Source organism: Klebsiella sp. C239 (assembly GCF_048822715.1).
GTDB classification, from domain to species: Bacteria; Pseudomonadota; Gammaproteobacteria; order Enterobacterales; family Enterobacteriaceae; genus Klebsiella; species Klebsiella quasipneumoniae.
In genome coordinates this window covers 397,346-509,306 of the sequence record NZ_JBMEZK010000003.1, presented here as the reverse complement: position 1 = coordinate 509,306, position 111,961 = coordinate 397,346, and the positions used below count along the sequence as shown (strand labels likewise).

Annotated in this window: 110 protein-coding genes, 1 tRNA gene and 2 pseudogenes (2 of these 113 cut by a window edge); 69 read left to right on the top strand and 44 right to left on the bottom strand. The window is 57.4% G+C overall.

Annotation, left to right across the window (positions count from 1 at the left end; translation table 11 throughout):
• The 3 genes from adk to ACOI6Z_RS11285 form a co-directional block, all read left to right on the top strand.
• Positions 1-272 carry the 3' portion of an adenylate kinase gene (gene adk, locus ACOI6Z_RS11295; protein WP_002892184.1) on the top strand. 373 nt of this gene lie to the left of the window's left edge, so the window shows 272 of its 645 coding nt (coding positions 374-645); its start codon lies off the left edge, out of view; it ends in the stop codon at positions 270-272.
• 128 nt (positions 273-400) lie between these two features.
• Positions 401-1,363 carry a ferrochelatase gene (hemH, locus tag ACOI6Z_RS11290; RefSeq protein WP_023288653.1) on the top strand — a complete coding sequence of 321 codons (963 nt, stop codon included), beginning with the start codon at positions 401-403 and terminating at the stop codon, positions 1,361-1,363.
• Between the two features lie 63 nt (positions 1,364-1,426).
• The gene (locus ACOI6Z_RS11285) at positions 1,427-2,731 is read left to right on the top strand and encodes an inosine/guanosine kinase (RefSeq protein ID WP_032454205.1); all 1,305 of its coding nucleotides are present in this window, start codon (positions 1,427-1,429) and stop codon (positions 2,729-2,731) included.
• 34 nt (positions 2,732-2,765) lie between these two features.
• On the opposite strand, the gene ybaL is transcribed toward ACOI6Z_RS11285, so the two are convergent.
• Together ybaL and ACOI6Z_RS11275 are read right to left on the bottom strand one after the other, a co-directional pair.
• Positions 2,766-4,442 (bottom strand): YbaL family putative K(+) efflux transporter, encoded by a 1,677-nt coding sequence (ybaL, locus tag ACOI6Z_RS11280; protein ID WP_023288655.1) that lies wholly within the window; start codon positions 4,440-4,442, stop codon positions 2,766-2,768.
• A 225-nt stretch (positions 4,443-4,667) separates the two neighbouring features.
• On the bottom strand, positions 4,668-5,888 hold the full coding sequence (locus ACOI6Z_RS11275) for an MFS transporter (RefSeq protein ID WP_023288656.1): 1,221 nt from the start codon (positions 5,886-5,888) through the stop codon (positions 4,668-4,670).
• Between the two features lie 369 nt (positions 5,889-6,257).
• On the opposite strand from ACOI6Z_RS11275, the gene ushA reads away from it, so the two are divergent.
• Positions 6,258-7,910 (top strand): bifunctional UDP-sugar hydrolase/5'-nucleotidase UshA, encoded by a 1,653-nt coding sequence (gene ushA / locus ACOI6Z_RS11270; RefSeq protein ID WP_032734896.1) that lies wholly within the window; start codon positions 6,258-6,260, stop codon positions 7,908-7,910.
• Between the two features lie 87 nt (positions 7,911-7,997).
• Here the strand turns inward: ushA and ybaK are convergent, their stop codons facing one another.
• The 3 genes from ybaK to copA all read right to left on the bottom strand — a co-directional run bounded on the left by ybaK (position 7,998) and on the right by copA (position 12,105).
• Positions 7,998-8,477, bottom strand: a complete 480-nt coding sequence (gene ybaK, locus ACOI6Z_RS11265; RefSeq protein ID WP_004204728.1) for a Cys-tRNA(Pro)/Cys-tRNA(Cys) deacylase YbaK — start codon at positions 8,475-8,477, stop codon at positions 7,998-8,000.
• A gap of 201 nt (positions 8,478-8,678) precedes the next feature.
• Complete coding sequence (locus ACOI6Z_RS11260; RefSeq protein WP_023288658.1) at positions 8,679-9,473, bottom strand: TraB/GumN family protein; 795 nt, start codon at positions 9,471-9,473, stop codon at positions 8,679-8,681.
• A 130-nt stretch (positions 9,474-9,603) separates the two neighbouring features.
• Positions 9,604-12,105, bottom strand: coding sequence for a copper-exporting P-type ATPase CopA (gene copA / locus ACOI6Z_RS11255; protein ID WP_065812456.1), 2,502 nt, complete (start codon positions 12,103-12,105; stop codon positions 9,604-9,606).
• 106 nt (positions 12,106-12,211) lie between these two features.
• Here copA and cueR point away from each other — a divergent pair, with 106 nt between their 5' ends.
• Positions 12,212-12,622 carry a Cu(I)-responsive transcriptional regulator gene (gene cueR, locus ACOI6Z_RS11250; RefSeq protein ID WP_004204725.1) on the top strand — a complete coding sequence of 137 codons (411 nt, stop codon included), beginning with the start codon at positions 12,212-12,214 and terminating at the stop codon, positions 12,620-12,622.
• On the opposite strand, the gene ACOI6Z_RS11245 is transcribed toward cueR, so the two are convergent.
• Genes ACOI6Z_RS11245 through ACOI6Z_RS11230 form a run of 4 tightly spaced genes read right to left on the bottom strand, consistent with a single transcriptional unit; the run spans position 12,619 to position 16,867 of the window.
• Complete coding sequence (locus ACOI6Z_RS11245; protein ID WP_048334205.1) at positions 12,619-13,335, bottom strand: DUF3142 domain-containing protein; 717 nt, start codon at positions 13,333-13,335, stop codon at positions 12,619-12,621. The two genes, cueR and ACOI6Z_RS11245, sit on opposite strands and share 4 nt — an antisense overlap.
• Entirely contained in the window at positions 13,305-15,473 is a 2,169-nt protein-coding gene (locus ACOI6Z_RS11240; RefSeq protein WP_065812399.1) for a hypothetical protein, read from the bottom strand. Before ACOI6Z_RS11240 ends, ACOI6Z_RS11245 begins: the two co-directional genes overlap by 31 nt.
• A gap of 21 nt (positions 15,474-15,494) precedes the next feature.
• Positions 15,495-15,953, bottom strand: a complete 459-nt coding sequence (locus ACOI6Z_RS11235) for an NfeD family protein (RefSeq protein ID WP_065812400.1) — start codon at positions 15,951-15,953, stop codon at positions 15,495-15,497.
• Positions 15,950-16,867, bottom strand: a complete 918-nt coding sequence (locus ACOI6Z_RS11230) for an SPFH domain-containing protein (RefSeq protein ID WP_004204723.1) — start codon at positions 16,865-16,867, stop codon at positions 15,950-15,952. Before ACOI6Z_RS11230 ends, ACOI6Z_RS11235 begins: the two co-directional genes overlap by 4 nt.
• Before the next feature lie 140 nt (positions 16,868-17,007).
• On the opposite strand from ACOI6Z_RS11230, the gene fetA reads away from it, so the two are divergent.
• Together fetA and fetB are read left to right on the top strand one after the other, a co-directional pair.
• Positions 17,008-17,685: an iron efflux ABC transporter ATP-binding subunit FetA gene (gene fetA, locus ACOI6Z_RS11225; RefSeq protein WP_023288661.1), complete on the top strand. Its 678-nt coding sequence runs from the start codon at positions 17,008-17,010 to the stop codon at positions 17,683-17,685.
• Complete coding sequence (fetB, locus tag ACOI6Z_RS11220) at positions 17,672-18,454, top strand: iron efflux ABC transporter permease subunit FetB (RefSeq protein WP_065812401.1); 783 nt, start codon at positions 17,672-17,674, stop codon at positions 18,452-18,454. Before fetA ends, fetB begins: the two co-directional genes overlap by 14 nt.
• 107 nt (positions 18,455-18,561) lie before the next feature.
• On the opposite strand, the gene ACOI6Z_RS11215 is transcribed toward fetB, so the two are convergent.
• Genes ACOI6Z_RS11215 through tesA form a run of 3 tightly spaced genes read right to left on the bottom strand, consistent with a single transcriptional unit; the run spans position 18,562 to position 20,897 of the window.
• On the bottom strand, positions 18,562-19,416 hold the full coding sequence (locus ACOI6Z_RS11215; protein WP_065812402.1) for a co-chaperone YbbN: 855 nt from the start codon (positions 19,414-19,416) through the stop codon (positions 18,562-18,564).
• Positions 19,417-19,474: 58 nt separating this feature from the next.
• Positions 19,475-20,284 carry an SDR family oxidoreductase gene (locus ACOI6Z_RS11210; protein ID WP_072096484.1) on the bottom strand — a complete coding sequence of 270 codons (810 nt, stop codon included), beginning with the start codon at positions 20,282-20,284 and terminating at the stop codon, positions 19,475-19,477.
• Positions 20,274-20,897 (bottom strand): multifunctional acyl-CoA thioesterase I/protease I/lysophospholipase L1, encoded by a 624-nt coding sequence (gene tesA / locus ACOI6Z_RS11205; protein ID WP_049014639.1) that lies wholly within the window; start codon positions 20,895-20,897, stop codon positions 20,274-20,276. The genes ACOI6Z_RS11210 and tesA overlap by 11 nt, the downstream gene beginning before the upstream one ends.
• Here tesA and ybbA point away from each other — a divergent pair.
• Together ybbA and ybbP are read left to right on the top strand one after the other, a co-directional pair.
• Positions 20,868-21,554 (top strand): putative ABC transporter ATP-binding protein YbbA, encoded by a 687-nt coding sequence (gene ybbA, locus ACOI6Z_RS11200; RefSeq protein WP_065812403.1) that lies wholly within the window; start codon positions 20,868-20,870, stop codon positions 21,552-21,554. The genes tesA and ybbA overlap by 30 nt on opposite strands.
• Positions 21,551-23,965, top strand: coding sequence for a putative ABC transporter permease subunit YbbP (ybbP, locus tag ACOI6Z_RS11195; RefSeq protein ID WP_023288666.1), 2,415 nt, complete (start codon positions 21,551-21,553; stop codon positions 23,963-23,965). The genes ybbA and ybbP overlap by 4 nt, the downstream gene beginning before the upstream one ends.
• Here the strand turns inward: ybbP and ACOI6Z_RS11190 are convergent.
• A complete protein-coding gene (locus tag ACOI6Z_RS11190; RefSeq protein ID WP_048296901.1) occupies positions 23,942-24,055 on the bottom strand; it encodes a hypothetical protein in 114 nt (37 codons plus the stop codon). The genes ybbP and ACOI6Z_RS11190 overlap by 24 nt on opposite strands.
• A gap of 91 nt (positions 24,056-24,146) precedes the next feature.
• Here ACOI6Z_RS11190 and ACOI6Z_RS11185 point away from each other — a divergent pair, with 91 nt between their 5' ends.
• Positions 24,147-25,292: a porin gene (locus ACOI6Z_RS11185; RefSeq protein ID WP_023288667.1), complete on the top strand. Its 1,146-nt coding sequence runs from the start codon at positions 24,147-24,149 to the stop codon at positions 25,290-25,292.
• Between the two features lie 117 nt (positions 25,293-25,409).
• Here the strand turns inward: ACOI6Z_RS11185 and mnmH are convergent, their stop codons facing one another.
• The 6 genes from mnmH to ppiB all read right to left on the bottom strand — a co-directional run bounded on the left by mnmH (position 25,410) and on the right by ppiB (position 29,935).
• On the bottom strand, positions 25,410-26,486 hold the full coding sequence (gene mnmH / locus ACOI6Z_RS11180) for a tRNA 2-selenouridine(34) synthase MnmH (protein ID WP_065812404.1): 1,077 nt from the start codon (positions 26,484-26,486) through the stop codon (positions 25,410-25,412).
• A 112-nt stretch (positions 26,487-26,598) separates the two neighbouring features.
• Positions 26,599-27,666, bottom strand: coding sequence for a 5-(carboxyamino)imidazole ribonucleotide synthase (gene purK / locus ACOI6Z_RS11175; RefSeq protein WP_065812405.1), 1,068 nt, complete (start codon positions 27,664-27,666; stop codon positions 26,599-26,601).
• Entirely contained in the window at positions 27,663-28,172 is a 510-nt protein-coding gene (purE, locus tag ACOI6Z_RS11170) for a 5-(carboxyamino)imidazole ribonucleotide mutase (protein ID WP_004151322.1), read from the bottom strand. The genes purK and purE overlap by 4 nt, the downstream gene beginning before the upstream one ends.
• Before the next feature lie 96 nt (positions 28,173-28,268).
• The gene (locus ACOI6Z_RS11165; protein ID WP_065812406.1) at positions 28,269-28,607 is read right to left on the bottom strand and encodes a hypothetical protein; all 339 of its coding nucleotides are present in this window, start codon (positions 28,605-28,607) and stop codon (positions 28,269-28,271) included.
• 107 nt (positions 28,608-28,714) lie between these two features.
• Positions 28,715-29,437, bottom strand: coding sequence for a UDP-2,3-diacylglucosamine diphosphatase (gene lpxH, locus ACOI6Z_RS11160; protein ID WP_065812407.1), 723 nt, complete (start codon positions 29,435-29,437; stop codon positions 28,715-28,717).
• A gap of 3 nt (positions 29,438-29,440) precedes the next feature.
• On the bottom strand, positions 29,441-29,935 hold the full coding sequence (gene ppiB / locus ACOI6Z_RS11155; RefSeq protein WP_004151319.1) for a peptidylprolyl isomerase B: 495 nt from the start codon (positions 29,933-29,935) through the stop codon (positions 29,441-29,443).
• Between the two features lie 175 nt (positions 29,936-30,110).
• On the opposite strand from ppiB, the gene cysS reads away from it, so the two are divergent.
• The gene (cysS, locus tag ACOI6Z_RS11150) at positions 30,111-31,496 is read left to right on the top strand and encodes a cysteine--tRNA ligase (RefSeq protein ID WP_004204706.1); all 1,386 of its coding nucleotides are present in this window, start codon (positions 30,111-30,113) and stop codon (positions 31,494-31,496) included.
• A 45-nt stretch (positions 31,497-31,541) separates the two neighbouring features.
• Here the strand turns inward: cysS and ybcJ are convergent, their stop codons facing one another.
• Together ybcJ and folD are read right to left on the bottom strand one after the other, a co-directional pair.
• Positions 31,542-31,754 (bottom strand): ribosome-associated protein YbcJ, encoded by a 213-nt coding sequence (ybcJ, locus tag ACOI6Z_RS11145; RefSeq protein ID WP_023326826.1) that lies wholly within the window; start codon positions 31,752-31,754, stop codon positions 31,542-31,544.
• 1 nt (position 31,755) lies between these two features.
• The gene (gene folD / locus ACOI6Z_RS11140) at positions 31,756-32,622 is read right to left on the bottom strand and encodes a bifunctional methylenetetrahydrofolate dehydrogenase/methenyltetrahydrofolate cyclohydrolase FolD (RefSeq protein WP_004143017.1); all 867 of its coding nucleotides are present in this window, start codon (positions 32,620-32,622) and stop codon (positions 31,756-31,758) included.
• Positions 32,623-32,962: 340 nt separating this feature from the next.
• On the opposite strand from folD, the gene ACOI6Z_RS11135 reads away from it, so the two are divergent.
• The 18 genes and pseudogenes from ACOI6Z_RS11135 to ACOI6Z_RS11050 all read left to right on the top strand — a co-directional run bounded on the left by ACOI6Z_RS11135 (position 32,963) and on the right by ACOI6Z_RS11050 (position 44,835).
• A tRNA-Arg gene (locus tag ACOI6Z_RS11135) sits at positions 32,963-33,039 on the top strand.
• 166 nt (positions 33,040-33,205) lie between these two features.
• Positions 33,206-34,420 (top strand): tyrosine-type recombinase/integrase, encoded by a 1,215-nt coding sequence (locus ACOI6Z_RS11130; RefSeq protein WP_040223834.1) that lies wholly within the window; start codon positions 33,206-33,208, stop codon positions 34,418-34,420.
• Positions 34,421-34,563: 143 nt separating this feature from the next.
• Positions 34,564-35,571 (top strand): hypothetical protein, encoded by a 1,008-nt coding sequence (locus tag ACOI6Z_RS11125; protein WP_052454837.1) that lies wholly within the window; start codon positions 34,564-34,566, stop codon positions 35,569-35,571.
• Between the two features lie 271 nt (positions 35,572-35,842).
• Positions 35,843-36,040: a helix-turn-helix transcriptional regulator gene (locus tag ACOI6Z_RS11120; protein ID WP_071717228.1), complete on the top strand. Its 198-nt coding sequence runs from the start codon at positions 35,843-35,845 to the stop codon at positions 36,038-36,040.
• Positions 36,040-36,474 carry a hypothetical protein gene (locus ACOI6Z_RS11115; RefSeq protein WP_060579243.1) on the top strand — a complete coding sequence of 145 codons (435 nt, stop codon included), beginning with the start codon at positions 36,040-36,042 and terminating at the stop codon, positions 36,472-36,474. The genes ACOI6Z_RS11120 and ACOI6Z_RS11115 overlap by 1 nt, the downstream gene beginning before the upstream one ends.
• A gap of 13 nt (positions 36,475-36,487) precedes the next feature.
• Positions 36,488-37,090 (top strand): Bro-N domain-containing protein, encoded by a 603-nt coding sequence (locus ACOI6Z_RS11110; protein ID WP_060579242.1) that lies wholly within the window; start codon positions 36,488-36,490, stop codon positions 37,088-37,090.
• Positions 37,090-37,269: a DUF4222 domain-containing protein gene (locus tag ACOI6Z_RS11105; protein WP_060579241.1), complete on the top strand. Its 180-nt coding sequence runs from the start codon at positions 37,090-37,092 to the stop codon at positions 37,267-37,269. Before ACOI6Z_RS11110 ends, ACOI6Z_RS11105 begins: the two co-directional genes overlap by 1 nt.
• Positions 37,266-37,808: pseudogene (locus ACOI6Z_RS11100) on the top strand (ash family protein); the annotation flags it as partial. The gene ACOI6Z_RS11105 and the pseudogene ACOI6Z_RS11100, both read left to right, overlap by 4 nt.
• Positions 37,809-37,861: 53 nt before the next feature.
• The gene (locus ACOI6Z_RS11095; RefSeq protein ID WP_029602707.1) at positions 37,862-38,053 is read left to right on the top strand and encodes a host cell division inhibitor Icd-like protein; all 192 of its coding nucleotides are present in this window, start codon (positions 37,862-37,864) and stop codon (positions 38,051-38,053) included.
• 168 nt (positions 38,054-38,221) lie between these two features.
• Entirely contained in the window at positions 38,222-38,539 is a 318-nt protein-coding gene (locus tag ACOI6Z_RS11090) for a ubiquinol-cytochrome C reductase (RefSeq protein WP_080820522.1), read from the top strand.
• Positions 38,536-38,799: a nicotinic acetylcholine receptor subunit beta gene (locus ACOI6Z_RS11085; protein WP_080820520.1), complete on the top strand. Its 264-nt coding sequence runs from the start codon at positions 38,536-38,538 to the stop codon at positions 38,797-38,799. Before ACOI6Z_RS11090 ends, ACOI6Z_RS11085 begins: the two co-directional genes overlap by 4 nt.
• Positions 38,796-39,056, top strand: coding sequence for a hypothetical protein (locus ACOI6Z_RS11080; protein WP_029497050.1), 261 nt, complete (start codon positions 38,796-38,798; stop codon positions 39,054-39,056). The genes ACOI6Z_RS11085 and ACOI6Z_RS11080 overlap by 4 nt, the downstream gene beginning before the upstream one ends.
• On the top strand, positions 39,053-39,265 hold the full coding sequence (locus ACOI6Z_RS11075) for a hypothetical protein (protein WP_004866294.1): 213 nt from the start codon (positions 39,053-39,055) through the stop codon (positions 39,263-39,265). The genes ACOI6Z_RS11080 and ACOI6Z_RS11075 overlap by 4 nt, the downstream gene beginning before the upstream one ends.
• On the top strand, positions 39,262-39,888 hold the full coding sequence (locus ACOI6Z_RS11070) for a hypothetical protein (RefSeq protein ID WP_040216511.1): 627 nt from the start codon (positions 39,262-39,264) through the stop codon (positions 39,886-39,888). The genes ACOI6Z_RS11075 and ACOI6Z_RS11070 overlap by 4 nt, the downstream gene beginning before the upstream one ends.
• A gap of 14 nt (positions 39,889-39,902) precedes the next feature.
• Positions 39,903-42,680, top strand: coding sequence for a DUF927 domain-containing protein (locus tag ACOI6Z_RS11065; RefSeq protein ID WP_420687303.1), 2,778 nt, complete (start codon positions 39,903-39,905; stop codon positions 42,678-42,680).
• A 327-nt stretch (positions 42,681-43,007) separates the two neighbouring features.
• Complete coding sequence (locus tag ACOI6Z_RS11060) at positions 43,008-43,358, top strand: single-stranded DNA-binding protein (RefSeq protein ID WP_420687359.1); 351 nt, start codon at positions 43,008-43,010, stop codon at positions 43,356-43,358.
• Between the two features lie 247 nt (positions 43,359-43,605).
• Positions 43,606-43,881 carry a hypothetical protein gene (locus tag ACOI6Z_RS11055; RefSeq protein ID WP_080820563.1) on the top strand — a complete coding sequence of 92 codons (276 nt, stop codon included), beginning with the start codon at positions 43,606-43,608 and terminating at the stop codon, positions 43,879-43,881.
• A gap of 48 nt (positions 43,882-43,929) precedes the next feature.
• A complete protein-coding gene (locus tag ACOI6Z_RS11050) occupies positions 43,930-44,835 on the top strand; it encodes a hypothetical protein (protein ID WP_080820516.1) in 906 nt (301 codons plus the stop codon).
• Between the two features lie 55 nt (positions 44,836-44,890).
• Here ACOI6Z_RS11050 and ACOI6Z_RS11045 read toward each other — a convergent pair whose 3' ends face one another.
• Positions 44,891-45,364, bottom strand: a complete 474-nt coding sequence (locus ACOI6Z_RS11045; protein WP_227515035.1) for a hypothetical protein — start codon at positions 45,362-45,364, stop codon at positions 44,891-44,893.
• Between the two features lie 145 nt (positions 45,365-45,509).
• On the opposite strand from ACOI6Z_RS11045, the gene ACOI6Z_RS11040 reads away from it, so the two are divergent.
• The 7 genes from ACOI6Z_RS11040 (at position 45,510) to ACOI6Z_RS11010 (ending at position 52,105) form a co-directional block, all read left to right on the top strand.
• Positions 45,510-45,890, top strand: a complete 381-nt coding sequence (locus ACOI6Z_RS11040) for a hypothetical protein (protein ID WP_080820514.1) — start codon at positions 45,510-45,512, stop codon at positions 45,888-45,890.
• Positions 45,891-46,328: 438 nt separating this feature from the next.
• Positions 46,329-46,652: a superinfection immunity protein gene (locus ACOI6Z_RS11035; protein WP_171996957.1), complete on the top strand. Its 324-nt coding sequence runs from the start codon at positions 46,329-46,331 to the stop codon at positions 46,650-46,652.
• A gap of 306 nt (positions 46,653-46,958) precedes the next feature.
• On the top strand, positions 46,959-47,285 hold the full coding sequence (locus tag ACOI6Z_RS11030) for a hypothetical protein (RefSeq protein ID WP_004848460.1): 327 nt from the start codon (positions 46,959-46,961) through the stop codon (positions 47,283-47,285).
• A 7-nt stretch (positions 47,286-47,292) separates the two neighbouring features.
• A complete protein-coding gene (locus ACOI6Z_RS11025; RefSeq protein ID WP_420687301.1) occupies positions 47,293-50,004 on the top strand; it encodes a tape measure protein in 2,712 nt (903 codons plus the stop codon).
• 251 nt (positions 50,005-50,255) lie between these two features.
• Positions 50,256-50,453: an HGGxSTG domain-containing protein gene (locus ACOI6Z_RS11020; protein ID WP_043906996.1), complete on the top strand. Its 198-nt coding sequence runs from the start codon at positions 50,256-50,258 to the stop codon at positions 50,451-50,453.
• Between the two features lie 152 nt (positions 50,454-50,605).
• Positions 50,606-50,977, top strand: a complete 372-nt coding sequence (locus tag ACOI6Z_RS11015) for a hypothetical protein (RefSeq protein WP_022615614.1) — start codon at positions 50,606-50,608, stop codon at positions 50,975-50,977.
• Between the two features lie 906 nt (positions 50,978-51,883).
• The gene (locus ACOI6Z_RS11010; RefSeq protein ID WP_040223860.1) at positions 51,884-52,105 is read left to right on the top strand and encodes a hypothetical protein; all 222 of its coding nucleotides are present in this window, start codon (positions 51,884-51,886) and stop codon (positions 52,103-52,105) included.
• Positions 52,106-52,107: 2 nt separating this feature from the next.
• Here ACOI6Z_RS11010 and ACOI6Z_RS11005 read toward each other — a convergent pair whose 3' ends face one another.
• Entirely contained in the window at positions 52,108-52,533 is a 426-nt protein-coding gene (locus tag ACOI6Z_RS11005; RefSeq protein WP_040223861.1) for a hypothetical protein, read from the bottom strand.
• A 451-nt stretch (positions 52,534-52,984) separates the two neighbouring features.
• Positions 52,985-53,179, bottom strand: coding sequence for a helix-turn-helix transcriptional regulator (locus tag ACOI6Z_RS11000; protein WP_077256745.1), 195 nt, complete (start codon positions 53,177-53,179; stop codon positions 52,985-52,987).
• A gap of 756 nt (positions 53,180-53,935) precedes the next feature.
• Between ACOI6Z_RS11000 and ACOI6Z_RS10995 the strand changes: the two genes are divergently transcribed.
• Together ACOI6Z_RS10995 and uraH are read left to right on the top strand one after the other, a co-directional pair.
• On the top strand, positions 53,936-54,229 hold the full coding sequence (locus ACOI6Z_RS10995) for a hypothetical protein (RefSeq protein WP_065812408.1): 294 nt from the start codon (positions 53,936-53,938) through the stop codon (positions 54,227-54,229).
• Positions 54,230-54,622: 393 nt separating this feature from the next.
• Positions 54,623-55,024, top strand: coding sequence for a hydroxyisourate hydrolase (gene uraH, locus ACOI6Z_RS10990; protein WP_008805473.1), 402 nt, complete (start codon positions 54,623-54,625; stop codon positions 55,022-55,024).
• Between the two features lie 76 nt (positions 55,025-55,100).
• Here the strand turns inward: uraH and ACOI6Z_RS10985 are convergent, their stop codons facing one another.
• Positions 55,101-55,271, bottom strand: a complete 171-nt coding sequence (locus ACOI6Z_RS10985) for a hypothetical protein (RefSeq protein WP_023288674.1) — start codon at positions 55,269-55,271, stop codon at positions 55,101-55,103.
• 324 nt (positions 55,272-55,595) lie between these two features.
• Between ACOI6Z_RS10985 and ACOI6Z_RS10980 the strand changes: the two genes are divergently transcribed.
• Both ACOI6Z_RS10980 and ACOI6Z_RS10975 read left to right on the top strand, forming a co-directional pair.
• A complete protein-coding gene (locus tag ACOI6Z_RS10980) occupies positions 55,596-55,736 on the top strand; it encodes a hypothetical protein (RefSeq protein ID WP_065812409.1) in 141 nt (46 codons plus the stop codon).
• A 45-nt stretch (positions 55,737-55,781) separates the two neighbouring features.
• Positions 55,782-57,086: a citrate synthase gene (locus ACOI6Z_RS10975; protein ID WP_065812410.1), complete on the top strand. Its 1,305-nt coding sequence runs from the start codon at positions 55,782-55,784 to the stop codon at positions 57,084-57,086.
• A 52-nt stretch (positions 57,087-57,138) separates the two neighbouring features.
• Here ACOI6Z_RS10975 and ACOI6Z_RS10970 read toward each other — a convergent pair whose 3' ends face one another.
• Together ACOI6Z_RS10970 and ACOI6Z_RS10965 are read right to left on the bottom strand one after the other, a co-directional pair.
• Complete coding sequence (locus tag ACOI6Z_RS10970; protein ID WP_044521373.1) at positions 57,139-57,444, bottom strand: hypothetical protein; 306 nt, start codon at positions 57,442-57,444, stop codon at positions 57,139-57,141.
• The gene (locus ACOI6Z_RS10965) at positions 57,422-58,084 is read right to left on the bottom strand and encodes a LuxR C-terminal-related transcriptional regulator (RefSeq protein ID WP_048296915.1); all 663 of its coding nucleotides are present in this window, start codon (positions 58,082-58,084) and stop codon (positions 57,422-57,424) included. The genes ACOI6Z_RS10970 and ACOI6Z_RS10965 overlap by 23 nt, the downstream gene beginning before the upstream one ends.
• 472 nt (positions 58,085-58,556) lie before the next feature.
• On the opposite strand from ACOI6Z_RS10965, the gene ACOI6Z_RS10960 reads away from it, so the two are divergent.
• Genes ACOI6Z_RS10960 through ACOI6Z_RS10945 form a run of 4 tightly spaced genes read left to right on the top strand, consistent with a single transcriptional unit; the run spans position 58,557 to position 63,344 of the window.
• Positions 58,557-59,117 (top strand): fimbrial protein, encoded by a 561-nt coding sequence (locus ACOI6Z_RS10960; RefSeq protein ID WP_048296917.1) that lies wholly within the window; start codon positions 58,557-58,559, stop codon positions 59,115-59,117.
• 58 nt (positions 59,118-59,175) lie between these two features.
• Positions 59,176-59,871: a molecular chaperone gene (locus tag ACOI6Z_RS10955; RefSeq protein WP_064155181.1), complete on the top strand. Its 696-nt coding sequence runs from the start codon at positions 59,176-59,178 to the stop codon at positions 59,869-59,871.
• A 10-nt stretch (positions 59,872-59,881) separates the two neighbouring features.
• Positions 59,882-62,317, top strand: coding sequence for a fimbria/pilus outer membrane usher protein (locus ACOI6Z_RS10950; protein ID WP_064155180.1), 2,436 nt, complete (start codon positions 59,882-59,884; stop codon positions 62,315-62,317).
• 1 nt (position 62,318) lies between these two features.
• The gene (locus tag ACOI6Z_RS10945; protein WP_048296920.1) at positions 62,319-63,344 is read left to right on the top strand and encodes a fimbrial protein; all 1,026 of its coding nucleotides are present in this window, start codon (positions 62,319-62,321) and stop codon (positions 63,342-63,344) included.
• A 22-nt stretch (positions 63,345-63,366) separates the two neighbouring features.
• Here the strand turns inward: ACOI6Z_RS10945 and ACOI6Z_RS10940 are convergent, their stop codons facing one another.
• Positions 63,367-64,233 carry a GNAT family N-acetyltransferase gene (locus ACOI6Z_RS10940; RefSeq protein WP_023288676.1) on the bottom strand — a complete coding sequence of 289 codons (867 nt, stop codon included), beginning with the start codon at positions 64,231-64,233 and terminating at the stop codon, positions 63,367-63,369.
• A gap of 508 nt (positions 64,234-64,741) precedes the next feature.
• On the opposite strand from ACOI6Z_RS10940, the gene ACOI6Z_RS10935 reads away from it, so the two are divergent.
• The 7 genes from ACOI6Z_RS10935 to lysS all read left to right on the top strand — a co-directional run bounded on the left by ACOI6Z_RS10935 (position 64,742) and on the right by lysS (position 75,220).
• Positions 64,742-65,662: a Kdo(2)-lipid IV(A) acyltransferase gene (locus tag ACOI6Z_RS10935; RefSeq protein WP_023288677.1), complete on the top strand. Its 921-nt coding sequence runs from the start codon at positions 64,742-64,744 to the stop codon at positions 65,660-65,662.
• 100 nt (positions 65,663-65,762) lie between these two features.
• Positions 65,763-66,035, top strand: coding sequence for a DUF1471 domain-containing protein (locus tag ACOI6Z_RS10930; RefSeq protein WP_002892402.1), 273 nt, complete (start codon positions 65,763-65,765; stop codon positions 66,033-66,035).
• Between the two features lie 290 nt (positions 66,036-66,325).
• Entirely contained in the window at positions 66,326-67,894 is a 1,569-nt protein-coding gene (cadC, locus tag ACOI6Z_RS10925; RefSeq protein WP_044521381.1) for a lysine decarboxylation/transport transcriptional activator CadC, read from the top strand.
• A 365-nt stretch (positions 67,895-68,259) separates the two neighbouring features.
• Positions 68,260-69,594 carry a cadaverine/lysine antiporter gene (gene cadB / locus ACOI6Z_RS10920; RefSeq protein ID WP_023288679.1) on the top strand — a complete coding sequence of 445 codons (1,335 nt, stop codon included), beginning with the start codon at positions 68,260-68,262 and terminating at the stop codon, positions 69,592-69,594.
• An 82-nt stretch (positions 69,595-69,676) separates the two neighbouring features.
• A complete protein-coding gene (gene cadA, locus ACOI6Z_RS10915; protein ID WP_023288680.1) occupies positions 69,677-71,824 on the top strand; it encodes a lysine decarboxylase CadA in 2,148 nt (715 codons plus the stop codon).
• Between the two features lie 59 nt (positions 71,825-71,883).
• Positions 71,884-73,359, top strand: a complete 1,476-nt coding sequence (dtpD, locus tag ACOI6Z_RS10910; protein ID WP_044521382.1) for a dipeptide permease DtpD — start codon at positions 71,884-71,886, stop codon at positions 73,357-73,359.
• Between the two features lie 343 nt (positions 73,360-73,702).
• Entirely contained in the window at positions 73,703-75,220 is a 1,518-nt protein-coding gene (gene lysS / locus ACOI6Z_RS10905) for a lysine--tRNA ligase (RefSeq protein WP_004202393.1), read from the top strand.
• Positions 75,221-75,296: 76 nt separating this feature from the next.
• Here the strand turns inward: lysS and ACOI6Z_RS10900 are convergent, their stop codons facing one another.
• A complete protein-coding gene (locus ACOI6Z_RS10900) occupies positions 75,297-75,722 on the bottom strand; it encodes a hypothetical protein (RefSeq protein ID WP_032429107.1) in 426 nt (141 codons plus the stop codon).
• A 446-nt stretch (positions 75,723-76,168) separates the two neighbouring features.
• Positions 76,169-76,297: a hypothetical protein gene (locus ACOI6Z_RS10895; RefSeq protein WP_254915157.1), complete on the bottom strand. Its 129-nt coding sequence runs from the start codon at positions 76,295-76,297 to the stop codon at positions 76,169-76,171.
• On the opposite strand from ACOI6Z_RS10895, the gene iolE reads away from it, so the two are divergent.
• From iolE to ACOI6Z_RS10880, 3 genes are read left to right on the top strand one after another with little or no spacing between them, the layout of a single operon-like run.
• Positions 76,296-77,216, top strand: a complete 921-nt coding sequence (iolE, locus tag ACOI6Z_RS10890; protein ID WP_048296931.1) for a myo-inosose-2 dehydratase — start codon at positions 76,296-76,298, stop codon at positions 77,214-77,216. The two genes, ACOI6Z_RS10895 and iolE, sit on opposite strands and share 2 nt — an antisense overlap.
• Complete coding sequence (locus ACOI6Z_RS10885) at positions 77,213-78,385, top strand: Gfo/Idh/MocA family protein (RefSeq protein ID WP_023288684.1); 1,173 nt, start codon at positions 77,213-77,215, stop codon at positions 78,383-78,385. Before iolE ends, ACOI6Z_RS10885 begins: the two co-directional genes overlap by 4 nt.
• Before the next feature lie 9 nt (positions 78,386-78,394).
• Positions 78,395-79,426, top strand: coding sequence for a Gfo/Idh/MocA family protein (locus tag ACOI6Z_RS10880; protein ID WP_032454325.1), 1,032 nt, complete (start codon positions 78,395-78,397; stop codon positions 79,424-79,426).
• 358 nt (positions 79,427-79,784) lie between these two features.
• On the opposite strand, the gene ACOI6Z_RS10875 is transcribed toward ACOI6Z_RS10880, so the two are convergent.
• Complete coding sequence (locus ACOI6Z_RS10875; RefSeq protein WP_101992077.1) at positions 79,785-80,792, bottom strand: Gfo/Idh/MocA family oxidoreductase; 1,008 nt, start codon at positions 80,790-80,792, stop codon at positions 79,785-79,787.
• A 102-nt stretch (positions 80,793-80,894) separates the two neighbouring features.
• Here ACOI6Z_RS10875 and ACOI6Z_RS10870 point away from each other — a divergent pair, with 102 nt between their 5' ends.
• From ACOI6Z_RS10870 to ACOI6Z_RS10850, 5 genes and pseudogenes are all read left to right on the top strand, one after another.
• Positions 80,895-81,914, top strand: a complete 1,020-nt coding sequence (locus ACOI6Z_RS10870) for a LacI family DNA-binding transcriptional regulator (RefSeq protein ID WP_023288687.1) — start codon at positions 80,895-80,897, stop codon at positions 81,912-81,914.
• A 429-nt stretch (positions 81,915-82,343) separates the two neighbouring features.
• Positions 82,344-83,267 (top strand): sugar ABC transporter substrate-binding protein, encoded by a 924-nt coding sequence (locus tag ACOI6Z_RS10865; RefSeq protein WP_002892597.1) that lies wholly within the window; start codon positions 82,344-82,346, stop codon positions 83,265-83,267.
• Between the two features lie 32 nt (positions 83,268-83,299).
• Entirely contained in the window at positions 83,300-84,784 is a 1,485-nt protein-coding gene (locus tag ACOI6Z_RS10860; protein ID WP_004202401.1) for a sugar ABC transporter ATP-binding protein, read from the top strand.
• A gap of 19 nt (positions 84,785-84,803) precedes the next feature.
• Positions 84,804-85,826: an ABC transporter permease gene (locus ACOI6Z_RS10855; protein WP_004152946.1), complete on the top strand. Its 1,023-nt coding sequence runs from the start codon at positions 84,804-84,806 to the stop codon at positions 85,824-85,826.
• 185 nt (positions 85,827-86,011) lie between these two features.
• Positions 86,012-86,621 (top strand): annotated as a pseudogene (locus tag ACOI6Z_RS10850) (hypothetical protein).
• Positions 86,622-86,668: 47 nt separating this feature from the next.
• Here ACOI6Z_RS10850 and ACOI6Z_RS10845 read toward each other — a convergent pair.
• The 5 genes from ACOI6Z_RS10845 to ACOI6Z_RS10825 form a co-directional block, all read right to left on the bottom strand.
• Entirely contained in the window at positions 86,669-87,679 is a 1,011-nt protein-coding gene (locus ACOI6Z_RS10845) for a LacI family DNA-binding transcriptional regulator (protein WP_017898803.1), read from the bottom strand.
• 23 nt (positions 87,680-87,702) lie between these two features.
• Positions 87,703-89,103 carry a sucrose-6-phosphate hydrolase gene (locus ACOI6Z_RS10840; RefSeq protein WP_064155176.1) on the bottom strand — a complete coding sequence of 467 codons (1,401 nt, stop codon included), beginning with the start codon at positions 89,101-89,103 and terminating at the stop codon, positions 87,703-87,705.
• Positions 89,103-90,473 (bottom strand): sucrose-specific PTS transporter subunit IIBC, encoded by a 1,371-nt coding sequence (locus ACOI6Z_RS10835; protein ID WP_023288691.1) that lies wholly within the window; start codon positions 90,471-90,473, stop codon positions 89,103-89,105. Before ACOI6Z_RS10835 ends, ACOI6Z_RS10840 begins: the two co-directional genes overlap by 1 nt.
• A 104-nt stretch (positions 90,474-90,577) precedes the next feature.
• Entirely contained in the window at positions 90,578-92,095 is a 1,518-nt protein-coding gene (locus ACOI6Z_RS10830; RefSeq protein ID WP_023288692.1) for a carbohydrate porin, read from the bottom strand.
• A gap of 164 nt (positions 92,096-92,259) precedes the next feature.
• Entirely contained in the window at positions 92,260-93,183 is a 924-nt protein-coding gene (locus tag ACOI6Z_RS10825; protein ID WP_332085260.1) for an aminoimidazole riboside kinase, read from the bottom strand.
• 237 nt (positions 93,184-93,420) lie between these two features.
• On the opposite strand from ACOI6Z_RS10825, the gene ACOI6Z_RS10820 reads away from it, so the two are divergent.
• From ACOI6Z_RS10820 to ACOI6Z_RS10810, 3 genes are all read left to right on the top strand, one after another.
• Positions 93,421-94,062 (top strand): Crp/Fnr family transcriptional regulator, encoded by a 642-nt coding sequence (locus tag ACOI6Z_RS10820; protein WP_072420810.1) that lies wholly within the window; start codon positions 93,421-93,423, stop codon positions 94,060-94,062.
• Between the two features lie 137 nt (positions 94,063-94,199).
• Positions 94,200-94,544: a DUF3302 domain-containing protein gene (locus ACOI6Z_RS10815; RefSeq protein WP_044521392.1), complete on the top strand. Its 345-nt coding sequence runs from the start codon at positions 94,200-94,202 to the stop codon at positions 94,542-94,544.
• Entirely contained in the window at positions 94,544-95,686 is a 1,143-nt protein-coding gene (locus ACOI6Z_RS10810; protein ID WP_023288696.1) for an HlyD family secretion protein, read from the top strand. The genes ACOI6Z_RS10815 and ACOI6Z_RS10810 overlap by 1 nt, the downstream gene beginning before the upstream one ends.
• A 41-nt stretch (positions 95,687-95,727) precedes the next feature.
• Here the strand turns inward: ACOI6Z_RS10810 and ACOI6Z_RS10805 are convergent, their stop codons facing one another.
• The 3 genes from ACOI6Z_RS10805 to ACOI6Z_RS10795 are packed head-to-tail and all read right to left on the bottom strand — an operon-like array spanning position 95,728 to position 98,729.
• Positions 95,728-96,525, bottom strand: a complete 798-nt coding sequence (locus ACOI6Z_RS10805; RefSeq protein WP_064157804.1) for an ABC transporter ATP-binding protein — start codon at positions 96,523-96,525, stop codon at positions 95,728-95,730.
• On the bottom strand, positions 96,522-97,550 hold the full coding sequence (locus ACOI6Z_RS10800) for a FecCD family ABC transporter permease (RefSeq protein WP_074186123.1): 1,029 nt from the start codon (positions 97,548-97,550) through the stop codon (positions 96,522-96,524). The genes ACOI6Z_RS10805 and ACOI6Z_RS10800 overlap by 4 nt, the downstream gene beginning before the upstream one ends.
• Positions 97,551-97,610: 60 nt before the next feature.
• Complete coding sequence (locus ACOI6Z_RS10795) at positions 97,611-98,729, bottom strand: ABC transporter substrate-binding protein (protein ID WP_032454771.1); 1,119 nt, start codon at positions 98,727-98,729, stop codon at positions 97,611-97,613.
• A gap of 269 nt (positions 98,730-98,998) precedes the next feature.
• On the opposite strand from ACOI6Z_RS10795, the gene ACOI6Z_RS10790 reads away from it, so the two are divergent.
• Positions 98,999-99,388 carry a hypothetical protein gene (locus ACOI6Z_RS10790; protein ID WP_023288700.1) on the top strand — a complete coding sequence of 130 codons (390 nt, stop codon included), beginning with the start codon at positions 98,999-99,001 and terminating at the stop codon, positions 99,386-99,388.
• A 168-nt stretch (positions 99,389-99,556) separates the two neighbouring features.
• Positions 99,557-100,012 (top strand): RcnB family protein, encoded by a 456-nt coding sequence (locus tag ACOI6Z_RS10785; RefSeq protein WP_044521399.1) that lies wholly within the window; start codon positions 99,557-99,559, stop codon positions 100,010-100,012.
• A 60-nt stretch (positions 100,013-100,072) separates the two neighbouring features.
• Here ACOI6Z_RS10785 and ACOI6Z_RS10780 read toward each other — a convergent pair whose 3' ends face one another.
• A complete protein-coding gene (locus ACOI6Z_RS10780; RefSeq protein WP_050533035.1) occupies positions 100,073-100,660 on the bottom strand; it encodes a YSC84-related protein in 588 nt (195 codons plus the stop codon).
• Between the two features lie 233 nt (positions 100,661-100,893).
• Between ACOI6Z_RS10780 and ACOI6Z_RS10775 the strand changes: the two genes are divergently transcribed.
• The 3 genes from ACOI6Z_RS10775 to ACOI6Z_RS10765 all read left to right on the top strand — a co-directional run bounded on the left by ACOI6Z_RS10775 (position 100,894) and on the right by ACOI6Z_RS10765 (position 103,950).
• Positions 100,894-102,072: a M20 aminoacylase family protein gene (locus tag ACOI6Z_RS10775; protein WP_420687294.1), complete on the top strand. Its 1,179-nt coding sequence runs from the start codon at positions 100,894-100,896 to the stop codon at positions 102,070-102,072.
• Between the two features lie 19 nt (positions 102,073-102,091).
• Complete coding sequence (locus ACOI6Z_RS10770) at positions 102,092-102,868, top strand: lysine/arginine/ornithine ABC transporter substrate-binding protein (protein ID WP_032454773.1); 777 nt, start codon at positions 102,092-102,094, stop codon at positions 102,866-102,868.
• A 128-nt stretch (positions 102,869-102,996) separates the two neighbouring features.
• Complete coding sequence (locus tag ACOI6Z_RS10765) at positions 102,997-103,950, top strand: aldo/keto reductase (protein WP_048296945.1); 954 nt, start codon at positions 102,997-102,999, stop codon at positions 103,948-103,950.
• Between the two features lie 1,551 nt (positions 103,951-105,501).
• On the opposite strand, the gene ACOI6Z_RS10760 is transcribed toward ACOI6Z_RS10765, so the two are convergent.
• The 4 genes from ACOI6Z_RS10760 to ACOI6Z_RS10745 form a co-directional block, all read right to left on the bottom strand.
• On the bottom strand, positions 105,502-106,293 hold the full coding sequence (locus tag ACOI6Z_RS10760; protein ID WP_064157802.1) for a MoaF C-terminal domain-containing protein: 792 nt from the start codon (positions 106,291-106,293) through the stop codon (positions 105,502-105,504).
• A 25-nt stretch (positions 106,294-106,318) separates the two neighbouring features.
• The gene (locus tag ACOI6Z_RS10755; RefSeq protein ID WP_064157801.1) at positions 106,319-107,095 is read right to left on the bottom strand and encodes an SDR family NAD(P)-dependent oxidoreductase; all 777 of its coding nucleotides are present in this window, start codon (positions 107,093-107,095) and stop codon (positions 106,319-106,321) included.
• An 87-nt stretch (positions 107,096-107,182) separates the two neighbouring features.
• Positions 107,183-108,916: an arylsulfatase gene (locus ACOI6Z_RS10750; protein ID WP_023288708.1), complete on the bottom strand. Its 1,734-nt coding sequence runs from the start codon at positions 108,914-108,916 to the stop codon at positions 107,183-107,185.
• A gap of 43 nt (positions 108,917-108,959) precedes the next feature.
• Entirely contained in the window at positions 108,960-110,147 is a 1,188-nt protein-coding gene (locus ACOI6Z_RS10745; protein ID WP_064157800.1) for an anaerobic sulfatase maturase, read from the bottom strand.
• Between the two features lie 424 nt (positions 110,148-110,571).
• Here ACOI6Z_RS10745 and ACOI6Z_RS10740 point away from each other — a divergent pair, with 424 nt between their 5' ends.
• On the top strand, positions 110,572-111,255 hold the full coding sequence (locus ACOI6Z_RS10740) for a helix-turn-helix transcriptional regulator (protein ID WP_032454931.1): 684 nt from the start codon (positions 110,572-110,574) through the stop codon (positions 111,253-111,255).
• Positions 111,256-111,372: 117 nt separating this feature from the next.
• Positions 111,373-111,961, top strand: the start of a protein-coding gene (locus ACOI6Z_RS10735) for an MFS transporter (protein WP_322355708.1). 605 nt of this gene lie beyond the right edge of the window; the window shows 589 of its 1,194 coding nt (coding positions 1-589); it begins with the start codon at positions 111,373-111,375; the stop codon falls past the right edge of the window.

Genomic DNA, 111,961 nt, shown 5'->3' with positions numbered 1-111,961 from the left:
TTCACGCGGCATCCGGTCGCGTATACCACATCAAATTTAATCCGCCGAAGGTGGAAGGCAAAGACGACGTGACCGGCGAAGAGCTGACCACCCGTAAAGACGACCAGGAAGAGACCGTGCGTAAGCGTCTGGTGGAATATCATCAGATGACGGCGCCGCTGATCGGCTACTACACCAAAGAAGCGCAGGCGGGCAACACCAAATACGCCAAAGTCGACGGCACCAAAGCGGTGGCTGACGTGCGCGCCGAACTGGAAAAAATCCTCGGCTGATAAAGCCTTTTCTCATCCTGCTGCGGCAGGATGAGAACTTCTCTCATTCCTACCTTTTGCTATGATTGGTTCCGTTTAGCGCCATTTCAGCTACAATTGGCTGCGATTCAAATGGTTAAGAGGCGGTAATGCATCAGACGAAAACAGGTATCTTGCTGGCCAATTTAGGCACTCCCGATGCGCCCACCCCCGGTGCGGTGAAGCGCTATCTGCGACAATTCCTCAGCGACAAACGGGTGGTGGATACGTCTCGTCTGCTATGGTGGCCGCTGCTGCGCGGCGTCATACTGCCGATTCGCTCTCCCCGCGTGGCTAAACTCTATCAGTCCGTCTGGATGGAAGAGGGGTCGCCGCTGATGGTATACAGCCGTCGTCAGCAGCAGGCGCTGGCCGCCAGACTGCCGGATACCCCGGTGGCGCTGGGCATGAGCTATGGATCGCCGTCGCTGGCCAGCGCGGTGGATGATTTACTGGCGCAGGGGGTGGGGCACATCGTAGTGCTGCCGCTGTATCCGCAATATTCCTGCTCGACGGTGGCTGCCGTCTGGGATGAGCTGGCGCGGATCCTCGCGAAGAAACGCGCCATTCCCGGTATCTCGTTTATTCGCGATTACGCCGGGCACCCGGACTATATCCATGCCCTGGCGGCCAGCGTGCGCGCCTCGTTTGCCGTTCATGGGGAACCGGATCTGCTGCTGCTCTCCTATCATGGGATCCCGCAGCGCTATGCCAATCAAGGGGATGATTATCCTCAGCGCTGTCGCGATACCACGCGGGAACTGGTCTCCGCGCTGGGGCTCCCGCCGGAGCGGGTGATGATGACCTTCCAGTCGCGCTTTGGTCGGGAACCCTGGCTGACGCCGTACACCGATGAGACGCTGAAGATGCTCGGCGAGAAAGGGACGAAGCATATTCAGGTGCTGTGCCCGGGGTTTGCCGCCGACTGTCTCGAAACGCTGGAAGAGATCGCCGTCCAGAACCGGGAAATATTCCTCGAAGCGGGCGGAAAGCAATATGAATACATTCCGGCGCTTAACGCGGACGCCGCGCATATTGAGATGATGGTCAACCTGACGGCGCCTTATCGCTGATCGCGCGCAGGGCGGGGAATATGCTACTATTTCCCGCTTGTTCCCTGTTATTTAAGCGCCACTATGAAATTTCCCGGTAAACGCAAATCCAAACACTATTTTCCCGTTAACGCCCGCGACCCGCTGCTGCAGCAAATTCAGCCGGAGAATGAATCCAGCGTCTCCTGGGTGGTGGGTATCGACCAGACGCTGGTGGATATCGAAGCGAAAGTGGATGAGGCGTTTATCGTGCGCTACGGCCTGAGCGCGGGCCACTCGCTGGTGATTGAAGATGACGTCGCCGAGGCGCTGTACCAGGAGCTGGTGCGCAATAATCTTATTACCCATCAGTTTGCCGGCGGCACGATCGGCAATACCATGCACAACTACTCGGTGCTGGCGGACGATCGCTCGGTGCTGCTTGGCGTCATGTGCAGCAATATCGAAATCGGCGGCTATGCCTATCGCTACCTGTGCAATACCTCCAGCCGTACCGATCTGAACTATCTGCAGGGCGTCGACGGCGCCATTGGCCGTTGCTTCACCCTGATCAGCGACAGCGGCGAGCGCACCTTCGCCATCAGCCCGGGACATATGAACAAGCTGCGCCCGGAAAGCATTCCGGAAGCGGTGATCGCCGGCGCCTCGGCGCTGGTGCTGACCTCCTACCTGGTACGCTGCAAGCCGGGCGAGCCGATGCCGGACGCGACGATGAAAGCCATCGAGTATGCCAAAAAGCATGATGTGCCGGTGGTGTTAACTCTTGGAACCAAATACGTGATTGCCGATAACCCGGCGTGGTGGCAGCAGTTCCTGCAGGAGCATGTCTCGATTCTGGCGATGAATGAAGAGGAAGGGGAAGCGCTGACCGGCTTTGCCGATCCGCTGTCGGCGGCGGATAAAGCGCTGGACTGGGTCGACCTGGTGCTGTGCACCGCCGGACCGGCGGGGCTGTATATGGCGGGCTTCACTGAAGAAGAGGCGAAGCGTAAGACCCAGCATCCGCTGCTGCCGGGGGCGATCCCGGAATTTAACCAGTTCGAATTCAGTCGCGCGATGCGTCACCAGGACTGCGTCAATCCGCTGCGGATTTATTCGCATATTGCGCCGTATATGGGCGGCCCGGAGAAGATCATGAACACCAACGGCGCAGGGGACGGCGCGCTGGCGGCGCTGCTGCATGACATCACCGCCAATAACTACCATCGCAATAACGTCCCCAACTCCAGCAAACACAAATGCAAATGGCTGACCTACTCCTCGCTGGCGCAGGTGTGTAAATATGCCAACCGCGTGAGCTATCAGGTGCTGAACCAGCACTCGCCGCGCTTAACCCGCGGCCTGCCGGAACGTGAGGACAGCCTGGAAGAGGCGTACTGGGATCGGTAAGCGAGTCCCTCTCCCGACGGGAGAGGGCAGAACATCAGCCGGTGACCACTTCACCGGCGGGTGGCGTTTCCAGAAGCTGCAGCATGGCGCGGGCAATTTCCCGCTCGCCCATCACCACCTGATTGGCCCCACGGTCGATAATGTAATCCACTTCGTCATCATAATGGGCGCGGGCGATAATCTCGATATGCGGACATTTTTCCCGTGCGGAAGCGACAATCTCGCCGGCCTCATAGCCGTTGGGAATGGTCAGCAGCAGCCAGCGGGCGCAGTCGAGATGCGCCAGCTCCATGATCTCTTCATTGGCGGCATTGCCCAGCACCGCGCTGATCCCGCGCTCGCGTAGCTCATCCACGCGGGTGCGCGAGGTTTCAACCACCACCAGCGGGATCCCCTGGGCCATCAGCTTCTCGCCCAGCAGGCTGCCGACGCGGCCAAAACCGACCAGCAGCGCGTGGTTGCAGATATCGACCGGCACCTGCTTCTCGTCTTCCAGCACCTCTTCCAGGGTCTGCTCGTCGAGGGTTTCGGTTTTATCGAGATATTTCTCCAGCAGAGTGAACAGTACCGGGTTGAGCATAATCGAGATGATCGCTCCGGCCAGCACCAGGTTTTGCCCGGCCTGCGGCAGCAGGTTAAGCGCCATCCCCAGGCCGGCGAGAATAAAGGCAAATTCACCAATCTGCGCCAGGCTGGCGGCAATTGTCAATGCGGTACGCGGCGAGTGGCCAAACATACGCACGAGGAAAAAGGCGGCTGCGGATTTACCAAAGATAATGATCGCCAGCGTCGCCAGCACCGCCAGCGGCTGCTGGACCAGCACCATCGGGTCAAACAGCATGCCGACGGAGACAAAGAACAGCACCGCGAAGGCGTCGCGCAGCGGCAGGGTGTCATGAGCGGCACGGTGGCTCAGCTCGGATTCGTTAAGCACCATGCCGGCAAAGAAGGCGCCGAGGGCGAAGGAGACATCAAACAGCTCCACGGCGCCGAAGGCGATGCCCAGCGCCAGGGCCAGCACCGACAGGGTGAACAGCTCGCGCGAGCCGGTGGCCGCGCTGCGCGACATGATCCACGGCACCAGCCGACGGCCGACCAGCATCATAATGGCGATAAAGGCCACCACTTTGCCAATGGTGATCCCGAGGTCGAGGGCCAGGGAAGCGAAGCCGAGGTTGCCTTTCTCCGCCATACCGGCAACCGCCGGCAGCAGGACCAGCGTCAGGACCATCACCAGGTCTTCCACAATCAGCCAGCCGATGGCGATCTGCCCGCGCTGACTGTCAATCAGCTGTCGTTCCTCCAGGGCGCGCAGCAGCACCACGGTACTGGCGGTGGAGAGGCACAGACCAAAGACGATGCCGGTCATCAGCGACCAGCCAAGGGCGGCGGAGAGCGCCATACCCAACAGCGTCGCCACGGCTATCTGGGCGATGGCCCCGGGAATGGCGATCGACTTTACCGCCATCAGATCCTTGAGGGAGAAATGCAGGCCGACGCCGAACATCAGCAGGATCACGCCGAGCTCCGCCAGTTCCGGAGCCAGTTTGGTGTCAGCAACAAAGCCAGGGGTGAAAGGTCCGGACAGCACGCCCGCTAAGAGATATCCCACCAGAGGAGAAATACGTAGCTTATTGGCAATCATGCCGAGAATAAAGGCGAGCACGAGGCCGCCGACAATGGTGGTGATTAGCGGTGTTGCGTGGTGCATTCCGTCTCCTTTCCAGTGGTGAATCGGTCCATTTTGCTACCCTGTCCGCGTAATAGTTTATGACAAAAACGTTCACTTTGTTTATGAATAATTCTTGAATTGTGCAAAAAAATGCAATTGGCCGCTGAAAAGGCACAGAAGGAAAAATCGAGAGAGGAATGCGCGCATCAGGCCGATGGCGCAAGGGGTAACGGCGGCCAGCGTTACACTTTGGCCGCCGGATAATCAGGCTTTTTGCCGGTTATCAGGAAGAAATATCGTCAGGAATCCCAGCAGCGGCAGGAAGGCGCAGATTTTATATACCAGGTCGATGCTGGTATGGTCCGCCAGCAGGCCCAGCACCGCGGCGCCAAGGCCGCCCATACCAAAGGCAAAGCCGAAAAACAGGCCTGAAACCATGCCGATACGTCCCGGCAGCAGCTCCTGGGCATAGACCAGAATAGCGGAGAAGGCCGAGGCGAGGATAAAACCAATGATCACCGTTAAAATCCCGGTCCATTCAAGGCTGGCATAGGGTAAAACAAGGGTGAAAGGCGCCACGCCGAGGATAGAGCCCCAAATAACATATTTTCGTCCAATCTTATCGCCAACGGGCCCGCCAATCACCGTCCCGGCGGCCACCGCGAACAGGAAGGCAAACAGATGCAGCTGGGCATTTTGCACCGATAAGCCGAACTTATGCATCAGATAAAAGGTGTAATAGCTGCTGATGCTCGCCATATAGAAGTATTTCGAGAAAATCAGCATCAGCAGAATACCTACCGCCAGAATCACCTTATTGCGCGGCAGCGGATTGACGATCGCCGGCTTCGGTTTGCCCTTATTCATCCGGTGCTGCGCGGCGTACCAGCGGCTGATTTGCGACAGCACGACGATAGCCAGCAGGGCGGCCAGCACGAACCAGGCGACGTTGCCTTTACCATACGGGGCGATGATCACCGCCGCCAGCAGCGGGCCAAGCGAACTGCCGAAGTTGCCGCCGACCTGGAACAGCGACTGGGCCAGGCCGTGACGGCCGCCGGAGGCCATTCGCGCCACGCGGGATGATTCCGGATGGAAAACCGAGGAGCCGGTACCCACCAGCGCGGCGGCCAGCAGCACCATACCGAAGCTACCGGCCAGCGCCAGCAGGATCAAACCGCAGAGGGTAAAGCACATGCCCACCGGCAGCGACCACGGCATCGATCGTTTATCGGTGATGTAGCCAATCACCGGCTGGAACAGCGATGAGGTGAGCTGGAAGGTGAGGGTGATCATCCCAATCTGCACGAAGGTAAGGGAGAACTCGGCCTGCAGCAGCGGGTAGATAGCGAGTATGAGCGACTGGATCATATCGTTAAGCAAATGGGACAGGCTGATCGCGCCTAAGATGCCAAACGAGGTGCGTGCTTTTTGCGGCGGCGCGTCGGTACTGGGTAAGGTCTGAGCGGATTGGTTGGTTGTCATAGGTTCACTTCAGCGAGTTCGATTTGTTGTAGAGAATGCAGGTTGTTACCCTAAATAATTCGAGTTGCAGGCAGGCGGCGACGCAGCGAATCCCCAGGAGCTTACTCTCGTAAGTGACTGGGGTGAGCGAGGACAAATTCGTCAGGAACGAATTTGAACGCAGTTCACTGCGCCCGTAAGGGCGAGGCCCAGGGATGGGCCGAGTTATTGCCAACGCACATGCAACTTGAAGTATGACGGGTAGAATTATTATCCGACTAACATACCTGCAGATAAGGTTTGAAGGAAGTCGCAATTCTGAAAACATATTTGTCAACGCGGCTAACTCGCTATACTTTCGGCACTTGGGATTAAGTCAGGGAGTGAAGCATGCATTATTTCAAACACAGCGTGGCGCTGGCGTTATTCGCCGCTTTATCGCTGGGCAGCCTGTCCGCGCAGGCCTATGAGCAGGATAAAACCTATAAAATTACCATCCTGCACACCAACGATCACCACGGCCATTTCTGGCGCAATGACTACGGCGAATATGGCCTGGCGGCGCAGAAAACGCTGGTGGACGGTATTCGTAAAGAGGTGGCGGCCGAAGGCGGTAGCGTTCTGCTGCTGTCCGGCGGGGATATCAATACCGGGGTGCCGGAGTCTGATTTACAGGATGCAGAGCCCGATTTTCGCGGCATGAACTTGATCGGCTACGACGCGATGGCGGTGGGGAACCATGAGTTTGATAATCCGCTGAGCGTGCTGCGCCAGCAGGAAAAGTGGGCGAAGTTCCCGTTCCTGTCGGCCAATATTTATCAGAAAAGCACCGGCGAACGGCTGTTCAAACCCTGGGCGCTGTTTAAACGCGGCGGGTTAAAAATCGCGGTAATTGGCTTAACCACTGACGATACGGCCAAGATTGGCAATCCGGAATATTTCACCGATATCGAATTCCGCAAACCGGCGGAAGAGGCGAAGCTGGTGATCCAGGAGCTGCAGCAGAATGAAAAGCCGGACGTGATCCTGGCCACCACCCATATGGGCCACTATGACAACGGCAACCACGGCTCTAACGCGCCGGGGGATGTCGAGATGGCACGCAGTTTACCCGCGGGCTCGCTGGCGATGATCGTCGGCGGTCACTCGCAGGATCCGGTGTGCATGGCGTCGGAAAATAAAAAACAGGTCGACTATGTGCCAGGGACGCCGTGCGCCCCGGATCGTCAGAACGGTATCTGGATCGTCCAGGCGCATGAGTGGGGCAAATACGTCGGCCGCGCCGATTTTGAGTTCCGCAACGGCGAGATGAAACTGGTGCACTATCAGCTGATCCCGGTCAACCTGAAGAAAAAAGTGACATACGATAACGGCCAAAGCGAGCGGGTGCTGTATACGCCGCAGATCGCGGAGAACCCGCAGATGATGTCGCTGCTGACGCCGTTCCAGAACAAAGGTAAGGCGCAACTACAGGTCAAAATCGGCAGCGTGAATGGTCATCTGGAGGGCGATCGCAGTAAAGTGCGCTTCGTACAGACCAATATGGGCCACCTGCTGCTGGCGGCGCAGATGGCGCGCAGTAACGCGGATTTCGCGGTGATGAGCGGCGGCGGGATCCGCGACTCCATCGAGGCGGGCGATATCACCTACAAGGATGTGATGAAGGTCCAGCCGTTCGGCAATGTGCTGACCTATGTCGATATGAGCGGCAAAGAGGTGGTGGATTACCTGACCGCCGTCGCGCAGATGAAGCCGGATTCCGGCGCCTATCCGCAGTTTGCGAACGTCAGCTTTGTGGCCAAAGACGGCAAGTTAAACGATCTGAAAATCAAAGGCGAACCGGTGGATCCGGCGAAGACCTACCGGATGGCGACGCTGAGCTTTAACGCCACCGGCGGCGATGGCTATCCGAACATCGCCGATAAACCCGGGTATGTGAATACCGGCTTTATCGATGCCGAAGTGCTGAAAGAGTATATCGAGAAGAACTCGCCGCTGGATGCCGCCGCCTATGAGCCGAAAGGCGAGGTGAGCTGGCAGTAACCCTGAGGGGAAGCCCGGATAAAGCGCTGCGTCGCTATCCGGGCGCTTTCCCGGTGGCGCTGCGCTTACCGGGCACGGGGCGCGTCATCAATCGCGGCGGGCGATATCGGCGAACTTCGCATCCAGCAGCTGCGCCAGATCGCTGGCCGCCAGCTCAATATCCAGCCCGCGTTTGCCGCCGGAAATGTAAATGGTGGCAAATTCCTGCGCCGGGGCGTCAATCACCGTCGGCAGGCGCTTCTTCTGCCCCAGCGGACTGATACCGCCCACCAGATAGCCGGTGATACGCTGCGCCACCATCGGGTCGGCCATGTCGACTTTCTTGGCGCCCAGCGCTTTCGCCACTTTCTTCAAATCCAGCTGACCGGCGACCGGGGTGACGGCGACCGCCAGATGCTTCATATCGCCATTTACGGCGACCAGCAGGGTCTTGTATACCTGGTCGGCATTGAGGCCGAGCTTGCGCACCACTTCATCACCGAAGTTGGTCTCATTGGGATCGTGATCGTAACTGTGGATCTGAAAGGGGATTTTGTTTTTTTCGAGTAATTTAACGGCGGGAGTCATAGCTATCCTTCTTACCAACCGGTTTTGCGTGACGTCAGAATACGCCCGCAGGTTGTCTAAAAAATAGTACCATCTTGCGCAATAGTGTTGGCAGTGATGGTCACTTTGAGCGACAATCAGACGATCCGGGATGCAAATCCCGGGATAATAATAATGATGAAATTCCTCTTTGACGGGCCAATAGCAATATTGGCCATTTTTTTATGTCAGCATATCCGGCAGATTCCCTTCGCCATACAGATGCAGCGCGCCGACGGCGACCACGTAGCGGCCCGGCGGCAGGGCCAGCAGCGTCTCGCGCCAGGCGAGATTGCGCTGGTGCATCAGCACATCATATAAAGACTGGCTGAAGGTCGTCGGCAGCGATACCGCGCCGCGCGACGGCGGTTGCTCCAGCCACCAGCCGATCATGACCTGCAGTAAACGGGCGTTGGTGCGCCAGTGGGTCAGCGTATCCTCCAGCAGCGCCATTCCGCCATCGGGCAGGTCGCGCAGCAGCGCGATCTGGCTGTCGGCGCCTTCCAGCTCCATCACCGCTATGTTGCTCTCGCGGGCGGCCATCAGCAACTGATAATCGATACCGTAATCCGGGCGCAGCCCCAGCTTCTGCGCCTGGGTGGCCTGCAGAACCATCGCCACCTGCCACAGCGGCTGGCTGTCGAATAGCGCGACCGACAGGCCGAGTTCACCGGCTCGCGTCTGTAGCTCGCTCAGCTGCGCGTCGCTCAGGCGCTCCGCCAGCGGCGGATAAGCGGGGAGATGGCTAAACGGGGTTTCATTGCCGCTGATATCGGCCTCAACGATTAACGCATCGGCCTGGCGTATTTTTTTCAGCAGCTTCGCTGGCGGCGGCGCCATATCGCGGGTGCCCATATGGATGCTGCCGACGAGGTGCAGATAGCGTTCGCCGGGCAGGACGATATCCATCGCAGGCCAGGAATAAGACGAGCCGACGGCGGCTCGCCACAGCATTTTTATCCGGTTTAACAGGCCCATACGCGCTCCGAAGTGTGAGGCATTCATGCTAGCGCATATGGTGATACACGTCACCCTTCCGGCGGGCTTTTCTTGTCCCGGTAAAAAAGCGGGCGCCGACCCTGCCAGCGCCCGCTTTCCTGGACAGCGCTTACGCTTTTGGTTTAAAGCGCAGCAGGCGGTTAGCGTTACTCACCACGGTAATCGACGACAGCGCCATCGCCGCGCCGGCGACCACCGGATTGAGCAACGTGCCGGTCAGCGGCCAGAGGATCCCGGCGGCAATCGGGATGCCCAGCGAGTTGTAGACAAAGGCCCCCAGCAGGTTCTGCTTCATATTGCGTAAGGTCGCCTTCGAAATCGCCAGCGCATCGGCCACGCCGTGAAGACTATGGCGCATCAGGGTGATCGCCGCCGTTTCAATGGCGACATCGCTGCCGCCGCCCATGGCGATCCCGACATCCGCCTGCGCCAGCGCCGGGGCGTCGTTAATCCCATCGCCCACCATCGCCACTTTGTGCCCCTGGCTCTGCAGACGCTTAATGGCGTCGGCTTTACCGTCCGGCAGCACGCCGGCAATCACCTCATCAATGCCGGCTTCTTTGGCGATAGCATTCGCGGTAGTGGGGTTATCCCCGGTGAGCATCACCAGGCGGTAGCCCTGACGATGCAGGCGCGCCAGAGCGTCGACGCTGTCTTCGCGTAGCGGGTCACGGATGGCGAACAGCGCGGCCGCCTGACCATCTACCGCCAGCAGCACCGGCGTAGCCCCGCGCGAGGCCTGCGCCATCATCTCGCTTTCTATATCGCCGGTGGCGATATGTTGCTCGTTGAGCAGCGCCTGGTTACCGAGCAGCAGGCGATGGCCTTCCGCTTCGCCGCTGACGCCCAGGCCGCGCAGGGTGCGGAAGCCGCTCACTTCCGGCAACGGGCTGTCTCCGGCTTTATCAAGGATCGCTCGCGCCAGCGGATGGCTTGAACCCTGCTCAAGCGCGGCGGCAAGACGCAGCGCGGTCATCTCATCAACGTCTGCGAAAGTTTTCACCGCCACCACCTGCGGCTTGCCTTCGGTCAGGGTGCCGGTTTTATCGAACACCAGGGTGTCGAGTTCACTGGCGCGCTGCAGAGCATCGGCGTCGCGCACCAGTACGCCGTACTCCGCCGCCCGGCCAACGCCGGATATAATCGACATCGGCGTCGCCAGGCCTAATGCGCACGGACAGGCGATAATCAGTACCGTGGTGGCGATCACCAGGGTATAGACGATCTGCGGCGCCGGGCCGAAGAAGTACCAGATCGCAGCGCTAATCAGCGCAATGGCGACCACCGCCGGGACAAACACCGCGGAGATTTTATCCGCCAGCTGGCCGATCTCCGGCTTGCTGCTCTGCGCCTGGCGCACCATGCGGATAATACGCGCCAGCGTGGTCTGGCTGCCGACGGCGCTGGCGGTGAACAGCACGCTGCCGTCCTGCACTACGGTGCCGGCGTGAATGGCGTCGCCATCGCCTTTTTGCTGCGGTACCGGTTCGCCGGTGAGCATCGCTTCATCAAACCAGGCTTCCCCCTGGCTTATCACGCCGTCGACCGGGACGCGGTCGCCGGTCGTCAGGCGCAGCGTCATGCCGGCCTGAACTTCAGCGAGCGGCAGATCTTTCTCGCCCTCGGGCGTGACGACCCGCGCCGAAGGCGGCGTCAGGTCGAGCAGTTTCTCCAGCGCTTTTGAGGAGCGCTGGCGGGCGCGGGCCTCCAGCATATGGCCGAGGTTAATCAGGCCGATAATCATTGCGCTGGCTTCGTAATAGAGATGGCGGGCTTCCATCGGGAACCACTGTGGCCACAGGTTGACGCTCATCGAGTACAGCCAGGCGACGCCGGTACCGAGCGCCACCAGCGTATCCATGGTGGCAGTGCCGTTTTTCAGGCTTTTCCACGCGCTGCGGTAGAAGTGGCCGCCGGCGAAGACCATCACCGCCAGGGTGACGAGGCCGATGACCAGCCACAGCGAACGGTTGTCGTCGCTGACCATCATGTTATCGCCGATCATGCCCCAGACCATCACCGGCACGCCGACCAGCAGGGCGACAATCGCCTGCCAGCGAAAACGTTTCATGGTGGCGATGGCGGTTTCCTGCTGCCGTTCGCGGCGTTCCAGATCGTCCTCGATCGCCTCCGCGCCGTAGCCCGCTTTCTCCACCGCCTGCACTAATTCTGTGGCGGACGCACTGCCCATCACCAGCGCCGTGCGTTCCGCCAGGTTAACCCGCGCCTGTGAGACGCCCGGCACCGCGGCAAGCGCGTTCTGTACCCGGGAGACGCAGCTGGCGCAGCTCATGCCGTTGATCAGCAGCTGTTGACTGTCATCTTCGTCATGGGCTGCCGGAAGCTCAGGAGTGGCCGCTGTCAGTGCTTCCGACGGGATTGATGATTCTGCCAGCGGTTTAGCCTTTGGGTGGCTGAGCTCCGCGCCGTATCCGGCTTGTTTAACGGTTTCAATCAGCGCTTGTGCGCTGGCGCTGCCCGTCACATGGGCTTCAGTGAGGGTGACTTCCGCTTGCTCAACGTCAGGACGCTGCTCCAGACTCTCTTTCACGCGTTTAACGCAGTGGCCGCAGGAGAGGCCATCCAGCGTCAGGTCGATAGTGTTAGACATAAATAACTCCTGAATAATTTTCCGGTCAACGATTGACCAGAACCACTCTTTCATCGAGTATTAAGAAGGTTAAACCTTCCAGCAAGGGGAAGGTCAAGGAGAAAAAATGAATATCAGCGATGTGGCGAAAAAAACCGGCTTAACCAGCAAAGCGATTCGTTTTTACGAAGAGAAGGGGCTGGTGACGCCGCCGTTGCGGAGCGAAAACGGCTACCGCACCTACGGTCAGCAGCATCTCGATGAGCTGACGCTGCTGCGCCAGGCGCGGCAGGTGGGGTTTAATCTGGAAGAGTGCCGCGAGCTGGTGGCGCTATTCAACGACCCGTCACGGCACAGCGCCGATGTGAAAAAACGCACGCTGGAGAAAGTGGCGGATATCGAGAACCATATCCGCGAGCTGCAAAATATGCGCGCGCACCTGCTGGCGCTGGCTGAATCCTGCCCCGGCGACGACAGCGCGGAGTGCCCGATTATCGATAATCTTTCCGGCTGCTGTCATCGCAAGGCGCAGGCTTAATGCCGGGCTGGGTTGAGCATAAAGACCACCGTACCGCGATAGTAAGGGGAGCGTTGCAACTGGGTTTCCGCCAGTTTGTCGCGCCTACCGTTTTGGACCAGTCCGAGCTTGAACGGGATACGCAATCGGCTGAGCGCGGGCAGATAATCCTGATAATTCGCCACCGTGCGCCGTCCCTGGTAGCTTTGTACCACCAGTTCATCAACCGCCAGCGCATTGAGCGTGGCAATATCGCCGGTTTTGGCCCAGTCCAGCAGGCCAGTTACCCCCAGCGCGAATTCGGGCGGCAGCTGTTGGCGCAGTTGGCGTAAAAAGCGGGCGTAATCGGCGAGCTGATAAGTGCCGGCGTCAAAATCAATTTGCAAGCCAACCACCTGATTGCCCGCCGTCTGCCAACGTTGCATCAGGCGCACAATGCGCGGCACAATCGTCGGCGGCACATCAAGTGTGGTAAAGCGAACGGTAAGCCAGATTGAGGGAAATGTCAGGCGGCTCACCGGTAGGCCGAGGCGTTGAAATACCACCTCGCCCGCTTGCTTGAACACCTCGCCCTGATGCAGGTAGACCGTTTGCGCATTTCGCAGTTCGTCACTGGCCTTCACCCCGGACCACAGCCAGAAAGCGGAATGCTGGCACGCATCAACGCGCTCTGCCGCCTGCGCGTACCCGACCAGTAGCGCGATTACCAATAGTATTTGAGTTTTTGCGCCCACTGGCTTCCCGGATATTGCGTTTTCAACTGTGTGAACCAGCCTTTGCGCTGCAGCTTATCGACATCTTCGCCGCCGCACTCGTTGCTACCGGAGGGGGCGTAACAGAGGATCGCCCGGTACAGCGCATAGCTTTTGTCTTCCGGCTCCGCTTTCGGCGAGGTGATAATCTGCTGGTAATAGCTCTGGCGATCGTATTGCCCCAGAGGCTGCTGGCGATCGATGGCGTCCTCCAGTACATCGTTGCCGGCGGCATCTTTCCACAGATCGACATGCGTTTGGGTGGTGCGGAAGAACTCGCCGAGGCAGTTAAGCGCATGGGCATCATCGGCGTTTTTACTCAGTACAGCGACCGTATCATCAAGGCTCCGACAGGCATAACCTGCTTCAGTCGCCTTGCCGTTCCAGTCGAAGCTACTCAGGTTGACGTCGTTAAAGGCCTCGCTGATAACCGGTTGGGTAATGGCGCTGGCGAGCGTTTTGTCTTTCAGCCAGTCGCCAAAGCGATTCTCGGTGAGATCCCGCACCAGCAGCGTGTGCAGAGCGATGGTACGCTCTTCATTATTGGGGCCACTGACGGCCTGCTGGCGTAGCAATTCAGGCGAGGCCTGGGTTTTCAGCACGCGGGAGCGAAAGCGCAGGTTGGTCACCGGGCTATCGGCGGCAAAGATTGCCGCAGCGTTACCGCTGTAGACCAGCGTTGCAGCAAGCTTCGCCTGGATAAACTGCTGCTGTTCGCGGTCCTGGCTGAGTTGGAGCAGTTGCCGCCAAAAATCGACCGCTGCCGGCCACTGCTTTTGCTCCATTAGCGCTTCGCCGTAGAGGACCTGTTCGCTGAAAGCGAGAATATCGTGCGCCGGCAGCGTTTTCGCCGGCGTGACCGCCTGCAGGATGGCGGCATCGTTGCCCGTCACGTTCCATAGCTGCAGCTGTAGATTGCGCCACAGCGGCAGCTTTCCGCTCTTCTCAAACGCCGCTTTGCTGGCGTCCAGCTGCGCCTGGGTTAAGGCCGGTTTACTATCGGCATTCAGGCGCAGGGCGCGTAGAAGCTCGACATAACTAACCTGCGGCGCATCGGGGAATGCCGTCTGAACGGGTTGATCGTAGAACGGCATGCCGAAGACATTATCATATTCACTCACCAGACGACGCAGTTCTCCGGCATCGCTCGCCTGCTGGAAGGCCTGTTCATAGAGACCAGCCAACTGCGGCCACGCCTGCAGATACCAGTTAATGCGGCGCAACATGTTGCGCGCGGAATCGGCATACACCCCTGTTGGCCAGCGCTGCAAGTAAGTTTGCGCCTCTTTTTGCGCCAGGGCGGCATCTTCACGATTGATGCGTGCGATATCAAAATCGCCGTACTGCCCAACGCTGTTCTGGCTACTCTTGTTGAGCGCCGTGCGCATCAGCATATATTGCGCGGTCTCGGCCAGCCAGGGTTGCTTACTTTCCAGCAACAAGGTGAAATCCTGGGTCGCGGCGGTGAAATTACCGCCATAGAAGTGGGCGATGCCGGAAAGGTAATAAGCGAATAAGTCGGCGTCCGTATCTGCCGGGAAGCTATTGAGAATATCAAGGACTGCGGTGATATTGGCGCCATAAAACAGTTTCAACCGCGCCAGCGCCAGGTCATGACGCTGCTGTGGCGTCACAGAGGGGGCGGCCAGCAGGGCGGTGTTGAACTGGCTGACGGCGGCAAGGGTGTTGCTGACAAAGCGGTTTTCCAGTTCATCGTCGGAGGTTCCCAGCCGTTCAGCCGAATCGGCTGGCATCACCTGTGCGGGATCGATATTCAGCGCCGCCATTTGTCGGGTAAAGGTTTCGTCTTCGCTTTGCGCAGGCGGTGTGGCAGGCGGCGGCGCGCTATCCCACTCAGGATGATAAGCGAAGTAAACCTCGCGTGAGCGGCTGACATCGGCGGGAATGTTCTGAACGGGCAGGGCGAAAGATTTCTCTTCGCTCAGCAGGCGCAGCAGGTTGTCGCGCGAGTCGTTTCCCGGCGTCAATACAGGGTCGCCTTTTAGCAGACACAGCGTGTCGCTCCAGGAGCAATCTTCGATATCAGAAGAAGCAAACGCCTGAGGGGCCGCCACCAGCAGAGCGCACAGTGTAAGATTAAAGGTTGTCTTCCTGACCATAACGGATGTCCTGTGAAATGATTATCGTGAAACGACTCTAATATGGAGCGTAATCCCTTCCACGGCGACCACTTCGACCTGACTGCCCGCGGCGAGGTCCTCGTCAGCCATCACCGGCCAGGAGCTGTCGCCCACGCGCACGTGGCCGCGGCCGTTTACCAGGGGGGTATCCAGCGTCAGACGGCGGCCAATCAGCTGTAGCCCGCGCTGGTTGAGTTGAGCATCGGCAGGACGCTGCAGTTTGACGCGCTTGCGCAGCCACTTCGACCACAGCCACGCCGCCAGCAGAGTGAGGACGGCAAACAGCGTGCCTTGCCATTCCCAGCTCAGCGGCAGGAGCCAGGTCAGGGCGCCGGTCACCACGCCGGCGACGCCGCTCCATAGCAGGTATCCGCTGCCGCCCAGCATCTCGGCCGCCAGCAGCAGCCCGCCGAGGCTAAGCCAGAACAGATGGGGGTGGGCGAGGATCATGTCGATCATGATTTTTTCCGATCGCCAGCGCCTTCTTTGATCAGCTCGCTGATCCCGGCGATCGATCCCATCAGGCTGCTGGCGTCCAGCGGCATCAGCACCACTTTACTGTTGTTGGCGGCGCCAATCTGCTGCAGCGCATCGGTGTATTTCTGCGCCACGAAGTAGTTGATCGCCTGAATATCGCCTGAGGCGATCGCCGAGGAGACCATCTGGGTGGCGCGGGCTTCCGCTTCAGCGGAACGCTCGCGGGCCTCCGCCTGCAGGAACGCGGACTGCCGCTCGCCCTCCGCCTTGAGGATCTGCGACTGCTTTTCCCCTTCCGCTTTCAGTATTTCCGCCTGACGCACCCCTTCGGCCTCGAGAATATAAGCGCGCTTGGTTCGTTCGGCTTTCATCTGAGCGTTCATCGAGGCGATAAGTTCCGCTGGTGGGCGAACGTCGCGAATTTCGACGCGGGTGATTTTCACCCCCCACGGGTTGGTGGCGTCGTCAACGATATGCAGCAGGCGGGTGTTAATGCTGTCGCGCTGGGAGAGCATTTCGTCCAGCTCCATCGAGCCGAGCACGGTACGGATGTTGGTCATCGTCAGGTTGACGATCGCCTGCTCAAGATTGCTGACCTCGTAGGCGGCCTTCGGCGCGTCAACCACCTGAATAAAGCAAACGGCGTCGATAGTGACGTTAGCGTTATCCCGGGAGATCACCTCCTGTGACGGGATGTCGAGCACCTGCTCCATCATGTTCACTTTGCGGCCGATGCGGTCCATAAACGGCACGACTAAGCTTAATCCCGGCTGCAGCGTCTGGGTAAAACGCCCGAAGCGCTCCACCGTCCACTGGTAGCCCTGCGGGACGATTTTCACCGCCGCGGCCACAATGACCAGCGCGACGAAAATAAGGATAGGAATAAAAATCAGCATCAAAAACCTCCTGTCTTGTTGCCTGGTGGGGCGCTACAAGGAAATAGCGCATGTTTAAATTGAGTATATCTTTCTCCTCATCCTGGAGAAAGGAAAGTGGGGTAAACTAGCGGTGTTTCAGAAAATAATCAGGAAGACTCATGAAGGAAAATAACGCGCTTTTGCGTCTCGAGGATGTGGGATTTAAGACCGACGACGCAGTTATTTTACATAATATCAACCTTCAGCTCAGACCCGGGGAATTCAAGTTGATTACCGGGCCTTCCGGCTGCGGGAAAAGCACCTTGCTGAAAATTATCGCCTCGCTGCTCAGCCCGACCTCCGGACGTCTGTTTTTCGACGATGCTGATGTCGCGACGCTGTCGCCGGAAAGGTATCGCCAGCAGGTCTCTTATTGTGCGCAGACGCCGGCGCTGTTCGGGGATTCGGTTTACGATAACCTGATTTTTCCGTGGCAGATCCGTAATAAACAACCGGATCCGCAGGCGCTGGTGGCCGATCTGCAGCGCTTTGGTCTTGGCGAAAATATGCTGGAAAAATCGATTAACGAACTGTCGGGCGGTGAAAAGCAGCGCGTATCGCTGATCCGCAATTTACAATTTCTGCCGCGCGTGCTGCTGCTGGACGAAATTACCAGCGCGCTGGATGACAGTAATAAACAGAATGTGAATGACATTATTCATGGCTACGCGACGGAAAAACAGGTCGCTGTTCTATGGGTCACTCACGATCGCAATGAAATTTCGCATGCCGATGAAGTAATTACGCTGCAACCTGCCGGCGGAAACATGCAGGAGGCACAGCATGAACGGGCATAACATTACGAACGAATCGCTGGCGCTGTCGATGGTGCTGGTGCTGATCGCTATTCTGGTGAGCTATCGGGAAAAGCTGGCGCTGGAAAAAGATATTCTCTGGAGCATCTGCCGGGCGATCGTGCAGCTGATTATCGTCGGCTATGTGCTGAAATATATCTTTAACGTCAACCATGCGGTTCTGACGCTGTTGATGGTGCTGTTTATCTGCTTTAACGCGGCGTGGAATGCCAAAAAGCGCAGTAAATATATCGATAAGGCGTTTGTCTCGTCATTTATCGCCATCACCACCGGCGCCGGGCTGACGCTGGCGGTGCTGGTGTTCTCCGGCTCGATAGCCTTCGTGCCGATGCAGGTGATCCCGATTGCCGGGATGGTGGCCGGGAACGCCATGGTGGCGGTGGGGCTGTGCTACAACAATATGGGCCAGCGCTTCAGCAGCGAGCAGCAGCAGATTCATGAGAAGCTCAGCCTCGGCGCGACGCCGAAGATGGCCTCGGCGCGGCTGATCCGCGACAGCATCCGCGCGTCATTGATTCCCACCGTCGATTCAGCGAAAACGGTCGGCCTGGTGAGTTTGCCAGGGATGATGTCGGGACTAATTTTTGCCGGTATTGACCCGGTGAAGGCGATTAAGTACCAGATCATGGTAACTTTTATGCTGCTGTCGACCGCCAGCCTGTCGACGATTATCGCCGGCTATCTGACCTACCGGAAATTCTTCAACGCCCGCCATCAGCTGGTGGTGACGCAGCTGAAAAAACGCCCGTGAACGATCCCGGGTTGCGGCGTTCACGCCTCACCCGGGTTGCTAAGGCTACGTTGCGCCTCGTTCGCATAGCCCGGATAAGCGCAGCGCTATCCGGGGCAGGCAACGAATTAGTACAGCAGCGAATAGAGCTGACGGCGGTATTTGGCGGCCAGCGCATCGCCCGTACCGAGGGCGGCGAGGATCTCCTGCAGCATCTTGCGCGCCTGGCCGTCGCCGGCGCCTAAATCCTTCTGCAGATGGCTGAACAGCAGCGCCAGCGCTTCTTCGTTACGCCCGACCTGATGCAGCTGTAGCGCCAGCTGGGAGGCCAGCAGCGCATCCTCCGGATTCTGTTCCACCTGCTGCTGCAGCTGCTGGATTTCCGGCGTGTCGGCGGCCTGTTTGAGCAGCTCAATCTGCGCCACCAGACCCTGATAGTGGGTATCCTGATCCTGCAGCGGGATGGTTTTCAGCACGCTTTCCGCTTCATCGGAACGGTGCAGGGCAATCAGCGTTTCCGCCAGCAGCAGGCCAATCTGGCTCTCCTGATTCGACAGCTGCCAGGCTTCCTTCAGCAGCGGCAGGGCTTCGGCGTATTTTTCTTCCTGCATCAGGGCCAGCGCCTGCTGAGCTTTCAGCTCCTCTTCACGGGGCAGGACTTTATCCAGCAGGGCGCGGATCGCTTCTTCCGGCTGCGGGCCTTCAAAACCGTCCACCGGCTGGCCGTTCTGGAACAGATAAACCGTAGGGATGGCGCGCAGACCAAACTGTGAAGCGAGCATCTGCTCAGCGTCGCAATCGACCTTCGCCAGCGTAAACTGGCCATTGTATTGCGCGGCCAGACGCTCAAGAACCGGGGTCAGCTGTTCGCAGTGCTGGCTGCGGGCAGACCAGAAGTAAAACAGCACCGGGACGTTCATAGACTGCTGTAGCGTCTGCTGCAGGTTCGCTTCGCTAATGTTGACAATATTCTGTTCGGACATGGGCATTTCTCGTTAGTCGATTTCTGTTTTACATGGGGGCGGCATTCCGCGCTTCAACTCAGCCGTGGATAATTTTGTCCATCGCGCGGGCTGGCAGCAGGCGTTTGAGCAGCGCCACCGCGTGGGTGACCAGGGTGACCGGGTAGCGCAGCTTTGGCTTATCGCTGGTAAAAGCGTGGCGCACTTTTTCCACCACCGCTTCCGGCCCGAGGGTAAAACGGGCGGCGATGCCCGGGTTTTCAACGGGCTTGTCGCTTTGCGTCTGGTTGACGTTATCGGTAAAGCGGGTGCGGATCGGGCCCGGTTCAATCAGGCTGACCTGAATACCGCTGTGGCGCAGCTCCATGCGCAGCGCATCGGACCATGCCTCAAGGGCATATTTGCTGGCGGCGTAGGCGCCGCGGCCGGGGCTGGCGATAAGCCCCATCACCGAGGAGGTCATCACGATGCGTCCTTCGCCGTGCGGGGTCATCGCCGGCAGCAGCAGCATGGTGAGCTGATGGGCGCCAAAAAAGTTGGCGGAAAACTGCTGTTCCATCTGCTGGCGGCTGATGGTGTTCAGCGGGCCATAGACGCCGTATCCGGCGTTATTGAACAAGCCGTAGAGACGATTATCGGTCAGCGCAATCACCTCCGCCGCCGCGCGCTCCACGCTCTGCGGGTCGTCCAGATCGAGCAAAATACCGGTTAGCCCCAGCTCCTGCATCCGCGCCACATCCTCCGCTTTGCGGCAGGCCGCCAGCACGCGAAAGCCCTCGCGGGTTAAATCCAGCGCGCTTTCCAGACCAATTCCGCTGGAACAGCCTGTCACTAAAACCGTTTTTTGCATAACTTTACCTGTCAGCGACCCCTGGCGTTCAGGAGTCATGATTAACTAAGGGAGCCAGCCGGTTCGCCATCCAGTCGGCGATAAACGGCTGCGCGTCGCGATTCGGGTGAATGCCGTCGTCCTGCATCCACTGGGGTTTCAGATACACCTCCTCCATAAAAAAGGGCAGGAGAGGAATAGCGAACTCTTTGGCCAGGGCCGGGTAAATCGCGCCGAAGGCTTCATTATAGCGGCGGCCATAGTTCGCCGGCAGGTGAATTTGCATCAGCAGCGGTTCGGCGTTGGCCGTTTTGATCGTCTGAATGATGGTGCGCAGCGTCTGCTCGGTCTGCTGCGGCGGAAAGCCGCGCAGCCCGTCGTTGCCGCCGAGCTCAACCAGCACCCAGCGCGGCTGATGCTGCTTAAGCAGCGCTGGCAGACGGGCCAGTCCCTGCTGGGAGGTATCGCCGCTGATGCTGGCGTTCACCACCGGCGTTTTCGCCTGCCACTTCTCATTGAGCAGCGCAGGCCACGCGGCGTTGGCCGCCATCCGATAGCCAGCGCTCAGGCTGTCGCCGAGGATCAGCAGCGTGTCCGCCGCCATCGCGCGGCAGGTAAACAGGAACAAAAACAGGAAAGGCACATGCCAGCGGAAAACATACTTGAAGTTCATCATCTTAAGAAGTCCGTCGGTCAGGGGGAGCATCAGCTCACCATCCTTACCGGAGTTGAGCTGGTTGTCAAACCGCGGCAGACCATCGCCCTGATCGGCGAGTCGGGCTCTGGTAAATCGACCCTGTTGGCGATCCTCGCCGGCCTGGACGATGGCAGCAGCGGGGAAGTATCGATGCTGGGCAAACCGCTGCATCGAATGGATGAGGAGGCGCGGGCGGCGCTGCGGGCGCAGCACGTCGGTTTTGTATTTCAGTCGTTTATGCTGATCCCAACGCTCAACGCCCTGGAGAACGTCGAGCTGCCGGCGCTGCTGCGCGGCGCCAGCGATAACCAGAGCCGAGGCGATGCCCGGGCGCTGCTTGAGCAGCTGGGACTTGGCAAACGCCTGCACCACCTGCCGGCGCAGCTCTCCGGCGGCGAACAGCAGCGGGTGGCGCTGGCCCGGGCCTTCAATGGGCGTCCGGCCATTCTGTTCGCCGATGAGCCCACCGGCAACCTCGATCGCCAGACCGGGGACAAAATTGCCGATCTGCTGTTCTCGCTTAATCGCGAACACGGCACCACCCTGATCCTCGTCACTCACGATCCGCTGCTGGCGGCGCGCTGCGACCGCCGTCTGCGCCTGGTGGATGGCCAGCTGCGGGAGGAAGCATGATCGCCCGCTGGTTCTGGCGCGAATGGCGCTCGCCGTCGCTGCTGATCGTCTGGCTGGCGTTAAGCCTCGCCGTGGCCTGCGTGCTGGCCCTGGGGTCGATAAGCGATCGAATGGAGAAAGGCCTCAGCCAGCAAAGCCGTGAGTTTATGGCGGGCGACCGGACGCTGCGCAGTTCGCGCGAGGTGCCCGCTGAGTGGATCGCGCAAGCGCGGAAGTCAGGGCTGAGCGTCGGCGAACAGCTGAGCTTCGCCACCATGACCTTTGCGGGCGATACGCCGCAGCTGGCGGACGTCAAGGCAGTGGATGACCGCTATCCGCTGTATGGCACTCTCGAGACGCAGCCGCCGGGGCTGAAGCCCCGGGCGGGCAGCGTCCTGCTGGCGCCAAGGCTGATGGCGCTGCTGAACCTGAAAACCGGCGATACGATTGACGTTGGCGACGCCACGCTGCGCATTGCCGGGGAAGTGATTCAGGAGCCGGATGCGGGGTTTAACCCCTTCCAGATGGCGCCGCGGCTGATGATGAATATGGCCGACGTGGCAAAGACCGGCGCCGTGCAGCCCGGCAGTCGCGTCGCATGGCGATATAAGTTCGCCGGCGACGCTGAACAGCTGGCCCGTTATGAGCAGTGGCTGCTGCCGAAACTCGGCCCGGAGCATCGCTGGATTGGTCTTGAACAGGACGACAGCGCGCTGGGCAAATCCCTCGAACGCTCGCAGCAATTCCTGTTGTTATCCGCGCTGTTGACGCTGCTGCTGGCCGTCGCGGCGGTGGCCGTGGCGATGGGCCACTACTGCCGCAGCCGCTACGATCTGGTCGCCATACTCAAGACGCTGGGCGCCGGACGGGCGCAGCTGCGCAAGCTGATTGTCGGTCAGTGGCTGCTGCTGCTGGCGCTGTCGGTGATAACCGGCGGGGTGGCGGGGCTGGCGCTGGAGCGCCTGCTGCTACTGGTGCTCAAACCGGTTCTGCCCGCCGCGCTCCCGCCGGCCAGCGGCTGGCCGTGGCTGTGGGCGGTGGGCGCGACCGGCGTGATTTCCCTGCTGGTGGGCCTGCGGCCGTATCGGCTGCTGCTGGCGACCCTGCCGCTGCGAGTGCTGCGCCAGGACGTGGTGGCCAGCGTCTGGCCGTTAAAAATCTGGATCCCGACGGTCAGCGCCGTGGTGGTGGGCCTGCTGGCGTGGCTGATGGGCGGCAGTCCGCTGCTGTGGTCAGTGCTGGCCGGGGCGGTGGTGCTGGCGTTGCTGTGCGGCCTGGTGGGCTGGGGATTGCTGTGGCTGCTCAAACGCCTGACGCTCAGAGCCTTGCCGCTGCGTCTGGCGGTGAATCGCCTGCTGCGCCAGCCGTGGTCGACCCTCAGCCAGCTGGCGGCGTTTTCCCTGTCATTTATGCTGCTGGCGCTCCTGCTGGTGCTGCGCGGCGATCTGCTCGACCGCTGGCAGCAGCAGCTGCCCCCGGAGAGCCCGAACTACTTCCTGATCAATATCGCCCCTGAGCAGATAATGCCGGTGAAGACCTTCCTCGCCGAACATCAGACGCGGGCGGCGGAATTCTATCCGATCGTCCGGGCTCGTCTGACGCAGATCAACGGCCAGTCCACGGACGGGAATAAAGACGAAGCGCTGAATCGCGAGCTTAATCTCACCTGGAGCGAACAGCGTCCGGATCATAATCCGCTGGTGGCCGGCAGCTGGCCGCCGAAGCCGGGCGAGGTATCGATTGAGGAGGGGCTGGCGCAGCGATTGGGAGTGACAATCGGCGATACGGTGACCTTTACCGGCGATACGCAGGAGTTCAGCGCGAAGGTGAGCAGCGTGCGCAAAGTCGACTGGGAGAGCCTGCGGCCAAACTTCTTCTTTATTTTCCCCACCGGGGCGCTGGACGGGCAGCCGCAGAGCTGGCTCACCAGCTTCCGCTGGGATAACGGTCCTGCGATGTTGACCCAGCTGAACCGCGAGTTTCCCACCGTCAGTCTGCTGGATATTGGCGCTATCCTGCGCCAGGTCGGCCAGGTGCTCTCCCAGGTCAGCCGGGCGCTGGAGGTGATGGTAGGCCTGGTGACGGCCTGCGGCGTGCTGCTGTTGCTGGCGCAGGTGCAGGTCGGTATGCGTCAGCGTCATCAGGAGCTGGTGGTCTGGCGCACGCTGGGGGCCGGGAAATCGCTGCTGCGCGCCACGCTGTGGGCGGAGTTTGCCCTGTTGGGGCTGGTCTCCGGCCTGGTGGCGGCGATAGGCGCCGAAGTGGCGCTGGCGATGCTGCAGACCAAAGTCTTTGATTTTCCCTGGGCGCCGGACTGGCGGCTGTGGGTGATGCTGCCGATGACGGGAGCGGTGTTGTTATCCCTGTGCGGCGGCGGGCTGGGGCTGCGTTTATTAAAAGGAAAAGCGCTATTCCGTCAGTTTAGCCAGTAAGAATATTACATGTTGATGATGCGCCGCCGTTTTTGGCGGCGCTTTTATTTTAAGCGCACAAATTGATAAATCATTGATTTTTAAGCGCACGAAACATTAAAAACCCAGCAACACGCTGTGCTGATTCGCGGTTAATATTCAACTGGAAAATATAAGGTTGCTTATTAATCAAGGAAAAACTATGGCACACACAATAAAAACGCTGGCGATCTCGATCGGCGCAGCATTAGCGTTAACGTCATTGGCTGCCCACGCGGAGATCACCCTGCTAAAACAGGATCCGCAGGCGGGGGATCCGTTAAGCCGGCTTAACTTTACCGTCGGCGGAAGTATCCGCCCGCAGTTCAATATGATGACCGGCGACGGGGATAAAGGCTCCTATAAGCGCAACGGTTTTGACGGCGGCACCCGCTTCCGTTTCGCCGCGGATTACTATCTGTTCGATGATATTAGCTGGATCAGCTACTACGAGCTGGGGGTGAATATTCCGGCGCTGTTCGACTGGGATAATCACTACGCGGAAGGGGCGAACAATACCACCCGCCGCATGCTGTATACCGGCCTGAAAAGCGATACCTGGGGGACGTTAACCTACGGTCAGCAAAACAGTGTTTACTATGATGTGGTCGGGGTGAAAACCGATATCTGGGACTACGATATGATTGCCCAGGCGCCGGGCAACGGTATTAACGGCGATTACGATGGCTCTTATCGTTCCCGTAATATGCTGAAATATAAGAAAACCGTTGGCGATGTCGATCTTTACGGCTCCTATCTGTTCGAAGACAGCGAATACCTGCCGGGTAATGGTCTGCGCTATAAACGTAAAGGCGGCGGTTCTGTTGGCGCGGACTACCACATCATGAAGGATCTGACCTGGGGGACCGCGTGGAACTACACCCGCGCCGAAATGCGCGACCCGTCAAGTTCCGACAGCAAAACCTATGACCAGAACATCGTCGGTACCGCGCTGAGCTGGACCCCGGATAACTGGACTTTCTCCTTTGGCGGCGGCTGGTATCAGAACTTCCTCACTACCAAAAAAACCGATGTCCATAATTACTTCGCCGGCGACGCCTGGGGGATTGAATATTTTGCGGGCTATAAATTCCCGATCAATCAATATGCCGTTAAATCTATTCAGCCGTACTTTATGGGCGACCGCCTGGAATATGTGAACGGCCGTAACTACCAGCGTATTGATAACGGTCTGGGGATCAGCTTCCAGCTGGATTATGGTTTCCGCGTTGACTACGAGCACGTGTTTACCTCCAGCACCGACAACCTGGGCGATATGAACCTGGTGCGTCTGCGCTACGACTTCTAAGCGGTAACCATTCCCCGGTGACGCTGCGCTTACCGGGGCTACAGGTTCACCGCCGTCTGCGGACCCGTAGCCCGGCTAAGGCGTTTACGCCGCAAGCCGGGACAAGAGAGGGTGTGATTACTCCGCCAGCCAGGCGGCAACTTCCTGCCAGCTGCCGCGGAAAATAATTTTCTCCGCTTTTTTGCCGAGCTGGTAGCGGTACATCGGATCGTAATACTCATTCAGCAGGGGAACCAGCCAGCTGAAGTGCGCTTCGGTGTCGGCGGTTCGCTGCTGTTCAAGCAGCGCTTCATCAAGCCTGGCGGTGAGCTGAGCAAAACGCTGCAGTCCCAGGCGACGGCGGATGGCGAACAGGCCGTGATGCAGATACTCGCCATATGCCTGCCAGCCTTTCTCTTCGCCATAGGCGGCGATAAAGTCGCGATACATGCGATCGAAATACTCCTCGCGCAGCCGTTCGAGGCGAACGTCAAACGGATCTTCCACCACCGCCAGCGGCGATTGCGCCATGCGGATGCGCAGGCACTCCGGCAGATGGTTGGCGCCGATCATGTGGCCTTCATCTTCCAGCACCCAGCGCGTCTGCTGTTCGGCTTTTTTGAGCAGGCTAACCGCCAGATGGTTTTCAAAGGTGGCCTGCGGATGCTGCGGCTGTAGCGTGCGGCCAAACGAAGAGCCGCGGTGGTGGGCATGGCCTTCCAGATCGATACCGTCCGGGCGCGAGCAAACCAGCTGGGTTTTGCCGTTGCCGGTACAGCCGCCAATCAGCACGATCGGTCGCTGTACCAGCGCGTCGGTGGCCTGGATCGCCGCCTGGCGCAGCGCTTTATGGCCGCCGACGATCAGGGGGTAATCCACACCAGCTTCTTTCAGCCACTGCTGGACGATATGCGAGCGCTGGCCGCCGCGAGCGCAGCACAGGAAACCGTGCGGGTAACGGGCGCACGCTTCCAGCCAGGCCTGGATCCGGCTGGCGCGCAGGTCGCCCTGGACCAGCTTATGGCCGAGCGCCAGCGCCGCTTCCGGCCCCTGGCGCTTGTAGCAGGTGCCGACCGCGGCGCGTTCTTCATCATTCATCAGCGGCAGGTTGATCGCCGCCGGCATCGCGCTTTGGCTAAACTCCACCGGGGCGCGCACGTCAATCAGTGGCGTATCGCTGGCGAGAATGGCGCGATAATCCGTCCCATTGGTCATGGGGTATCCTCTGAAGTCAAAACAGAAATGGGCTTTACAGCAAGGGGGGGGATTGTACGCGCCTCAAGGTGTGCCGGGGAAGGGGATAGATCAAATCCCCGGCACGAAGGGCTTAGCTGAGCTGCGCCTGCGCCCAGACGATACCGCTGGCGTATTCCGCTGGCAGCAGCGGCTTCAACGCTTCCAGTGTCGCGCTCAGACGGTCTGTATCGCTGTCGGTCAGGTTCAGGTGGCCGACTTTACGACCCGGGCGCACCTCTTTATCGTACCAGTGCAGGTGGACCAGCGGCAGCTTCAGCCAGTCGTAATTGAGATCGGTGCCGATCAGGTTGATCATCACCGACGGGCTGTTAACCACCGGCGGCGGCAGAGGAAGGTCGGTCATCGCTCGCAGATGCAGCTCAAACTGGCTGATGGAGGCGCCATTTTGCGTCCAGTGGCCGCTGTTGTGTACGCGCGGCGCCAGCTCGTTGATCAGCAGCCCCTCGGCGGTGACGAAGCACTCCATCGCCATCACGCCGACGTAGTTCAGCTCGTTCATGATCGCCGTCAGCATGCTTTCCGCTTGCTCCTGCTGGCGGGCATTGGCCTGCGGGAAGGCGACGCTGGCGCGCAGAATACCGTCCTGATGCAGGTTGCGGGTCAGCGGGTAGAAGACGGTGCTGCCGTCCTGGGCGCGGGCGCCTACCAGCGACACTTCGCCGGAGAAGTTAATCCCCTGCTCGACGATGCACTCGCCGTAGTTATCGTCCGGTAGCTGATCGATCTCGTTTTCCCGCAGACGCCACTGGCCGCGGCCGTCGTAGCCGCCGACGCGACGCTTAACGATCGCCAGTTCGCCAAGGCGGGCAAACACCGCCGGCCACTCGCTTTTATCCGCCAGCAGCTGCCACGGGGCAGTGGCGAGGCCCAGCTTATCGAACAGCTGCTTTTGCGTCAGGCGATCGGCGATAATCGGGAAGACGTCGCGGTTGACGAACGCCGGGTGGCGGGCCAGCTCGCGGGTGAGGGCGGTTTCCGGCCAGCGTTCAATTTCTGCGGTGATGACGCTCTGCTGGAACGGCACCGCTTCCGGATCGGCTTCCAGCCCCACCGGCCAGACGGCGATACCCAGCGGCTCGCCGGCCTGGCGCAGCATACGGCCTAACTGGCCGTTACCGAGCACGCATACCTGTTTCATGCCGCACCCCGCGGGTCCGGGTTATCCAGCACTTCATCGGTTTGCGCCTGACGCCAGGCGCTCAGGCGCTGGTGGAGTTCAGCATCATGCTGGGCGAGGATCTGCGCGGCGAGCAGACCGGCGTTTGCAGCCCCGGCTTTGCCGATGGCCAGGGTACCGACCGGAATACCGCGCGGCATCTGCACAATGGAGTAGAGGCTGTCGACACCGCTTAAGGCCGCGCTCTGAACCGGTACGCCGAGCACCGGCACCAGGGTTTTCGCCGCAATCATGCCCGGCAGATGCGCCGCGCCGCCTGCCCCTGCAATAATCACCTGATAACCGTGGCTTTCGGCGCTTTCAGCGAAGCTGAACAGCTTATCGGGCGTGCGATGGGCGGAGACCACTTCGACATGGTACGGAACGTTCAGGGCATCAAGGATTTCTGCGGTAAACTGCATGGTAGCCCAGTCGCTTTTGGACCCCATCACGATGGCGATACGCGCCGAATTATTGCGGGAAGACATGCGTCTTAAAACTCCTGTGGGTGTGTTTCACACTGCTTTAGAGGCCACAGAGAATAGCATGAACTGCCGGCAAGGAAAACGGTTGCGTGCGCATGGTTAGCCGTCTTTTGTCTCGCTTATCGAGGACGGCGATCGCGGCTTATCGACACTTCTCTCATTCATGATACAGGTGATAAGCAGCACGAGCCCCCAGGGGAGCATCAGGGTGCCCATCATCAGTAAAAAGATCTGTACTGACCGGCTCTCGTGAGGGCGGGTGCAGAGCAAATAAATGGCATAGAAATAGATGGCCCACGCCAGCAGGGCGCACCAGACAAACGTCAGCGTGTTGCCGAGAGTGACGCCGATTAAGGCGATATAGCTTATCCCTAACGGATTGAGGAGCGCGATGATCATTCCCCAGATCAGCGGCTGGCTCCACTTTTTCCTGTTCATGCTCGTTCCTTGAGAGTGATGTCGAGGAAGACTAGCATGCGGAATGCCGGGAGGCGCATACCTCCGCCCGGGCAAAAGGCGGTTTCGGAATTATGCTCGCGCAGGAATTAGAACGGGAAGTGGATGAGCTCCACGTCGTCCGGCGTCACCTTGACCATCGATCCTTCGCTGTGCCAGGCGCCGAGCACCACGCGCCATGCGGGCTGGCCGTTGGCCTGCAGGTTATGGACCGCCGGGCGATGGGTATGGCCGTGGATCAGCCACTGCACGTGATGCCGCTCCATCGCGTCAACCACCGCCTGCGGATTCACATCCATAATTTCCATTGATTTGCTGCTGTTGGCGGCTTTGCTGTCGGCGCGCATGCGGGCGGCGATACGGCGGCGGATAAACAGCGGCAGGGCCAGGAACAGACGCTGGATCCACGGGGTGTGGACTTTCGCGCGAAACGCCAGATAGCCCGGGTCATCGGTGCACAGCGTGTCGCCATGCATAATCAAGACTTCACGGCCATAGAGGTTCAGTCGCTCTTCTTCGGTGAGCAGGATCATCCCGCTCTGGCGGGCGAAGCGCTGGCCAACGAGAAAATCGCGGTTGCCGTGAATGAAGTAGCAGGGCACGCCGGCGTCGACGACGGCTTTGATTGCCGTAGCGATTTGCTGATGCAACGGGTTCGGATCGTCATCGCCGATCCATGCCTCGAACAGATCGCCAAGGATATACAGGGCGTCCGCCTGACGGGCATCCCCCTGTAAAAAACGCAGAAAACCGGCGGTGATCGCCGGTTCTTCTGTTTGCAGGTGCAAATCTGCAATAAAAAGTGTCGCCACGAATTACTCGCTGACGGTGACGCTTTTGATGATCACATCGTCTTTCGGCACATCCTGGTGCATGCCGCTGCGGCCGGTGGCAACCGCTTTGATTTTATCAACCACGTCCATGCCTTCAACCACTTCCGCGAAGACGCAGTAGCCCCAGCCCTGCAGGCTTTCGCCGGAGAAGTTCAGGAAGTCGTTGTCAACCACGTTGATGAAGAACTGCGCGGTTGCAGAGTGCGGCGCCTGAGTACGGGCCATCGCCAGCGTGCCGCGGGTGTTTTTCAGACCGTTGTTCGCTTCGTTCTGAATCGGAGATTTGGTCGCTTTTTGTTTCATGCCAGGTTCAAAACCGCCGCCCTGAATCATGAAGCCGTTGATAACACGGTGGAAAATGGTGTTGTCGTAGAAACCTTCGCGGCAGTAGTCCAGGAAGTTTTTAACTGTTTCCGGCGCTTTGTCGTCAAACGTTTTGATTACGATATCGCCATGATTGGTGTGGAAAGTAACCATTTTTGCATCCTGTTCCGATGAGTGTGGTGCCAGCACCCGGTGTCGGGTGAGATATAGGGGGGTGTTATAGCATAACCGCGGGGGTCGATGCACCTTGCAATGTGTGCTGCGTCCTGTGTGAATTATGGGTATTATAGAGGCTTCATTACCCACACACGTCTACACGGAATCTTCGATGTTAAAAATTTTTAATACACTGACGCGCCAGAAAGAGGAATTTAAACCTATCCATGCCGGGGAAGTCGGCATGTACGTGTGTGGTATTACCGTTTACGATCTCTGTCACATCGGCCATGGGCGTACCTTCGTCTCCTTTGACGTTGTGGCGCGTTATCTGCGTTTTCTCGGCTATAAGCTGAAGTACGTGCGCAATATCACCGATATCGATGACAAAATCATTAAGCGCGCTAATGAAAACGGCGAAAGCTTTGTCGCGCTGGTCGATCGGATGATCGCCGAAATGCACAAGGATTTTGACGCCCTGAATATTTTGCGTCCCGACAGCGAGCCGCGCGCGACGCATCATATTGCGGAAATCATCGAGATTACCGAGCAGCTGATCGCCAAAGGCCATGCCTATGTGGCGGATAACGGCGACGTGATGTTCGATGTGCCGACGGACCCGAACTACGGTTTGCTGTCGCGTCAGGATCTTGATCAGCTGCAGGCGGGGGCGCGCGTCGACGTGGTTGACGTCAAGCGTAACCCGATGGACTTCGTTCTGTGGAAGATGTCGAAAGAGGGCGAGCCAAGCTGGCCGTCGCCGTGGGGCGCGGGCCGTCCGGGCTGGCATATCGAGTGCTCGGCGATGAACTGCAAACAGCTGGGCAACCATTTTGACATCCACGGCGGCGGTTCCGATCTGATGTTCCCGCATCACGAAAACGAAATCGCTCAGTCCACCTGCGCCCATGACGGCGAGTACGTTAACTACTGGATGCACTCCGGCATGGTGATGGTCGACCGCGAGAAGATGTCGAAATCGCTGGGCAACTTCTTTACCGTCCGCGACGTGCTGAAGTATTACGATGCGGAGACGATTCGCTACTTCCTGATGTCTGGCCACTATCGCAGCCAGCTGAACTACAGCGAAGAGAACCTCAAGCAGGCGCGCTCGGCGCTGGAGCGTCTGTACACCGCGCTGCGCGGGACGGACAAATCCGTCGACGCGGCGGGCGGCGAAGCCTTCGAAGCACGCTTTATCGAGGCGATGGACGATGACTTCAACACCCCGGAAGCCTACTCGGTGCTGTTCGATATGGCGCGCGAAGTAAACCGCCTGAAAACCGAGGACGCGGCCGCGGCGAACGCCATGGCGGCCCACCTGCGTAAGCTTGCGTCGGTGCTGGGGCTGCTGGAGCAGGAGCCGGACGCCTTCCTGCAGAGCGGCGCGCAGGCTGACGACGCGGAAGTGGCGGAAATTGAATCGCTTATCCAGCAGCGTCTGGACGCGCGTAAAGCGAAAGACTGGGCGGCGGCGGATGCGGCGCGCGATCGTCTTAACGAGATGGGGATCGTGCTGGAAGATGGCCCGCAGGGCACCACCTGGCGCCGGAAGTAAGTCATAAAAAAACGCCCGCTTAAGCGGGCGTTTTCCTTTTCGCGGTCAGGCCGTGACGGTTACGCTCTGGCCTTCAAAGCTCACCGTCTGACCGGCGACGATTTTGCAGCGTTTGCGGGTTTCCACCACGCCGTCGACTTTTACCAGCCCGTCGGCGATGGCGATCTTCGCCTGGGCGCCGCTTTCGCTCCAGCCTTCCAGCTTCAGCAGATCGCACAGCTCAACGTGCGGGTGTTTTCCTAAGGAAAATGTCGCCATCTCAGGCCTCCTCAACGTCGTGGTACTCTTCGCACGCCTGCAGCGTGTTCTGAATCAGGGTGGCGACGGTCATCGGGCCAACGCCGCCGGGCACCGGGGTGATGTAGGATGCGCGTTCAGCGGCATCTTCATACACCACGTCGCCGACCACTTTGCCGCTTTCCAGACGGTTAATGCCGACATCGACCACAATCGCCCCTTCTTTGATCCATTCGCCAGGAATAAAGCCCGGTTTACCCACCGCGACGATCAGCAGGTCGGCGTTTTCGACATGATGGCGCAGGTTTTTGGTAAAGCGGTGGGTGACGGTGGTGGTGCAGCCGGCCAGCAGCAGCTCCATGCTCATCGGGCGGCCGACGATATTGGACGCGCCAATGACCACCGCATTCAGGCCGTAGGTGTCGATATTGTAGCGCTCCAGCAGCGTCACGATACCGCGCGGGGTACACGGCCGCAGGCGCGGCGCCCGCTGGCACAGGCGGCCAACGTTGTAAGGATGGAAGCCGTCGACGTCTTTATCCGGCGCGATGCGCTCGAGAACTTTGACGTTATCGATCCCTGCCGGCAGGGGCAGCTGAACCAGAATACCGTCGATGGTCTTATCGGCATTCAGGGTGTCGATAAGCTCCAGCAGCTCGGCTTCGCTGGTGGTTTCCGGGAGATCGTAAGAGCGGGAGACGAAGCCCACTTCTTCACATGCTTTGCGCTTGCTGCCGACATAAATCTGCGAGGCCGGGTTGCTGCCGACCAGCACGACGGCCAGCCCAGGGGCGCGTTTTCCGGCCGCAACGCGAGCCTTCACTTTTTCCGCAACCTCAGAGCGAACCTGCTGCGCAATCGTTTTACCGTCAATAATTTTTGCTGCCATCAGAGAGAGGATTCCATCTGTATCTTTACGAAAGGGGGATGAGGATATTTTGTCAGAAGCCGGCCTCGCTGTCAGTCCTCGTTTGATGTTTTATCCTGTCTGGGGCAAATTTAGCCGGTTTTTGACCCTTTTCATTGCATGGTTATTGGTGTATTGCGCCTGGCCACTCAGTCGATTTACTGGCGTAAGAGCCCCGGTGGTATGCTTCTTGTACAGTTGGCGGAGGATATTTCGCCAGCGTCGTATAAGCCCCGCAGTTTCCTGGCAAAATGGATTGACTCAACCGACGTGGACCGTATAATTCCAGGCGTTTCACTCCGCGAAGCACTCGCTTCTCAGGGCGCCCTTAGCTCAGCTGGATAGAGCAACGGCCTTCTAAGCCGTAGGTCACAGGTTCGAATCCTGTAGGGCGTGCCATACTCACTTCTCTTAACGTCTCCTGAAGTCTACTCAACCCAGCATACACGCGGCATTCGCCAATATCTCATTATCTCAACGTCTACTATGGTCTATTGAAATCCACATTCATGTGGGGGTACATTTGGGGGTAGATTCCTGTTCAATGAAATGAGATACCCCCAAAATGAAGCTCACAGCCCGCCAGGTCGACACATCCAAGCCCAAGGACAAACCCTATAAGCTGTCTGATGGCGGTGGTCTTTACCTGTTGGTGAACTCCAATGGTTCGCGATACTGGCGCCTGAAGTACCGCATCGCTGGTAAAGAGAAGTTACTGGCTTTGGGGGTATATCCTGATGTTTCACTGGCCGATGCTCGCCAGAAACGATCGGAAGCAAAGAAAATACTTTCTGCTGGTGGGGATCCGGGGCAAGAGAAACTGGAAGAAAAGCAGGCAAGGGTATTGGCTGCCTCGAATAGTTTTGAACATATGGCGAGGGAATGGCATGAACATAAGCTCCCTTCATGGTCAGCTGGTTACGCAGAAGACATCCTTGAATACCTTAAGAAAGACATTTTCCCTTATATCGGATCTCGGGCTATCACAGACATTAAGCCGGTGGACATGCTGGGCGTTCTGCGCAAGATGGAACAGAGGGGGGTTCTTGATAAGCTCAAAAAAACTCGTCAGGCCTGCCGGCAGATCTTTACCTACGCTGTCGTTACGGGTAGGGCCGAGCATAACCCTGTGGTTGATCTTGCCAGTGCGCTGAAAGCACCAAAGCAAAAACACTTCCCTCATTTATCGGTTGAACAAATACCTGACTTTCTGCGAGCTCTGAACGACTATAGCGGCAGCGTGGTGACTCGAAATGCTACCCGTCTGCTTATGCTTACTGGGCTCAGGACAATTGAGCTCCGTGCTTCTGAATGGGTTGATATCGACTTCGATAAAGGGATCTGGAATATCCCAGCAGAGAGAATGAAGATGCGGCGGCCACATCTCGTTCCTATCTCAACTCAGGTTTTCGAACTGCTTGAAGAAATCCACCAGCTTACCGGTCGAGGGAAGTATGTTTTCCCCGGACGGAATGATGCCGGCAAGCCAATGAGTGAGGCCAGCATTAACCAGGTGATTAAACGAATCGGTTATGACGGTAAAGCGACCGGGCACGGCTTCCGCCATACTATGAGTACCATCCTCCATGAACAGGGATATAACACCGCCTGGATTGAAACGCAGTTGGCCCACGTCGATAAGAACTCAATCCGCGGGACATACAACCACGCTCAGTATCTGGACGGCCGGCGGGAAATGCTCCAGTGGTATGCCGACTATATGCAGGCGCTTGAGAGCGGTGAAAATGTGGTGCATGGCTCGTTCGGAAAACGTGCCTGACTGTATGCATAGACAGTACATAAAGACGATAGTAGACTTAGGTAGACGAACAAAGAATAGGCTATGTCTAGGCTGATCCCCGAAAACCCGCACACCTCTGCGGGCTGGCATAGCCGCTTATACTAGGGGGCGTGAGGTGACGCATGAGTCAGATAAATGGCATAGATTTAATTAGAGATTTGGAAGCACAGTCTAAAAAGTACATGTGCTTAGCTGATGTATTATTATTTCTTAGCCTTAAACTTAATTGCGACGCGTCTGTCGCTGCTGAAATACTTCTTGGCCGCATACCTATGGAGCAAGGTATAAACCCTCCTTATTTCGGACAAAAAATAGGTATGGCTACTTTTAGGCAGTCCCCTAATGATCCTCTTCTTTCTGGATTGTTAGAGGGTGTTATTGTTGGAGCAGATACTGCCTTTGAAGATAGCCCTTTCAATGAAATGGCGTTTTCTAAACAATACTGGGATTATTCATTTATTGTGAAGGAGTTGGAGCAGGCGATATCCTTCAAATTGGACGCGCTTTCCCAAGAGTTACCTGAATATCTAAAACCTTATAAAACAAGAATAGGTATTCAACTAACTGAAGTTGCAAATATTATGGCTGGTTGTAAACCAAGAGATATTATAAATAAACTTCCTGAAGCTGAAATCATTGGTAGCTTTACGGCATCGTTGTGGGATGCTGTTGATCATAATGTTTTATCGGCAACAAATGAGGTTATTGATTACGGTTACAATGAATCTAACCGTGTCGATGTTACTTTGTTAAAAGATGAAGTTACTGAATGGGCAAAGAAGCACGGTATAAATTGGCCTTTTGAACTATCAACCAAAACAGGCGAACGTGATTTAGCGGAGGATAGTGCCCAGACCATTAAAAGGTTAATGGCTGAAAATGATGAGTTGGAAGATGAATTGATAGATCTAAGGTTAAGCTCGCCAATTTTTTTAGGGAAGTTCAGGCCAGATGATCCATTAGATATCGCTATTAAACTACGTAATGCTGAATGGGGAGCCTTCAATGAAAATGTGCGTTCTACTATCCCATCAGCAGAGTACCTCGTCGCAAAATTAAAAAGTGAATATGCGATGTCCGATGCTCTGGCTAAGGCTATTGAAAAAGTGGCCTGCCCGATTCAGAGGTGACCCCATCACACTGACCCCTCAGCCCTGACCCCTCAGCCCTGACCCCTCAGCCCTGACCCCAATCAGGGCTTTTTTGTGCTTACCCTGAGGGCGAATATTACCTTTTTACTCTTAACCCTCATGGTGATTCTTCATCATCTCTTGGACAAAACACCCTAACCCTTAGTGTGAAAATATGACTACTTGCCATTAGGGATAAGGGTGTGAAAAAAATAGGCATTTATATGCCACGATATATCTCGTAAACCACTATAGACTTTACGAGGTCAACATGTCTCACAATCTAATTCGACTCCCTGAAGTACAGCGCCGCACTGGCTATAGCAAAGCGTGGATCTATAAATTGCTTAAAGAGAAGCGATTTCCTGCGGCAGTTAAAATTGGTTCTCGTGCAATCGCATTTGTAGAAAGTGAAATAAATGATTGGGTGAACCAGCGTATCGCTGAATCTCGCGGTGAGGTAGTGTAATGAAAAAGAAAAACCGCCCCGAAAAGCAGGCGGCTAACTCAGATATTCGCACCTCTGATATTACGCCGACCACCAGCCCTGTACAAGTACCTAAGCGTACCCCAAAAAAGCATCGGGCCCGCGTTTATATGTTGCGTACCGGCTTTGAGGGATGGACAGAAAACGATATTCTGCGTTACTGCCGCCTTTCGTCTGGCAGGAACTACGCTAGTGAAATTGAGCGTCGACTTAATATTCAGTTAGAACGTATCGACGAAAAGAACCCTGACGGTATCGGCTCACACCTCCGGTACCGTTTTACCGGGCGCGGTGACGTTCTAAAAGTTATTCAACTGGTAAACAGCAATGCTGCTGCTGGTGGTTATTACGGCCTTTCTGAGCAGGATATCACCGACATTCTGAACCTCTACCCGGACAACTTCATCGCCGCATAACGGAGCCGACAAAATGAAAATCGAAAAAAGCAGATTCAATTCTGAGGGCGCCCCTCAACCTGTAGCCAGCCAGAAAGAGATATTCCAAGCCGAAGAGAGCGATATTTCAGTTATTAAATTTGAGGGGTATACCGTGCGCATTGTGAATGTTTACGGTGAGCCGTGGTTCGTTGTATCTGACGTCTGCCAGGCGTTGGAAATCAGCAATCCAACCAGTGCCGTTTCCTCTTTGGACTGTGACGAGGTAATGACCCTAACTTTAACTGAGGGTCATTCGGGTAAGCGCGGCGGGGCGCGTAGCTGGAATATGGCCGCAGAATCTGGCTTCTATAAACTGATCGCCCGCAGCCGTAGAGCCTCCGCGCCCGGTACGTTCGCCCACCGCTTCAGTAACTGGGTATTCCGCGAAGTCATCCCTTCCATTCGTAAAACCGGCTCCTACGGTGTGCCGTTCGCATTCCTGAATGACCATACCCGCCGCAAAGAGATTTACACGAAGAAAGCCAGCAAGCGCGGTAAAGACCTGCAGTCGTGTAAAGGTGAGAAGGCCCGCCTTGCTGCTGAGGAAATCGAGCTATGGCGTAAGTATCAGCCTGGATTGCCGGAGGTTCATTAATGGTTAAGTCCACCAGCACGCCGCTGCCAAATCACTCCTACCGCGACGCTCACGGCCAGATGGTGAGCGTGACCGCTGTAGCGCATAACCGCGTGACGTTCTATCGCGAGGGCTATAAGTTCCCATGCGTACAGCCCATTGAGCGCTTCATGAAGGAGTACACGGAGGTAAAGCAATGATTACCGCCGCCCGGCGTAAAAGCCTCTCTCTGGCTGGCCTGATGTTTGTAAAAGTTAATGCTCTGCGGGTGGTGCGCCACAGCGGGAACCCGTCAAAACCTGTCATTCTGTGGGCCACTGATAGTGGCTTTGTTGAAGTGTATTTCGAGACAAGTACGCGCGCGGGTAAGCGTTCGGAAACTGACTATCTGGAAGATAGCGTGTCCGGCGCCGGCGGTGGATGCGGGGCCCATCACACCGCCAGCTATAAATTGCCGCACCGTGACAAAAAGGGCTTGCGGACTGACGGTATCCCGGTCTATGGTTATAGCGCACCAGCAAAATCTGGTGCCGGGATTGGCGTCCTGGTAATTCGAATGGCGACACATGACGCGCCTAGCGTCTTTTTTTGTGCCGTTAGTCTGACTCACCCTTTTTTTGAGCGTTGGGATATAATCCAGCGCCTCGCAAGAGCAATGGTGGCTCAGGCAGGGGCTTCTTCGGAAGCGCCGGTATCCATTCGAGCCGGTTACGCCAACCCTGCTTGGGCTACCACCAGTGAAATTGGCGTTTCCGGTGGTAGCGTTACCCGCTATCGAATGGAGGCTGCCGCATGGCTACTACCCTCACCCAAATTCCGCAATTTATCTGGATTATCGCCGCTGTTCGCCGCGATATGCCGACAATTACCGCAAAAATTCACCATATCGCCGCACCTTCTGAGCGTGAAGCCCGCCGTTCTCTGGTTCGGGATCACGTCTGCTTTTTCGCTGGTCGCATCCGTCTGGAGGTGGCTCATGCGTAACTATTTCCGCATCACCGGCTACGCCGTCAATAAGCGCGGTTTAACGGTTGGTATCGGCTATCAGCTCATATCCAGCGACACCAAAACAGCAACGGCCCACGCAGTGCTTCAGGCGCAGCGTGAAGGTCTCAGCCATGTGCGCATTACCCGCGTTCGGGAGGTGGCTGCATGAGCCTGTATAACGATTTAGTTCGCCACGAGTTCGGCAAAGGCGTCACCGCTGATGAGCTGGAAAGCATTCAGAACCGCAAAGACGAGGGCGTGAGTGATTTGATGCTCGGCATTAGTGCCATTGGCAGCCTGATGTTCTGGGCTACGGACAATGGCAACTACACCGAGGAAACCGCAAAGGGAGACATGCGCAAAATAGGCGCAATGCTGGGTACGGTTGGTGAGGTGGTGCTGGCGCTGAACGATACCGCAGCGAACGCGGGTGTATGTCGTTCTGACTGCGGGAAGGAATCAAAGGTGAGGTCAGCCAAATGAATATAAACGCTATATACCGCCATCCTGCCGAGCAAGAGGCCGAGGCAATGCTATCCCGTGTGCAACCTTATCCGGAAGATTTTACGCTGGCAGAGCGTACCGCGGAACGCATGACCCGCGCCCGCAATGGGCTGGCTCACGTTATGACTGATTTAGCCACTCAACTAAACGATGAACAGGCCGAATTCGTGTATTGCTGGCTGAGTAAAGTCCTGACGATTGTCGATATGGCCAGAATTGATGCGGAGGGCAGCGCATGAATACAGTCGCCGTAATTGAACCAGAAACAATCCCGACAGGTGACGCAACGGCAGCGGTGCGCTATGCCAGTGAATTGCTTGAGTTATGGAATCTTTATCTGGACGGGCCATTACGTGCCGCCAATCCGCTTTATGGTGCCAGACTTGCGACATTAATCACCGAATTGAGATGCGCAACCATTAGAACCGAGCGCAAAGTTAATCGCCTGGCTGATGAACTAACGAAGATGCGCGAGTATCGGGAGGGCAGCGCATGAGCAAGTTATCCCTGATTGATTCAGCCTGCCGTATCAAGCAAGCGCAGCAAGTTCTTTCTCTTTGGCTTGAAGCACCGATTAAAAAAGATAGCGGCACGGATCATCTTATTGGCGCAGTCATTACCCTTCTGGATGGTATCCCCGAGCTGATGGATTCAGTAGAAGGCGAGTTAGTTGATATGGATTTGAGTCTGGACGGCAAAGCATGAGCAACGTAGAGAAATTCACACCGGGAAATGACGACGTATTACGCGCCGAAGCCACACCGCACGGCGTCAATATCATGACCCGCAATGATGCCGGGGGATTTGAGCTGGTTGCTCTTATCAGCTACGAGAGCGCCGTGAACGGCCTTGACGCCGGAGAGTACGACGACAAGCCAGATATCGGATACGCCATACATTTTGCCGTTGCTGATGGCGGGGCGCGTGGCTGGTTCGACTTTACCGCGCAGCATAACGTCACTATGTGGCGCTGGCTGATTGCTGCGACGTTCATTTCTGAGATGAAGCGCGAAAACGGCACAACCACCATCACGGAGGATGACGGCAAATCGTCGCTGGTGACGTTTTATTCAAATGGCACGGCGGGGATTGTGGTTTACCCGTTCGCGGAACGTCTGGCGATGGCTAACAACATGGAGGGCGCAATGATTGAGCGCTACGGCATTGAGCAGGGAACAGCGAACGCCATTGTTTTTTATCAGGCCATGATCGACACGGAGCGCGGGGAATTGACCCCGTTCGGGCGTGAAACGCTGGCAGAGCTACACGATGGATTCATTGCCGATCTGAATGAAAACGGCTTGCCTGAAATGCCAGCGGCGCACTGAGGGAGGTAACACGAATGCGTAATATCGACCTTATCCGCGAAGTGACCAGCGCCGCAGCAGGGCGATGGCCTTATGTGCTGGCCGGATTGTCTATCGACGTTCCTGATTCATCGCGCCGCCATGCCCCCTGCCCTGCATGTGGTGGGAAAGACCGTTTCAGATTCGACGACAACGGGCGCGGCAGCTTTATCTGCAACCAGTGCGGCGCGGGCGATGGCTTAGACCTGATTAAGAAGGTGAACAACTGCGACACCACGGAGGCGGCACAGCTTGCCGCTGATGTGCTGGGTATTGATTACCGGGCCGCAGAATCAGCACCAGACGCTGCCAGCCAGAGACAGAGGCAGTTAGCCGCAGACCGCCAGCAGCGTGAGCAGGAGCGCCAGAAACAGGCAGCAGAGGACGCAGATCAGCGAAGGGCTACGTTTGCCCGTCTGTATACCGGAATGCGCCTGAGATCCATACAGGGAGAATCTGAGTACCTGCAATCAAAAGGGCTGACCGGGTTTAAATACCCGCTTATGCCCGATGGTTCGTTATTGCTGGAGCTGGTGGATGAATCCGGCGCAGTCACAGCCGCGCAGACCATCACCCCGCAGGGAGAAAAGCGACTCATTAAGGGATCGGCAAAGCGCGGGGCATATTACGCCGTAAACGCGCTGGAACGGCCTCAAAGCGTCGTGATTGCCGAGGGGCTGGCTACCGCTCTAACGTGTCACTTAATTCGCACAGACGCGCTGACAGTGGCAGCAATCGACGCGGGCAACCTGCTGCCCGTCGCCGAAGTCATGCGCCGGAAGTACCCACAGGCACAAATCATCATCGCCGCTGATAACGACCACCAGCAAGGAGGCCCCGAAAGTGGGGGCACCAATACGGGCAAAGACGCCGCAGAAAAAGCCGCCTTATCCGTGGCTGGCTGGGTATCGCTGCCCCCGACCGACAACAAAACCGACTGGAACGATTACCACCAACAGAACGGGCTGGAAGCCGCTACAGCAGCCTTTAACGATTCGATGTATCAACCGCAGGGGGAAAGCGTGAAACCGCAGTTACAGGCCATTGAGGGCGGTAAATCCGGCCAGCCAGAGAAAGATCCGCTGAAGCCGCACGTTGAGAGCCGCGCAGACGGCGTTTTCTGGGTTACGCCGAAAGTGGATAAGGACAGCGGCGAGGTTATCAACCAGGAGGCGTGGTTATGTTCTCCGCTGGAGGTGGTAGGTACCGGGCGGGATGATAAAGACCAGTACCTGATTATCCGCTGGCAGGCATTCGGGGTCAGCGCTCTCACGACGGCCGCAATCCCCCTGGCTGATATTGGCGAGCGTGAAGGCTGGCGCACCCTGAAGGCGGGCGGGATTAACGTCACCACCAAAAGCAGCCTGCGCGCGATCCTTGCCGACTGGCTACAGCGCAGCGGCGCGCGGGAGCTGTGGCGCGTTGCCCACGCGACGGGCTGGCAGTGCGGGGCATACATCATGCCGGACGGCGAGGTTATCGGAACGCCGGAACATCCGGTGCTGTTCAACGGCCGCAGCTCGGCGGCGGCCGGCTACACCGTCAAAGGCACCGCTGAGGACTGGCGCGGCAGCGTGGCGCACCTGGTAGCCGGTAACTACTCCATGATGACTGCGACCGCCGCAGCGCTGGCGGCGCCGCTGATTGGCCTGGCGGGCGCCGATGGCTTCGGGATCCACTTCTATGAGCAGTCGAGCGCGGGCAAGACCACCACGGCGAACGTGGCCAGCAGCCTGTATGGCAACCCGGATTTACTGCGCCTGACGTGGTACGGCACGGCGCTGGGGCTGGCGAACGAAGCCGCCGCACACAATGACGGCCTGATGCCGCTGGATGAGGTCGGCCAGGGATCCGACCCGGTAAGCGTGTCGCAGTCTGCCTATGCGCTTTTTAACGGGGTTGGGAAGCTGCAGGGTGCGAAGGAGGGCGGCAACCGGGACTTAAAGCGCTGGCACACCGTGGCAATCAGCACCGGCGAGATGGATTTGGAAACCTTCATCGCGGGCGCCGGACGCAGGACCAAAGCCGGGCAGCTGGTGCGGCTGCTGAATATCCCGCTGAGTAAGGCGGTTCACTTTCACGAGCACCAGAACGGCAAGCAGCACGCGGATGCGCTGAAGGAGGCATACCAGCACCACCACGGCGCCGCTGGGCGGCAGTGGATTAAGTGGCTGGCCGACCACCAGCAGCAGGCTACAGAAGCTGTCCGGGGGTGTGAGGCCCGCTGGCGCAGCCTGATACCTGCAGACTACGGCGAGCAAGTACATCGCGTAGCCGCCAGGTTCGCTATTCTGGAGGCGGCGTTGCTGCTGAGCGCCGGCATCACCGGCTGGGATGCACAGACCTGCCGGGATGCGGTACAGCACAGCTATAACGCCTGGCTGCGGGAGTTCGGCACCGGCAACAAAGAGCATCAGCAGATCATCGAGCAAACGGAGGCGTTTCTTAACGCCTACGGCCTGAGCCGGTTTGCGCCGTTTCCTTACAGCCCGGCCGACCTGCCAATAAAAGAACTAGCCGGCTACCGGCGGCGCCAGGGGGAACACGACGAGAGCCCGATATCGTTCTATACGTTCCCGGCAACGTTCGAGAAGGAAATCGCCGCGGGCTTTAATCACAAGCAGTTTGCCGAAGTACTGAAAAGAGCGGGAATGCTGACGCCGCCGAGCAGCGGACGCGGATATCAGCGCAAGTCTCCACGTATCCAGGGGAGGCAGATCAACGTTTACGTCCTCAACTACCTGCCGGAGGACTACAACCAGCCAGAGGAATAGTATTTCTCACATACGAGTAAAAGGTGTTGGTTCAGTCAGTTCAGTTGGTTCAGTAATTAAAGGTTACTGTTTTATAAGCATTTTAATTATGAATCTGAACCAACACTGAACCAACAAATGCCTGTTTTGAACCAACGCCTGCGCGTAGAGTTTTTTCCCTGGCAGGCGGTGAACCAACAGAATGCCCCGCTGAACCAACGCAAAATTGCTGAAGTTGGTTCAGGAAAACCCAGTAACGGCGCGGGCTGGCGGGCAGTGAACCAACTGAACCAACACTATTTCTGTTTATTATCAGAAAAAAACAGAGACTGGCCGAGAGAGGTGAGCATGACAGCACAAATTTCAGCATACGGGCGGCTGGTGGCCGACCCTGAGACCCGGACAACGGGAAAAGGTACGAGCATGGCTATGGCCCGGCTGGCGGTATCGCTGTCGTGCAATGCCGCAGCGGATGGGCAGGCTACCTTCTGGCTGGGCGTCATTGCCTTTGGGAAGCAGGCCGATGCGCTGGCCAAACACCAGAAAGGTGATCTCGTGAGTGTGGCGGGCAATATGCAGATCAATCAGTGGACGGGCCAGGATGGCGGTACACAGCAAGGTTATCAGGTCATTGCGGACAGTGTACTCAGCGCCGGAACGGTACTGTACGTGATCATCGCCTCACGCCGCACAAAATGACGAAGGTTTTGATGCCCTCTAAAACGAAGCCAGAAGCTCTACAAGAGGCAATGATTTAAGACGCATCCTGGTATACGGCGATTTTGGGTGTTTTTAGGCGATTTCTAAGGCCATTTTGATGGTGTTAGCTTCAACCAAGAGTTGAAGGATTACCTTTCAGGTAATACACTCACCCAATAGCAGGAACTTTACATTTGCCCAAATTGCGTTTTTAAACTTGAACAGTACCAACAAAGAGAAAAAATTTATGAAATTCACTAGCATATGTTCAGCGGAATTGCCAGGGATTGATATCTCTGTCAAGGAATGCGTCAATGCCGGTCTATGGTTTCTCTTTAAAGCGAATGCTAATGATGCGCGAGTATGCTTTTTCTTGAAGGTAGAGAAAGATATCTTCGCACTTGGAGGAAAAGGAGAGTTGCTGACTGATTTTCCATTAGAAAACATAGAGATGAATGAGTTTGTTTATTTCGACGACCTTCCGAAACCAATCTCATTAAGTAATCAATTCGCCGCAAGATAATGAGTTCAGCTGAGTCTATTCGACTCAGCCTCTTAAGTGGGCTGAAACGTGAGTTTGATACTAAGCAGAACAAAATGGGTTTTGTTTCTTTCTACTTCTGAACATGATCCTGAAGATAGGCACATCCAAGACTTAGTTTATGGTTTGATGTGCCTTGAAAAGGCCGGGATTTCTTCAGCTGATATATTCATATATGTGGATGGACAGAACCGCCAAAACATAATCAACCTTTTTTCTATAGCTACACAAAATCAGTATGCCATATCCCGTACTGATGATTTTTTTTCCGATTTGCAAGCTAACGTTTACGAAAATCTTGTTATGTTTGTTACTGGCCATGGCAGCGAGAGAGGGATTGATGCCGCTGTACCAATTACGCCTTATATGCTTATAAATGCATTAAAGGCAGCACCTAATCTGGATAAGGTTGTCGTTTATCTTGGTCAATGTTACGCAGGTGTTTTCAACTATGTTAATGCCGGACGTGGAAGAGGTAATGACCGCCATTCTCCTGATATTATTCTAATTGGTGCGACAAACTTGCATGAAAGCCTAAGCTCGCCAACTCAAGAGCAGTTTCCAAATGGTAATCTTCTGTGGGTTGCAAACCTGTTTCTCTTGCATGTGTTTCGGTGGATTTCGGAACCACACGATATTGATGGCGATGGGCACAATACTATAATGGACTCGTACAAATATGCTGGCGTCGGTTCCAATAGGCACAACAAACAGTCTAAAACTAATAGCTTTGGAGACATGGTTGATGCACATGTTATTCATAAACAGGCTGCCCATAATGCCAGCATAAGAACGGGTAATCCGCAGACCGATGCTCAGAATCAATTAATATTTATGGCTGCTCGGTCTAAGTACTTTAGTTTGTTAAGTGTAAATTATGTGCACCAGGAGTGTTGGATTTTAAACTCTTACCCGGCACAGCAACTCGAAATTTAACATAAACTTGAACTTTAACCCGCCATCCGGCGGGTTTTTGCTTTATGGTTCCTGCTCACTTCCCAAGTAGTGCTGATAATCCTGCTGTCGTCGCGGCTTGTACCACTGTTTTAAGTGCTTCCGTCGACATTTTGCTGAGAGTTGATTTGGCCTTTTCCTTCTGCTCATCGTTCATGTTTGAAATCGCGATGAGGTCTTCGAGGACGACAACAGCATCACGATGAAACTTGATGGTCTGGACGTTTAGGATGGCGCCCAAACCGCCGTCGTCGCGAATAAAATCTATACCTTTGCTCGTGATTTTCGTGAAAGAGTCTATTACGTAGGGAAGTCGTCTACCTATTTCATTGCTCAGTTTTACCTCAATGAGTCCGTGACCAGCAAGATAAAGTATGTTGGCAGTAAAGGTATTCATACCTCCAAATTTTTCGGAAAACGCCTTTGAGAAACTACTATCGGCAGAATCCGGGTAAATGTCGCAGAGGTGCTGGAGTAGCTCCCGTTGGATGTTGCGGTCAAACTTATCCATGTTGATTCCTTGTTTCTGGTTTACCATTCAAACTACCCTGAAAGCGCATCGCCGAACATCCTGATAAACGATCAGGTGGTTTTGTCGTTCACTCGCATTCCTGATAGGATTAGTCCGAATAACTCAAAAAGGGATGATCAAGGAAATGAAGAAAATTTTAGTCGCATCAGCGATTGCTTTAACTCTGGCAGGCTGTGCTTCCTCTGGAAACCAGCAACTCAGCAAAGAAACTGAAACAAGCGTACAGTCAAAATTACAGGAAGGGAAAACCACCAAGGCAGAGGTCAAGAACACCTTCGGATCGCCTGATAACGTGTCTTATACCGACGGCGGAAATGAAATCTGGAAGTACTCCTTCGCTAAAGTGAAAGTTAATGGCACCTCATTCATTCCGTTCTACGGGCTTTTCCATAACGGAACTAATGGAACTAAGAAAGAGTTGACGATCCTGTTTAAGGATGATGTTGTGGCGAAGTATACGATGGCTGAATCGGCCATTAATACAAAGACAGGGTGGGCCGATTAAGCACAAAGATAACCTCACTTCGGAGAGGTTTTTGCTTTTGATGTTAGGTGCGTGGCAGTTTGAGCGTTTCACGTAGAATCATACTGCCCCATGAAAATGCCCATATTTTATTTATAGGCAGAAATGGTGTGTTCTGACTATGTATGGCAGAAATGATGTGTTCTGCCTATAGATAGGCAAGCTTGATGTGTTCTGCCTATAAGGACTGATAGCGCTCGAAAATTGTCGTTGAGAACGAGCTGTGGTAAACACCCACCAGCCCGCGCGGAAGATTTCGGCGGCCTTCACAAAGCAGTCGGGGAGACCCGGCGTCGCATGGGGATTGCTCAGCCAAACTGCGAGGCGTTCATGTTAAAAACAAGTCGATGAAAGTGGCTGTATTGGATTAGTCTTCTTCGATGTTACGATAATACTTTATTTACTTTTGGGGATAAGTTGATGTCTGTATGGCACATCATTGTTTTGATATTCGCTATGATCATTTATGTTCTTCCCGGCGTTATAGCCAGTTCAAGGGAGCATAAAAACGCTACGGCAATATGGGTGCTAAATATTGTCCTGGGCTGGAGCTTCTTGGGTTGGATAGCCGCGCTTGTCTGGTCCTTCACAAACCCAGGAGTGGTAAAGCTCGAACCACAGGTGCTTGGTGTGGAATCTGCTGGCGCTGGTTCAGTAGGCGATACTAAAAAATGCCCGTATTGCGCAGAAACAATAAAAAAAGAAGCAATATTGTGCCGATTTTGCGGAAAAGACCTACCATAAGTATTAATCATCCAGAAATAGAACCCCGCTTCGGCGGGTTTTTTTGTACCTTTATGTTTCATAAAACGCAATGCTTGCCATTTATGTTGCATAAACTACAATATAAATTGACTGTATAAATATCAGGGGTAAGCAGATGAACCGATCACAAATCACGGTAGCACTTTGCCGGGAGCATCTTCAGTCCATTCGTGAAATTCAGGAAGAGGAGCGCAAGCGTTCTCCGATTGGTGTAGCACCAACGGTAAACGCTATTGCCCGCGCATTGGTCGCTAAGGGCCTTGAATCCGTTAAGCGGGGTGGGTGATGGAGCAACTACAGAGATTGGCTGAAGTTATTGCCGAAACCTATATTCGCGATCTGCGCCGGGAAACTGGCTCCAACATTATTAGCATTGGCGGTGTAAGTGGCAACGTTGAAAAACACCTGCTCGCCGCGGGGCTTGTCGATAACACAATATATGCCGCTAAAGATGAATATGGCGCGACATTTGAACGAGAAGCCTATCGCATGTTAATGAATTTTATATCATTTGATGGCCCTGAATATCGCCTTACCGAACATGGTCGATTAGTCATAAATCTTCTGAACACCAACGCTCTGAAAAAAAACAAAGTAAGAACCCTACACTGAGGCGCTCATGACAACTGATTTTGGCAAATACACCATTGAGATTGAAGCCGATGCGGCCAAACTGCTGGCTGGTCAGGCGAGTGCAGATACAGCTTTAAAGCAAATTGAAAACTCAGTCAAAAAGACAGCTAACTCTGCTGACAAGCTAGATAAAAGCCTGGATAACTTGGGTGGAGGGTTTTCGCGCCTTGCTGTGGCCGTGAAAGGATACATATCAATTCAGGCGCTGATAAAGCTCCAGCAGCTTTCTGAGGAATTCACGCTACTTCAGGCGCGAGTAACGCGTTTATCCTCTAGTTCAGAGGAAGGGGCGCGGAGCTTTCAGCAGCTTGTGAGTATTGCTTCGACAACCGGGGCCAGCCTTGGGGATACCGTCAACCTCTGGCAGCAACTCACCGCCACACTGAAAACCGTAGGTGCTACTAACAGCGATGTTAACCGGCTCGTGATGACGCTGCAAAAGATTGGCACTATCGGTGGCTCATCGGCTCAGGAAATGGCTAACGCTCTCAGGCAATTTATGCAATCGGTAGCGTCAGGAAGAATTCAGGCGGAAGAGTTTAACTCGGTACTGGAACAAATGCCTGAGTTGGCTCGACAGATTGCCGACGGCATGGGAATTCCGTTTAACGAGCTTCGACAATTGATGCTGGCCGGCAAGTTAGATATTGGTGAAGTGCTTGCGGCGATCGAAAGACGGTCGGATGAAATTAACCAGCAGTTTGAAAAAATGCCTCGTACCGTCACGCAGGCTACCAACGCGTTGGTTACTCAGTTTGGTGTGGCAGTTTCAAAAATAGATGATGCTATTGGGGCTTCACGCTACTTGGCGAAGTTATTAGACGGCGCCGCGCTAAGTATCAGCGTAGCAACCGGAAACGCTCCAGACGCTGTGATGCTAACTCAAAAGCTTGAGCAAAATACTGAGCAACTTGCTGTGGCTGAGTCTGATTTAGCTAAGGCGAGAAAGGCGGGCTTGGGCTGGGGAGTAAAACAAACAGAGCAAACGGTTGATAGGCTTAAGGCGGAACGTGCATTGATCCTAATGGCACGACAGGCAAGCAAAGACTCAAAAAGTGTTTACACGCCGTCTAAAGGGGAGAAGCCCGCATATATCACCAATCTCGAAAAGAAAACTGCAGAGAACAACGCCAATTCGATCATTAAATCTGGTCAAACAGTCGTCGATAAGCTCACCCAGCAGCGTGAACAGCTAAGCAAAGACAAGGCCAAAGGGCTGATTGACGATAAGAAATATGCTGATGCTGCTGCTGTTCTGGATAAGCAAATTGCCGAAGCCAAGAAAAAGCAGGATAAGCCTGCGAAGAATGCCTTTGCTCGCGGCGACGATTCAATCGACAACCTGCAGCGGCAGATTGCCGTTTTGACAATGCGCTATGACGAGAACACCAGAGAGGCCGCACAGTTTAATGCCGTGGCCGCTCTCGGAGCTAAGGCTACCGATGCACAGAAGGAAAGAGTGCGTGAGTTGGCCGGGCAGTTATTTGACGCTCAGCAGCGACAGAAAGACCTTAATGATGCGATCAGCAATGACCCGCTCAGGAAGGAAAATAAAGCCTATTCTGACGGCAGAGATCAACTTAAACGCCAGCTCGATGGCCAGATGATTGATCAGAAGACCTATAACCAGCAATCGGAGTTGATGGAACAGCAGCACCAGGTCAACCTAGCCAAAATTCGTGCGCAGCAGGTCGTTACGCCACAGCAACAGGCAGCCGGCGAGGTAGATCCAGTACAGCGCCTCGCTAACCAGCATGCTCAGGAACTTGAGCTTATTCAGCAGTTTGAACAGCAAAAGACAATCACTGAACAGGAAGCTTTAGCTCTCAGGAACGCTGCAAACAATACCTATGAAAAACAGCGAATTGAGGCTCAATGGGAGATATTCCGCAACCAAAGCACAACTAACGAACTTATGGCGGCGGCAGTTGATGGTTTTGCCAGCCAGGCCGCCAGTTCGATGACGGGATTAATCAACGGTACGCAAAGCGCCACAGAGGCTTTCAAGAATCTGGGTAACGCCATTCTTAATAGCGTCATTCAGGCTCTGGTTGAAGTTGGCATTCAATACCTGAAAAATGCTGCGATGGCGATGATAGCCGATAAGATGACATCTAACTCATCACAACAGGCCGGTGCGCAAACCGCTGCCGCGTGGGCTCCTGCCGCAGCCGCAGCCTCTATCGCTACATTCGGTGGCGCAGCTATCGCCGGTATAGCCGGCATGGTAGCAGCGTTCGCCATCGGTGCCGCTCTGGCCGGCAAACGAAAAAATGGCGGAACGGTAGGTGCTGGTGGCGCGTACCAGGTTGGCGAAGGGAATATGCCTGAACTCCTGCAGACCAAGAACGGGTTAATTATGATTCCTGGTGACCGAGGCCGAGTGTTCAGCAATAAGGATGTTACCGGTAGTTCTCCGACGATCCAGAAGGCGTCTACGGGTAAAGAATACCTACCAACTTCATCAGCATCATCCAGCCAATCGGGAGAGAACTCTAAGCGGCCGATACAGGTAAATATCCAGCTGATAGATCAGACAACCGGCAGCCAGCACAACATCACTGGCACTGACGCTTTCCAGCAAGGTGACGTGGTAACAGTTACTGGATTTCTCAATGACGTGGATACAGGCGGCCCAATGTCCACAGCGATCGCAGATGCGCACGGGCTTAGACGGCAGGCAAGGGGCGCCTTTTAATGTGGTCTAAGGGGGGAGGTAAACCCTCTCCCCATGCTTTACAGGACTGCCAGTTTAAGAGCATTTTCACCCGTCGGAAATAAGAGCTTTTTTCGCGTGAACGCAGCCAGTAAACAACCTACCCCATGAGAGGGTGACAAAAGTTGACATCGAAAGGCGATCCCGTGACTAACGACGAAAAGCGAAAACTATACCGTGCGTGGGCTGATGATATCGGCGCCGGAACACCTTTCCCGGACGCCTGCAGGGATATGACGTGCGGAGCGACGACGAGGAAAGGGACACCGTGCAAAATGACGGCGCTCTACGCTTCTGGGCGCTGCAAGTTACACGGTGGCATGAGCACCGGCGCAAAGACGCCAGAGGGTAAGGCCCGGCAATTAGAGGGATTCCGCCGCTGGCTGGAGAGAAAGCGGCAGGCCACCAGCCAGGGTGACAATACGCAGTAAAGTTCGCGCTGATGGTACGCAGTACGCAGAAAGGTACGCAGCAAAAAGAAGGTTTTTTCAGTGCGTACTTGTTTAAGTGTGTTCTGCGCGTGGCGATGTAAGTCAATGATTAGGCTTAATTATAGCGAAGAGCGATAATCGGGGTAGCGAATATGGGCATTACAGGCAGGGGCATGAACAATATTCGGCGCAACATCAATGCGCTGGTGAGGGACATCACCGGGCGGCGCTTACCGCGTGCAATGACAGCCGCCTTGCATGAAGGTGGGCTCGTAGCAGCAATCTATACGCCAGTTGATACCAGCACCCTGATTAACTCGCAGTTTAAAGAGGTTATCACCAACGGAACGCGCATCACTGGCCGCATCGGATATTCAGCGAATTACGCAATCTATGTCGCAGATCCGAATATCCCGCAGAAGTTCACCCTCCCCAGGGCCAGGAAGGAGTTTTTGCAGCATGGTGTTGCTGATGCAAAAACGCAGATGGAGGCAGCTTTCCTGCGAGAATTATCAAAACGCTGATTGCGGAGAAAACGAAACCGCTTACCCCATGAGTGGTTAACAATTATTAAGGTTACAGCAGCGATTATTAGGCCGTATCCTCAGTAACCAATTGTGCAGAACTCATATTATTTCGTATTCATTTGCGGATTTTTTAGCGGAGATCTGAGCCAATGAGAGAGCAGACGCGGGTTTACACCTCTGCGCTACCACGAATTAACCTCCAATTTCTGACAGATATGCAAAGAAAGCTGGTGGATTCGAGCCCGAAAACACAGATCTTTTGTGATACCGAGAGCGGAAGGGTGTACTTCTCTCTGGTTTCTGGCGGCTACAGCGCGACAATCAACGGGGTAACGCGGGTTATTGGCATCACGATTACCCGGGCAGGGTTTGGTTACCGGCGATGGTACATTTGCCCGCATTGTGGTGGCCGGGTTGCGAAATTATTCATTGGCCGGAAGGACGTAGGGTGTCGTAAATGCTGGAGCCTTCACTATGCCAGCCAGAGTGAAGATGAGGTCGCTCGCTTACGGCGGAGTGTGTGGAAGCAGAGGCATGATCTATGGGGGGATGATTACCCGCCCGCGGGCAGCCTGCTAAATAGCCCGCTCAAGTTTCCGAAGCCTGCCGGCATGAGATGGGATACCTTCGAGCAAAAGCGCTCTCGACTGCTAAAGACTGAATCAGCTTACTGGCGGTTGAAAGAACCGAGGGATGCTAAAGGGTTCGCCAGCGTAATGCGCAGAGCTGAGGCGTCAATTCGGTCATTTGAACGGGCATCGAAAAAGGCTACACCATGAGCACGCTAAGATTGCCCTAACGCTTACCCCATGAGCACGGCACGATTAGGGCAAGGTTAATTCCGGCTCTGAGCCGGAATTAACTAAAAACAGCCGGTTACCTGCCATATCAGGAGCGACAACGATGTTAGACCGCATAACACTGGAGTTAGCCATACAGGAGTTAGCCATACAGGAGTTAGCCATACAAGAGATAGCCAGGCAGAGCGGTGAAACACTTGATAACCACGCCCGCTACACCATTCGAAACGGCGTGGCGCAGGTGCTACAGGCCAAAGAAAGCCACCGCCGCAGGATGGTAGCGCCAGCCTACCAGTGGAAGAAGCCCACCGCGCCGCGCAGATAACATTACAGCGCCGCCGATAACTTCTCAGCATTGCGCCCCTGACGCTTCCAGGCGCTGTAAATGTCTTTATCCCACGCCTTGCCCGCTTTAGTCTGATAACCGGCCTCATTGAGCCGCTCAGCGATAATGCGGCCATTGTCGAACCCTTCCCTGATAGTGTCAGCAACAATCCCGATTACAGCCGCTTCATTGTACAGGGTCGGCGGGATCCCCTGCTTACCACCCGCCAGCGCAGCAGCCGCCACTTCCATTCGCTCCACCAGCTCAAGCATGCGCAGCTGTGGGTTGCTCTCCGGCTGGTTCAGTTTGCTGCGCAGGGCATCGAGCAGCCACGCTGTTTTGTCACCGCCCGCCGCCGCTACAGCCTGATTAAATGCGCCATGCAATTCAGCCGGAACGCGGAATGCTACCAGATTGGATTTGCTCATGAGGGGCCGCCATATCAGTATTTTCGGTCTATACAGTATACCACTGTATAACGATGTTATACGGATGAGGTTTCGCATAACTGACTGTTTTCTTCATCCATCCTCACCTTGGGTGTGTGGCGCTGGTGGCGTTATATCAGAAAGGTCAGAAATCTGCCCTTTAGAATCCTGTTCGAGTAGATGTGAGAAAATCTCATATGTAGGGCTGCTGGTTATCATGCAGAACAGATCCACTCGCAGTTATTCTGTGCTGACTAAAAGAGGAGAAATCTCCTCTTTAGACTCATGGATAGGGTACATGCGGGAATATCCCGTATGTAGAACCGGCTCAGTAGCTGAGCGAGACGGTATCCAGGCGGTAGGTATCCACTCTGGTATCCACCGAAAAGGTGGTATCTGAACGGATGCTGATTGAAACAAACGCTGAGGTTATTGTTGGAAAGCACTAAGTTCATCGATATAACTCATCTCGACGAGTTATATGGCCATTTATCCATGCCTCAATTTCATTAGATGGCCAGCGGACACTGCGCCCAATCTTCACTGGATGAGGGAAAGTACCTTCGCCCATCCATTTGTAGATAGCTGTCTTCCCAAACCCGGTTGCTTCAGATACCTGTTTCAGGTCCATAAGATAAATTTTCATCGGTTTCACCTCATAAACTGGGTGCAATGTTGGTTCACTCAGCTAAATGTTGGTTCAAAATCGGGTGGCGTTGGTTCAATTTTTTGAAAAATAATCAAATAAAACAATGGTCTTTACGTTTTGAGGCAACTGAACCAACCGAACCAACACATTTTGCATGTATATAGAGAAATTTTCCGTGTGTAAATTATGAAGCGGTTTTGGACGGGTGAATATTAGCGGTATAGCAGAAAGCTCCTGGCACCCAACATTGCGCGATAAATAGTCACTGTTCGGCCATAGAAAAATATATGGGGGTACATTTGGGGGTATGTGTGATTTTTATAACCTGTATAGTTAAATTAAATCAGTCTCTTACGTGTTAATATTGAATCCTGTAGGGGCCATTTTGAATCAAAACGTTATACCAATCTTCATCCAGACTATTTTCCTCTCTGTGTCGTCTTTGTGTCGCTGGCGGCAAAAATGGCGTCATTTTCATGGAGCTAGCGTCTCACACGTTACTATCCTGGATAGCGATTTTCCGTAATCTGGGCGCCTTATTGATTAATTTCATTTTCTGAAAAATATTTCTTCTGCATTAAAATGTTTGCAGGCAAATAATAAACAGGCTAACACTCTTCATAACTTTAATTTATGCTACCTGAGCTAGGTATCGCATTTTAAGCTGGCGCGAATGACAGTTGCTAAAGATCAATATTCAATGCTTTTTGAAAGCATACCCTCGATGTTCATCTTCGACCTGGAAAGATCCAAATGAACATCAAATTCGTCACCATCTCCGTATTCGCTGTTGTGTTTGTCTTTGCATCAGATATTTCTATCGCCAAACCGAATGCCTTAAGCGATGATCAGGTCAGGCAAAGAATTATTGATGACTCTGTCGCATCCTACCCCGGCACCTGTGCCTGTCCCTTCAATACCGCGCGGAACGGCAGCTCGTGCGGTGGCCGCAGTGCCTGGAGCAAAGCGGGTGGGTATTCACCCGTTTGCTACAAGAAAGAGGTAACAAAGGAGATGGTGAAGGCGTGGCGACAAGAGAATCAATGATAATAATTAATATCTGCACCAGGTGATTACTTCCACTGGAATAGTCGTTTAAATAATATTAAATGATTATTTCGAATACGGCAGGCCATTTTCAGTGAGCACTGTTCTGTTAGAGGGGGGAGAGGCCACGGCATATATTCTTTAACCTTGTGATATTTGACCCGAGCTAATCTATTTCCCCTCTCTGACAGTTTAAGTGTCCCGTATCCTGTTACGCAGAGCACGGGGTTACTCACACATAAGACACTTCCTCTTCTCACGACAAAACCGGTTCGGCGTGTTGTGTATGGAGACAGTCCCCATCACCGCAATCTGATAACAAAAAGTTTAATTTTTTTCCCCGCCGCGCTGACTATAGTTAGGGCACTTTCACTTGCCCAAAAGGTCACGATTATGAAATTAGTTATCGCCTCCGTAATTTCCCTGCTCAGCTTCAGCGCGCTGGCGGCGCCAGAGGGCACGCTCAGCGTACACATTCTTAATCAGCAAACCGGGCTCCCTTCGCCGGGGGTGCAGATTGAGCTGGATAAGCAGCAAGGGGAGAGCTGGCAGCATATCGCCACCGGCAAAACGGATGCCGATGGGCGGATTAAATCGCTCTATCCGCAGGCGGAAAATATGGAGCCGGGGGTGTATAAAGTGACGTTTAAAACCGGTGACTATTTTAAAAGCCAAAACATGAATACGTTCTTCCCGGTGGTTCCGGTTATTTTCAATGTCACAAAGCAAAATCAAAAACTGCATATCCCGCTGCTGCTCAGTCAGTACGGATACTCTACCTACCGCGGCAGCTGATAACTCAAGCCGTTATCCAGCCAACGCCTGCGGCTCCCGCAGGCGTCACCCTTTCCCTGCACAACGACGCCCACGCCTAACGCTTGGTCTCTTTCTCTTTAAAATGGTTAACGGCTTCGTCGTACATCGCCAGCAGGCCGGAAATATCGCCTTCATATTGCGGCACGCGCTGGGCGCGAACGAGCTCAATTATCAGCGCATAGGCTGCTTCTTCCGGGGCCGCATGTGGGTTGATCAGTCCAGACATATCACCTCCTTAACAGTGGGCCTTTAGCCTACCCCTCGCCGGGAAACCGCAACAGCCTGATATGCGACCAGTACTTCTTGTATGACTCTGCTGAAACTTCAGAGGCGAAGACCACGGCGGAAATCCATTGAATGAGGCGTTATCCAGGCCACTGGCGTGGCGGTTAGCGCTGCGTCTATACCGGCAGCAGGCTCATCATCAGCCAGGCGATAGCGATGCAGATGAGGGTCATCGACAGCACAAAATTCATGGTAGCTCCTCTTCATCCTTTCTTTACTCAGCGTAAATTTTGACAGCGCTGATCGCCTTTATCCTTGGCGATTTGTGCCGCTATCCAGCGGTGGGGTGGGGAAAGACGGCCTGTTTCCCCGGGAAGGCCAGCAAAATATCCTCTTTGTCAGCGTTATAGTGATGACATCAATGAATGAGCTGCATCACATTGGTTATGTTGGTCTTTCCGCCTGAAGAATGACTTCAGGTCGCTGATAAGCTGCTGGGGGAACTGACAGGATGAGCACCACACCGTTAACGCTTTCTATTGCCGGGCAACCGACGCCCATCACCCTGCCGCAGGTGCCGGGAAGCCGGGGCCACGTGGGGGTCGACATACGCGAGCTGAATCAGTCCGGATTCTGCAGCTACGACCCCGGCTTCGCCAACACCGCCGGATGCCAGTCGGCGATCTCGTGGATCGATACGGAAAACAGCGTGCTGCTGCACCGCGGCTATCCGGTGGACCAGCTGGCCCGCCAGTGTGATTTTCTCGAGGTGGCGTACATCATGCTGCGGGGCGACGCGCCGGATGAGGCCAGCTATCAAACGTTTCGCGAAACCATCACCCGCCATACCCTGGTGCATGAGCAGATAGCCCGCATGTGCAGTGGCTTTCGTCGCGATTCGCACCCGATGGCGCTGATGTGCGCCCTGGTGGGGGCGCTGGCGGCGTTCTATCATGATGTCCTGGATGTGGAAAATCCGGAGCACCGGGCGCTGGCCGCCACGCGGCTGCTGTCGAAAATGCCCACTATCGCCGCCATGAGCTACAAGTACACCATTGAACAACCCGCCGCGTATCCGCGCAACGATCTCTCCTATGCCGGCAATTTCCTGCAGATGCTGTTTGCTATCCCGGCCGAGAAGTACGTCCTCAATCCGGTCATCGAGCAGGCGATGAACCAGATCCTGGTCCTGCATGCCGATCACGGGCAGTGCGCCTCCACCACCACGGTGCGCGCGGCGGGCTCCTCCGGGGCGAACTTATTCGCCTGCGTCGCCGCCGGGCTAGCGTCGCTGTGGGGACCGATGCACGGCGGCGCCAATGAGTCGAGCATGCGGATGCTGGAAGAGATTGAAAGCGTCGATCAGGTTCCGGCGTTTCTGCGCCAGGCAAAACGCGACCCGCAGGCATTTCGCCGCCTCGGTTTTGGCAACTCACGCTACCGTCACCGCGACCCGCGCGCCGATATCCTGCGTGAAACCAGCCATCGGGTACTGGCGGAGGTAGGAATGTCCGACCGTCTGCTGCAGGTGGCGATGGCCCTTGAGGACGTGGCGCTGACCGACCCCTACTTTGTGGAAAATGGCCTGTCGCCGAGCGTGGATTTTTATACCGCGGTGATCCTCAAGGCGATGAATCTGCCTTCGTCGATGTTTGCGGTGGTCACCGCCGTCGGACGGACGGTCGGCTGGGTGGCGCACTGGAACGAGATGCACCAGGCGCCGCTGACCATCTACCGGCCACGGCAGATTTATGTTGGCGAGGACTATCGGAATTACGTCTCACGGCGCGGCGAGCCGCCTGCTAACCCAAGGTAATGCCTTACGGGCAGGAGGTGCGCGGCGTCTTCCTGCCCTGGCGGCATGTCACTCAGAGGTGCCGGGAGAGCAGGTAGTGCTCAACGGCGGTATATTCGGTGAGTCGGGTATACAGCGTCAGCAAGGCGCTTATAAATGCGTTAACCTCACCGACCTGCGGCCCGGCGGTGGTGAGTAACGGCTGCAGCGTAGCCCTTAGCTGTTCCAGGTCGGGCTTCAGCACATAGGGAATATGCAGCGTGCAGAGCAGGGCCTCGGCCTGATGATAATCGTGGCGAGACGGGAGCGTCTCGTCGGCGTTAAGCCAGCTCAGGATCATCAGCATGAGGCGATCTTTAGCGTAGAGATACGATTTCATGGCCAGTCTCCTGTCGATAGTGGCGCAATACCATTCCCTGAACTTTAGTGACCAATTCCACGTTATTTTTTACCGCCAGCTTGCTGAGCACGCGTGAACGATAATAGTAGACCCGTTTGATCGTGAGCTGCATGGTGCTGGCCACGTGGCACAACGGCATCCCCCCCATCAGCAGGCTGATTAAAAAGGTCTCCTTACGGGTCAGGTTATAGCTGTCCGGGATCGCGATATAAAGTTTGTTTGCCGGCGGGGATGACCGTAGCGGCCAGCGGGCCAGCGCCGCGCTGAGCCCGGCAAAGCAGGTAATAAACTCCGCGCCGACCACGATGGCCAGGCTGCTTTCCAGTTCGCTCAGCGTGTAGCCAGGCCTGGTAAAAAGAAAGATACGGAGCAGGGGATTAAATGCTTTTAGGCTCAGTGCGACCTGCAGCACTTCGATGCTGGCGCGGCTGTAATCGATCAGGATGGTGCTTAACCGGGCACCGGCATCGGTCGCAAAAAAAGTATAAAACATCTCACTCTGCCCGCTAAATGGGTAACAGATCAATTCTTTAATATCCAGAGGCTTGCTGTGGGGCTCATTAATATACGCCTTCAGCGCAATATTAAAATATTCTGAATCCGTAATGCAGATCAACATAATGACCTCCTGGCATAAATACAGCTGTGCATGCTGTCCTGCTTGATTCGACAATTTACTGTAGGTATTAAAGATCAAAAATAACATACTCCCTGCGGTGTGAATCCAGGGGGGAGGGTGCAGGAGGATAATGGCGATAATCAGGGTGAGATAGGTAGATCGCATTTTTTAGATGTTTTCAATGAAATAAAAAATAAAAATTTCTCTTAATTTTCAGGTTGTTGTGTTTTTATTTGTGTTTTTTGTTTTTATTTATTCGCATGACTTTAAGACTATTCTATAAAAATAAGAAACTGTCCTGGTGGTGAGTTTGAATAATAAATGACGAAATGAGTAGGATGTCAGTGCAAGGAAGGGGTTAAAAGATAACCGGCTAATCCAATAGGCTGAGTATTAATAAATTGTACGTAGAAAGTACGCCAGGGGTATTTCCTGAACGATCCTACCATAAGCGTGGTGATGAGGAGTGATTATGAAAAAATATAGCAAAGGAACGGCATCTTTCGTCGCGATGATGATGCTTTCTCCGGTAGCGGCGCAGGCTGCTGATGGCAAAGTCACCTTTAATGGTGAAGTCATCGAAAATACCTGTACGGTAGTGAATAAAGACAAGACGGTGACTCTGCCGACGGTCCAGCGTTCGGCGCTCAGCAGTGCGGGCGAGACGGCGGGCGTCGTTCCCTTCACCATCGATCTGATGAGCTGTACCCCGGGATCCGATGTCTCGGTGTACTTCGAGAAGGATCAATTCGTTTCCACGGAGGGGCGACTAAAAAACACTCTGTCTGACGGCACGGAAGCAGAAAATGTCGATGTGGAGCTGCTGAACACCCGGTTTACGGCGATTAACCTCGCGGAGAGCCCGACGATTGCTGCGGACGGCACCGTTGCCCGCCCTTCGGTGATCCCGGTGGCGGTCGCTGAGCAGGATGGTTCCGCTTCGCTGCCTTTCTACGCCCGCTACTATGCGACCGACGCCGCTACGGCTGGAAAAGTCGCGACCTACGTTAACTTTACGGTGGTCTATCCGTAAACCCAGTCCACGGCCCCGATCAGGGGCCGTTTATCCACCCGGCAAGGAGGAGGTGAATATGCGGCGTATGGTTCTGGCATGGCTGCTTTCCAGCATTTTACCCTCGGCGGACGCCAGCATGGTTATTGACGGCACACGGATCGTTTTTCCCGGCGACAAAAAAGAGATCGCGGTCAGGGCCACCAATGTGGGGGAGACGCCGTCGCTGACCCAGGTCTGGGTCGACGATGGCCGCGTGCAAAATCGACCGGAAAAAGATTCGGCGCCGTTTATTGTGCTGCCGCCGATTGTGCGCATTGAGCCGGGAAAAGGCCAAAGCTGGCGCCTGGTGTTCAACGGCAGCCTTCTGCCCCAGGATCGGGAATCGCTATTCTGGTTCAATCTGCTGGACATCCCGCCTGAGCCGAAAAACGGCACGGCAATCAATTATCTGCAACTCGCGATACGGTCGCGCATCAAGCTGTTTTACCGTCCGGCAGGCGTGGCGGCGGACAAAATAGCGCCGGACAAAGCACTGAGCTGGGCGCTGGCTCCCGCAGGCGGTGGTCTGCGGGTGAGTAATGCCTCATCGCGCTATATCACCATCGACAGCATCACCCTTAACGGACAAAAACAGTCCGCTGGCATGGTCGCCCCTTTTTCCTCGCTGGTTATCACGCCTAAAGGGGCCGCGCTGCACATGCTGCCAGCGAGATTCAGCTTCACCACCATCAATGATTACGGCGCAGTAGTGAATCATAATTATCCTCAGTAAGGACATTATTATGAAACTCAGGGAGATCAAGTTTGGGTTAATGCTCCTCCTACCCTGGCAAGAGGCATGGGCGGCAGAAGCGTTTAGTTTTAACCGTGCCCATTTGCACGGCGCCGCGCCGGTTGATCTCCAGAAATATCAATACGGTAATCCGCTGCACCCCGGACAGTATCGCAGCCTCCTCTCGGTGAATGGCCGGGACATGGCGGAAGAGACGTTTGTTATCCAGGAATACGATGGCCAGCTCGAGCCCTGCATCTCGCCCTCGCTGTTCGACGCCCTGCAGCTGAAGGACGCTCAATGGCCGGCGGCGGCCACCTGCCTGCGCTTTGCGCAAATCGATAAGGCGATTGCCTGGGAGTATGACAGCGGAGAAAATGTCCTGCGGGTGAATATGCCCCAGGCGCTGCTGCAATCCCCTTATCGCGGGGCGGTGAATCTGAAGAAGGTAGACAGCGGCGTGCCCGCCGCGGTGCTGCGCTATCAGGCCAACAGCTATCAGAGCATCGTCGACGGGGATAGCAGCAGCCATCATTACCTCGGCCTGGATGCCAGCCTGCGCGCCTTTGGCTGGCGGTTACATCACCAGTCCAGCTACCAGGCTCAGGCCGGGGATAAGCATTGGGATAGCATCGCCACCTGGGCAGAGAGAAGTCTGGTGAACTGGGCTTCCACCTTACGGCTGGGTCAGGGGTGGACCGACGGGACCTTCTTTGACAGCGTCAGTTTTATCGGCGGCAGGCTGGCCACCGATGTCCGCATGCTGCCGGGCTCCCGTCGCGGCTTTGCGCCGTCGATCAGCGGGGTGGCGCGCACTAATGCTCGCGTGACGGTCACCCAGAACGGTGCCCTGTTGTACGAGGCAACGGTTCCGCCGGGTAAGTTCACCTTCGACGATCTCTATCCCACCAACGCCGGCGGCGATTTACAGGTGACGATCCATGAGGCGGACGGCAGTCAGGACACCTTTACCGTGCCTTACGCTGTGCTACCTGGTCTGGTGCGGGCCGGCGCCGTCTATTATGACCTGTCGCTGGGCTATCTGGATGAGAACGGGATCGCCGGGCGGCCGGGATTTGGCGAAGCAACGGTGCAGTACGGCTTCAATGATTATGTCAGCGGCTACACCGGGGCCAACGCGACGACGGATTATTACTCGACGCTGGTCGGCAGCGCCTTCAACACTTACTGGGGGGCGCTGGCGGTCGATCTTTCTCGTTCTGCGGCCAGGGGCAGGGAACGCGGCTGGCAGGAGGGCTATCGCTGGCGGGTGTCCGCATCAAAATCCTTCTCCTCTGACACGCGAATGCTGGTGTCGATGAGCCACAGCAACGACGGCAACTATCGATCCATTCGCGATGCCGCCTGGGAGCATGACAGTCATCCCAATGACTGGCGGGAGATGACGCGCTACAGCGCGACATTGTCCCAGCAGGCAGGTAGCGGCAGTCTGTCGTTTAACGGAATATGGAGTGAGGACGTCCGCCGCCACCGCTGGCGCTCCTATCAGCTGGGGTACGCCAATCGTTATGGTCGGCTCAATTACTATCTGTACGCCCAGCAGAGTCAGGATATACATCACCGCAATAATCAGGTGGTGGGGGCCTCTTTCTCGCTGACGTTCGGCCCGGCGGGCAGCCTGACCACCCGCTTTAACCACGATAAGAACTACGGCAGCCAGCTGCAGTCCAGCTATACCGGCAGCGCTGGCGCTAAAAACGCCTTCAGCTACGGCCTGACAGCCAGCTACGACATGCCGCGGCAGAACCCGCATGAAGCCAGCGTGGGGGCCAACGGTAATCTGCGGACGGATTATGCGTACCTGAATGCCAGCGCCAGCGCGGGTCGACATCAGCAGCAGTATTCGCTGGGGGCATCGGGTGCCCTGGTGGCGCATCAGGGCGGAATGACCGCCACCCCCGAGCTGGGTGAGACCTTTGCGATTGTGGAAGCGCCCGGCGCGGCGGGGGCCAGGGTGGCGAACCGCCTCGGACAGCCGATTAATCGCCAGGGTTTCACGATTATCCCTTACCTCGATCCCTTTACCGATAACTGGCTCGATCTCGATCCGCAGGGCATGAACGACCATGTGGAGATCGTTTCCAGCAGCACGACGGTGGTGCCCGATTCGGGCGCTGCGGTGAAGGTAAAATTTGTCACGCGCACCGGCTACCCGTGGTTTGCCCACGTCACGCTGTCCGATGGCGCGGCGCCGCCACTGGGCGCGGAAGTATTAGACGACAGCGACCAGGCGATTGGCGCTGTCGGTCAGGGCGGGCTGCTGTATGCCCGGGTGCCGCAGGTCCGCGGTAGCGTCTCGGTAGTCTGGGGGGAACGCAGCGCGCAGCGCTGCCGGTTGGACTATGCCATCCACGGCGAGGCGGCGCAGCAGGATAGCAGAGGTACGCCGCACCAGGTCTGCCGTCCCGGATTAAAGGAGAAATAATATGAAAAAAATCATCGCATCAGGGGGAGCCCTCTTACTGGCCTGGGGCTATTGCGCCTCGCCGTCGGCGGCGTGCCAGATGGTGAGTGGTAAAACTATCGAGTATTCGGTCAACGTCAGCCAGGCCAGTATCAACCTTGACGTCAGCAATCGCCCCGTCGGCTCCCTGCTGTACAGTTACGGCGGGATGATAATCACCAATAATGAGCGCTGGGAGATCGCCTGCAGCGGCAGCGAGTCCGGCGGGTTTCAGAGCATTGGCGGCTCCCGGGTCGGCCCGGCGGGAAACGGCAAGCCGGGGGATATCTATAGCATCGACCGCCTGCCGGGCATCGGCTACAGCTTTCAGATGGGGGAACAGGATGGCATTAATTTCGATCCCCTGTTCACGGCCTGGCCTTCCGCGCCGGTATTTTCCGGCCAGCGCGCATTTCAGGCGGAAAATAAAAAACCGACCATCTATTTCTGGCGTATTGCCGACAACGGCGGCCTGCCGCCGCCAGGCGAGTATTGTCTTAACGATTACCTCGGCGATATTTTTCTGGGCGGCGTGCAGGCGATGCGTTTTAGCGTCAGCGGGCTCTGTATCCATATCAAATCGCCCACCTGCAAGATTACAGACGACAGTAAAAATATTAACGTCTTCCTCGGGCGGCATAATAAAACGGCGTTTACCGGACTCAACAGCACTACCGCCCCGATCCCCTTTAACATCAACCTGACGGAGTGTGAAAATGTCGGCAGCGTGTTTATGCAGTTTAACGCGACGGCGGACAGCGCCATGGCCGCCAACGAGGTGATTAAAATCGATGACCAACCTGAAGGCGCATCCGGGCTCGGCGTGCAGATCCTCACCGCCGGCGGCGCGCTGGTGCCGCTAAACCAGGTGAGCCAGATCTGGTCCGGAAGCAAGGGTAGCCAGACGAATTACCGTTTTGCCTATCAGGCCCGTTATATCCAGACCCAACCATCGGTGACAGCGGGCGAGGCGAACGCCAGCGCGACCTTCGTGGTGACCTATAACTGATCGGCCTGACGGCGCGGCGCCGTCAGGCATGCGCCAGTAAAGGAAACATCAACTTCCTGTCTTTAAACAGGTTTTCCTTGTGGTCATAGACAAAGAGGATATCTTCTCCCTCAATCTTCTCGTACTCGCCGAGCCGGTCTTCATTGGGGGTAAAACCGAGGATAGCCTGGTAAACATGGTCATCGGCCAGCTCGTTGACCAGCGTCGACAGGCTTTTGCCCGTGTCGCAGAACAGGTCAAAGCAGATCAGCACCGGGCCGTTTTGCATGGCGATAACCACCGCCTCATTTTTTGCCGAATAGTAAACGAAATGCTTCATAAAGGCGGAGCAGTAAAACATCAGCAGGCCAAAGTTGTGCTCCACCCGCAGCGGTGAGAACGGGTTGGATTTTTCATAGTAATGGCGGAGCAGGGCGACATCGTCCGCGCGGTCCATATCCAGTTTGCGAAAATCACCGGCGCGCGGAGAGACCGGCATAATATATTGATGCTCTTCGCTGCGGGTGAAACCAAATTTGGGGTAAAAATCCACCGTGGTGGGATTGGCAAATAAAAAGAAGGCGTCCGCCTCCTGCTGCCAGTCCTGCAGGATGTGATGGATAAGCTGACCGGCTAGTCCCTTATTACGGTGGTCCGGTTCGGTCATCACGGTGCCAATCTGAATATAACGCCGGGGTTCGCCCTGCCAGCGCAGATCGATGATGTTGGCCGAGGCGTTAGCGATAATTTTATTACGTTCGACAAAGGCGTAGGGGATATAGGCGTCAGTCCAGTAACCTTGTTGATACCACTCTTCAAAAGACAGGTCGAAAGTCTTAACGGCAAGGTCAATGAAGCTTTTTCTTAATGTGTTATTTTCTCTGACTTGCTTCACTAATTGATAATTCATTGTCATAGTTCCTTCTCACTATGGCTTCTGAAAGCGACGACGTCGGCAAAGGCACTTGCGTCGAATGAGCGCTGTAAACGTAGCATATCTGGGAAAAGGATCCGCATTGGTGATGCTTAACCTTTGCCCGAGTCACAAATAACCGCATGCTGGCCATGTTAGACCGGGCGAAACGGCCTGTTTGCGTTGGCTATCGCCATAATAAAGCGTGAGTAAAAAGGCATTGAGCGAGAGGCTGAGGATAAGGTACTGGCGATTTTATCGGCAATCGGCCGCGTCGTAGAGGTTAGGTTTATTTATTTATGCACAAATCAGGAAATTTTACGCTAAGTGTCTAATACGAGAGTAACCCCAGCGCAAGGGCTGAAATTATCATGGAATCGGCTTATAATAACGCGCTTTGTGACTGAGTATTACCGCACGAATTGGAAAAATATAACCTGCAGGATCCGCTACTTTATTTCGCGGTTTTTGCTCAGCTATTATTGAGTGAATTAACAGGATTACTATGTCAAATTTACCCAAATTTTCCCGCGCGCTATTGCACCCGCGTTACTGGCTATTATGGCTGGGAATTGGCTTGTTATGGCTGCTGGTGCAATTACCGTATCCGGTGATCTACCGACTGGGCACGGCGCTCGGGCGGCTGGCAATGCGGGTGATGAAAAGTCGCGCGCGGATTGCCAGACGTAATCTGGAACTCTGTTTTCCCGCGATGAGCGTCGCCGAGCGTGAGGCGCTGCTGGTGAAAAACTTTGAATCGTTGGGCATGGGGCTGATGGAGACCGGCATGGCCTGGTTCTGGCCGACGCACCGGGTGGCGCGCTGGACCGAGACCAGCGGCGTGAACGAGGTGGTCGACCTCCTCGAACAAAAGCAGGGCATCTTACTGATCGGCATTCATTTTCTCACCCTCGAGATGGGGGCGCGGATGTATGGCATGTTTACCCCGGGCATCGGCGTCTACCGGCCCAATGATAACCCGCTGATTGACTGGCTGCAGACCTGGGGACGCTTGCGCTCGAACAAGACCATGCTGGATCGAAAAAATCTGAAAGGGATGGTCAGGGCGCTGAAAGAGGGGGAGATCCTCTGGTACGCGCCGGATCATGATTACGGCCCGGCCAGCAGCGTTTTTGCGCCGCTGTTTGCCGTCGAGCAGGCGGCGACCACCACCGGCACCTGGATGCTGGCGAAAATGTCCGGGGCGACGATTGTGCCGTTTGTTCCCCGACGCAAGCCCAACGGTAGGGGATATGAATTGATCTCCCTGACGCCGGAGCGCACGCCGCCGCTGGCAAGCGCCGAGGTGACGGCGGCGTGGATGAACCAGATTATCGAACAGTGCATCCTGATGGCGCCCGAGCAATATATGTGGCTGCACCGGCGTTTTAAGACCCGCCCGGAAGGGGTGCCGCCGCGTTACTAAACGCTGCGGCCGAAAAATCAGCGCATCGGTAGCACGCTTAGTAAATCGCCGTCTATACTGAAAGGGCCTGACTGAAGGCCTATTCCAAGGAGATTTTAGGATGAAAAAAGTGATAGTCGCGTTAGCCCTTTCAGCCGTTGCATTTGGCGCCTCCGCCGCGCAGTTGATCACCAAAGAAGAAGTGAAACACTTCAAACTGACCAAGGTCGGACCGATCTCGGTGGGGCCGTCCGGCGGTGAGTTCTCTTCGCCCTCCGATCTGCACGATCAGCTCTCTAAGCTGGCCGATGAGAAAGGCGGAAAGTACTACGTGATTACTGCTGCGCGTGAGCATGGCCCTAACTTTGAAGCCACAGCGGAAGTGTATAAATAATCGATTGTGCCGCTGCCGTAACGGCACGCCACTGACTGAGCCTGGAGCGCGTTACGCCTCCGGGCTTATTTTTTTTCCGCCGCCCGCGTTCCACCGGCTAAGCGACAGCGAAAACGCATTTTTATCGCTATATATAGTTTTGATGATCACGATGTTAATGAAATATTGCTTTTTATTGTCGCTAAAAGGCGAATTCCAGCCTAATGCCTGAGGGAGTGACCCCTGGCAAAAATAGGTAGGACAAATGTGTTATCATCGCGCCTTTCCCTTTTTGTCTGGGGCTTTCTTGTATGCTACAACCTGTTGTTCGCGTCGGTGAATGGCTGGTAACCCCCTCTGTAAACCAAATCAGCAGGAAGGGGCGCCAGCTTACCCTTGAACCGCGTTTAATCGATCTTCTGGTCTTTTTTGCTCGCCATCCGGGGGAAGTGCTTAGCCGGGACGAGCTTATCGAAAACGTCTGGACCCGGAACGTTGTGACCAGCCACGTCGTCACGCAGAGTATTTCCGAACTGCGCAAGTCGCTCAAAGACGGCGACGACGTTAGCCTTGAGTACATCGCGACGGTACCCAAACGGGGGTATAAGCTCACGGTGCCGGTGATCTGGTGCACCGAAGAGGGGGAGGAACTCGCCCCGCAGATGGAGGCGCTGACGCCTTCGCCATCGGTCGCCGCTCCCGCGCCGCCGGCTGCCGGTGCGCCGCCGGACGCGCCCATCTCCACCGCCGATCCCGCCGCGCCAGCTCCCGCGCCGACAGGTGCCAGCGCGCCGTCAGTGCGTAAACGGCTCACCACCGCCCTGGTGTGGGGGCTGTTTCTGCTGGCGCTGGGCACCTGCGTGGCGCTGGTGGCGCTGTCGAGCATGGAATCGCGTCCGCCGGTCAACAAGGCGCGCCTGCTACTCAACCCGCGCGATATCGATATCCACCTGGTCAATGGTAACTCCTGCACCAACTGGTCTTCGCAGCACTCCTACGCGGTCGGCCTGGCCAGCCTGATCACCACCTCGCTGAACACCTTCTCGACCTTTATGGTGCATGACAAAACAGACTACAACATCAATGAGCCGAGCAGTTCCGGTAAAACGCTGACCATTGAATTCGTCAATCAGCGCCACTACCGGGCGCAGCAATGCTTTATGTCGGTCCAGCTGGTGGATAACGCCGACAGCTCGACGATGCTCGATAAGCGCTACTTTGTGACCAATGACAACCAGCTCACCATCCAGAACGATCTGATGAACAGCCTGTCGGACGCGCTGGCGCAGCCGTGGCCGGCGCGAATGCAGGCGATGCTCAGGCAATATCAGCCCTCGCAAAGCGTGGCGTTAACCTATTTCTACCAGTCGCATCAGCTGTTAATGAAGGGCGATGTTGACTCATTAAGCAAGGCCAGCAGCCTGCTGGATGATGTGATTAAGCGGGCGCCTGATTTTATTTACGCGTATGCCGAAAAAACGCTGGTGGATGTATTACGCCATTCGCAACAGCCGCTGGATGATAAACAGCTGGCAGCCCTCTACAGCGAAGTTGAGCGGGTAGGGGAGATGCCGGGTATAAAAGATATGGCGATTTATTATCAAATAAACGCAGTAGATTTGCTGGGGAAAGGAAAAGTTGACGAAGCGAACACAGCGATTAACCATGCGATCGATTTAGAGATGTCGTGGCTGAATTATGTGCTGTTAGGCAAAGTCTATGAGATGAAAGGTGAGAACCGGCTGGCAGCGGATTCTTACATTACGGCGTTTAATTTACGACCCGGTGGAGACACATTGTACTGGATTGAAAATGGAGTTTTCCAGACGTCGGTCAACCGGGTTGTTCCGTATCTCGATAATTTCCTCTCTTCAGAATAAGTAAACCCTCATCATGTGAAAGGTTTTTGGCATGATGAGGTTAAATTTATGTTTCTCATGAAGCCTCCTGTTGTTATTTATATTTAGCATTCAGGAGGCCTTGAATAACAGTTCGGTAACACACCGCCTATCATCTAAGTTCATGTAAAACAACAATGTTTATCTTTTTCTGACACCCTGTTGTCATGTTTATATGTTAAGCGAAAAAGGTCAAAATATCATTTGTCTGATGTTTGTTGTTATTTCACTTTATCTTTAGGACTTATCTCGTACAAATCAGTAATCTTGTTGGCAGTTGGTCGGGTCAATTAATGGTTCTGTATCATGATCTGTACCTCCCAAATAAACTTAGGAGAAAAACAACCATGAGTTCTGCCAAGAAGATCGGGCTATTTGCCTGTACCGGTGTCGTCGCCGGTAATATGATGGGGAGCGGTATTGCATTATTACCTGCGAACTTGGCCAGCATCGGTGGTATTGCCATTTGGGGCTGGGTAATTTCAATTATTGGTGCGATGTCTCTGGCTTATGTTTATGCCCGACTGGCCACTAAAAACCCGCAGCAGGGTGGTCCCATTGCTTACGCAGGGGAAATATCTCCGGCATTCGGTTTCCAGACCGGTGTACTTTATTATCACGCAAACTGGATTGGTAACCTGGCTATCGGGATTACCGCAGTTTCTTATCTGTCTACGTTCTTCCCTATTTTAAATAACCCGGTGCCAGCAGGGATTGCCTGTATTGCCATCGTGTGGATCTTTACTTTCGTTAATATGCTCGGCGGGACCTGGGTCAGCCGTCTGACCACCATTGGTCTGGTGCTGGTGCTTATTCCGGTAGTCATGACCGCGGTCGTCGGCTGGCACTGGTTTGATGTCGCTACCTATCAGGCGAACTGGAACACCTCCAGCACCACCGATAGCCACGCGGTCATCAAAAGTATCCTGCTCTGCCTGTGGGCCTTCGTTGGCGTAGAATCCGCCGCCGTGAGTACCGGGATGGTGAAAAACCCGAAACGTACCGTGCCGCTGGCCACCATGCTGGGTACCGCGATGGCCGGTATCGTCTACATCGCCGCGACTCAGGTTATCGCCGGTATGTATCCTGCTTCTCAGATGGCAGCGTCCGGTGCGCCGTTCGCGATTAGCGCCTCCACCATCCTCGGCGGCTGGGCTGCGCCGATGGTATCCGCTTTCACCGCCTTCGCCTGCCTGACTTCTCTGGGCTCGTGGATGATGCTGGTTGGCCAGGCGGGTGTGCGTGCCGCCAACGATGGCAACTTCCCGAAAGTGTATGGCGAAGTCGATAGCAACGGTATCCCGAAAAAAGGCCTGCTGCTGGCCGCGGTGAAAATGACCGCGCTGATGGTGCTGATTACCCTGATGAACTCCGCCGGTGGTAAAGCCTCTGACCTGTTCGGCGAACTGACCGGTATCGCGGTACTGCTGACCATGCTGCCTTACTTCTACTCCTGTGTTGACCTGATTCGTTTCGAAGGCATCAACATCCGTAACTTCGTCAGCCTGATTTGTTCGGTACTGGGTTGCGTGTTCTGCTTCATCGCGCTGATGGGCGCAAGCTCCTTCGAACTGGCCGGCACCTTTATCGTTAGCCTGATTATCCTGATGTTCTACGGTCGCAAAATGCACCAGCGCCAGAGCAACGCATCGGATAGCAACAGCCCCGCTAACGCGCACTAATCAGTAACCCTTTTTCCTGAGGCTCCTTCCATCACCTGTCATAGCGCGACGGGAGGGGCTTTCTACATCTGGAGATTTGACTATGAACGTTATTGCAATCATGAATCACATGGGGGTTTACTTCAAAGAAGAACCCATCCGTGAACTGCATCGTGCTCTCGAACGCCTGGACTTCCGCATTGTCTACCCGAACGACCGTGACGACTTATTAAAACTGATCGAAAACAACTCTCGTCTGTGCGGCGTGATCTTCGACTGGGATAAATACAATCTCGAGCTGTGCGAAGAAATCAGCAAAATGAACGAGTACATGCCGCTGTATGCGTTCGCTAACACCTACTCCACGCTGGACGTTAGCCTGAACGATCTGCGCATGCAGGTTCGCTTCTTCGAATATGCGCTGGGCGCTGCGGAAGATATCGCGAACAAAATCAAACAGAACACTGACGAATACATCGACACCATTCTGCCGCCGCTGACCAAAGCGCTGTTCAAATATGTGCGTGAAGGCAAATACACCTTCTGTACCCCGGGCCACATGGGCGGTACCGCCTTCCAGAAAAGCCCGGTAGGCAGCATCTTCTACGATTTCTTTGGCTCCAACACCATGAAATCCGATATCTCGATTTCAGTTTCTGAACTGGGTTCCCTGCTGGACCACAGCGGCCCGCACAAAGAAGCGGAAGAGTATATCGCTCGCGTATTTAACGCCGAACGCAGCTACATGGTGACCAACGGCACCTCGACCGCCAACAAAATCGTCGGTATGTACTCCGCGCCGGCCGGCAGCACCGTGCTGATTGACCGTAACTGCCACAAATCGCTGACCCATCTGATGATGATGAGCGACATTACGCCGATCTACTTCCGTCCGACCCGTAACGCCTACGGCATCCTCGGCGGTATCCCGCAGAGCGAATTCCAGCACGCGACTATCGCCAAGCGTGTAAAAGAGACGCCGAACGCGACCTGGCCGGTACACGCCGTTATCACCAACTCGACTTACGATGGTCTGCTGTACAACACTGACTTCATCAAGAAAACCCTGGATGTGAAATCCATCCACTTTGACTCCGCATGGGTGCCTTACACCAACTTCTCGCCGATCTATGAAGGCAAATGCGGGATGAGCGGCGGCCGCGTCGAAGGGAAAGTGATTTACGAAACCCAGTCCACGCACAAACTGCTGGCGGCGTTCTCTCAGGCATCGATGATCCACGTGAAAGGCGATGTTAACGAAGAGACCTTTAACGAAGCCTACATGATGCATACCACCACCTCCCCGCACTACGGGATCGTGGCGTCCACCGAAACCGCGGCGGCGATGATGAAAGGCAACGCCGGTAAGCGCCTGATCGACGGCTCTATCGAACGCTCCATCAAGTTCCGTAAAGAGATCAAACGTCTGAAAGGCGAGTCTGACGGCTGGTTCTTCGACGTATGGCAGCCGGAACATATCGACGGTCCTGAATGCTGGCCGCTGCGCTCCGACAGCGCATGGCACGGTTTCAAAAACATCGACAACGAGCACATGTATCTCGACCCGATCAAAGTCACTCTGCTGACCCCGGGGATGAAGAAAGACGGCACCATGGATGAGTTCGGTATTCCGGCCAGCATCGTGGCGAAGTATCTCGACGAACACGGCATCGTGGTGGAGAAAACCGGTCCGTACAACCTGCTGTTCCTGTTCAGCATCGGTATCGACAAAACCAAAGCGCTGAGCCTGCTGCGTGCGCTGACCGACTTCAAACGCGCGTTCGACCTGAACCTGCGGGTGAAAAACATGTTGCCGTCGCTGTACCGTGAAGATCCTGAATTCTATGAAAACATGCGTATTCAGGACCTGGCGCAGAACATTCACAAACTGGTTGAGCATCACAACCTGCCGGACCTGATGTTCCGCGCGTTTGAAGTGCTGCCATCCATGGTGATGACCCCGTATGCCGCGTTCCAGAAAGAGCTGCACGGTCAGACGGAAGAAGTGTACCTCGAAGAGATGGTCGGCCGCGTCAATGCCAACATGATCCTGCCGTATCCTCCGGGAGTGCCGCTGGTCATGCCGGGTGAAATGATCACCGAAGAGAGCCGTCCGGTGCTGGAGTTCCTGCAGATGCTGTGCGAAATCGGCGCCCACTATCCGGGCTTCGAAACCGATATCCACGGCGCCTATCGTCAGGCGGATGGTCGTTACACCGTTAAAGTGCTGAAAGAAGAGAATAACAAGTAATAGACGCACATCAGGGAAGTGGCTTGCCACTTCCCTTTTTCACGCTGCAAGGAGAACACATGAAAACACCCTCACAGCCGCGCGCGATTTACTACATCGTTGCGATCCAGATCTGGGAGTACTTCAGCTTTTACGGCATGCGCGCCTTACTCATCCTCTACCTCACCCACCAGCTTGGCTTCGACGACAGCCACGCCATCAGCCTGTTCAGCGCTTACGCCTCTCTGGTTTACGTTACCCCTATTCTTGGCGGCTGGCTTGCCGACCGCCTGCTCGGCAACCGCACGGCGGTGATTGCCGGGGCGCTGTTGATGACCCTCGGCCACGTGGTGCTGGGCGTTGAGTCGACCTCCGCATGGAGCCTGTACGTCGCGCTGGCGATCATTATCTGCGGCTACGGCCTGTTCAAATCCAATATCAGCTGCCTGCTTGGCGAACTTTACGCCCACGACGATCCGCGTCGCGACGGCGGCTTCTCGCTGCTGTACGCCGCCGGCAACGTCGGCTCCATCGCCGCGCCCATCGCCTGCGGGCTGGCGGCTCAGTGGTACGGCTGGCATATCGGCTTCGCCCTGGCGGGGATCGGGATGTTCATCGGCCTGATGATTTTCTTAAGCGGCAGCCGCCACTTCCGGCATACCCGCGGCGTCGATAAACCGGCGCTGCGGGCGGTGAAATTCGTGCTGCCGACCTGGGGCTGGCTGCTGGTGATGCTCTGCCTGGCGCCGGTGTTCTTCACGCTGCTGCTGCAAAACAACTGGTCCGGCTATCTGCTGGCGGTCGTCTGCCTGTTCGCCGCCCAGATGGTGGCGCGGATCATGATCAAAGCCCCGGAGCATCGTCGCGCGCTGTGGCAGATCGTCCTGCTGATGCTTGCCGGGACGCTGTTCTGGGTGCTGGCGCAGCAGGGGGGAAGCTCGATTAGCCTGTTTATCGATCACTTTGTTAACCGCCGCCTGCTGAACTGGGACGTGCCGACGGCGCTGTTCCAGTCGGTTAACGCGGTGGCGGTGATGGCGGCCGGCGTGGCGCTGGCGTGGCTGATGCGCCCGGAAGGCAGCGCGCGTTCGGTGCTGCGCGTCTGGTTGAAATTCGCTTTTGGCCTGCTGCTGATGGGCGGCGGCTTTATGCTGCTGGCGCTCAACGCCCGCCACGGCGCCGCTGAGGGTCAGGCCTCGATGGGCATGATGGTCGCTGGACTGGCGATGATGGGCTTTGCCGAACTGTTTATCGACCCGGTCGCGATGGCGCAAATCACCCGCCTGAACATGCCCGGCGTCACCGGGGTATTGACCGGTATTTATATGCTGGCCACCGGCGCGGTGGCCAACTGGCTGGCCGGCGTGGTCGCCCAGCAGACCACCGAATCGCAAATCAGCGATACGGCGATTGCCGCCTATCAGCATTTCTTCTCGCAGATGGGGGAATGGACCCTCGGCTGCGTGGCGGTGATGGTGGTTATCGCCTTTGCCGCAGCCTGTAGCGTCGGCAAACGCCGCGCGGCGGCTGGCGAGCTTCCCGGCGGCGGCGCCTAGCCCCGTCTGGCGACAGGTCCGGCTTACCGGGCTACAAAATCGTGCTGCCTGGTAGCCCGGCTAAGGCGTTTACGCCGCGAGCCGGGGATCGGTAACCCCAACAGTGGAGCGACAAGCCGCTCCTTGCACCGTTTACTGAACAGGAGGAGGATATTCTGGCAGGCGCGGAAGCCAACGATAAAAAATACCATTAGTGAAGGCATAGCTGAGTGAGATCAGCTTGAAGAGAAGCCAGATTCGTTACTCTTGTTCTTCGGTGTGAAGCCGGAGACAGGCCGCGCGGAAGGGTGACCTGGTTCAATTTATCGAAGCTAGTTTGAAAGCAAGGTTATGAGGAACCCATATGTCTGAACAACAAGCACAAGGTGCCGATGAGGCCATTGACCTTAATAATGAACTGAAAACTCGTCGCGAAAAACTGGCTGCGCTGCGTGAGCAGGGCGTAGCTTTCCCCAACGATTTCCGTCGCGATCATACCTCTGACCAATTGCACGCTGAATTCGATGCGAAGGATAACGATGAACTCGCTTCCCTGAACGTTGAAGTTGCGGTGGCCGGCCGGATGATGACTCGCCGCGTGATGGGTAAAGCCTCCTTCGTCACCCTCCAGGACGTCGGCGGCCGTATCCAGTTGTACGTGGCCCGCGATGACCTGCCGGAAGGCGTCTACAACGAACAGTTTAAGAAATGGGACCTTGGCGACATCATCGCCGCCCGCGGCAAGCTGTTCAAAACGCAAACCGGCGAACTCTCCATCCACTGCACCGAGCTGCGCCTGCTGACCAAAGCCCTGCGCCCGCTGCCGGATAAATTCCACGGCCTGCAGGATCAGGAAGTCCGCTATCGCCAGCGCTATCTGGATCTGATCGCTAACGAAGAGTCGCGCCATACGTTCCGCATCCGCTCGCAGATCCTCGCGACCATGCGTCAGTTCATGGTAGCTCGCGGCTTTATGGAAGTGGAAACCCCGATGATGCAGGTGATCCCCGGCGGCGCTTCCGCCCGTCCGTTTATCACGCATCACAACGCGCTGGATCTCGATATGTACCTGCGCATCGCGCCGGAACTGTATCTGAAACGTCTGGTGGTCGGCGGCTTCGAACGCGTGTTTGAAATCAACCGTAACTTCCGCAACGAAGGGATCTCGGTACGTCATAACCCAGAGTTCACCATGATGGAACTGTACATGGCGTACGCGGACTACAAAGACCTGATCGAGCTGACCGAGTCGCTGTTCCGCACCCTGGCGCAGACGGTGCTGGGCAAAACCGAGGTGCCGTATGGCGACCAGGTGTTTGACTTCGGCAAGCCGTTTGAAAAACTGACCATGCGCGAGGCGATCAAAAAACATCGTCCGGAAACCAACATGGCGGATCTGGATAACTTCGACGCGGCGAAAGCGCTGGCGGAATCTCTCGGTATTCAGGTAGAGAAAAGCTGGGGTCTGGGGCGCATCGTCACCGAAATCTTCGACGAAGTGGCGGAAGCGCACCTCATCCAGCCGACCTTCATCACTGAATACCCGGCGGAAGTCTCCCCGCTGGCGCGCCGTAACGACGTCAACCCGGAAATCACCGACCGCTTCGAGTTCTTCATCGGCGGCCGCGAAATCGGTAACGGTTTCAGCGAGCTGAACGACGCCGAAGACCAGGCGCAGCGTTTCCAGGATCAGGTTAACGCCAAGGCGGCGGGCGATGACGAAGCGATGTTCTATGACGAAGACTACGTCACCGCGCTGGAGTACGGCCTGCCGCCGACCGCCGGTCTGGGCATCGGTATCGACCGGATGGTGATGCTGTTTACCAACAGCCACACCATCCGCGACGTGATCCTCTTCCCGGCGATGCGTCCGCAGAAGTAAACCGTTGCACTCCCTCCCGGCCTGCGCCGGGAGGTTCTTCCTGCATTATCCCCATCCTGTCGGCAGGGCAATGTTATTACAGGACTTTTTGCAACGTGCCGCGCTGGCTGCCGTTTGCCCATACGCCGTTAAAGGCGTCGTTCAGCGTAAAGGCTGAGCTTTTCACCCGGAACGTCAATTTACCCTGGCTGGCTTTCGCCTCCTCGACCAGATGACCATGGGTTTTCACCGTTTTAGCGGTGACGGTAATCTCATCAATTTTATTGCCATAGTCAGTATAAACATACCAGGTGCCCACCCAGGGGCCGAAGCCGCTGCTGGCCTGCTGCGCGGCGGCGGCATTCTCGGCTTTGGTTTTATGAATATCGCAGGTGGTTCCGTCGGTCATCTGCGTGCAACCGGAGCGTTCAAGCTGTTCTCGGTATTTCGCGCTAATGGCGTGGGCCGGCGCGGCGGCGACCAGCGCCAGGGTGAGGGTGGTGAAAAGCCAGGTCTTATTCATCTTATTGTTTCTCATCGCGATAGCGGCGCGCATTGTCATAAAGGTTGATATACATTGGTGCATTCTCCAGGGGCGTCCGAATAAATATAACCGCAGCCATTCCTGATAAATAATGAGCAGAAAGGAGAGGGGTTATTTATTTGTAAAAACATCATTGCCCTGATCTTATTTATCACCGTACCTTCCCGCTGCATGTCATATTATTGCAGAGAGAATGTTAAGTAATTGATGTTTTAAAAGGGACTATTTGTCACTTACGCAAATAACAGCAGGCCAGGCCTGGGCGCAGGGCTAAAGCCCGCGCCGCTGCGGTGTTGAGATTTTTTCATATTGCTATCATCATATTTCGAATGAAAGGGATAACCTCTGAAGCGGGTTATTAAGCCAGTAATTTTTATCCGCAAAATAAGCCTGCGGCAAGCATTATTTCCATTTATTTTTCAGGGCTACTCGCGCCAGCGGATATTTCGTCCGCGGCAATGATGGATTTCCATCATTTCTCCGTTTTCATCGCTGGTCGTCGCCTGCTTATAGTGACGGCACACCAGACGACTGGCTGAAAAGGAGATAAACATGGCGACAGAGCACCTGCAGTGGGGCATTAGCCCCCTGTGCTGGACCAACGATGTGCTGGAGGATTTAGGCGGCGATATCCCTCTCGACACGTGTCTGCGCGAGGCGCGGGAGGCGGGGTTTCAGGGAATTGAGTTAGGGCGGAAGTTTCCCCGCCAGGCGGAGACATTGGGGCCTCTGCTGGCGGCGGCTGACCTGCGCCTGGCGTCAGGCTGGTACAGCGGCTTGCTGGCCGACCGCAGCGTGGAAGCGGAGCTGGAGGCGGTGCGGGGCCACGCGCAGCTCCTGCAGCAGCTCGGCGCCAGGGTAATGGTCTATGGCGAGTGCGGGCAACTGCCCGGTGAAACGCCGCTTGATGAGCCGATCTCGCTCTCGCCGCCGTTAAGCCGCGTCAGCCTGACGGCGTATTGCCATAAGCTAAATACCTTTGCCGACCTGCTGCTGCGCGACTACGGCCTCCGGCTGGCCTATCACCATCATCTGATGATGCTGGTGGAGCACGACGACGAACTGGAGCGGTTTCTGTCCCAGACCCATGACAACGTCGGGCTGGCGTTTGATTCCGGACACGCCTTCGTCGCCGGGGTCGATATCCCGCGCGTGCTGGAGAAATATGGTCACCGTATCCGCCACCTGCATCTGAAAGACGTCCGTCCGCAGGTGCTGGGGCGCCTGTATCGCGAAAACCTGAGCTTTAACGAGGCGGTGCGCGCCGGGCTGTTTACCATCCCTGGCGACGGCTGCATCGACTATGCGCCGATCCTCAACTTTGCCCGGGACAGCGACTATCGCGGCTGGCTGATTATCGAAGCAGAGCAGGACCCGGCGATGGCGCCGCCGTTTGCCACCGCCCGCCGCGCCTTCGCCTGGCTGGCGCACCACTTTTCGTCCCCGTCATCATCAGAGGAGCACGCATCATGAGCGCGCGGTTAAATATTGGTCTTATCGGCTCCGGTTTTATGGGCCAGGCGCACGCCGACGCTTACCGTCGCGCGGCCATGTTCTATCCCGATCTGCCGAAGCGCCCCTATCTTTACGCGCTGGCGGATCAGGATCAGGCTTTGGCTGAACGTCATGCGGTGAAGCTGGGGGCGGAGAAAGCTTATGGTGACTGGCGCGAACTGGTGAACGATCCGCTGGTGGACGTGGTGGATATTACCTCGCCGAACCATCTGCACTACACGATGGCGATGGCGGCGATCGCGGCGGGTAAACATGTCTATTGCGAGAAACCGCTGGCGGTTAACGAGCAGCAGGCGCAGGAGATGGCGCAGGCGGCCCGGCGCGCGGGGGTGAAGACCATGGTGGCCTTTAACAACATTAAAACCCCGGCGGCGCTGCTGGCAAAGCAGCTTATCGCCCGGGGCGATATTGGCGAACCGGTGCGCTTTCGCGGCACCTTTGATCAGGGGTTTTATAACGACCCGAACCTGCCCTGGTCCTGGCGCTGCTCGAAAACCCTCGGCGGCAGCGGGGCGCTTGGCGACCTCGGCGCCCATACCCTGTCCGTCGCCCAGTTTTTGATGGGCGGGATCCGTGAAGTGACCGCCAGCGCGCAAACCTGCCTGCGCCAGCGTCCGGTGCCACAGACCGATGCCGGGTATGCCAGCCGGGTCGCGGCCGATGCCGAGTGGCGGGAAGTGGAAAATGACGATCAGGTTCAGTGCCTGGTCAATTTCGACAGCGGCGCCGCGGGGGTGATTGAGGCCTCGCGCATCGCCGCCGGGCGCATCTTCGGCGTGTTCTGGGAGGTCTCCGGCACCGAAGGCACGCTGTATATGGACGGGGAGCGCTTTAACGAACTGCAGGTGTATCGCTTCCGGGATGACAAACACGACCGCGGCTTTAAAACGCTGTATGCCGGGAGCCAGATCCCGGCCTATGCCGGCTTCTTCGGCTTCGATTTTGGCGGCGGCGGGCTGGGCTATTTTGACGTCAAGGTGATGGAAGTGCATGACCTGGTGCAGGGGATTTGTGGGGACGACGACTGCTATCCCAGCTTTGAGTTTGGTTTACAGAATCAGCGCGTGCTGTCGGCGATTGAAGCCTCGATGGTCAGCCGTCGCTGGGTTAACGTGGTTAAGGATTAAGGAGCCGCTATGTTTCCCTCACAATTACCGACCCCGCGCCGCCCGGCGGCGCAGAGCATTCCCTCCCTGCGCTGGGGCATCATTGGTCCGGGCTGGATCGCCGAGCGCTTTGTGCACGCATTGAAAACCCAGAGCCGGCAGCAGGTGGTGGCCGTTGCCTCCCGCAGCCAGGCGAAGGCCGACCGGGTAGCCGCGGAATGGGGGATCCCCCAGGCTTACGGCCGGGTGGAGGAGATGCTGGCGCGTCCGGATATTGATGCGGTCTATATTGCGACGCCGCACAACCATCACTTTCCCGACGGCATGCAGGCGCTGAAGGCGGGCAAACACGTGCTGATAGAGAAGCCCTTCGCGCTCAACCTCGGCGAAGGAGGTGAACTGCAGGCCGAAGCCGCCCGCCAGGGGAAGCTGGCGCTGGAGGCGATGTGGTGCGATTACGCGCCGAAGTATGATGTGATCCGCCAGCTGCTGGAGGATGGGGTACTCGGCGACCTGCATACCCTGCTGGCCGATCACGGCGAGTATTTCACTACCGATCACCGCATCTTTAACGCCGACCTTGCCGGCGGGCCGATGATGGATCTCGGCAGCTATTTGACCTCGTTTGCGCTGATGGTGGGCGGCATGCCGCAGGAGATTGTCGCCCGCGGCCGCGCGACGGCGGAGGGGCTTAACGGCCAGACGTCAATGCTATTCAGCTGGCGGAACGGGATGCAGGGGCTGTTAAACACGACGTTGTTCAGCAACACGCCGGGCGGGGCGGTGGTGGCCGGACGCCAGGCGACCCTGACGATCGACGGTCAGTTTTACGCCCCCGGCGGGTTCACGCTCGCCGCCAGCCAGGGCGGGCAGGCGCTGCGCTGGGAAGAGCCGCGCAATCGCTACGACCAGCTGTTCTGGCAGGCGGAGCATTTTGCCTGGTGCATCGGTCAGGGGCTGCGGGACTCGCCGCTGCGGCCGCTCAGTCAGGTGCTGCAGAATCTGCAGGTGATGGATGAGGTGCGGCGCCAGGTGGGCGCGGTGTTTAACGAAGAACGTTAAGGGGCCGGCCGGGCTTTGGTTTGCAGACAGCGCGCGCGTGCACGCCATTGCCCGGCACCGGGACGCGCACGGTTCCGGATATCTGCTGCCCGGAGGCGCTGTGCTTGCCCGGGCCTGGGAAACTGTGTGATATGGACGGTTATCATGCCCGCAGGCCGGGCAAGGCGTCGCCGCCGCCCGGCATAAAACGGCTCCGCATCGGCTGTTCTTGCCCGGCGGCGCGGCGCTTGCGCGGGCCTGGGATGTCACTGCAACTGTGTGATATGGATGGTTATCATGCCCGCAGGCCGGGCAAGGCGCCGCCGCCGCCCGGCATAAAGGCAGGTTCAGAGCCTGATAGCGGTTGCCACGCAACCACTCACCGACAGTCGTCGACGGCGACAAACTGGCCGCGCTGCAGAGACTGAACCGCCGCTTCGGCAATGGCCTGCGCCTGCAGGCCGTCCATCAGGCCGGGCAGGTCGGCCACGGTTTCACCATTCAGAGAGCGGATAAAGGCGTCGAGATGCTGGTAATAAGATCCTTGCACCCGGCTGAACCAGTCCGGCCACAGGCCTGGCTCAATGCGCTGATTGCCGCGCCACAGGGTCGGGCCCGCCGGCGACTGGCTGCCGGACTCCAGCGCGCCCTCTGCCCCCAGCAGGGTGATCCGTTCATCATACCCGTGGCCGGTGCGGCGGGTGTTGTCCAGCTGCGCCAGCGCGCCGCCGCGCATCTGCATCATCAGGATGGAGGTGTCGACATCGCCAAATTCGGCGATTTCCGGCAGGGCCAGCGCCGCGCCCATCGCCGCTACGGTATGCACTTCATCGCCGGTGAGAAAGCGCAGAAGATCGAAGAAATGGATCGCCTGATCGCGCATCTGACCGCCGGAGCTGCGCAGATAGTCGAGCGGCGGCATGCTGGAGGCGCGACAGACCATCTGCACCAGCTCGACCCTGCCGATCGCTCCCTGCTCCAGCTGGCGGCGCAACTGCTGATGGCTGCTGTCAAAGCGCCGGTTAAAGCCGACGGTGACCGGCACCTTAAGGGGAAGCACCCGCTCCACCACCTCGCGGGCGCGCGCCAGGGAAAGGTCGATCGGTTTTTCGCAATAGACCGCCTTGCCCGCCCGGGCGGCGGCTTCCAGCAGTTCGGCATGCGACGGGGTCGAGCTGGCGATCAGCACCGCGTCGATGACGTCGCTACGGAGAGCCTCGCTCACCGTCACCGCCCGGGCGCCATAGCGGGCGGCCAGCGCCTGGGCGCGCTCCGGCGCGGCATCGGCCACCATCGTCAACTCGCTCCCGTCGTGACGGGCGAGGCTGGCGGCATGAACCTGACCGATAAAACCACTGCCTACCAGGGCAAAACGTTTGCACTTCATTTTTTTCTCCAGAATGGCGAGGGGACGCTGCCACCATAATCGGTTTGCTAAACTCACTGACACTGCCGTTTTGATGCATTTCCATCATTGAAGAGAGGGGCGATGAAAAACATGTCACTGGCGATGCTGGCCAGACAGATTGGCGTCGGCGTGGCCACCGTTGACCGGGTGCTGAACGAACGCGGCGGCGTATCGCCGCAGACCACGCGCAAAGTGCTGCAGGCGGCGCGGGAGGCGGGGCTGAAGCGGATCCTGCCGGAGGAGCACCGCTTTCCCTGGCAGATTGAGCTCTTTCTCAGCAGCAATGACTCTTTCTTTTTTCCGCAGCTGGCGCAGGATTTCGCCGCCGTCGCGGATAGCCTCGGCTATCGTCGTCTGACCCTGCACCGCACCTTTGTCCCGGAGTCGCAGCCGGCGACCCTGGCCCGGCGCATTATGCGCAGCGGCCAGCAGCGTCAGGGGATCATCGTTTTCGGCAATGACCATCCTGTGGTGCATGACGCGCTGCGCCGCTGTCGGGAAGCGGGCGTCCCCGTCATCACCCTGGCGACAGATCTGCCCGGCGCCGACCGGCTCTGCCACGTCGGGATCAATCAGTTACAGGCTGGCCGCACGGCGGGGTTAATGATGGGGAGAATGACGCCGCGGCCCGGGGAGGTGCTGATGGTGAGCGGCCGGGAGGATTACAGCGCGCATCGCCTGCGCATCCAGGGGTTCCGCGAGGTGCTGAGCCAGCGCTTTCCCCATCTGCAGCTCAACGAGGTGCTGGCGGGCGAAGAGCGGCGGGAGCAGATCACCCGCCTGCTGGAGCAGGCCCTGTGCCGCAGCCGGCATATTGTCGGGATCTATAACACCGGACTTGGCAATACTCAGATTGCCGAGGCGCTGGCTCGCCACCGCCGCGAAGGCGACGTCTGCTGGATCACCCATGAGCGCTACAATACCACCCGCCAGCAACTGGCCAGGGGCAGCCTGGCGTTAACGCTCGATCAGAACACCCGCCAGCACGCCCAGCTGGCGATCGACCTGATGCTGCGCCATCTGGAGTCCGGCTATCAGCCGCAAACCTATGCCGACGGGAAAGTCGACTTTATCCTCTACAGCGCCGAGAACGTCGACTAAGGCGTGCGGCGCCTCCCTTCCTGACAACGCGGATCTCCCCGCCGGGTAAATGCCAACCCCGCCGGGGGCGATCGCTGTAAAGCGTTGTCTGCCTCTCATTTTTCGCTCATTTATGCAGCAATGTTAGATGTCTGTCAAAATTCTGTTACTGCATGGTTTTAAAATTTTCATTTCAGTTATTTACTTATAAAAGTTTCAAATGTCTTGTTAATGAAATAAATGGTCTGGAATTCACGATGTGGCATAAATGGACTGATGTTTCAAAAAAGTGATGATAAAACAGCCATTATTTGTGATTCCGATCACGACGAAATGCGGAAAACCCCGCAGCGCCGTCGCCGTCACAACAGACATTTGTCGCAATCTGACTGAAATTAATTTTTCATTTTATTTCATTCACCGGCGTACCTACAAAATCAAGGATCAACTATGAATATTAAGAAAACGATTGTTGCCTCTTTGTTAGCCTGCATGTTGCCTGCGGTGGTTATGGCAAAAGATGTCTCCATTGGCGTCTCGATGGCGCTGTTTGACGATAACTTCCTGACGATCCTGCGTACCTCGATGCAAAAAGAGATGAAAAAAGATGGGGTGAAATCGCAGATCGAGGACGCGAAAGGGGATGTCTCCCAGCAGCTGCAGCAGGTGCAGAACTTTATCGGCCAGGGCGTGGACGCCATTATCGTCAACCCGGTGGATACCAACGCGGTGAAACCGATCATGGATCAGGCCACCAAAGCCGGGATCCCGCTGGTGTTTGTAAACCGTCGCCCGCAGGCGGAGCTGACCGACAAGATGGCCTATGTGGGGTCGGACTCGATTCTCGCCGGCCGTCTGCAGATGGAAGCGCTGGCGAAAGCGATGAACGGCAAGGGCAATGTGGCGATCCTGCTCGGCGACCTGGCGAATGAATCCACTCGCGACCGCACCAAAGGGGTGGAAGAGGTCGTGGCGAAATACCCGAACATCAAAATCGTGCAGAAGCAGACCGCGAAATTTACCCGCAATGACGCCGTGGACGTGGTCAGCAACTGGATGACCAGCGGCGAGGATATCCAGGCCATCGCCTCCAACAACGATGAAATGGCGATCGGCGCCCTGCAGGCGCTGGGTAAAAACCCGAACCATATTCTCATCGCCGGCGTGGATGGCACCCCGGATGCGCTGCAGATGCTGAAGAGCGGCAAGATGATCGCCACCATCTTCCAGGATGCGAAAGGCCAGGGCGAGGGCGCCGTAGACGCGGCCATTAAGCTGGCGAACGGCGAGAAAGTGGAAAAGATCATCGACGTGCCGTATCAGCTGATCACCAAAGAGAACATGGCTGAATTTACCAATCGTAATCAGAAATAATCCTGGCCAACCTGTGGTACGGAGGTGGATGTATGAACGCTTTTGCCCTTGAAGCCGAAGGTATCAGTAAGTTCTTCCCCGGCGTGAAGGCGCTCGACAATGTCTCATTACGCGTGCGCCCGGGAACGGTGCACGCCCTGATGGGCGAGAACGGCGCCGGTAAATCCACGCTAATGAAGTGCCTGATCGGTATCTATCGCCCGGATAAAGGATCGATTCGCGTGAAAGGTGAGCCGGTGGAATTTACCGACACCATGGATGCGCTGCGCTCGGGGATCTCGATGATTCACCAGGAGCTGAATCTGGTGCCGCATATGACGGTGGCGGAAAATATCTGGCTGGGGCGCGAGCCGATGAAGTACGGCTTTGTCGACCACGGCCAGCTGACCCGCCAGACCCAGGCGCTGCTGGATAAGCTGAATATTCGCTTAACTGCCGACCGGCTGGTGGGCGACCTGAGCATCGCCGCCCAGCAGATGGTGGAGATTGCCAAAGCGGTCTCATGGAACGCGGATATTGTGATCATGGATGAGCCCACTTCGGCGCTGACCGAAGGCGAGGTGGCTCACCTGTTCACCATCATCCGCGACCTGCGGGCCCAGGGCAAAGCGATCATCTATATCAGCCATAAAATGGATGAGATCTTCGCCATCACCGATGAGATCAGCGTCTTTCGCGACGGCACCTGGGTGGGGAGCAAAAACACCACCGAATTTACCCGCCAGTCGCTGATCACCCAGATGGTGGGCCGCGAATTAACCCAGCTGTTCCCGAAATTTAATAACACCATCGGCGAAGAGGTGCTGACGGTGCGCAACCTGACGCGCCAGGGCGTGTTCCATGACGTCAGCTTTACCGTGCGTCGCGGCGAGATCCTCGGCGTGGCCGGGCTGGTGGGCGCCGGGCGCAGCGAGGTGATGGAAAGCCTGTTCGGTATGGAACGCTTCGACAGCGGCGAAGTGCTGATCGACGGGGCGCCGGTGACCATTGATTCTCCCTCCGTGGCGATTGAAAAGGGGATGGCGTTATTAACCGAAGACCGCAAAAAGTCGGGCCTGTTTCTGGTGCTGTCGGTGCTGGAAAATATGAGTATCGTCAAAATGCCGGAATATATCGGCAAGAGCGGTTTTGTCCAGCACGTGAAAATGGCCGAAGACTGCATGGAGCAAATCCGCCGGCTCAATATTAAAACGCCGACGATGGATCAAATTATTAATAACCTCAGCGGGGGGAATCAGCAAAAAGTCCTGATTGCGCGCTGGCTGTTAGCGCAACCGAAAATCTTAATTCTCGATGAGCCGACCCGCGGCATCGACGTCGGGGCGAAGGCGGAAATTTATCATCTTATCAGTGAACTGGCGAATCGGGGGGTGGCGGTCATTATGGTCTCCTCTGAGCTGCCGGAAATCCTTGGCATGAGTGACCGGGTCATGGTGATGCATGAAGGTCGTATCACCGGCATCCTGGAAAAAGACGAAGCCGACCAGGAAACCATTTTGTCGTTGGCATCCCATTGAGGCACAGAGAATGAGTAATATGAAATTAACGGCGGCTCCGGCCAGCGAGGGTTCCTCCTTCTTCGCTAATTTGCGGCATAAAATGCCGAAAGATACCGGCATCTTTGTGGTGATGCTGGTGATTGCCCTGACATTTGAAATCGCCGGCTGGTATGTTCGCGACCAGTCGTTCCTGCTCAATACCAACCGCCTGGTGCTGATTGTGCTGCAGGTGGCGATCATCGGCATCATCGCCGTCGGCGTCACCCAGGTGATCATCACCACCGGGATTGACCTCTCCTCCGGCTCGGTTATCGCCCTCGCGGCGGTGGTGGCGGCGAGCCTGGCGCAAACCTCCGACAGCCTGTCGCCGATGTTCCCGGCGCTGGTCAACCTGCCGGCGGTGATCCCGATTTGCGCGGGGATCGGCGTCGGCCTGCTGTGCGGGCTGACCAACGGTTTCCTGGTGACGCGAACCGGTATCCCGCCGTTTATCGCCACCCTCGGGATGATGGTCTCGGCGCGCGGTCTGGCGCAGTATTACACTCAGGGCAACCCGATAAGCTTCCTCTCCGACAGCTTTACGGCGATAGGCCAGGGGGCAATGCCGGTGATCATCTTCTTCGTGATCGCCGCGGTGTTTCACATTGCGCTGAAGCATACCCGGTATGGCAAATATGTGTATGCCATCGGCGGCAACATGACCTCGGCCAAAGTGTCCGGCATCAACGTGAATAAGTACCTGGTGATTGTCTACACCATCGCCGGGGCGCTCTCCGGGCTGGCGGGGGTGGTGCTGGCGGCGCGCGTCAGCAGCGGCCAGTCCAGCATGGGGATGTCCTACGAGCTGGACGCGATTGCCGCAGCGGTGATCGGCGGCAGCAGCTTAATGGGCGGGGTGGGGCGCATTACCGGCACCCTGATTGGCGCGATGATCCTTGGCCTGATCAAGAGCGGCTTTACCTTTGTCGGCGTCGATGCCTACGTGCAGGATATTATTAAAGGGATCATTATCGTCGCGGCGGTGACCATCGACATGCGCCGTAACCGGAAAAAACACTAATCTTATCAACTGGCGGCAACGGCGAAGCGCGTCGTTGCCGCCAGCCCTGTCCAGAAATAAACAAAATATTCCCCGCCTGGCGCCGGCTGTCTATTTTTCCCGCGCTGCGCATCCTGTACAGTTTCGCGACTTTTGTTGTCCATTCGCCAGGGGGCCACGCCTTGCCCCCTGGTTTCTGGAGTCGTATGAATACACCATCCATAGGCAAATCCTCGCCGGTCTGGCGACCGGGAAGAAGGGGCGTGATCGTCACGCTGCTCGTTGGCCTGGCGATCCTGATCATCGGCCGGGGCGGGCATTTTCTGGCCAGAGAGGTTTGCCGCGAAATGTATACCCGTCAGCTGGAGAAGGATGCGCAGTGGGTGGCGTCACGCCTCGAACGGCGGATGAACACGCCGGCGCGGCAGCGGGAAGCCACCTGGCCGCTGGCGGTGATGCGCACGGATCTCTATGCCCTGGCCCGGCAGCGACATTATCAGCTGCTGCTGGTGAATAGCGACGGGCATCTGCTGGCGGCATCGCATGCGCTGCCGGCCAGCGTGCTGGCCCAGGTTCAGGCGCAATTTCCCAGGGAGATGCAGCCGCCGCTGTTCGGCAGCCATTACCAGACCATTCAGCCCTTCGCCCCGCATCAGCGGATGTTAAGCCGGGCGCTGAACGGCAATGCGGGCCTGGCGGGCTGGAATCTCGTGATGCTGGCGCCGGACGGCGGATTGCCCTCGCTGCTGATGGCTTACCGTTGGCCGGTCACGATGGGCCTCGGCGCGGTGCTCGCCGGCACGCTGCTGGCGGTGAGGCGGGCGGCGCGCGCCCGGCGAAAACGCTAATTGCCGACGGCGCCGTCAGGCATGGCGAAACTGCAGGGTGGCGGGCAGATAGCGCTGGAGCGGCTCCGGCGCCTGGCCGTCGATCAGCTGGCTGAGCAGATCGTAGCAGTGCCAGGCCAGCTGGCGATTATCCTGTTGCACGGTATCAATGCGCAGGGAAAGTGAATCGTACAGATAGTGATCGTCAAAGCTGGCGAGATGAATATTGGAGTCCAGCAGATGATGCTGGCTCATATAGCGCAGGACCCCTTCGAGCAGGCCGCAGGCCGCGGTGAACAGCGCCTTCGGCGGCCGGCCCAGCCGCGCGCAGAGCGCGGCGAACATCTCATAGCCGGAGCTGGGGTGATAGTTGCCGTTGATCACCCACTCGGGACGCAGCGTGACCCCCGCCTGAGCCAGGCCCTGGGTGAATCCCGCCAGCCGGTCGCGCGATGGCGATAGCCGCGGCTGGCCGCCGAGAAACCAGAACTCGTCCGCATGCTGAGGGGCGATGCGGGAGATCAGCTCGGCCGTTGGGGTGACCGAGTCGGTCATCACCAGCGGCAGGGCGCTGTCGCTGGGGGAGCGGTCAAACAGCACCACCGGCAGCTGTTCGCTGAGCTTCAGGTAGTCGGCATCGCTGTGCATGCACGAGGCGACGATCAGGCCGTCGACCTGGCGGGCAATCATGTTATTGACCACCACGCTCTCCTGGCCGGGGTTTTCGTCGGTGCAGGAGATAAGCAGCTGCACGCCGGCTTCCCGGCAGAGCGTCTCAAGCTCATGGGAGAAAACGGCAAACCCGTAGTTGGTGATTTCCGGCACCACCAGGCCAATGGTATGGCTGCGGTTATCGCGCAGCGAGCGCGCGTGAATGCTGGGTTGATAGTGCTGCTCGCGGGCGATCGCCAGCACGCGCTCGCGCGTCTCCTGCGCCACGCGCAGCTCTTTGCCACGACCGTTAAGCACCAGACTGGCGGTCGCTTTGGAGACGCCCGCCAGTTCGGCAATATCTTTGATAGTTACGCGTTTGGTTTTCATCAGCACCCGGGAGCCTGAAAGCAAAACGGTTATTCTACCATGCATGGCCGCAGCAGCCAGCGGCAGAATGCCACCGGCGTCGCACCGCTGAAGATTAACTGCCCCGGATAGCCCGGGAAGAAGCGGCTGCTCATCACCCCTTCGCCATCGTTGATGAAAATCTCCACGCTGGAGCGGTCGATAAAGATCCGTAGACGCCGCGCCTCGCCGCGCCAGTAGCGGTGATGCATCTCCGCCGTCTGCAGCCCGCGGCGCGACAGACGCAGGCCGTCGCGGTTGACGGTGAGCTGCAGGGCGCCGGCAAAATCCAGCCCCAGCGTGCTGTTGGGGGCGATGTCAAAGGCCAGCTCCATCGGGGCGAGGGGCAGGGTCTGTCCGCGCCAGCCCTCGGCTTCGCCGCGCAGGGCGGCCAGCTCGCGCAGCGGGCGCTGATACAGGGTGCCCGCCAGCCACTCCAGCTCGCGCACGCAGGTCATCTGGTGGATCCACCCCTGCGCACGGGTGGGTTGATGCATCTCTTCCCCGTCCGGGACGCCCATCCAGCCGACCAGCAGGCGGCGGCCATCCTCGGCCTGCATGGTCTGCGGCGCGTAGAACTCAAATCCGCTGTCCAGCTCGTGCAGCGGACCATGGTCGAAGGCGCCGCGTTCGGCGTCGAAACGGCCTGCCATCCACACCGCCGGATAGGTATTGAGAAAGCGCTGCGCTTCGCGGGCCAGCCCCTGCGGGCAGCAGATCAGCAGGTGGGTGTCCGCCAGCGGAAACAGGTCCGGGCACTCCCACATGTAGCCGCCGTTCGCCAGGCCGTTAACGTCATGCCCGGCTATCTCGCCCACCAGGCGCCAATCCCGCAGGTCGCTAGCGGTAAACAGCAGCACTTTGCCGCGCTGTTGCACATCCTGCGCCCCGAGGACCATGTACCAGCGCCCGTCCTGTCGCCACACTTTAGGGTCGCGCACATGGCCGGTATAGCCTTCCGGCAGCGGCAGCACCGGCCCCAGCTTGCGGAAGGTGCCATCGGCATTTTCCGTCGCCAGACATTGCCAGGCGGTGCGCCCGCCGTCGGGGAATTTCACGTTGCCGGTATAGCACAGGGTCAGGGCGCCCTCGAACTCGACCGCGCTGCCGGAGTAGCAGCCGTTGCGGTCATACTCTTCATCCGGCATCAGGGCGATAGGTTCATGCCGCCAGTGCAGCAGATCGGCTGAGCTCCAGTGTCCCCAGCACTTGTAGGTGTGGTCGCAGGCGAGCGGGTTCCACTGATAAAACAGGTGGTAACGCCCGGCGACCTGGCAAAAGCCGTTGGGATCGTTCAGCAGTCCGCTGACCGGCGCCAGATGCCATTGCGGGTAATGGCTGTCGGCCAGCGCCTGCGGCTGGCCCTGCATAACGGCCTGCAGGATCGCAGGCAGGCGTGACGGTAATGACATTATTCAGCGTCCGTTTTGTATTTCAGCGTCAGAGAGAGCGTGAAGGCCACGGCGAAGGCGATCGCCATCCCGATAATGTAGTTCAGCAGCGAGCTGGCCTGCACGATGGCCATTCCCGGGATCGCCGTCAGGCCCACCGCGGTCATGTAGACGTGCATCGACACCACCCAGGCGCCGCCGGCGGCACCGCCCACCAGCGCGGCGATGAACGGTTTCACAAAACGCAGGTTAATCCCGAAGATTGCCGCCTCGGTGATCCCCAGCATCGCCGAAAACGCCGACGGCAGGGTGATAGCTTTGATTTTGGCATCTTTGGTTTTAAACCACACCGCAAAGCAGGCGCCGCCCTGGGCGACGTTGGCCATGGCCCAGATCGGCAGCAGGAAGTTGACGCCGATCGACGGATTGCCGAGCAGGCCCGCCTCGATGGCATGGAAGCTGTGATGGATACCGGTAATGACGATCACCGAATAGAGGCCGCCAAACAGCAGGCCCGCCAGCCAGCCGGCATGGCTGATAAGCGTGCTGAGGATAAACGAAATGCCGTCGCCGAGCGCGCGGCCGGCCGGGCCGATCAGCAGCAGGGCGATAAAGCCGGAGATAATCACCGTCAGGAACGGCGTGAGGATCAGATCCAGCGCGTCAGGGATAATGCGGCGCAGCCGTTTCTCGACAAGGCTCATAAACCACACCGCCAGCAGCACCGGGAAGACCGTGCCCTGATAGCCGATCATCGCCACTTCGATGCCGAAGAAATTCATGGTGTGGAAGCCGGCGGCGACGCCCCAGGCGTTGGTCAACGCCGGGTGGGTAAGGATCCCGCCGAGGGTCGCGCCCAGATAAGGGTTACCGCCAAATTCGCGGGCGGCGGTAAAGCCGATCAGGATCGGCAGAATGATAAACGCCGCCGAGCTGCACATATCCAGCATGATATAGATAGCGTTGCCCGGGTCGACCCAGCCGTAGGTTTTCACCATCCCCAGCAGGCCCATCAGCAGGCCGGAGGCGACGATGGCCGGAATAATCGGCACGAAGATGTTGGACAGCAGGCGGGCGATGCGCTGGAACGGGTTCAGCTTTTTCGCCGCCAGGTCGGCGGCTTCGGATTTGCTCGATTCGCTGATGCCCGCCGCCTGGATAAAGGCGGCATAGACTTTATTGACCACCCCGGTGCCGAAGATGATCTGCATCTGGCCGGCATTGCGAAAGCAGCCTTTCACGCCGTCGATTTTGCCAATCGCCTGCTGGTCGGCGAGCGCGTCGTCGACCAGCACCAGCCGCAGGCGGGTGGCGCAGTGCGCGGCGCTGGCGATATTTTCCTTGCCGCCCAGCAGGGGAAGCAGTGAGCGGGAAATCTGTTCAAAATCCATAGTACCCTCTGAATGCATGATGATATGGCGTGGGCGGCGCCGGCCGTGGCAGGCACCGCGAACCTTATATTTATGTGTGACTTACCCTGTCGTCCGGGTTCACGTCAGAACCAGGTCTCCATTTGCATACCGAACGACCATTCGCCGCCCGATTTGAATCCGTTGCTGCCTAACGCGTCGTCGTTGGCGTAGTTATCCAGCTTTTTGCTCCAGTCCATCCACGAGGTGTAGAAGCGGATCTCCGGGCGCGAGAAGAAGTCGCCGATGCTGCCGACCTTGAAGGTCGGGGCGAAGGTCAGCTTGTAGAAGCTGCCGTTGACCGCATGGCGATCGTTGTAGCCTTCAGGCTGCAGATCCATGTACTGATAGGTGCCCTCCCAGGCGAGGGCGAAGTTCTGCGTGACCTCCTGAATCAGACGCAGGTTGAGAGTGGCCCACTGATAGCTGTCGCCATCGACATAGCGGTCTTTACTGCTCTGCGCCAGCACGGCCGGGGCAATAAACCAGCGATCGCTCAGCGGCGTAGTGCCGTAGCTGGCGAAACGCCAGGTATTGGCCCCCGGACGCAGCGCGCCGTCGGAACCGATGCCTTTAACCTCGGCGCCCAGTCCGTGGCCATACAGCAGGGCCGTTTTGCTGGTCCCGTCGCGCAGGCCATAGAAGCTCTCATTGTGCAGACCCAGCAGGGCATGAACCCCGGTGTTAGCGGCATCGCCTTTCACCAGATTGCCGTTCGCGTCCTGGCGGTCGTCATTATCTTTCGCCCGCATCCCGCTGACCATCATCTGCACCGGGCCGGCAAAGTTATTCATGCTGACGATATAGTTCTGCACGCTGTTGCTGCTGTCGGCGATATCGCCAAAGTTGCGGCCATATAACGAGAAATTGCTGCGCAGGCTGTCGTTCCACTTCACGTCGTAGATCCCGCCGCCGGTCCCGGCGAGGAACACCACATCCGAGTCAACCCAGTGGATGTCGAAGTTGTCGCGGTCAAAGCGTTTCCCGGCCCACAGGGTCGAGCCTTTGAACGGACCCTCGAAGGTCGGCAGGTTGCCCAGCTCGACGAACGCCTGGCGCACGTTCAGGTCGCTGCTGCTCGCCGTCCAGTCGTTATAGGTAGTTTGCCCGTCGGCCACCATCACTTTGAAACGGGTGGTCGCCCCGTTGTCCAGGGTCTGCTTATGTTCGAGGTTCATTTCCACATAGGTGTCGGCCTGGTTGCCAAGACGACCAATGGCGCCGCCGGTCTCCCCGGCGGGGGTCATATAGGCCCCGGATTTCGTGCTGGCGGCGGAGTCGTTCATGATCACCCCGGAGCGGGCGTAGCCGTGGAACTCAAAGCCGCCGGGCCGTTCGGCTTTTTCTTCCAGTTGGGTGGTGCGCTTGGCCACCTGCTGGGTGGTGGCCTGGGTTTGCTGCTGCTGCTGGGTTAGCTGCTGAACTTTCTGCTCCGCTGAGGCGGCGCGGCTTTCGGCGGTACTGGCGCGGGTCTCGGCATCCTGCAGACGTTTTTCCAGGGCGGCGAGACGCGCTTCAATGCTGTTCAGGTCTGTCTGCCCATGGGCGGCGGCGGCGCCGGTTAGCAAAGCAATAAGAATGGCTAACTTCCGTTTTTTATACATGTTGGTGACATCCAAAGGTAAATCAGTGAGTGTGCTAACGTTTGCTAAACCGGTTTAGTTGATATGGTAAACATGTCGGTAACGCAGTGAAAATAAAAATTGCTAAACCGGTTTAAGAATTGTGATGTCGCCAGCAAAGTGGGCCGTTAGCCGGCCCAACGGGATCACAGTGAGCGCTGAAGATCCTCCCTGTAGGGCAGGGCGGTCATGGCGCCTTTGGCGGTGGTGGCCAGCGCGCCGCAGGTTTGCGCCAGCGCGAGGTCCGGCGCCAGGTCGGCGAGGTTGTCAGGGATGCCGTGGGCGGCGAGCCCGGCGAGCAGCCCGGCGACAAAGGCATCGCCGGCGCCGGTGGTATCGACGGCCACTACCGGGCGGGCGGGGAAGTGGCTAACCTGCCCGCGCAGCGCGGTCTGGACTCCCGCTTTGCCCTGGGTGACCAGCAGCAGCGTCGGCTGGAAGCGGGCGTTCAGCCGGGCGATGCCGCTGACGATGTCGTCGCTGCCGCTGATAAAAGCCAGCTCCTCTTCCGACAGTTTTATGGCGTCGGCGAGGGCCAGCGCCCGGTCGAGACAGTCGCGCAGCTCCTGCGGATCCTGCCACAGGTCGCTGCGGATATTGGGGTCGAAGCTGACATAGCCCCCGGCGCGCTTTATCGCCTCCATCGCCGCGAATGCCGTGCTGCGGCTCGGTTCCGCGCTGAGGGCGATAGAGCAGACGTGCAGCCACTGGCCGGCGGCGAACGGCGGAAGATCCTCAGGCGCAAGAAACAGGTCGGCGCTCGGGCGAACCATAAAGGTAAAGGTGCGCTCCCCGTGCCGATCGAGATCGACCACCACCGTGGAGGTGCGCTGCGTCGCGTCGAGGCGCATAAAATCCACATCGACCTGCTCCTGCGCCAGGGTGTGGCGCATAAAGCGACCGAACGGATCGTCGCCGACGCGGCCGATAAACCCGCTGTCGCCGCCGAGCCGCGCCACGCCGACCGCGACGTTGGCCGGCGCGCCGCCGGGGCATTGCAGCAGGCGGCCCTCTCCGTCGGGCAGGAGATCGACGACCGCATCGCCGAGTACCCAGATTTTACCATTCATAGGACAGCTCCTCTTAGCTAAACTTTGTTAAACCGGTTTAGCTAATTAAAGCACAGCCTGGCGGCAAGCGGAACGATTGGTGGACGAAAGGGCGGGGCGAGGGTAAAAAATGTGAGCCAAGCGGAATATTTCGCCACTCCAGATCTGGACTTTTCCTTCCTGACCCGCTTAGGTATAGTTCCACAGGCCGCGGTTAACCCCGCCGCGGTGATAAAAGGTGAAGGAGTGCGTAGCGCGATGAACCCCAGTTTTGGCGATATTTACGATCGGTACCAGAAGCTGTCGCTGACCACGCACCTGCCGGCGGTCATCGCCTGTAGTGAAACTCTGAGCCTGAGTAAAGACCAGCCATTTCTGCCGCAGCCGGGCTATCTCTATTTTTTGCTGCAGGGGCAAATGACGTTGGCCTTTGGTGATGAGCAGAACCTGCTCGGGATTGTTATCGCGCATATGCCGTTAGGGCTGCTTGAACATTATTGTCCGTCGGTGGCGCTCTATTATCGGTGTCTGGGCGAATGCCAGCTGGCGAAAATATCCGCCAGCGATTTTGAACGGATATTCTTTCATTCGTCGCCGGGCTATATGCAAGAGCTGACCACGATCCTGGCCTATATGGGCATATTTGCCCTTGATGCCCACTATGAACGCGGCAGCCAGACCAGCTTTCAGACCATTAAATCAATGCTGTCGCGCTATTTATATCGTGGAGGAATCGATGGTGGTCAGCATGAAAGCCTGTCGGCATTTATTATTAAACGAACCAATCTTTCGCGCAGCTATGTTTATCAGGTGCTGGCCGCCCTGCGCGAGGGAGGATATATCACGGTGAAAAAAGGCAAACTGATTTCCATCGACCGTCATATTCCTGAGAAATTCTGATTCAGGTTCGTCGGCTCCCCGACATAACGTCGCTAAAACCCGCCCGAGGAAAGCGCTACGCGCGCGTTTTCCCCCGGCCCCGTTACGCCTGAACCTGGCCGTTTTATTTATTTAACCTTTCACTCTGGAGTTATTTTATGACCCTGGACTATGTGGCGCTGGCCATTCTCATCGCCGTGGCCTTAATACTTTTTTATGGCGTGATTGTTATTCACGATATTCCTTATGAAATCGCCAAAGAGCGGCGCCATCCTCATCAGGATGCGATTCATTATGCCGGCTGGGTCAGCTTATTTACCCTGCATGCCCTGTGGCCCTTATTGTGGATCTGGGCGACGCTGTGGCGCGAAGACCGCGGATGGGGAATGCGCCGCATCGCCGACGATCAGCAGGCCCTGCATCAGCGTCTGGAGACGGTCGCTCAGCGACTGGAGCAGGTGCAGCGCGAGGTCGAGGAACTTAAAGCGAAGGAGGCAGAATAATGGAAACGTTAATGTTGCTGACCTACGCCGCGCTATGCATCGTGGTGTTTAAAGTTTTCCGCATTCCGCTCAATAAGTGGACCGTGCCGACGGCGGTGCTCGGCGGTATCGCCCTGATTGGCGCGGTGATCTTCGGGATGAACTACAACTTCCCCTATACCGACGTCGGTAATCAGGTGTTTCGCACCGTGCCGATTGTGTCGCAGGTACGCGGTCGGGTGCAGACCGTACCGGTGAAGCCTAACCAGAGGCTGCATAAGGGTGATGTGCTGTTTACTCTCGACCCGACGCCGTTCCAGGCAAAGGTGGACGATCTGCAGGCGCAAATTAAAGCGGCCAGTCAGGATGCGCTCTCCCTCAACGCCGCGTTAAGCCAGGCGGAGGCCGAGCTGAGCAGAGCGGTGGCCCAGCGCGACCAGTCGCGGCGGGAGTATGCCCGCTTTCGGGAGGGGCATGCTCAGGGCGCCTTCTCCGATCAAATGGTCGATACCCGTCTGCAGACGTGGAAAGCCGATGAAGCCAGCGTCAGCGCGGCTCAGGCGAACGTGGTTCAGGCGCGTAACGCGCTGGACTCGGTGGTGAAGGGCAAAAATACCACCGTGGCCTCCCTGCTGGCGCAGTTGCAGAAGGCGCAGTTTCAGCTGGATAACACCGTCGTCCGCGCCCCGGAAGACGGCTATGTCAGCACCGTCGGCTTACGGCCAGGCACCATGTCCACCGCCCTGGGGATGCTGCCGGTGATGACCTTTGTGCCGGTGGAGGGCGACGCCTCGCGGGAGTATGTCGCGGCATTTCGCCAGAACGCCCTGCAGCGTCTGCACAAAGGCGAGCCTGCGGAGCTGATGTTTCCGGCCATTCCGGGCACCGTCTTCCGCGGGGAAGTGGCCGACGTGCTGCCGGCGATTGGCGAGAGTCAGTTTCAGGGCCAGGGCAAACTGCTGACCACGGACGCGCTCAATACCCATGGCCGGGCGCTGGTGGTGCTGAAGGTGACCGATCCGCGTTTTGCCGAATACGCCCTGCCGCAGGGTGCCACCCTCGAGGCGGCGGTCTACTCGGATCATCTGAAAGAGCTGTCGCTGATCCGGAAGATCCTGATCCGCATGAAGAGCTGGGAAAACTATATCTATCTCGATCACTAAGCCGGCGGGCGCGGGGAGGCCGTACCCTCCCCGCGCCGCGGTCAGGCCTCGCTGTCCACCAGGCCGTCAATAATTAACTGCCGCACCCCCTGCGAACAGGGCTCAATACGACCGCGCACGCCATAGACGGCCGCCAGGGTCTCGGGGGTGATGACCGCGGCCGGGGTGCCGTCGCCGAGCAGCTGGCCCGCTTTGAGCATCAGCACGTGGTCGGCGTGACGCAGGGCAATATTGATATCGTGCACCACCACCAGGGTCACGATGTTGCGCCGTCGGGTCTCCCGGCGCACCAGATCCATCACGTGAAATTGATAGTTGAGATCAAGCGCACTGAGCGGTTCGTCAAGCAGTAGCAGGCGCGGCTGGCGAATCAGCGACTGGGCGAGACCCACCAGCTGTTTTTGCCCGCCGGAGAGCTGATCGAGGTAGCTCATCGCCAGGTGGGCAATTCCCAGCTGGCGCAGCAGCGCCATCACCTCCTCCTGGTGCTGCGGACTGTGGCGTCCTCCGGCGGCGCGCTGGGCCACGATAATCGACTCCAGCACATGCAGATGCACGCCGGCGGGCAGCGTCTGCGGAAGATAGACCACCTGTTCCGCGCGACGTGCGAAGGGCTGCGTCAGCAGATTTTCCCCCTCCAGCAGCAGATCGCCGCGGCAGGGTCCCAGACCCGCCATCGCCCGCATTAACGTCGATTTACCGCTGCCGTTTGGCCCCAGCAGCGCGGTGATTTTCCCCCGCGGCAGATGGGGAACCGTCAGGTTCTCGATCACCTTGCGTCTGGGGTAGCCGGCGCTGAAGTGAGACAGCGACAGCCCGGATAACGTCTGGTCGCTCATACCTGCCCCCGGTGACGTAAAATAATGCTTAAAAAGAACGGGACCCCTACCAGGGAAGTGACGATCCCTACCGGAATAATGGCCCCCGGGATCAGGTTCTTCGAGGCGATGGAGGCCAGGGAGAGCACCAGGGCGCCGATCAGCGCGCTGGCGGGCAGGTAAAAGCGATGGTCTTCGCCGAAGAGCATCCGCGCAATATGCGGCGCCACCAGGCCGATAAAGCCGATTGGCCCGACAAAGGCCACCGAAAGCGCCGACAAAATGCTGATCCGCAGCAGTGTGGCCAGGCGCAGACGGCGAACGTTAATGCCAAAGCTGATGGCCCGGTCCTCGCCCAGCCGCAGGGCGGTCAGCTTCCACGCGCTGCGCAGCGACAGGGGCATCACCAGCGCCAGGGCGACCAGCAGGATGGCGACTTTGCTCCAGGAGGCGCGGTCGATGCTGCCCATGGTCCAGAACACCAGCCCCTGCAGCGTGTCTTCATTGGCGATGAACTGCAGCATCGAGACCAGGGCGTTAAAGGTAAAGACCAGCGCGATGCCGAACAGAATGACGCCGGAGGTGGCCACCTGGGTCCAGCGGGTAATGCCGTCCAGCAGCAGGGCCGCCAGCAGGGCGAAGATAAAGGCGTTGGCCGAGATAAACCACTGGCCGGGAATACCGGGCAGGCCAATACCCAGTACAATCGCCAGCGCGGCGCCAAACGCCGCAGCCGAGGAGACGCCGAGGGTAAACGGACTGGCCAGCGGGTTATTGAGGATGGTCTGCATTTCGGCACCGGCCAGCCCCAGCGCCAGACCGACGATAATCGCCATCACCGTATAGGGCAGCCGGATGTCCCAGACGATGGCGCGAGTGCCCGGATCGGCGCTGGCCGGATCGGTTAACGTCTGCCACAGGCTCTGCAGCGGCAATCCGGAGGGGCCGAGCATAAAATCGAGCAGCAGCGAAGCGACAATCAACAGCGCCAGCAGCAGCATCAGCAGCAGGCGGCGACGCACGATATGGCGATAATGATCCATCACGCCAGGCGTCCCGGCGGGCAGCCCGTCCAGAACGGAGTCGGAAGTTAAACGCATGCCGGATTACTCGCTCTGCTGCCAGGAAAAGACGAACGGCTGGTCCGGCAGGTCGGTGAAATGGCGCACGATATAATGATACGTCTCATCCGGGTTGAGATCGCGGAAGGCCTGCGGATAGATATCTTTCGCCAGATACTCCATGCCGACAATATTCCACGGGTGATTATAGAAGTGGTGATAGACGCCATACGCTCGCTTTTCCTGTACCGCCGGGATCTGGCTGACCCCTGGCCGCGCCAGCAGCGTCTGCGCCTGGGCCTTCACCGCCTCCGGCTTGACTTCATAGCCCAGGGGCAGCACCTGGCTGTTGCCACGCTTCGAGCCGGTCATGATCCAGGCGTCGGGCTTCATGCTGATGATTTTCTCCAGCGAGACGAACCCGGAGGCGCCCGGCAGCAGCTGCGAACCGATATTGTTCGCCCCGACCGCCTCCACCAGCCCGCCCCAGCCGCTGTGGCCATGAGTAAAGCAGCAGGCGTCGCTGTTGCCGGCCAGCGCTTCCACGAAGACGTTGGCCTTCGGCGTGATGGCTGCGGTTTTCTGACGAATCGTCTGCAGCTGATGGCGATAGTAATCGGTAAAGGCTTTGGCCTGGCTCTCGCGGTTAAGCACTTTGCCCAGCAGGTCGATGCTGGGGGCGGTATCTTTCGCCGGGTCGATCTCATAGTCGACAAACAGCACCGGAACGTGCAGGGCGCTAAGCTTGTCAATGACCCCGCTCTCCATCAGCGCAGGCCTGGCGCGCAGCTGGGCGATCATCAGATCCGGCTGGCGGGCGATGACGCTTTCAAGATCGACGTTCCCCTTGTCGCTGAAGCCCATGTCCAGAATCGTAGCCGACTGCGGCCACGCCGTTTTCAGCATCTGCCAGGTGGCAACATCCTGCTTTTTCGCCAGATTATTCCATGCCACCAGCCGCTTAAACGGATTGTCCCGGTCCAGCAGGGCGAGGGTCATAATGTCGCGACCATCCTGCAAAATAATACGCTGCGGCTCTTTGACCAGGGTGACCTGCCGGCCGTCAAGGTCGGTAACCGTCAGCGGATATTGGGTCGCATAGCTGAGGAAGGGCGTCGCGATCAGCGCAGTAAGCAACAGCGATCTTACTGATTTTCTTGCCATAAAAGGAGTTCCGTTTGCCAATTTATAAATATAATGATTCTGAGAATTATTCTCGAGTAAACCTCAACGGCAAGTATATCAAGGGCAAATTTCACGAAATGTAACAAACGTGTTGGAAATTATGTGAACGCCGACAGGGCGCGCGGCGGCAGCATTTTCTGCCATGATTGGAGGTCGAAAACGTTTTTCAGGCTAATTCCTAATGTCATCCCCGGTTCGCTGTGCCATCCTGAATGCGACTCATAACATGACATGTGAGAGAGGATATTATGAAAAAAGCAATGATTGCGTTATCGGCTATTCTGGTTGCGGCTCCGGTTTTTGCTGCGACAACACATGCAACAGATGATACCGTCGCGGCGGCCAATGCCAACGCCAACACCGCCAAAGAGAAGCTGCACCAGGCCCAGCACGAGGGCGAAGAGCAGCAGCTGAAGGCGAAACATGCGGCCGAAGGCAAACAGGATAGCGTCGGCAGCCAGGTGAGCGAAGGCGCGCAGAAGACCTGGAACAAGACCAAAGAAGGGACTGAGAAAGGTTGGGATAAGACCAAAGAGGTCAGCGAAAAAGGCTGGAACGCCACCAAATCCGGCGCAGAAAAGGGCTGGGATAAAACCAAATCCGGCGCTGAAGAGTTAAAAAATAAAGTGACTGAGTAAGTCCTGATAGCAGTCTGAATAAAGGTCGCGAGAGCGGCCTTTTTTATTGCCCCTCCATTAGCACAACCTCTTCCCGACAGCCGATGCCAGGAATCGTCCTGGTTAAGCGGATACTCACTCTTTCTTCACATTTTCCCGTTACAAAGAACTTCAATCAGGAGGTGTACGATGAAAAAGATGATTTCTCTGGCGGTAATGTTATCCACTGTGCTGAGCGTCCCGGCCTTTGCCGATGGCCCGAACGACGGCCATCGCCCGGGGCAGCCAACGGTGTGGCAGAACGGTCCGGATCATAATGGGCATGCGCCGCAGGGCGGACCTGACGCGCATCATCAGGGTGACCATGACCAGCGTGGCCCGGATCGTGACGCTCATGACAAACGCGATCAGGCACGTCATGAGCAGGACCATTTCGCCTGGCGCGGTAACGATTTCCGCAAAGGCCACCCGGCTCCGGCGCCGTTCCGTGGCGATGAGTATCGCGTCCGTGACTGGAGCGACCGCGGCCTGCCGCCCCCGCCGGAGGGCCATCACTGGTCCTATATCGACGGTAACTATGTGCTGATCGCTGCGGCGACCGGGATCATCACCTCGATTCTGGTGAGCGGCGCCCTCGGCCACTAAATGCGCGTTTCCCAACGCCGGGCAGGGAACACCTGACCCGGCGATGGAGCACCGCCGGGGCTACGGGTTCAGTTCGTCATCCGGCCAGTATTTATAGCCATTGACCATCGCCTGGGCGGCCAGCCCCTTGTCGGTGATTTCATAGACGTTCACTTTTGACGGCAGCGAGGAGGTGTCCTTCGCTACGCCGTTCGCGGAGGCGGCGATCGGCGCGATGCCTTTGTCATCATATTTCGCCGCGGCGTTCGCATCGGCGCCGACCATATATCCCTGGCGGATAAAGTGATCCAGGGCCGCTTTATCATGGAAGACCAGCACCGTGCGCTGCTGCTTGATCCCTATTCCCAGACCGGCGCCGCCCTGGGCCATTTTCATATAGGTGTCCTTCCCGGAGGCCTTATCCCGCACCACGCCGTAGCCGCTGCCAAATCCGAACAGCAGGATCTTGCTGCTGTTATTGGCGAATACCGCATAACCCTTCGCATGCTGAATATCGCTGCGGGCCTCGGGCTGCAGGGTGTAAAGTTTATTGAGGGTTTCGTTGCGCATCTTCTGAATGCTGGCCCGCTGCTGGCTGGCGGTATCGCCCTGCGCGCTGCAGCCCGCCAGCGCGGTCATGGCGACGAGGAAAAGCGTCTGTAATTTCATCGAAATCTTTTTATTTAAATCTGAATATGGCCGGGGATGGTAGGGTAAATAATGGTTAATTCTCCATAAAATAAACGTTTATTTTTAAACTTCGCCGTTTTTAATGCTTATTACACTGTTGTGAGCGCATTATTAAATAAGATGCCGCCATCGCCGGTATTAGAAATCCTGCTTGCATAAAGTTTTCACCACGATACCGTGTTAAGTCCTTACGATATTTCCCGGAGAGCGGCATGAGTGATTATGTAATTCCAGAAATTAAAGCGACGGAAGCGGAAATGATTTCTCTGCGTCATTATTTACATGCCAATCCGGAATTAAGTCTGGAAGAGTTTAATACCAGCGAACTGGTTGCCGGCAAGCTGACCGAGTGGGGCTACCAGGTGACGCGCGGCCTCGGCAAGACCGGGGTGGTCGGCAGCCTGAGCAAAGGCGACTCGCCGCGCACCATCGGCCTGCGCGCCGATATGGACGCTCTGCCGATTCATGAAACCACTGGTTTACCCTGGGCCAGCACGGTGTCGGGGAAAATGCACGCCTGCGGTCATGACGGTCATACCACCATTCTGCTGGCGGCGGCGAAATATATCGCCTCGCCGGCCTGTCAGTTCAACGGCACGGTGCATCTGATTTTTCAGCCGGCGGAAGAGGCTATCGGCGGCGCCGATTTAATGATTAAAGACGGCCTGTTTGAGCAGTTCCCCTGCGAACGCATTTTCGGTCTGCACAACATGCCGGGGCTGCCGGTGGGCAAGCTGGGCTTCTACGCCGGTAACTTTATGGCCTCGGCGGACACCGTCAAAATCACCCTTACCGGCTACGGCGGCCACGGCGCCCATCCGGAGCGCACCGTCGACCCGATCGTCGCCGGCGCGGCGCTGGTGATGGCTCTGCAGAGCATCGTGGCGCGCAACGTGCCGCCGGGCGAAACGGCGGTGGCCAGCGTCGGCACCTTCCAGGCCGGTATCGCCTCCAACGTTATTCCGGAGAGCGTGGTGATGGAGCTCAGCGTGCGGGCGATGAAGCCGGAAATCCGCGACCTGCTGATCAAACGTATTCACGAGCTCAGCGAATTTACCGCCAAAAGCTATGGCGCCAGCAGCGCAGTAGAGGTTTACGACTCCTACCCGGTATTAACCAACAGCCCCGAAGAGACTGATTTCGCCCGGGCGCTGGCGCTGGAGGTGTTTGGTCGCGAGGGGGTGCTGGAGTCGGTCTCGCCGATGAACGCCAGCGAGGACTTCGCCTTTATGCTGCGCGAACGTCCGGGCTGCTACTTCCTGCTGGGCAACGGCGAGCAGGGGGAGAAGGGCGGCTGCATGGTGCATAACCCCGGCTACGACTTCAACGATGACATTATCACCACCGGCGCGACGCTGTTCGCCCGCCTGGTGGAAAAGCACTGCCGTTAACCTCTGGAGAAGAACTGGAATGAAAAAATCACTGTTGCTATGGCTGGCGTTAATGGCGTCGACGTCGGCGCTGGCCGACGGGGGAAAGGCGATCCGCTTCGGCGTCGACCCGACCTTCGCGCCGTTTGAATGGAAGGATCCGCAGGGCAAGCTGGCGGGGTTTGATATCGATCTAGGCAACGCCATTTGCCAGCAGCTGCAGGCGAAATGCGTGTGGGTGGAAAGCAATTTCGACGGCATTATCCCGGCGCTGAAGGCGCGGAAATTCGACGCCATCCTTTCCGGGATGTACATGACCGAGAAGCGTAAAGCGCAGATTGCCTTTAGCGACAAGCTGTATAACGGGCCGGTGTTTCTCGTGGCGCGTAAAAATACCCTGCAAGGCAATACGCCGGCGCAGCTGAAGGGCAAAACCATCGGCGTCGAGCAGGGTTCGGCGCAGGAGACTTACGTCAATCAGCACTGGCGTCCGCAGGGGATCAACATTGTGGCCTACCAGGGGGCCGATAGCGTGGTGCGCGATCTGGAGTCCGGGCGCATCGACGGCGCGGTGCTTTCCGGGATGATGGCCGACTACAGCTTCCTGCAGCAGCCGCAGGGTAAGGCATTCACCTTTGTCGGCGGCCATCTGCAGGATGATACGCTGTTTGGCGCCGGCGCGGCGATCGGCTTGCGTAAAGACGATGAGGCGCTGCGTCAGGAAATAAACGGCGCGATTGCGAAGATCCTTGCCGACGGCACCTATAAAAAATTAGCCAGCAAATATTTTAGCTTTGATGTTTATTCCGGGACATAATGTCTGAGTGTACCCGCGGGCAAGGATCGCCCGCCGTAAGATTCCTTTTCTGATTATCCAATCGACCTCCTCTCCTGACCCCTGTGGTTACCTGAGGGAAGCAGAATATAAGCTAAGGAGTACTCGGCATGATGACACGTCCCTTGGGCAAAACCGGATTTTCCATCGCCCCGTTAGTGTTTGGCGGTAACGTCTTTGGCTGGACCATTGATGAAAAAACCAGTTTTGCCCTTCTTGATGCTTTTGTTGACCATGGTTTTGACGCTATCGACACGGCGGATGTTTATTCCCGCTGGGCGGAGGGCAACCAGGGCGGCGAATCCGAAACCATTATCGGCCGCTGGCTGCAGGCGCGTCCCGGCATGCGCGATAAGGTCAAAATCTTCACTAAAGTCGGCTCCGATCTCGGCCTTCCTGGCCATAAGGGACTCAGCAAAGCCTGGATCCAGCAGGCGGTAGACGACTCCCTGCGCCGCCTTAATACCGACTACATCGACCTCTACTTTTCCCACTGGCCGGATCCGCAAACTCCGGTAGCGGAAACGCTGGAGGCTTTCCACAGCCTGCAGCAGGCGGGGAAAATTCGCGCGATGGGGGCCTCTAACCTCGATGCGATGCAGCTGGCGGGGGCGCTGGAGGTGGCGCGCAAGGGCGGCTTGCCTGCCTGGCAGGTGCTGCAGCCGGAATATAACCTCTACCACCGCTCCGCCTTTGAAGGCGCGCTGTGCGATCTCTGCGTCAGCCGTGATATCGGGGTGGTGACCTACTACAGCCTGGCCTCGGGGTTCTTAACCGGTAAGTACCGTCAGCCGTCGGATCTGGCGCAGAGTCAGCGCGGAGGGGGGATTGGTAAGTACCTGAATCCGCGCGGGATGCGGATTATCGATACCCTGGTGGCGGTCGCGGACGAGCTGGGGGCGAAGCCGGCGGAAGTGGCCCTGGCGTGGCTGATCGGCCGCGAAGGGGTGACCGCGCCGATCGCCAGCGCCACCAGCGTGGCCCAGGTGGAAAGTTTTGCCCGCGCGGCGGCGCTGAGCCTGAGCGCGGAGCAGGTGGCGCGGCTGGACAGCGCCAGCGCCTGAGTCACTCCCTCTTCCCGGCGGGGAGAGGGGGAAGGGCTATAAATGGCGCGGGCCGCAGGCCGGGTAAGGCGTAGCCGGCACCCGGCATAAAAGCGGCTCTGTGCCTGCTGTCATCGCCCGGTGGCGCTGCGCTTACCGGGCCTACGAGGTATGAGCCAGTGAGAGGACCCTGTAGGCCGGGTAAGGCGTAGACGCCACCCGGCAAAATAACGGCACAACCGGAAATATCTTGTTCGCACTGCGCCTGGCAGGGCTACAACTTCTATGTTAATTCCGGGCAGATTGCGCTCCCGGTTAATTTTCTGCGCTATGTCTCTTATGGCGGTGGGAGCGCACAGGGGGCGGCCAGTCGCCGCCGCCCCCTGTACCCCCGGGCTCCGGCCAGCAAAATCGCCGCTGCGTGGTCCCTTCGACTTATCCCTGCAGGCTTCGGGTCGGGCCGAGGCAGCGTCCATGCAAAACACGGCCCTCAGCCCGCATCCATGCGGGCTGCCCCGGCCTTCCGGGAACGTCTCAGCGATTTTGAGGCTGTCAGCACCGGCAGTTTCAGCAACAATGGTGAATAAATTAACGGCAGGTCGTACGAACGTAGGCCGGGTCAGGCGCAGCCGCCACCCGGCATAAAAGCGGCTCCGTGCCCGCTGTCATCGCCCGGCGGCGCTGCGCTTGCACGGGCCTACGGGGTGTGAGCCTGTGAGTGGACCCTGTAGGCCGGGTAAGGCGTAGCCGCCACCCGGCATAAAAGCGGCTCCGTACCCGCTGTCATCGCCCGGTGGCGCTGCGCTTGCCGGGCCTACGAGGTATGAGCCTGTGAGAGGGAACTGTAGGCCGGGTAAGGCGCAGCCGCCACCCGGCATAAAAGCGGCTCCGTACCCGCTGTCATCGCCCGGTGGCGCTGCGCTTACCGGGCCTACGAGGTGTCAGCCAGTGAGAGGACCCTCCAGGCCGGGTAAGGCGCAGCCGCCACCCGGCAAAATAACGGCACAACCGGAAATATCTTGTTCGCACTGCGCCTGGCAGGGCTACAACTTCTATGTTAATTCCGGGCAGATTGCGCTCCCGGTTAATTTTCTGCGCTATGTCTCTTATGGCGCAGGGAGCGCACAGGGGGCGGCCAGTCGCCGCCGCCCCCTGTACCCCCGGGCTCCGGCCAGCAAAATCGCCACTGCGTGGTCCCTTCGACTTATCCCTGCAGGCTTCGGGTCGGGCCGAGGCAGCGTCCATGCAAAACACGGCCCTCAGCCCGCATCCATGCGGGCTGCCCCGGCCTTCCGGGAACGTCTCAGCGATTTTGAGGCCGTCAGCACCGGCAGTTTCAGCAACAATGGTGAATAAATTAACGACAGGTCGTAAGAACGTAGGCCGGGTAAGGCGCAGCCGCCACCCGGCAACATGACGGGTATCGAGCCTGATATCTTGCCCGGCGGCGCTGCGCTTGCCGGGCCTGCGATGTGTCAGCCTGTGAGAGGACCCCGTAGGCCGGGTAAGGCGCAGCCGCCACCCGGCAATATGGCGGGCATGGCGCCTGAAAGCGTGCCCGACGGCGCCCCTTTATTCCTGATGGCGGGTGATGTTGAGGATCTTCGCGCTGGCGCCGACCGGGAAATTGCTGAGGGCGCCGAAGTCGCTGCCCTGATAGCCCATGATCTTGCCGTCGGTGCGCATTTGCTGAAGATCGATCAGGATCACCCCCAGCGTCGGAATGATTTTCTCGCGCCAGACAAACAGATAGAGATCCTCCGCCACCAGCACATAGTGGCAGCGGTCGACATCCGCCAGCCCCTTTTCCACGCCGTCCAGACACTGCCAGGCGTAAAAATTATCGTTGAGATAGATGTGCTCATAGCGCTCGGTCGGGCTGTAGGTGTACTGATTGCGCATGCCGACCAGCGCAGGAGTAAAGCCCGGCAGCGGCCCCGGCTGCGCATCCAGGCGGGCGAAGACAAAGCGCGCTTCTACCGCGGTCAGCGGCAGGCCTCGCTCCACCCGGCTGAAGGCGTCCAGCCGCGCGGCGGCTTCGTCCGGCAGCTGGCCATAGACCAGGGTAGCGTTGCGCTGCGTCAGGTTGCATACCGCGCTGATGCTGGCGTTATCCCGCTCCGGGTCAAGGAAGTCGATAAACAGAATATCCGGGCGCAGGGCGGTCGCCCGCCAGGGAGCGCGCGTGCCGTTCCAGCTTAGCGTCTGCTCATCTTCGATGATCAGCTGCTGCGGCTCGCTCCCGGCGACATAAAAGGTAAAGCGCTCGCCTGCGGGCAGGCTGGCGGTGGCGAGTACATTACCGTGTGGCGCAAAACCATCGGCCAGCGCGCCGACCTGGATAAATACGGCTTCTGAAGTCATAGGGGCTCCTGAACAGAGTAGGGCGTTAGGCAAACGCCAGAGTGGGAACATCGACGATACTGGCGCCGCCGTCGGCGACCAGCGTAGCGCCGCTGATGATGGCGGCCTGCGGTGAACAGAGAAACTGACAGACCTCGGCTATCTCCTCGGGGCTGGCGGGTCGGCGCAGCGGAACGTCGCGACAGACCCGCTGATACGCCTCAGTCAGCGACAACCCTTCCGCCTGCATCAGCGGGAGCATCTCTTCATCCGCCATCGGCGTGGTGACCCAGCCGGGGCAGACGGCGTTGGCGCGCACTCCCTGCGGGCCGTAATCGCGGGCGACGGAGCGCATCAGGCCGATTAAGGCGTGTTTGGCGGTGACGTAGCCGCAGGCCTGCGGACCGGCGGCCAGCGAGGCGATGGAGGCGACAAACAGCACGTTGCCGCGGCGGGCAATCAGCGAGGGCAGGCAGGCGCGAACGCTGGCGAAGGCGCTGGTGAGATTGCCGTCCAGCGCCTCGCGCCACTGGCGGTCGCTGGTATCGGCGGCGGGGCTGTTGCCCATCCCGCCGGCGCTGCAGATGAGGACATCAATACCGCCGGCCTGGTCGAGAATGGCCGGCAGCAGCCGGTGGCGCCACGCCTCGCCGTCGGCGGCATCGCCCATCAGCGCCGTGGCGCCGGTCTCATCGGCGACCGCCCGCAATGGCGCCTCGCGCCGTCCGGTAATAAACACCCGGTCGCCCGCGGCGCGCATCAGCCGCGCGCAGGCGGCGCCAATTCCGGTTCCGCCGCCGGTGATCACCACGACTCTCGCCATTCGCTCTCTCCTGTAAGGGGGTTTCCGGTTACCTTAAAAAGCGCGCCAGCTCCCGGATATCGCCCGGAAGAACGATAGCCGGGTCGGTTAATGGAGCTCGCTCACCGGGATCGCCTGCGGCGCCGGAACCGGCTTCATGGTGGCGGGGTCGACCGCCAGATAGCGTCCGGTCTTGCTGTCGATGCCGACGTAATCGATCATTTTGCCCTGCGCCCGGGTGACCATGGTGCGTCTGGCGAACGCCTCGTAGGCTTCACTCATCGCTTTGACCCGATCGGGGTGTTGGGCCGCGACGTCATGAGTTTCCAGCGGATCGTCGTGCAGATTAAACAGCTGCCACGGCGCGTCGCCGGCGGTGAAGCCCCGAGGCACCAGCCGCCGCAGCTTCCATTCGCCATCGACCCACGCCGCCTGATGATGCAGCTCGACGCCGTAGTTCCCGCGCGGCGGCTGCTGCACTTCGCCGGTGAGATAGCGCTTAAAGCTGACGCCGATCATCGGCAGCACCGGCTTCTTCGCCAGCGATTTGTTCGGGTCGATACCGGCGAATTCATACAGGGTCGGCGCCACGTCATACACCGCCATCGTCGAGGCGTCGATTTTACCGTGGCGGGTAATCCCGGGGCCGGCGATCATAAAGTCGGTGTTAATGCCGCCCTGAGCGCTGGTGGTTTTGTGATAGTTGGCGTAAGGGGCGTTGCTGACGTTGGCCCAGTGCGGGCCATAGGAGACAAACGAGCCTTTGCGGCCAACGTTGTCATAGCTGTTGTCAAACTGCTTCCAGAATTCCGGGGTGGATTCGTAGTAGAAGCCCTGCGCCGGGTTGGCGCCGTTGTCGGTTAAGAACACCAGCAGGGTGTTTTTATCGCGACCGGTTTGCTTCAGCGTTTCCATCAGGGTGCCGATCTGCGCGTCCATATTGGCGATCATCGCCGCGTAGACCTGCATCACTTTCGCGGTATATTTCTGCTGCTCCGGGGTCAGCGCGTCCCACTCTTTATCCAGCTCAAGGTGCGGGAGCGGGGTGTTGTCATGGATAATCCCCAGCGCTTTCAGGCGGGCGATACGCTGGCGATAGACCTCGGCGTAGCCCTGCTCATACTGGCCTTTGAAGCGCTTGATCCATTCGTCAGGCGCCTGCAGCGGGTCGTGCGGGGCGGTAAAGGCCAGCCAGGCGAAGACCGGTTGTTCCTGCGGCGTGTCTTTAATCCAGCTGTTCATCTGCCGGGCGTAGGCCTCGCTGGAGTAGAAATCGTCCGGCAGGGAGACGCGCTCGCCGTCGCGGGTGTAGTAGGTGTGAAACGCTTCAACGGTACCCAGCGGAATAGCGTCGTTAAAATGGCTGGTGCCGCCGCCCATAAAGGCGAAAGCGTGGTTAAAGCCGCGGTCCTTCGGCGTGGCGCCGGGAACAAAACCAAGGTGCCACTTGCCGGCCATCAGAGTGTTATACCCCGCGTCTTTAAAGCGCTCGGCCATGGTGGTGACGCGGTCGGTCAGCCGCAGCTCGTAGCCCTCCTTGCCAATAGTGCTGTCATACCACCACATGCCGCCCATCCCGGCCTGCTGGTTGCTGTTGCCGGTAAGCAGCATGGAGCGCGCCGGGGCCGACATCGGCGAGGTGTAATACTGGCTCATGCGCATCCCCTGCTCGGCCATCGCCTGCAGGTTGGGGGTGGGGATCTCGCCGCCGAAGGGGCTAATGTCCGAGTAGCCCATATCATCGGCGATAATGACGATGACGTTCGGACGCTCCTGCTGCGCGGCGTGCGCGCCGCCGGCGAGGATGACACTGACCGCCGCGGCCATGGCTGTTTTATTCACAACGGATTCTCCTGTTTCAAAGGGATAGCTTCAGAGCAACGGGCTACGCCGGATGCGCGGCCTCGACAAACGCGGCCCGCCAGGCTTGCAGTCCTTGAAGGTCGCGGGAAAAGGGGCGCACGGGCGCAAGAATTTCGCTAAAGAAGCGGTAGTAGCCGCCGCAGAGGCGGTTGTTGCCCGCGGCGTTGAGATGCGCCGGACAGCCGCCCTGGCAGACCATTTTGACCGCGCAGGTCTGGCATTCGCGGCGCAGGCTTTTCTGCTGACCGAAAGGCAGTTGCACCGAGGCGTCGACCGCGGCGGCGAGCGTCTGCTCATCGAGGCGGCCCAGCCGATGCTCGGCGTTGATCAGATGATCGCAGGCGTAGAGCTCTCCGTCGGGCTCCATCACCAGATTGCTGCCGCAGCGGGCGCTGTGCACGCAGCTGCCGCTGGTGTGGGTGAAGTACTGCGCCCACGCCTGCTCGATATTGATGACGAACACCCGCCCCTTGTCGCAGCGCTTCTGCCACTGCCGCCAGATGCCGACCATAAAACGCCCCCAGTTATCGGCGCTCAGCTGATAGCCCTCGCGCAGCGCTGCGCCTTCGCTCATCAGCGGCTGAAACTGCAGATAGCGCGCGCCGAGGCTGACCACCCGGTCATATATCGCCGCCGCGTGCGCCGCCATCTCGTTATGCACCACCACCAGCAGGTTAAACTCCACCTGATGCTGGTGGAGAAGGTCGATGCCGCGCAGCGCCGCCGGCCAGGTGGCCCGGCCGCGTTTATCCGGACGATGCTGGTCCTGTAGCGTTTCGCTGCCTTCGAGGCTCAAGCCGATAATAAAGCAATGCTCGCGAAACAGCCGGCACCAGGCGTCGTTGATCAGCGTGCCGTTGGTCTGCAGGCTGTTGCTGATGGTGACGCCGTCGGGGGCATAACGCGCCTGCAGGGCGAGCGCTTTTTTGTAGAAGCTCAGACCGGCCAGCAGCGGCTCACCGCCCTGCCAGACAAAGTTGATTTCCCGCGCGCCGGCGGGCTGGGCGGCGATATAGCGGCGGATAAACTGCTCCAGCCGCGCCTCGTCCATCTTGTTGACCGGCGTTTCATCCTGTGGGTAATAGCAGTAGCGGCAGGCGAGATTGCAGGCGGGGCCAATCGGCTTCATCAGAATATGAAACGGCACCGGCGAGCGCGGCTCAGCGGCCAGCGGAATTTGCTGCTGGCGCAGGGCGGCGATATTCAGCATCGGCTTATCCTCAGTTAATGACCGGCGCTGTTGATATTATTTTGGCAACAGCGGGTCAGGCGTAATCACATGATTAAGCCGCGGCGAAAATTAATTGCATCCTGTTAGAGGTATAAGTGAAAAAAAACAGAAATCCATCGTTCTTAAGGATGAGAGAGACGCGTCCGGGATAGGGTTTTTTTATCACCAGGGGCCTGTCCGCCGGGTGTTAATCTTTTTTGTTTATGTTTTAACGCCGCTATAGTAAAGCATGGCGGTGTGTTTTTTAAATGCTTTATATAACAATGGATTGCTGAAAATTTTGTAACGGCTATCACACTGTTAATATGTTAATGATTGTGTTACTTAAATGTGAAATGTATGCTTCAATAATCGGTAGTCATTCATGTGTCATGTTCCAGCACCTCGACGGGGAGGCCCTATCATGTCTGCTTTGTTAAAAGCCAGCCGTAATGATGCGATAATAGCCCGTTGTTTACAGACTATTTCCCAGTTAATTCCACTGTCTTCGGCGGTATTTTATCGAGTAAATAATCGGTTAAAACCCGAAAACTATATATTGCATAATATTTCTGATAATACGCACCAACAATATCTGGAAAACTTCCAGCCGCTGGATCCGTTGCTGCCGTCGCGCTTTAGCCACCAGAACACCACCATGGCGGCGATGACGCCGCGGCTCTGCGACCGCAACCGGCATTATTATCATGAATTTATGTTGCCGAATAATGTGCGCGACATGACCGAGATCTTTATTCGCCGCGAGCGGCGGATCGTCGCCGGTATCTCGCTGATGCGCGACGTGCCTTTCTCCAGCGAAGAGCGTCATCGGGCCCAGGCGGTGCTGCCGCTGGTGGAGCTGGCGATCCGCGACTGCCTGCAGGACGAAGATGACCTGCCCGCCATCCTGACGGCCAAAGAGCGGGAAATCGTCGGCATGGTGCGCGAAGGGGCCAGCAATAAGCTGATTGCCCGCCGGCTGGATATCTCGCTCTCGACGGTGAAAACGCACCTGCGCAATATTTTTGCCAAGACCGAAGTGGTCAATCGTACTGAACTCGTTTCCCGAACCTGGATGCCGGCCGCTCAGCGTACGCTGCATCTGTGATCTGACTATCGCATCCCGCGCGCGCCGTGGCAGCACGGCGTTTTCCTGATGCCTGTGGGTATCACTCCCTGGAGACCCCTCCGGGGGGAGGCTTTTTTGACCGGAGCACGCCCTACGATGTCGAGTACCCCTCTCACTGATCATGCGCTTTCCCGGCCCGCCGGGCTGGTTGTGTCCCTGCGTTTGCTGGCGGCGATTGTGATTTTCGCCGCTATTGCGCCGGGTATTCTGATGACCGCGCCGGCGGTGGCGGCGCAGCTGGCCAGCGAATGGCAGCTAAAACCCGGCCAGATCGGCTGGTTGTTCTCGGCGGAACTGGGGGCGATGAGCCTGGCGACGCTGCCGGCGTGGTGGTGGATGAGTCGCCTCGACTGGCGGCGGGTCGCCCTGACGGCCGGGGTCGTGTTTCTGACAGCCAATCTCGCCTCGGCGGCGGTGACCCAGTATGAGACGCTGCTGGCGGTGCGCTTTCTCGCCTCGCTGGCCGGCGGCACGCTGATGATTCTGTGCATCAGCTGCGCGGCGGGAACCTCGAACCCGTCGCGAGTCTACGCCTTCTGGGTGCTTGGGCAACTGCTGCTGGGGATGCTTGGCCTGCTGGTGCTGCCCGGGCTGTTTGCCAGCTTTGGCCTCAAGGTGGTCTATCTGATCCTCGCCGCCATTATGCTCTGCTGCCTGCCGCTGGTGTCGGCTTTCCCGCCGCGCT

Coding starts and splice junctions, on each gene's coding strand:
- hemH (WP_023288653.1), top strand. CDS start 401: ATGCATCAGACGAAAACAGGTATCTTGCTGGCCAATTTAGGCACTCCC.
- ACOI6Z_RS11285 (WP_032454205.1), top strand. CDS start 1,427: ATGAAATTTCCCGGTAAACGCAAATCCAAACACTATTTTCCCGTTAAC.
- ybaL (WP_023288655.1), bottom strand. CDS start 4,442: ATGCACCACGCAACACCGCTAATCACCACCATTGTCGGCGGCCTCGTG.
- ACOI6Z_RS11275 (WP_023288656.1), bottom strand. CDS start 5,888: ATGACAACCAACCAATCCGCTCAGACCTTACCCAGTACCGACGCGCCG.
- ushA (WP_032734896.1), top strand. CDS start 6,258: ATGCATTATTTCAAACACAGCGTGGCGCTGGCGTTATTCGCCGCTTTA.
- ybaK (WP_004204728.1), bottom strand. CDS start 8,477: ATGACTCCCGCCGTTAAATTACTCGAAAAAAACAAAATCCCCTTTCAG.
- ACOI6Z_RS11260 (WP_023288658.1), bottom strand. CDS start 9,473: ATGGGCCTGTTAAACCGGATAAAAATGCTGTGGCGAGCCGCCGTCGGC.
- copA (WP_065812456.1), bottom strand. CDS start 12,105: ATGTCTAACACTATCGACCTGACGCTGGATGGCCTCTCCTGCGGCCAC.
- cueR (WP_004204725.1), top strand. CDS start 12,212: ATGAATATCAGCGATGTGGCGAAAAAAACCGGCTTAACCAGCAAAGCG.
- ACOI6Z_RS11240 (WP_065812399.1), bottom strand. CDS start 15,473: ATGGTCAGGAAGACAACCTTTAATCTTACACTGTGCGCTCTGCTGGTG.
- ACOI6Z_RS11235 (WP_065812400.1), bottom strand. CDS start 15,953: ATGATCGACATGATCCTCGCCCACCCCCATCTGTTCTGGCTTAGCCTC.
- ACOI6Z_RS11230 (WP_004204723.1), bottom strand. CDS start 16,867: ATGCTGATTTTTATTCCTATCCTTATTTTCGTCGCGCTGGTCATTGTG.
- fetA (WP_023288661.1), top strand. CDS start 17,008: ATGAAGGAAAATAACGCGCTTTTGCGTCTCGAGGATGTGGGATTTAAG.
- fetB (WP_065812401.1), top strand. CDS start 17,672: ATGAACGGGCATAACATTACGAACGAATCGCTGGCGCTGTCGATGGTG.
- ACOI6Z_RS11215 (WP_065812402.1), bottom strand. CDS start 19,416: ATGTCCGAACAGAATATTGTCAACATTAGCGAAGCGAACCTGCAGCAG.
- ACOI6Z_RS11210 (WP_072096484.1), bottom strand. CDS start 20,284: ATGACTCCTGAACGCCAGGGGTCGCTGACAGGTAAAGTTATGCAAAAA.
- ybbA (WP_065812403.1), top strand. CDS start 20,868: ATGCCAGCGGAAAACATACTTGAAGTTCATCATCTTAAGAAGTCCGTC.
- tesA (WP_049014639.1), bottom strand. CDS start 20,897: ATGAACTTCAAGTATGTTTTCCGCTGGCATGTGCCTTTCCTGTTTTTG.
- ybbP (WP_023288666.1), top strand. CDS start 21,551: ATGATCGCCCGCTGGTTCTGGCGCGAATGGCGCTCGCCGTCGCTGCTG.
- ACOI6Z_RS11185 (WP_023288667.1), top strand. CDS start 24,147: ATGGCACACACAATAAAAACGCTGGCGATCTCGATCGGCGCAGCATTA.
- mnmH (WP_065812404.1), bottom strand. CDS start 26,486: ATGACCAATGGGACGGATTATCGCGCCATTCTCGCCAGCGATACGCCA.
- purK (WP_065812405.1), bottom strand. CDS start 27,666: ATGAAACAGGTATGCGTGCTCGGTAACGGCCAGTTAGGCCGTATGCTG.
- purE (WP_004151322.1), bottom strand. CDS start 28,172: ATGTCTTCCCGCAATAATTCGGCGCGTATCGCCATCGTGATGGGGTCC.
- ACOI6Z_RS11165 (WP_065812406.1), bottom strand. CDS start 28,607: ATGAACAGGAAAAAGTGGAGCCAGCCGCTGATCTGGGGAATGATCATC.
- ppiB (WP_004151319.1), bottom strand. CDS start 29,935: ATGGTTACTTTCCACACCAATCATGGCGATATCGTAATCAAAACGTTT.
- cysS (WP_004204706.1), top strand. CDS start 30,111: ATGTTAAAAATTTTTAATACACTGACGCGCCAGAAAGAGGAATTTAAA.
- ybcJ (WP_023326826.1), bottom strand. CDS start 31,754: ATGGCGACATTTTCCTTAGGAAAACACCCGCACGTTGAGCTGTGCGAT.
- folD (WP_004143017.1), bottom strand. CDS start 32,622: ATGGCAGCAAAAATTATTGACGGTAAAACGATTGCGCAGCAGGTTCGC.
- ACOI6Z_RS11130 (WP_040223834.1), top strand. CDS start 33,206: ATGAAGCTCACAGCCCGCCAGGTCGACACATCCAAGCCCAAGGACAAA.
- ACOI6Z_RS11125 (WP_052454837.1), top strand. CDS start 34,564: ATGAGTCAGATAAATGGCATAGATTTAATTAGAGATTTGGAAGCACAG.
- ACOI6Z_RS11120 (WP_071717228.1), top strand. CDS start 35,843: ATGTCTCACAATCTAATTCGACTCCCTGAAGTACAGCGCCGCACTGGC.
- ACOI6Z_RS11115 (WP_060579243.1), top strand. CDS start 36,040: ATGAAAAAGAAAAACCGCCCCGAAAAGCAGGCGGCTAACTCAGATATT.
- ACOI6Z_RS11110 (WP_060579242.1), top strand. CDS start 36,488: ATGAAAATCGAAAAAAGCAGATTCAATTCTGAGGGCGCCCCTCAACCT.
- ACOI6Z_RS11105 (WP_060579241.1), top strand. CDS start 37,090: ATGGTTAAGTCCACCAGCACGCCGCTGCCAAATCACTCCTACCGCGAC.
- ACOI6Z_RS11095 (WP_029602707.1), top strand. CDS start 37,862: ATGGCTACTACCCTCACCCAAATTCCGCAATTTATCTGGATTATCGCC.
- ACOI6Z_RS11090 (WP_080820522.1), top strand. CDS start 38,222: ATGAGCCTGTATAACGATTTAGTTCGCCACGAGTTCGGCAAAGGCGTC.
- ACOI6Z_RS11085 (WP_080820520.1), top strand. CDS start 38,536: ATGAATATAAACGCTATATACCGCCATCCTGCCGAGCAAGAGGCCGAG.
- ACOI6Z_RS11080 (WP_029497050.1), top strand. CDS start 38,796: ATGAATACAGTCGCCGTAATTGAACCAGAAACAATCCCGACAGGTGAC.
- ACOI6Z_RS11075 (WP_004866294.1), top strand. CDS start 39,053: ATGAGCAAGTTATCCCTGATTGATTCAGCCTGCCGTATCAAGCAAGCG.
- ACOI6Z_RS11070 (WP_040216511.1), top strand. CDS start 39,262: ATGAGCAACGTAGAGAAATTCACACCGGGAAATGACGACGTATTACGC.
- ACOI6Z_RS11065 (WP_420687303.1), top strand. CDS start 39,903: ATGCGTAATATCGACCTTATCCGCGAAGTGACCAGCGCCGCAGCAGGG.
- ACOI6Z_RS11060 (WP_420687359.1), top strand. CDS start 43,008: ATGACAGCACAAATTTCAGCATACGGGCGGCTGGTGGCCGACCCTGAG.
- ACOI6Z_RS11055 (WP_080820563.1), top strand. CDS start 43,606: ATGAAATTCACTAGCATATGTTCAGCGGAATTGCCAGGGATTGATATC.
- ACOI6Z_RS11045 (WP_227515035.1), bottom strand. CDS start 45,364: ATGGATAAGTTTGACCGCAACATCCAACGGGAGCTACTCCAGCACCTC.
- ACOI6Z_RS11040 (WP_080820514.1), top strand. CDS start 45,510: ATGAAGAAAATTTTAGTCGCATCAGCGATTGCTTTAACTCTGGCAGGC.
- ACOI6Z_RS11035 (WP_171996957.1), top strand. CDS start 46,329: ATGTCTGTATGGCACATCATTGTTTTGATATTCGCTATGATCATTTAT.
- ACOI6Z_RS11030 (WP_004848460.1), top strand. CDS start 46,959: ATGGAGCAACTACAGAGATTGGCTGAAGTTATTGCCGAAACCTATATT.
- ACOI6Z_RS11025 (WP_420687301.1), top strand. CDS start 47,293: ATGACAACTGATTTTGGCAAATACACCATTGAGATTGAAGCCGATGCG.
- ACOI6Z_RS11020 (WP_043906996.1), top strand. CDS start 50,256: ATGACGTGCGGAGCGACGACGAGGAAAGGGACACCGTGCAAAATGACG.
- ACOI6Z_RS11015 (WP_022615614.1), top strand. CDS start 50,606: ATGGGCATTACAGGCAGGGGCATGAACAATATTCGGCGCAACATCAAT.
- ACOI6Z_RS11010 (WP_040223860.1), top strand. CDS start 51,884: ATGTTAGACCGCATAACACTGGAGTTAGCCATACAGGAGTTAGCCATA.
- ACOI6Z_RS11005 (WP_040223861.1), bottom strand. CDS start 52,533: ATGAGCAAATCCAATCTGGTAGCATTCCGCGTTCCGGCTGAATTGCAT.
- ACOI6Z_RS11000 (WP_077256745.1), bottom strand. CDS start 53,179: ATGAAAATTTATCTTATGGACCTGAAACAGGTATCTGAAGCAACCGGG.
- ACOI6Z_RS10995 (WP_065812408.1), top strand. CDS start 53,936: ATGAACATCAAATTCGTCACCATCTCCGTATTCGCTGTTGTGTTTGTC.
- uraH (WP_008805473.1), top strand. CDS start 54,623: ATGAAATTAGTTATCGCCTCCGTAATTTCCCTGCTCAGCTTCAGCGCG.
- ACOI6Z_RS10985 (WP_023288674.1), bottom strand. CDS start 55,271: ATGTCTGGACTGATCAACCCACATGCGGCCCCGGAAGAAGCAGCCTAT.
- ACOI6Z_RS10975 (WP_065812410.1), top strand. CDS start 55,782: ATGAGCACCACACCGTTAACGCTTTCTATTGCCGGGCAACCGACGCCC.
- ACOI6Z_RS10970 (WP_044521373.1), bottom strand. CDS start 57,444: ATGAAATCGTATCTCTACGCTAAAGATCGCCTCATGCTGATGATCCTG.
- ACOI6Z_RS10965 (WP_048296915.1), bottom strand. CDS start 58,084: ATGTTGATCTGCATTACGGATTCAGAATATTTTAATATTGCGCTGAAG.
- ACOI6Z_RS10960 (WP_048296917.1), top strand. CDS start 58,557: ATGAAAAAATATAGCAAAGGAACGGCATCTTTCGTCGCGATGATGATG.
- ACOI6Z_RS10955 (WP_064155181.1), top strand. CDS start 59,176: ATGCGGCGTATGGTTCTGGCATGGCTGCTTTCCAGCATTTTACCCTCG.
- ACOI6Z_RS10950 (WP_064155180.1), top strand. CDS start 59,882: ATGAAACTCAGGGAGATCAAGTTTGGGTTAATGCTCCTCCTACCCTGG.
- ACOI6Z_RS10945 (WP_048296920.1), top strand. CDS start 62,319: ATGAAAAAAATCATCGCATCAGGGGGAGCCCTCTTACTGGCCTGGGGC.
- ACOI6Z_RS10940 (WP_023288676.1), bottom strand. CDS start 64,233: ATGAATTATCAATTAGTGAAGCAAGTCAGAGAAAATAACACATTAAGA.
- ACOI6Z_RS10935 (WP_023288677.1), top strand. CDS start 64,742: ATGTCAAATTTACCCAAATTTTCCCGCGCGCTATTGCACCCGCGTTAC.
- ACOI6Z_RS10930 (WP_002892402.1), top strand. CDS start 65,763: ATGAAAAAAGTGATAGTCGCGTTAGCCCTTTCAGCCGTTGCATTTGGC.
- cadC (WP_044521381.1), top strand. CDS start 66,326: ATGCTACAACCTGTTGTTCGCGTCGGTGAATGGCTGGTAACCCCCTCT.
- cadB (WP_023288679.1), top strand. CDS start 68,260: ATGAGTTCTGCCAAGAAGATCGGGCTATTTGCCTGTACCGGTGTCGTC.
- cadA (WP_023288680.1), top strand. CDS start 69,677: ATGAACGTTATTGCAATCATGAATCACATGGGGGTTTACTTCAAAGAA.
- dtpD (WP_044521382.1), top strand. CDS start 71,884: ATGAAAACACCCTCACAGCCGCGCGCGATTTACTACATCGTTGCGATC.
- lysS (WP_004202393.1), top strand. CDS start 73,703: ATGTCTGAACAACAAGCACAAGGTGCCGATGAGGCCATTGACCTTAAT.
- ACOI6Z_RS10900 (WP_032429107.1), bottom strand. CDS start 75,722: ATGAATAAGACCTGGCTTTTCACCACCCTCACCCTGGCGCTGGTCGCC.
- iolE (WP_048296931.1), top strand. CDS start 76,296: ATGGCGACAGAGCACCTGCAGTGGGGCATTAGCCCCCTGTGCTGGACC.
- ACOI6Z_RS10895 (WP_254915157.1), bottom strand. CDS start 76,297: ATGTTTATCTCCTTTTCAGCCAGTCGTCTGGTGTGCCGTCACTATAAG.
- ACOI6Z_RS10885 (WP_023288684.1), top strand. CDS start 77,213: ATGAGCGCGCGGTTAAATATTGGTCTTATCGGCTCCGGTTTTATGGGC.
- ACOI6Z_RS10880 (WP_032454325.1), top strand. CDS start 78,395: ATGTTTCCCTCACAATTACCGACCCCGCGCCGCCCGGCGGCGCAGAGC.
- ACOI6Z_RS10875 (WP_101992077.1), bottom strand. CDS start 80,792: ATGAAGTGCAAACGTTTTGCCCTGGTAGGCAGTGGTTTTATCGGTCAG.
- ACOI6Z_RS10870 (WP_023288687.1), top strand. CDS start 80,895: ATGAAAAACATGTCACTGGCGATGCTGGCCAGACAGATTGGCGTCGGC.
- ACOI6Z_RS10865 (WP_002892597.1), top strand. CDS start 82,344: ATGAATATTAAGAAAACGATTGTTGCCTCTTTGTTAGCCTGCATGTTG.
- ACOI6Z_RS10860 (WP_004202401.1), top strand. CDS start 83,300: ATGAACGCTTTTGCCCTTGAAGCCGAAGGTATCAGTAAGTTCTTCCCC.
- ACOI6Z_RS10855 (WP_004152946.1), top strand. CDS start 84,804: ATGAAATTAACGGCGGCTCCGGCCAGCGAGGGTTCCTCCTTCTTCGCT.
- ACOI6Z_RS10840 (WP_064155176.1), bottom strand. CDS start 89,103: ATGTCATTACCGTCACGCCTGCCTGCGATCCTGCAGGCCGTTATGCAG.
- ACOI6Z_RS10835 (WP_023288691.1), bottom strand. CDS start 90,473: ATGGATTTTGAACAGATTTCCCGCTCACTGCTTCCCCTGCTGGGCGGC.
- ACOI6Z_RS10830 (WP_023288692.1), bottom strand. CDS start 92,095: ATGTATAAAAAACGGAAGTTAGCCATTCTTATTGCTTTGCTAACCGGC.
- ACOI6Z_RS10825 (WP_332085260.1), bottom strand. CDS start 93,183: ATGAATGGTAAAATCTGGGTACTCGGCGATGCGGTCGTCGATCTCCTG.
- ACOI6Z_RS10820 (WP_072420810.1), top strand. CDS start 93,421: ATGAACCCCAGTTTTGGCGATATTTACGATCGGTACCAGAAGCTGTCG.
- ACOI6Z_RS10815 (WP_044521392.1), top strand. CDS start 94,200: ATGACCCTGGACTATGTGGCGCTGGCCATTCTCATCGCCGTGGCCTTA.
- ACOI6Z_RS10810 (WP_023288696.1), top strand. CDS start 94,544: ATGGAAACGTTAATGTTGCTGACCTACGCCGCGCTATGCATCGTGGTG.
- ACOI6Z_RS10805 (WP_064157804.1), bottom strand. CDS start 96,525: ATGAGCGACCAGACGTTATCCGGGCTGTCGCTGTCTCACTTCAGCGCC.
- ACOI6Z_RS10795 (WP_032454771.1), bottom strand. CDS start 98,729: ATGGCAAGAAAATCAGTAAGATCGCTGTTGCTTACTGCGCTGATCGCG.
- ACOI6Z_RS10790 (WP_023288700.1), top strand. CDS start 98,999: ATGAAAAAAGCAATGATTGCGTTATCGGCTATTCTGGTTGCGGCTCCG.
- ACOI6Z_RS10785 (WP_044521399.1), top strand. CDS start 99,557: ATGAAAAAGATGATTTCTCTGGCGGTAATGTTATCCACTGTGCTGAGC.
- ACOI6Z_RS10780 (WP_050533035.1), bottom strand. CDS start 100,660: ATGAAATTACAGACGCTTTTCCTCGTCGCCATGACCGCGCTGGCGGGC.
- ACOI6Z_RS10775 (WP_420687294.1), top strand. CDS start 100,894: ATGAGTGATTATGTAATTCCAGAAATTAAAGCGACGGAAGCGGAAATG.
- ACOI6Z_RS10770 (WP_032454773.1), top strand. CDS start 102,092: ATGAAAAAATCACTGTTGCTATGGCTGGCGTTAATGGCGTCGACGTCG.
- ACOI6Z_RS10765 (WP_048296945.1), top strand. CDS start 102,997: ATGATGACACGTCCCTTGGGCAAAACCGGATTTTCCATCGCCCCGTTA.
- ACOI6Z_RS10760 (WP_064157802.1), bottom strand. CDS start 106,293: ATGACTTCAGAAGCCGTATTTATCCAGGTCGGCGCGCTGGCCGATGGT.
- ACOI6Z_RS10755 (WP_064157801.1), bottom strand. CDS start 107,095: ATGGCGAGAGTCGTGGTGATCACCGGCGGCGGAACCGGAATTGGCGCC.
- ACOI6Z_RS10745 (WP_064157800.1), bottom strand. CDS start 110,147: ATGCTGAATATCGCCGCCCTGCGCCAGCAGCAAATTCCGCTGGCCGCT.
- ACOI6Z_RS10740 (WP_032454931.1), top strand. CDS start 110,572: ATGTCTGCTTTGTTAAAAGCCAGCCGTAATGATGCGATAATAGCCCGT.